This is a genomic window from Neolewinella aquimaris (genome assembly GCF_014197245.1).
Taxonomy (GTDB): domain Bacteria; phylum Bacteroidota; class Bacteroidia; order Chitinophagales; family Saprospiraceae; genus Neolewinella; species Neolewinella aquimaris.
The window spans coordinates 182891-298233 of sequence record NZ_JACIFF010000004.1; the positions used below are offsets into that span (position 1 = coordinate 182891).

Below are 115343 nucleotides of genomic sequence, written 5' to 3' on the forward strand. Positions count from 1 at the left end.
GACGCCGATTACCGGGGCAGCGGCTACGACCGTGGGCACCTGGCCCCCTTTGCCGATTTCGCCTGGGATGCCGAACTGGCCGATGAGACCTTCCTCCTGAGCAACGTAAGTCCCCAGGCACGTCAGTTCAACCAGGGCATCTGGCGCGAACTGGAGGAGCTTACCCGCGACTGGGCCAAACGCTTCGGACGGCTTTACGTAGTTACCGGGCCGGTAACCACCGAAGACCCTAAGTTTTACATCGGTCGCGACAACCGGGTAGCGGTGCCCCGTACCTACTACAAGGTGTTGCTCGATCTCGACGAACCCGAGCAGAAAGGCATCGGCTTCCTGATCCCCAACGAGATCAGTTTTGACCCACTGCCGGAATTTGTCGTGAGCATCGACGAGGTGGAAGCACGTACCGGCATCGACTTCTTTCCCGATCTTATGCCCGACGACCTGGAGGACGAACTGGAGCGTACCGCCAATCCCGACTTTTGGCCCTTCAGCAAGAAAAAATACGACCGGCGGATCGAAAGCTGGAACAAGACAAACTAAGTACCATGGCACAGGAAGCATTCCGCGCGGATATTGAAAAAGGTTACACCTTCGAAGCCCCCTCCTTCGTCCTCGGCGGCGCGATGCTGGGCGAGGAAACGCTCACCAATACCCTGGTCCGCATTCCCCTGGGAACACTCAATCGCCACGGCCTCATCGCGGGTGCCACCGGTACGGGCAAGACGAAAACGCTGCAGATCATCGCCGAACAACTGAGCCGGGAGGGTGTCCCCAGCCTGCTGATGGACATCAAGGGCGACCTGAGCGGAATCGCCGTTGCCAGCGGCGGACACCCCAAGATCGACGAGCGGCACGCGGCAATCGGCATTCCCTTCACCGCCGCCGGCAGCCCCGTGGAGTTGCTGAGCCTGAGCGAGGAACCGGGAGCAAGATTACGCGCTACGGTACTCGAATTCGGTCCGGTCCTGTTCTCCAAGATGCTCGACCTCAACGACACCCAGTCGGGAATCATCGCCGTAACCTTCAAGTACGCCGAAGACAACGACCTGCCCCTGCTCGATCTGAAGGACCTGCGCAAGGTGTTGCAGTACCTCAGCAACGAGGGGAAGGAGGAAGTGGAGCAAGAGTACGGCCGTATTTCCACCGCTTCCGTAGGTGCCATCATGCGTCGCGTGGTGGAACTGGAGGGGCAGGGCGCGGAAAAATTCTTCGGGGAGCGAAGTTTTGAGGTAGAAGACCTCACCCGTATCGATGAACTCGGCCGGGGGATCGTTTCGATTGTCCGCCTGACTGACGTGCAGGATCGCTCGAAGCTGTTCTCTACCTTCATGCTGCAGCTGCTCGCCGAGATCTACGCCACCTTCCCCGAAGAGGGCGACCTGGATCGGCCTAAACTGGTTGTCTTTATCGATGAGGCCCACCTCATATTCGAGGAGGCGACCGATGCCCTGCTCGACCAACTGGAAGCCATCATCAAACTCATCCGCTCCAAGGGGGTAGGATTGATCTTCGTTACCCAGAATCCGGCCGATATTCCTTCGGATATCCTGGGTCAGCTCGGACTCAAGGTGCAACACGCCCTGAGGGCCTTCACCGCTAAGGACCGCAGGGCAATCAAGCTGGCCAGCGAAAACTACCCGTTAAGTGATTACTACAATATCGACCAGACCCTAACGGAACTGGGCACCGGGGAAGCATTCGTCACGGCCCTCGATCGCAAGGGGCGCCCCACCCCACTCGTACGCACCATGCTGCGCGCGCCGGAAAGCCGGATGGACATACTGACCGACCGGGAGATTAAGGAGCTGGTCGCCCACTCTCCCCTGGTGCGCAAGTACAACGAAACCGTGGACCGTGAGAGCGCCTATGAGATTCTAGAAGCTAAGATGGCCCGCGCCCGGGAGGCGGAACAAAAGGAAGTGATCGCCGCCCAGCGCGAACAGGCGGAAAAGACCACCACCAGCCGCCGACGCACTACGGAGAAGTCGATGTTCGACCGGATCATGTCCAACACCACTACCCGGCAAATCGGTCGGACCGTAGCACGGGAACTAACCCGTGGTCTGCTCGGCGTTCTGGGCATCAGCTCCACCCGCAGGCGTCGCAGACGGTAAGAAACGCCTGCCGTACACCAGTCAGCCCGCCTGCTTACTATATTTGCCCCAAATAATGGAGGATTTGATGTTCTCCATTCGATCATCTCATAAATTGAACCCCTTTTTTTCACATGAAACAGTGTTACTTATTGGCTTTCGCACTTTTGGCGACTGCCCCTACCTTGCTATGCCAGTATGCCATTAACGGGGAGGATCCCTTTGGCAATGACCTTACCGACGCGCCCGGAGACGTTAGCTTCACCCCCTCCATCAACGGCACCCAGCGATTTACCGTCACTACTACCGACGATACGCCCTATAATTTTCGCCTCGTCACCGAAAATGCCGGGAATGCCCGAGTAGAAGTGGGCCCCAGTGGCTGCGGTGCCAACAGCGACATCGGCTCCCTCGACGGCTCGGTAATCACCGGTGAACTTGGCTGCACCGGAACGAACGCCTCCTTCACGACCGGAGGAAATGCCGCCACCTACGTCATCAAAACCCCCACGGCGAACCAGTCGGGGACTTTCGTCTTCTGGCGGTTGTCCGCGCCGGTGCGGGAGGTGAATGATGTTACATCAACTGCAAATGCCGGAACCTCATCTGTAGAAGAAACAGTGTCTGTAACCGCCACCTTAGGGGAGGGTGAAATCGATGACAACGGTCAATCGATGTTTATTCACTATTCTGATGATGGATTTACAAATTCCTATGTAGTGGCGATGTCAATCAACGGTGACGGCACGTTTACAGGAAATATCCCTGGCGCCGGACATACAGAAGGAGAAACGGTAAGTTACTACGTATTCACTTCTGCAATATCATCAAACCCCAATCCTTTTGCAACAGCTGTAACTGCCGAAAACGCCGATCTCCGCACCATCACGTACAACGACAATGGGGGGAGCTATTACAGCTTCCTGGTGACCTCGCCCGCGCCGGTCACCTACATCTCCTGGACGGGTGAATGGAAAAATGGAGCCACTCAATTGAGCTGGTCTACCGGTACGGAAGACGAAGCAGCCTTCTTCAAGGTAGAACGCAGTACCAACGGAGGCATCGACTGGCTAACCCTGGGCCGGGTGGAAGCCCACAATCGTCCTGGGGGCGCAGTTTACGCCTTCACGGACCGAAACGCACCAACGGGCAAGTCGCAGTACCGCCTAAAACAGGTTGACTTCGACGGCGCGTACAAGCATTCCCCGATTATATCCGTAAAGGCTCCCGAACGGGCCACTGCCCTGGAAATATGGCCGCAGCCCGCTTCCGCCAACGAAATTTGGTTGCGGGCAGCAGGAGGGGAAGGAAAGGTGGGGCAACTGTATTCAGCCTCCGGTCGACTCGTTGCTACTTTTCCGCTGACCGGCCGGGCGCAATCTTTGCCCACGCTGAACCTGACTAGCGGGTTATACCTCCTCCGGATCGAGGGCAACCTCCCGGTAACCCGGCGCTTATTAATCCGGTAACCCGTTATTGACCGGTCTACTTCACTACGGTCGTCGAACACTTCCCACCGAGGGAGTACCACCGCACCGACCGACCGGAAACCTAAAGCCATGGTGGTCTACTCTCCCTAAGTGCGTAAGTACAATAATACCGGGGACGGTAAAGGCGTTTATGAGATTCAGGACCCTAAGCCGGTCCGGGGCTGGAGGATGGAACAAAGGAAACCTAGTTTCACCCCGAGCAGTGTTCAGAAATCGGTGTACGGCTAGCAATTCTAATAGCATACACACGGCGAGTATAAAAACACAGAAGTATAGTTGCCAGATATGCGGAGAATCTCATGTTCTTCCGCTTTCCTCTCTCTTGAAAATTGTCCCCCCTACTCATCCATGAAGCAGATCTACCTTTTGGCATTCGCGCTACTGGCGTTTGCCCCCGGCGTATTTTGCCAGTACGCAACAACCGGCCAATCACCGTTCTCCACGGGCACTGGTGATGTAATTTTTAGTACCATGCTTGGCGGTACGCAGTATGGCACCATCGTCGTATCCAATTCCGGTCAAAGGAACTTCCGCCTGGTGACCAAGAATGCCTCCGGCGACCGAGTCGAAGTAGGACCCTCCGGATGTGGCGGCAGCCTCAGTATCGGTGCACTGGACGGGTCCCTCATTACCGGTGAACAGCCGTGTAGCGCGGCATCCTTCCGTACCAACGGCAGTCTCCGGACGTACGTATTTAAAACACCGCAGGCCAATCAGTCGACTCAGTTTATTTTCTGGCGACTAACCGCGCCGGTCCGGCAAATCACCTCTGTAACCTCATCGGTTTCCGGAGAAACCTCTGCCCCGCAGCAGTCGGTGGTTATGGAGGGAAGACTCGGTAACAATACCCAAACTACCAACAACGGTCAAACGATGTACATCCGGTATTCCGATGATAACTTCCTCACTTCGTTCGTAGTGGCCATGGTCAATAACAACAACGGGACCTTTACCGGCAACATTCCGGGAGAAGGGCTGGACGAGGGAGAGACCGTCAAGTATTACTTGTTTACTTCGGCAACCAGCACCACAAATCCAGCCGTCACGGCCGCCAATGCCGATCTCCGCACCATCACCTACAACAACAACGGGGGAAGCAACTTCAGTTTCTTAGTAACGGGGGCCGCAGCAGTTACCTAGACCTCCTGGTCGGGAAGACGCAACAACAATTCCACCGAACTAAGTTGGTCAACCGGATCGGAAGATGAGGCCGCGTACTTCGGCGTAGAGCGCAGTGACAACGGCGGCATTGACTGGACCACCCTCGGCCGCGTCGAAGCACTCAATAGTGCTACGGGCGGGGCATACACCTATACCGATTACGGCGAACTAGCTAACAACACCCAGTACCGTCTCCGGCAAGTTGATTTCGACGGAGCCCACGAAAATTCATCGATCATTTCCGTGGGAAGTCCGGAACAAGCCGCAGCACTCGAGGTGTGGCCACAGCCCGCTTCCGCCGCGGCAGTCCGAATCCGAGCGGCCGGCCTGGAGGGTCAAACCGGCCATCTGTATGCCGCTACCGGAAGGCTCATCACCAGTTTTCAGCTGACCGGGCAGACGCAGTCCCTACCATCCTTTGATCTGGCCAGCGGACTGTATCTCCTTCGCATCGGGGGCAAACATCCAATTACTCAGCGCCTGCTGATCCGGTAGTTACTGTCCTTTATACTTCTTCACGGCTGCCGTCAGTTTTGGCAGTACTTCAAACAGGTCACCTACCACCCCGTAGTCGGCGGCCTTGAAGAAGGGGGCATCGGCATCCTTGTTGATCACTACAATCGTTTTGGAGTTGTTGACCCCGGCCAGGTGCTGAATGGCACCGCTGATGCCGGCGGCGATGTAAAGATTGGGGCGTATGGCTACCCCGGTCTGTCCGACGTGCTCGTGGTGGGGGCGCCAGTCGGAGTCGGCTACCGGGCGGCTGCAGGCGGTAGTGGCACCGAGGGCCTCGGCGAGGTCTTCGATCACTCCCCAGTTTTCGGGCCCTTTAAGTCCGCGACCGCCACTTACGACGAGTTCGGCTTCCGGGAGGGGCACCCGACCGGTAGCGACCTGGTGCTTGACGACCTTCGTCTTGGGTTCGGGGAGGCTGATGGTGAGGTCTTCGACGGTCGCATCCGTTCCGGTTTCCGCTACGGGAATGGAATTGCCCGCAACGCTGATGATCTTTACATCGGTCAGGAGTTGTACATCGGCGAATGCCTTACCGGAGAAAACGGGCTTGCGTACCGTAAAGAATCCTTCCTTCATCGTAGGCACGGCATTGGCACCGGGGACGGAGCCGGCCTCCAGGCGCGCGGCCAGTCGACCGGTGATGTTCTTGCCGGTACTGTTGTGGGGAAGCACGATCACGGTAGCTCCCTGCTGCTTCGCGACCTCGGCGATGGCTACGGTATATACCGCCGCATCGAAGGCTTCGAGTTGGGGGCTGGTGATTCGATAGACCTTGCTGGCCCCGTATTTTCCGAGACTTTCCGCACCCGCGGTATCGCCCAGAACGAGGGCGTGGCATTCGGTGCCCAGTACGTCGGCCGTCTGTTTACCGTAAGTGATGACTTCGTGCGCCACCTTTTTGAACTGGCCGTTGGTAGCTTCTGCGTATACTAATACCATGATGGTAGGCTATTTTTAGGTTGTTATAAAGGAAGAGGGGGCGGGTGATCAGATCACTTTGGCCTCCTCGTGCAGTAGCCGCACCAGCTCTTCCATATTGTCCGGATCGATGAGCTTGACGCTGCCCTTCTCTTCGGGCTTTTCGTATTCGGCGATGCGGGTAGTGTCGGGATAGTCGACGGGGGCGACCACCGTAAGCGGCTTCCGTTTGGCCATCATAATGCCCCGCATGTTCGGGATGCGCTGCTCGGCCATTCCCTTGGCGGCACTGACGGCCAGAGGGGTTTGTACTTCGATGACTTCTTCCCCACCCTCGATGTCGCGGGTGACGGTCGCCTTCGTTCCGTCTATTTCCAGGTGGCTGGCTTCCCCGACGTAGGGGAGATCCAGAAACTCGGCCACCATTGCACCCACTTCGGAGCCATTGTAGCTGATGGTTTCCTTGCCGAAAAAGAGGAGGTCGTACTGCTCGGATTTAGCGTACTCGGCGATCTGACGGGCGGTGTAGAGGCTGTCCTTTTCCTCGCTTACGTCGATGCGTACGGCGTCGTCGGCTCCGATGGCCAGTCCCTTGCGGATGACCGAATCGTTGTCGGCCGGGCCCACATTCAGGATGGTGACCGTACCTCCCGCCGCTTCCTTCAGCTCCAGGGCGCGCACCAGGGCGTACCATTCGTCGTAGGGGTTCATGATGTACTGCACGCCGGCGGTATCGATTTCGGTTCCGTCAGCGGTGAGCTGGATTTTAGTGGTGGTCTCGGGCGTCTTACTGACGCAGACAAGCAACTTCATAGGGAAATTTTGATCGCGAATATAACAGCGAATTTTCGCTAAGGGAACGGTTGAGCGCTTCGGATAGTTCGGTAAACCGACCTTCGCACTGCTCCGCAAAGCTGCAAAAATCTATCGATTTCGGATGAAGGGAGAGTCATACTGGTTTCCCCGGCTTCGCTTTATGCCAATTGATCACGGCTCCCGCGACCCCGCCCCCGAGCAAAATTCCGGCGGCGGCATCCGTTATCCAGTGCTTTCCAGCCTTAACGCGCAGGTAGGCCGTGCCACAGGATATGGTTATGGCCGCAAATTTTGCGTGCCGGGCAAAGCGGTGATCGTAGGTCGCAAGCAGGGAGGCAAAGAGAACCGACCCCGCCGTGGCGTTGGCTGCGTGACCCGACAAAAAAGCCGCCCGGTCCTTGCGTGTCAGCCGTTGCTCCAGCTCCCAATTCTCGTTGTATATATAAGGACGGGGTCGGCTGACGGTATTTTTGATGAGGCTCGAAAGGGAGAACGTGAGCAACATCGTCTGCAGCCACAGCAGCAGCACCACCGGGTAGTGGGGGCGGGTACGCGGGTCCAGTGAAAGCAACAGGGGAAGCGTAGGTCCACCCCAAAGACCGGCATCGGCAAACTGTCCGGCACGCTCGTCGCGGGCGGTGTAGCCGAGGCGGTCGATGGGGTTGATCTCGTCTCCGGTGTAGCCCTCGCGGTAGGGGGAAAAGACGGGTTCGTTATCGTGATGATCCACGTACACCGCCGCGACCAGCAGGCCGATGCCGGTGAGCAACAGCGAGATCTCCCGCGATTTGTTAAGGGTTAACGGCATTAGTGTCGCTACCGCGGATCACCCCGGATTGTTCTGACCCGTGCCTTATTATAGTACATTTCGCCTACCTAACCTCCCATCCCGCACCGAAACCGGCCGGCGGTGCCACGAAGGTCAACTGGCCTTCCCCATTTTCGGCCATCAGGATCATGGCTTCGCTCAGTACGCCGGCCATCTTACGCGGGGCCAGGTTGGTGACCACTACAACCGGTTGACCAGGCAGCTGCTCCGGAGCGAAGTGCTTGGCGATGCCGCTGACGACACTGCGCGTTTGCCCACCGCCCAGATCGATCGTCAGGTGCAGTAGCTTATTCGATTTTTTGACGGCGTCTGCGGTAAGAATAGTTGCCGTACGTAGGTCGAGTTTGGTGAAGTCTTCGAAGGCGATCTCGGGCTTGCCAGTGGGTTCAGCGGACAAGCTAGCAACGACAGACTCGTCGGACGAACTTTGCTCGGCCGACGAGGATGAGGCCCTCAGTTTATCCCGCTGCCCCTGAATGATTTTGAGCAGGGTATCGTCCTTTCGGTCGTTGATTTTGGGAAAGAGGACCCCGGCCTGGCCGATGTCATGTCCGGGGGTCAGCAGGGGTTTGTTGGCGGCCAGCAGGTCCCGGGATACCGCCCAGTCGCCGTTTTCAACAATTTCTTGCCGGAGGACGGTGCGAAGTTTTGCGCTGACCAGCGGTACAAAGGGGTGGGCCATGAGGGCCAGGGCGGCGGCGATCTGGATGCTGTCGAACATGACCTTCGCGATGCGCGGATCCTCCGGATCGGCTTTGGCGAGCGACCAGGGGGCGGCGTCCTGGAGGTACGTATTGCCGAAGGAGGCCAGTTCGACGAAGGTGGTAGCGGCATCCTTGAAGCGGAAGGCCTCGATGTGTGATGCCATGGCCTGCATTGCTTTTTGTAATTCGGCTTGCACCTGCGACCCCGCCCAGTGGCCGGATGAGGGTGTCGCTCCCGCAAAATACTTGTGCGTAAGCACGGTGACGCGATTAAGGAAATTGCCCAGTTTATCAGCCAGGTCCTTGTCGTAGTACTCCGTGAAGCCGTCCCAGGTGAAGTCGGCATCGCTCTGCTCGGGTAAGTTGCGGATAAGCGCCCAGCGTAGGGCGTCTTCCCCATTTGGAAAGTCTTTAAACTCTTCGACGTACTCGTGGAGCTCGATGCCCCAGCCGCGTGACTTGCTGAATTTGTCGCCCTCGAAGTTGAGGAACTGGTTGGCGGGTACGTTCTTCGGCAGCACGTAGTCGCCGTGGGCCCGCAGCATGGCGGGGAAGATGAGGCAGTGAAACACGATGTTGTCCTTGCCGATGAAGTGGACCAGTTCGGTATCGGGGTTCTGCCAGTAGTCCTTCCAGTCGCGGCCGTGGTCGAGGCACCACTGTTTGGTGCTGGAGATGTAGCCGATGGGGGCGTCGAACCAGACGTAGAGCACCTTGCCCTCCGCGTCCTCCCGGGGTACGCTGATGCCCCAGTCGAGGTCGCGGGTGATGGCGCGGGCCTGTAGCCCTTCGTTGAGCCAGCTCATGCACTGGCCGATGACGTGCTTTTTCCAGGTGGTGGGATCGTGCACTTGCTTGCCGTCGACGGTGCCTTCCTGGATCCAGGTGCGCAGGAAGTCTTCGTGTTTGGCCAGATCGAAGTACCAGTGTTTGGTCTGCCGTAGTTCAGGGGTCGCACCGCTCAGTACGGAAACCGGGTTGATGAGCTCGGTGGGCGAAAGGTCGCTGCCGCAGTTTTCGCACTGATCGCCGTAGGCTTCCGCAAAGCCGCAGCGGGGGCAGGTTCCTTTGATGTACCGGTCGGCGAGGAACTGCTTGAACTCCGGATCGTAGTACTGCTCGGTGTCCCGGACGATGAACTCCCCGCCCTTCTGGTCGAGGGTGCGAAAAAAGTCCTGGCTCGTCTCGTGGTGCAGCGGTGCGCTCGTGCGGTGGTAGTAGTCGAAGCTGATACCGAGGGCGGCGAAGCTGGCCTTATTAAGGTTATGGTACTTGTCGATGATGTCCTGCGGCTCGATGCCTTCCTTCTTGGCCCGGAGGGTGATGGCGGCACCGTGCTCGTCGCTGCCGCAGACCCAGAGTACGTCCTTACCGGCGAGCCGGAGGTAGCGGGCGTAGATGTCGGCGGGCAGGTAGGCACCGGCGAGGTGGCCAAGATGAAGGGGGCCGTTCGCGTACGGTAGGGCGGAGGTGAGCAGGTGGGGCATGGGCGCAAAGTAAACGGTAAGGTGGCAATCGGAGGTAGGGAGGGAAAAAAATTGCCCTTTCTGTAAAAAAATTTGCCGGGCCTTAACAAAAATCAAAAGCCTTAACAAATAATGTTTCTTCATGGGTGGGTTAATACCATATTGTATGGGTTTTACCCCCTAAATCACTCGAAATTGCTGATATGAAGGACTTTTGAAAAAATTGTGCGTAGACACATCCATGTCGCAATACGGATAAGGAATAACCGTTTTTTATATGTATATCGGAAAGGAATACGTCCTTCCCTGAAATTTACAAGTGAGCCGGTTTGCGGAGAATGATCTCGGGAGAAACGTCAACTAATCATCTTTCTCAACGGCTAGCAACGCGCGGATTACCATTCAGAACACGAGGCCCACAGTTCAGAACATGCGCACGTTACCAAAAAATTTACCCTTCGATTATACTTTATAACACTAAGAACAGCAACTAAAAAATCAAGGTGGAAGGGTTTGTGCCCTTACACTGCTGTTTTAAGCGAATTGCGATTACCGGGATATCCCGGGATCCGACACTACAAACTTTTTCATGAAACTCATCTTTACCCTCGTCCTTTGCGGGATGGGCCTGGTGCTTGGTGCCCAGACCTGTATCCTCACTTCACAAAGCCAGGATTTTTGTACCGAATGCTCAACTCAGAGTGTCAATGGGGAGCCACCCGCACTTATTAACGGTGTATTTAGCGGAACGCTGGAGATTACTACAACCTATGAAATCAGTGCAGCTTGTCTGGCTAACGTAGTCTTCTCCGGTACGGTCGTCTTTGAATTGAACAAGAAGAACCACTTGACTTTCGGCCAGGATCCTCAAGTAGCTGAGGGCACCAACACTACGGTTGCTAGCCATAATGCACAGGGTGGTGGAATCATCTACGCCTTTGGAACATCGTATACGAAGCCGTACACCGAATTTGAAGCCATCATGTCTCCAGCTGCTGGCAGCGGCGGTATAGGCGGCGGTGGCAGCGGCAGCGCTCAGCTCCCGGTCACTCTCCTCCACTGGAATGCGACCGCTACCAGCGCCGGCATCAACCTGTCGTGGGCCAGCCTGAACGAGACCGACAACGATTACTACTCCGTAGAGCACAGCACCGACGGCCTGACGTTCCGCGAACTCACCAGCGTAGAGGGCAGCTTCACCACCACCGAGGTACAGGAGTACGCCTACCGCCACCTCAGTCCCGCGGCGGGCACCAACTACTACCGCCTGGTCCAGTACGACATTGACGGTACCCGCACCCGCTTCGGCGTGGTGAGCGCGGAGGTCGCAGCTACCCAGGCCGGTTATACCCTATCCCCGAATCCCGCACGGGCGGGACAGGAGATCGTACTGCACGATCCAGCCAGCCGGGGGGTTACTCCGATCACCCTGCACCACATCGACGGCCGCCTGATCCGGTCCTATACGACCGTACCCAACGAGGCAACCCGCATTCAGCTGCCCGACGGCGTGACCCACGGCATGTACGTAGTTCGCTACGGCAGCAAAAGCAAGCTGCTGGTCGTTCGTTAAACGCATTGGTTTTGTAAGGCCTTCGCAACACCGCTCAGTAGGCGGAAAACCGAAGGTGACCGTAGGGCTTGTTGGGGGAGGGATGCTGACTTTTAGTAGTCATCCCTCCCCCACCCTTTTGGCATATCGTCCCCAGCGCGAGTAGATTAATCGTGGCGAGCGGCTTGTGATCGATTAACACCATGTGAGGGCAATAAAGTGAATGGCCGGGTGGTTTATAAGCCACCCACATTCATTACCGGTCATTGCCGGTGATTTTGCTATCATTTTGTTCTTCTCATGAAAGTATTTGCCCTTTTCCTGCTCCTCTATGGTGGCAGCGAGCTTGTCGGCCAGTCCGCCTACGCGGCGTCCGGCCCCCACGTTCACAGCAGCATACCGATGCTCTCGATTACCCATGCTTCGACCGCAGTAGGTCGATCGGCACGCCTCACCGCTCCCCTGCCGAATAAACAACTGCTGGCTCCGCCAAGTCCGGGGCACGGTGCTGCTTACCGGATCGACCTTCCGCTCATCAACGTAAGGGGCGCGCAGCACCAAGAATTCGACGCTGGAGGCTTCTTCGGACAGAACTCCCTCTTCGAAGCCGAAAATTCGGCGGTAAATGCATTTACAGTACGGTTCGGGCGGTACATTCATTCGCTCATCAGCGGGTAGAGCTGGTAGACCACGCCGGTGACACACAGCGATCACTCCACCGACTATATTGTGCGTATATTTGACGCACAAACAAGTCACCTATGGAAATCCGCTACGGCATTCACCCCACCCACTTCAAGATACAGACTACCCAGGAGAATCGGGACGAGTTTTTAGCTTCCGGTCTGATGGAGCCCGGCAAGCTGCGCCTCGTACATTCTCACTACGACCGCTTCGTATTCGGAGGCGTGGTGCCGACCACCGATCCGGTAGCCCTGGAAAACGACGATGCGCTCAAGGCCGCTTACTTTCTCGAGCGCCGGGAACTGGGCATCCTAAATTTGGGCGGTGACGGTTCGGTATTCGTTGACGGCACCGACTATCCGCTGGGGCGGTTCGATTGCCTCTACGTCGGACGGGGTGCCCAAACGGTGACCTTCAGTAGTAAATCCGCCGGCACGCCCGCACACTTTTACCTCAATTCCGCCCCCGCCCACCGCGAGTACCCAACCACTAAGTATACCCAGGCCCAGGCCAACCGGGTAGCCCTCGGTGACCAGCCGCACGCCAACAAGCGGGTATTGTACCAGTACATTCACGAAGACGGCATCCAGAGTTGTCAGCTGGTAATGGGCTTCACCGAGCTGCTGGAAGGCAACGTCTGGAACACCTTCCCGCCCCACACCCACGAGCGGCGCATGGAAGTGTACCTCTACTTCGATCTACCGGAAGAAGCACTCGTGATGCATTTTATGGGTGCGCCCGACGAAACACGTCACCTGGCGGTCCGCAATTTCGAGGCCGTGATCTCTCCACCCTGGTCCATTCACAGCGGTGCCGGTACCGCGGCCTACCGTTTCGTGTGGGGGATGGCGGGAGAAAATCAGGCCTTTTCGGATATGGATGCCGCGCCGCTGTCCGAAATCCGCTAGATTGCACCTCTCCTAAAGGATATCATGCCAGTGTACCAACCGTCGGACATGCGGGTCACCCAGCAGAGCGCAGCAGCCACCCATACGGCCGATTGCGTGATCTTTGGCTTCGCCGAGGGTGATCTGCGGGTGCTGCTGGTCCGTCGTGCGATAGCACCCTTTGCGGGCTACTGGGTACTGCCCGGTGGTGCCATGGGCGCGGGTGAAAACCTGGACGCAACGGCCCGCCGGGTAATGAGCGAACTGGTCGGGGTGCGAGACCTGTACCTGCGCCAGATCGGGACCTACAGCGATCCCGACCGCCACCCGGTGCGCCGCGTGGTGACCACCAGTTACTACGCCCTCGTCAGGCCGGAACACCACGCTCCGACGGCCCGCGATTATTTGACGGAGGCCCGGTGGTTTTCTATTCCCGACGTTCCCGAGCTGGGCTTCGACCACTCCCGCTTGCTCACCGACGCTCACGCCCGTCTCACCTTGCACCTGCGCACCCGCCCCCTTGCCTTCGACCTGCTGCCCGCCCGCTTTACGCTTTCGGAAGTACACCGCCTTTACCAGGAAATACTGGGCGAGACACTGGACCGCCGCAATTTTCGCCGCAAACTACTGTCCTACCCCTTCCTGATCGAAACCAATCAGAAACGCCAGGGGGTCAAGGGAGGTCCCCTCCTCTACCGGATCGACCGAGCCGCCCTCGACCGCGAACTGGCTTAAATATCAGTTAATTTATATGTCGGGATACCTACCTGCGTTGTAGCTGAGTATTTTCATGATGCACTAAACCACCTTCAATCCATTCCGGTGAAGGTTAACCCAGTTACACTCTCCCCATATGAGACTCATTTTACCCTCGATTTGCCTCCTGCTCATCCTGCTGCTGCCGTCCTGCGGCCCGAAGGTGTACGAGGCACCCAATATGGCCTCTACCACCCAGAGCCACCAGATCATCGCGATCGTCCCCCCCAGCGTAGCCATCAAGGGTCGGCCGAAGGACGACCAGGAACAACTCGAAGCCGCCGCCCGGGAAGACACCTATACCTTTCAGCGCGAAATTTACAGCTGGATGTTGCGGCGTAAACAGCAGGGCAAGATCCGTGGACTCGAAATCATGGACCCGGAAACCACCAACGCCAAGCTGGAACGCGCCGGTTACACGATCGACAGCCGCTCCCTCACCCCGGCCGAAATGGCCCGCGCCCTGGGCGTGGACGCGGTGATCACCACCCGCTTCAACATGAGCAAACCCATGAGCCAGGGAGCCGCCATCGCCCTCGGGATACTGGTCGGTGTTTCGGGCGCGACCAACTCGACCACCGTCAACATGGACATCCACGACGCCCGGGAAGGGATGGTCTGGAACTACGATTGGGAAGCCAGCGGCGGCGTTCTGAATAAAGCGGAAGACCTAGTGGAAAGTCTGATGCGCAACGCCAGCAAACGCATGCCGTACGTGATAAAGTAAACCCTTCTTCACCCCCTGTACCACCGGGCCCCGTGTGCAGAACTGACGTTCGCCGCGGGGCCCGCGTGTTTTAGCCCCCCGGCTGCTCCCCGCCCCCTACCTTCGCACCCTACTCCCGCCCTAAACCCTACCATCATGCGATGTTTCCTCCTGTGTTGCAGCCTATTTTGTTGTGTGTCCCTTGCAGCCCAGGATCGCGTCATCCTCACCGGACTGCTCGACGGAACCGCCCCCGGCGCCAAGCCCCGGGCCATCGAATTGTACGTGGATGGCACGGTAGATCTGGGGGATTACGTCATCCAACGCTACGCCAATACCGGCACCGAACCCACCGGGATCGCACTCTCGGGCACCTACACCGACGCCTTCGTTTACGTAGTCAACGGCACGGACGAGTTCGCGCAAGCCTTCGGTACGGCGGGCGACTTCGCAAATATCATTTCCTCGGGTACGGTGTCCGGAAACGGCAACGATGCCTTCGCCCTTTCCCGCAACGGCACCATCCTCGACCAGGTGGGCGGCGAAATCGGGGACGACACCGACCTTTACACAGATAGTTACCTGTACCGGACGGACAACACCGGCCCCGACGGCGGCTGGGTAGCGGCCAACTGGACCATCCCCGGCAACGACGTGCTTGACAACAAATCACTGGCGGAGATCGGCGCGCTGGTCCCCTTCGGCAGTTACCGGGTGGGTGCCGTCGGACCTTCCGTTGCTGTCTCCCCCACTGCTGATCTAGGGGAACCGGAAAAGAACGGAGCATTTACCCTGACCCTTTCCGAACCGGCGGCGCAGTCGGTGACCATCACCTACGAACTAGGCGGTACGGCCGTGGCCGGTACCGATTTTACCGATCCGCAATCCGGAAGCGTGGACATTCCCGCCGGAACACTTTCCGTCCCGGTAAATTTGACCGTCATTGACGACAAAACAATCGAGGGTACGGAGACGATCGAGCTAACGGTGACCGCCGTGACGGACGCCCGGTACGCTACGGGGGCCACAGCAACCCTGTCCCTGACCGACGACGACCTGGGCAGCGATCCGATCGGAATTCACCTCGTGCAGGGCACGACGGACGTCAGTCCACTGGCCGGCAATACCGTCACCGTGCAGGCAGTAGTTGTCGGCGATTTTCAGGCGGGGCTGGGCGGATTTTATCTTCAGGAGGAAGATGCCGACGCCGACCTGGACAGCCTCACCTCCGAGGGCATTTTTGTCTTCGCGAGCAGCCCGGACGTAAACATCGGCGACCTCGTGACCGTGACTGCCGTAGTCGAAGAACGGTTCAATCAGACGCAACTGCGGGGCGGGGACGCAGGAGCAATGATCACCATTGAAGCAGTGAACGTTGGCATGCCAACCGCGGTCAATCTGGCCCTTCCCTCATCCGATGACCGGCTCGAAGCATTCGAGGGAATGCGCGTGAGTCCCGTGAATATGGTCATCACCAGCGTCGACGGCCTGGAGCGATTCGGGGAAATCGAGGTCACCTCGGACGAGCGCCTGGTCCAGTTCACCGAGTGCAACGAACCCAACGCTACCGCCCTGGCAGCCTTCATCGCAACCCAGGAGAATGATGTGGTAGTGATCGATGACGGCCGGAGTGGAACCAACCTGCGCCCCATCCTGCTGCCCACCGGTGATCCCCTTTCGGCACGGACGGAATTTCGGGCGGGCCAGCGAATCAGCGGGCTGACCGGAGTACTGGGGTACGGCTTCAACCGCTACCGCATCCAGCCGACGGAGACGGACCGGGTCACGCTATCCGGCAACGAACGGCCGACCGATGCTCCGGACGTCGGGGGGAACCTTCGTGTAGTCAGTGCCAACGTACTGAATTACTTCACCACCCTGGGTAGTCGCGGGGCGGATACGGAAGGGGAACTTCAGCGCCAGGAGGCGAAAATCGTAGCGGCAATGTGCGCACTGGAGGCCGACATCATCGGTCTGATCGAAATCGAAAACAACGACAACGTGGCCCTGGCCCGGTTAGTAGATTCCCTCTCCGTACACTGCGGCTCACGCTATCGGTATGTGGTATCCCCCAACCCCGGCGAAGATCAGATCATGGTGGCGCTGGTGTACCGCAGCGATCGCGTTGAAGAATCCGGCACGGCCGCCGCGCTGGCTACGCCGGCTTCCCTTTTCGTAGGTCCGGGAACGAACCGGGTGCCTCTGGCCCAGACCTTCCGGGTCATCGATTCTACGAGTCCGAGCTTTGGTGAAACGCTTACCGTCTGCGTCAACCACCTGAAGAGCAAGGGTAGTGGGTGCGGCGACGGAGACGACGACAGTGGTGGAGCCGGAAACTGCAACGGTACCCGCACCGGTGCCGCTCGCGCCATCACGGAATGGTTGGCGACCGATCCGACCGGTAGTGAAGACTCCGACGTACTCATTATCGGCGACCTCAACAGCTACCGGATGGAAGACCCAATCGACGTATTTCTCCAGGCCGGTTACCAAAACACGAAGACCCTCGTAGGGGACGGTAAATTTCCCTGTGGCGGCGGTCCGCCTTCCTACGTCTTCGGTGGCCGATGGGGTAGTTTAGATTACGCACTGGCCAGCCCATCCCTCGCCCGCCACATCACCGGTGCCACTGCCTGGACCGTAAACGCCCCCGAACCGGAAATCCTAGATTACAACACCGAAGACGGTGGCGCGCACATCTACGCCGCCGACTTCTACCGCTTCAGCGACCACGATCCCATCGTCGTCGGCATCGACCTCGGACAAATCGTAAACAAGGTCCCCAACGGTGCCGGCACCGCCTCCCCCGTCGAACTGCAACGCAGCGGAGAGAGCTCCTATACCTTCGTCAATATGGTCCGCCGGAGCGAATACCTCATCACGAATGCCGCGGGGCAGGTGCTCCACCGTGGGGTAGCCACACCCCTGGCCGGCACCATCAGCACGGTTGGATTGCCGGCCGGCATTTACTTCGTCGTGCTCCGCGAGCCGGGCGTGGAGATAGCGACCTTCAAGGTCTTCAAGTAGCGACGGCCTTCAGCCGTCACGCTGCCCGTACTTATGTTGCTAAACAGCCGGTCGGCTCAAGCCGACGCTACTGTAGCGACGGCCTTCAGCCGTCACGCTGTCTGTACTTGTGTTAGTAAACAGCTGATCGGCTCAAGCCGACGCTACTGTAGCGACGGCCTTCAGCCGTCACGCTGCCCGTACTTGTGTTAGTAAACAGCTGGTCGGCTGAAGGCCGACGCTACTTAGCGATCGACCGAACTGCCCAGTCGGGTATCCAGCGCGGTACGGCGATCGCCACGCACGATATTCAACTTAACCATTTCGCCGGGCTGATATTTCTCGAGCTCGAGGTACAGGTCAGAGTTGCTTCTGACGGGGTTGCCGTTGATGCCAACCAGCACGTCGCCCAGAATGACGCTGCCCCGGGCATCCCTGCTTAATCCCCTTAGGCCTGCTCCTGCGGCCCCGCCCCCTTCGTCTACGGTTACCACAATTAACCCTTCAATGCGGCTGTACTGCCGCAAGTCAGCACCCAGAACCGGGCGGCGCACCTCCCCGTAGCGGATCACGTCGTTGACCACGTAGCGGACCACGTCGACCGGAATGGAGAAGCCGATGCCCGCGGAGGCACCCGATGGACTGTAGATCGAAGTATTGACCCCAATAAGCTGCCCGCCGCTGTCGAGCAGCGGACCGCCGGAGTTGCCGGGATTGATGGCCGCATCCGTCTGAATGGCCCCCTTGATCGGTACGCCGGCCTGACTGCGGATCTCGCGATCCAATGCCGAAACGATACCGGTGGTGAGGGTCTGGTCGAGGCCGAAGGGGTTGCCGATGGCGTAAACCGCCTGCCCGACGCGGATATTCTGGCTGCTGCCTACCTCGATGGGTTGCAACTCGGCGGCGGTGGCGTCGATCTTAAGCACGGCGAGGTCCTTTTCCTTCTCAAATCCAACGACCCGGGCGTTGTAGGTCTTGCCGTTGCTTAGGGTGACGGCGATGGAGCTGGTATTGGCACCATTGATCACGTGAAAGTTGGTGATCACGTGCCCCTGCCGGTCCCACACGAAGCCGGATCCCGAACCGCTCTCCACCTCCCCGTAGCTCCAGAATGACCTCCGCATGGCTTTGGTGGTAATGAAGCAAACCGACGGCGAAGCCCGCTCGAACAGTCGGATGGTCCGCTCCTCCTCGGGAGTATAGATGGTGACAAGATCGTCGTTAGCCGACGCCGTTGCACTGGCCGCCCGGTTGGGAGCCGGCGACCGGGAAACTACGTCGATCATCTTCGGCGGGGCTTCCGTAGCGGGAAAGAAATAGCGCCCCGCGGCGAAGGCGGCTAGTACGATGAGGAAGGACAGCAGAAAGTTTTTCACGGCAAAGAAGTTTACGGGAAAAACACAACGTATCCGACCGGCAATTGGGTGTTACTCAATCCCTAAAAATCCACCCCGAAGCTCAGCATGAAGTTGCGGCCGGCCTGGGGGTACATTCCCTGAAGGGTGGTCGGGGCCCCGTCGAAGCGGTAGCGGTAACTCCAGCCATTGGAACTGTAGAGCTGGTCGGTGAGGTTGCGTAGCAGGAAGGTGAGGCGGTAACGATCGTCGAGTGTGTAAGACAGCCGTAGATCGGTGTAGTAGTAGCCGTCGAGTTTACTTTCCTCGGCGCCACTGTTGTCGACGTAGCGATCGCCGACGTACTTGGTCTGCAGGGATGCGCCAAATCCGTGACGGCGTACCGTGCGATCGTAGGCGAGTTCGAGTGCGCCGGTGAGGTCCGGACTGAAGCTGAGCGGGGCACCGTCGCGGGTTACTTCGAACTGGCCGAGGTATTCGAAATTGCCGTCGTAGTCGTCGAGGATCTCGGTGTATTCCCCGATGCGATTGCGGCTGAGGGTCAGGTTACCGCCGAGGGTGAGGTAGTCGGTCAGTTTTACTCCACCCTGCAGTTCGACGCCGAGGCGGTAGCTCTCGGGGACGTTGGTGCGCACGTAGTCACCGACGTCGTTGAGGCGGCCGGTAAGGACGAGCTGGTCGCGGTACAGCATGTGGTAAAAATTGATGCCGTAGTTGGTGCGCTCGTTGGTGCGCGAAAAGCCGACTTCCGTGTTGTATAATTTTTCCGGCGTGGGCCGGGTATCGACGGGGTTGTCCGTGAAGTCGTTGCGGTTGGGTTCCCGCTGGGCGACACCAAAGCTGGCGTAGGCCCGGGTGCCGCGGGTGGGCTGGTAGACCAGGCCTGCCTTTGGGTTGAAGAAGGTGTGACTGGCCTCCTGGTCGAGCAGTTCGGCGTTGCGGTCTAGTCCAAGGAATTCATAGTTGACGTGCCGCAATTGCGCATCGGCGTAGAGGCTTACCCGATCGGTTACGGCATAGTTGGCACGCAGGTAGTTACTGAAATCGCGCTTGGTGGCGTCGTTCTCGTAGTAACGATCGCGGATTTCGGAATCGCCCGCACTGCGCGCCCAGATGACCTCGCCGTAGTGGTCACCAAGGTATTCGTTAGCCGCACCGCCGAAGGTCACGTCCCACTTGTTCTGGCGGAAGCGCAGGCTATAGACCGTGCCGTAAAAGTGATTGTCGAGCCAGCGGCGGCGGATGAGGTCGCTCGCGTCGACGGCGGCGGTGATGCCGTAGTCGGACAGGGATTCATCGGCCTTGTACTGCTCGAAGTAGCCGAGTCCGCGGGTGTAGTGGCCGCTGACGGAAAGATCGAGCTGGCTCGTAAGGGCCTGGTTGTAGTGCAGCTGGTAGTGGTTCTGGCGGTAATTATCAACTTCGTTGTCGTAGGGTTCGCCCTCCCTTTCGGTACCCACGGAGTTGTAGGTGCGGCCGAACGCGTCGATCTCCTCCTGGGTTACGCCGTTCCAGCTCTGGTAGGTAACCTCGTGGCCGCCGAAGGCGACGAAGCTGAAGATGGCGTCCTTCACCGTTTTGGATACGGCGGCGTAGTATCCGTCCAGATCGGCCGTGGCGCGGTCGACGTAGCCGTCGGAGTGGATTTTGGAGTAGCGCGCTTCTACCCCGAAGCCACCGTCGGTCTTACCGCGGTAACTGACTACGCCGCGGCGCGTGCCGAAACTTCCTACGCCGCCGTCGAGGCTCAGGCCGGGTTTGCCATTTCCGCGACCGGTAGTGAAGTTGATCGTAGCGCCGAAGGCGCCGGCCCCGTTGGTGCTGGTGCCCACGCCGCGCTGAATCTGGATCAAGTCGGCCGAGCTACTGAAGTCGGGCAGGTTAACCCAGTACACGCCCTGGCTTTCGGAATCGTTGTAGGGGATGCCGTTGATGGTGATGTTGGTGCGGGTGGGATCGCTGCCCCGAATCCAGATGCCGGTGTAGCCTACGCCGGTGCCGGCATCGGAATTGACGACTACGGAGGGCGTCCACTTGAGTAAGTAGGGCGCGTCCTGGCCGACGTTGCGTAGGGTAATGTCCTTTTTCGTCAGGTCGACATAAGTGACTGGCGTTTCCTGGCGGGCGGAGGTTGCCGTGACCATGACGGGCAGTTCGATCTCGTAGATCGCATCGACCGTATCGACTACCTGGGCGGAAAGAGTGTGGAGAACGAGCACCAGCAGGGTGCTCAGCGATAGACGCTTCATGCGAAATGTTTTTCCCTTCCCGGCATTACCCGGGCAGGTTCCTTGAATGATTCAAAGGGTTTGATCTCAGCCGTCCCGGATTGGGACAGCACCCCGTTGTCGGCGCAAAGGTAAAATTATTTTCGTTTGCTGCCTGGGTAGTGTGGCTTCCGGTACGTGATTTTGTGAACCGCAGATCACGCTGATTAGTCGCAGATTTTATCGCAGATGCACGGTTCGTGGCGTCCCGCCGCGGCATCGGTTCGTGGCGTCCCGCCGCGGTCATCATCGAAGTGGAGTGGCAAAATCTTGATGATACGGCGGAGTGAGGTAAGATATGTGCTTACCAGCCCCGGCAAGATGCCGGGAACCACTATCCCCCGGCAAGATGCCGGGAACCACTATCACCCCGGCAAGATGCCGGGAACCACCATCCCCCGGCAAGATGCCGGGAACCGATTAGGCAAGATGCCGCGAGCCGCTACCCCCAAATCCTATTTCCCTCTGAACGATTACATTTGTTTTCCCATAAATCTTCGTATGCGCACCCTAGTTTCCCTGCTTTTTCCGCTTTTGCTCTGCACCTGCGGCCCCGCCGACGCTCCCCCCCCGCCCGCGCAGGTTCCGGCCCTGTCCGAACTTCCCCTGATTCCGCTACCGGCCGAGATACGGGACGGCGAAGACGTCAGCTACTATAAAACGTACAAGGGCGAGATCACACCCAGCAGTAATACCGACATCGCCACCGCCCAGCAGTACCTGAGCGACCGGATGCCCAAACTCGTGCTGCCCCTCCAGTACAGCACCCGCGGTGGAATGGAAAACGGGGGCTACCGCATCGATTTTGAGGACGGCGAAATCCAAATCCTGGCCAGCGACCGCGAGGGCATGCTCAACGCCGTCAAAACCCTGGAACAGGTGCTGCATTTTTCGGGCGCGGACGCAGGAGCCGTGTACATCTCCGAAGGAAGCATAGAGGACCAACCCCGTTTTGCCTACCGCGGATACATGCTCGACGTGGCCCGTCATTTCTTTAACGTGGAAGAGGTAAAGGCGGTCATCGACCGCATTGCCGCCTACAAGATCAACCACCTGCACCTGCACCTGAGCGACGATCAGGGCTGGCGCATCGAGATCAAATCCTGGCCGAAGCTCGCGGAGATTGGTGGGAAATCGGAAGTCGGCGGTACGCCGGGCGGCTACTACACCCAGGAGGACTACACCGACATCGTCGAATACGCCGACAGCCGGGGCATCACCATCGTGCCCGAGATCGACATGCCCGGACACACCAACGCCGCCCTCTCGGCCTACCCCATCCTGAACGCTGACGGAAAGGCCACCGAACCCTATACGGGAACGGAAGTGGGCTTCAGCACCTTCGATACCGACCAGGACTCGGTGTACATCATGATCGACGATGTCGTCCGTGAGATTGGTGCGCTCACCCCTGGTCCCTATTTCCACCTCGGCGGAGATGAGAGCGACGCCACCGACCACGAGGATTACGTGAGGTTCGTCAACGAAGTACAGCAGATCATCACGCAAAACGGCAAGACGCCGATGGGCTGGGACGAGGTAGCCACTTCCTCGCTTGCCGAAAATACGGTCGTGCAACTGTGGGCCCACCCCGAGTATGCCGTAAAGGCCAAGGAGGCCGGCAACCCTGTGCTGATGAGCCCCGCCACCCGCACTTACCTCGACATGCAGTACGACAGCAGCAGCCGCATCGGCCTGCACTGGGCCGCCTACATCGAAGTCGACTCGGCCTACCTCTGGGACCCCGCTGCCCTGGCACCGGGATTAACGGACAGCGACATCATGGGCGTGGAGGCTCCCCTCTGGGGGGAAACCATCCGCACGCTGGAAGACATCGACTACCTCACCTTCCCCCGCCTGCTCGCCCTGGCCGAGGTAGGATGGACGCCCCAGGACCGAAGGGAATGGGAGGATTTCAAGCGCCGACTCACCGCCCACCAGGAGTGGCTTAAAACACAGGGAATCGGAACCTACGCCACCCGGGTGCTGAAGGAGTAGGCTGCTTTCCCGCTCGTTCGTATTTTGCAGCAGGGCGATTGAAGTCGCCGCTACTACTATGAAACGACGCACCTTCCTACAGACCACCCCGGCCCTCTTTGCCCTTCCATTTTCACCGCTCCCGCGCGCCGCCGACCCCCGAACAGTAGCCCTGATCGGCTGTGGGTGGTACGGTAAGAGCGACCTGATGCGCCTGCTGCAGGTGGCCGAAGTGGAGGTGGTGGGCCTCTGTGATGTAGACGAACACATGCTCGATGAAGCCGAGCGACTGGTCAAGGAACGGCAGCCGGGAGCGCGACCCAAGCGATACGGTAATTATGAGACTATGCTGCGCGAGCAGCGCCCCGAAATCGTGCTCATCGGCACCCCCGACCACTGGCACGCCCTGCCCGCCATCGCGGCCCTGGAAGCCGGGGCCCATGTGTACTTACAAAAGCCCGTCGGCGTGGACATCCGCGAATGTGAGGCAGTGATGGATGCGGCCCGCAAGCACGGTCGGGTCGTACAAATCGGATTGCAACGGCGCAGCACCCCCCACCTCGTGCAGGCAAAACAGGACATTGTCGATGCGGGCATGCTGGGAAAGATCGGCCACGTAGAGGTCTGCTGCTACTACCATATGCGCGACACGGCGGTGCGGGAGGTGGAGGAAGTGCCGGACTTTTTCGATTACGACCGCTGGACCGGCCCCGCTCCCCTACTCCCCTACAGGGGGCTGCCCCACCGGCGGTGGCGCTCCTTCCAGGAATACGGCAATGGCATTGTGGGGGACATGTGCGTCCATATGCTCGACATGACCCGCTGGATGCTCGGACTCGGCTGGCCGCAGGAAGTGTACAGCACCGGCGGAATTTACGTGCAGACCCAGGCGGATGCGACGACCACTGACACCCAGCACGTGGTATTTGCCTACGAGGGGCTCGACTGCGTATGGCAACACCGCAGCTGGGGTGAGGCGGCGGACCCCGACTTCCCCTGGGCCATGACCCTCTACGGCGACCGGGGCACCCTCAAGGCCGACCCCCACAAATACGAGTTTACGCCCCTGCGGGGTGAGCCGGTCCGGGTGGAGGCCGTCTACGAGCGGGAGGAATTTCCGGAGGACGTGACGGAAAAAAACATCGAACTGCACACCGCTCCGGCCACCCGGGCGCACCTGACCGACTTCCTAAACGCCATCGATCACGGCGGCCGGCCGGTGGCGGATGTGGAGGAGGGAGTGATTTCTACCGCTTCCTGCATACTGGGGAATCTGGCCTTGGTGGCGGGCCGGCCGTTGCGTTACGATCCGGTCACCAGAAAGATCACCGAGGGGTACGAAGATTTGCTGATGCGGACGTACCGGGCGCCGTACGTACATCCCTAGGGTGGGTATATCTTCGCGCCCATGTCGCAATCGGTCTCCAATACGCTTAAGTTCCTGGTCTTCGTAGGTCTCGGCTTCGGCATCCTCTATCTCGTGTACCGCAATCAGCAGGCGGCCTACGCGGCGGACTGTGCGCTGCGGGGCATAGCGGGCGACGAGTGCAGCCTGCTCGACAAGGTCCTGCGCGACTTCCGGGGGGCCAACTTCTGGTGGCTGGGCATGACCCTGATCGCTTTCTGCATCAGCAACGTAAGTCGGGCCCTGCGGTGGAACATGCTCCTGCGCACCCTGGGCAAAACCCCGCGCTTCATCAACGCCTTCCTCACCATCAACCTGGGCTACCTGGCTAATTTGGGGTTTCCCCGTTTCGGCGAGATCGTGCGGCCGGCGGCCATGGCGCGCTACGAAAACATTAAACTGGAACGGGTGGTCGGTACGGTCGTAGTGGATCGCATGGTCGACGTGGTCAGCCTGCTCGCCCTCACCGGACTTACTCTGCTCATCGCCGGCGACCGGATCTGGGCGTGGGTCGACGAGAACGCCTCCATCAGCGACCGGCTGGCCGGTCTGGAGTGGCTACTGACCAGTGCCGTGATCCTGGCCGTAGGTGGCCTCGCGCTGGCCTGGTTTCAACGTCGGCGCATTCTGGCAACGCGCCTGGGGGCAAAGGTGGTGACCATTATACAAGGTTTTGGGGAGGGGATCCGGACCATTGCCACCGTTCAGCATCCGGGGCTGTTCGTGCTGTACAGCCTCAACATTTGGTTCATGTACTTCCTGATGACCTACTTCGTATTCCTGTCGTTTGCACCGACGGCGGGGCTGGGGCCGGAAGCGGCGCTGACGACCTTTGTTTCGGGTGGCTGGGGCATCGTAGTCCCGAGCCCGGGGGGGATGGGCAGCTACCACTACATGGCGCAGAGTGCGCTGGGATTGTACGGCCTACCGGGGGAAGATGGCTTTAGCTGGGCCAATATTTCCTTTTTTTCCATCAATATTGGTTGTAACGTGTTAATTGGGTTGTTGGCGCTGTTGTTGCTGCCGCGTATCAACCGTTCGTATACCCCCTCATAAAACCAGACAGCTTGTTCCGTTCCTGGCGCATCGGCCGCATCTTCGGCGTTCCTACGGAACTGCACTGGTCCTTTTTACTGGTCCCGGTAGCCATTCTTGTCTATTCGTACGAAGCAGGAGTTGGTTTGCGGTGGACGCAGGTGCAATGGTGGTCGGGGATTACGCTTTTGCTGTTTCTCTTTGTCCTGATCCACGAACTCGGGCATGCCCTGACCGCGAAAAGCCGTGGCGTAGTAGCGGAGAAGATCATTCTATTCCCGCTCGGAGGCGGAGCACTGATCCCGGAAGAGCCGAAGCGGATCCGCGATGAGATACTGATCTACTTTGCGGGGCCCCTGGCCAACATTTTGCTGGCACTGATTGCCCTTCCCTTGCTACTGTTGCAGCCGGGCGGGAAGTACCTCATCCAATTCTACCTCAACCCCTTCGGCAACCTAATTGTGGTGCCCTCCCCCGCCGAACAGCTGCTGGGCATTACCCTGGCCGTGAATGCTGTACTGGCCATCGGGAACCTGCTGCCGGCTTATCCACTCGATGGGGGTAGAATTCTGCGGGCCCTGCTAAAGCGACCGGTTGGGGAACGAGCCGCAACCGTAATTACAACCCTGCTCGGTATCGCAATCGGTGGGGGCCTGATCGCTCTTTCGTTTCAACTCGAGGATCCCCTGTTGGGACTGAGCTCCCTGTTCATCGTATCTTTTTCGGCCATCGAGCTTAACCGCGGGTGGCAGCGGCGACGGCTTGCCCGGGCGGTGATGAAAGAAGTGCTACGCAGCCCGCTTACCGATCGAATTTACGCGAACGACCGCGTGGCACGGGCCCGTGCGGTTTTCGCCAAAACCGACGCCAAGGTCCTGCCCGTCTACGACAACTGGAACCAACTCAGCGGATTCGTGGAGCGCGAGGTTTTGCTACGGGAGGCGGACCGGGAGCAGCGGGTGGTATCGTTCTACGAACCGGAGTACATCGCCGCGCAGCCTACGGACAGCCTGCTACAGCTTACCGAGCGCATCGTGGAAGCGAACGTGTACGGGGCGGCGATTTACGACCGGGGGGTGATCGTCGGTTTCGTATTTACGGAAGATGTGATCCAGTTGCTGGACCAGTCGCCGAGGCGCTTCTATAAGCGGTTTACATCCCCAGCTTAGCCTTCACCAGTTCCATGAGATCGTCGCTGTCCTGGGCAAAGAGGACGGTATTGAAGAGGGAAGTGTCGAATACCAACTGGTACCCATTTTCCTGCGCAACGGCATCGATGGCATCGCGCGCTTGCTGAATCAGGGGACCGAGCAACTCCTGCCGCTTCTTTTCCAGGTCGCTGGCCATTTGCTGTTCGTACAGTCCGATCTTTTCCCGTTCTCCATCCAATTCAGCCCGAAATTTATTCACCTCGATGGGGGGAAGGTCATCAACCTGGGCCTCTAACTCCCTAACACGCCCCCGGTAATCTTCCACCATCTTTTCCCCTACAGCCACCAATTGCTGATTGTAGGTCTTCAATTCCGCTTCTGCAGCCTTCGTGCCGGGCATCTGGGATAGGAGGTTAGCAAAGTTGAGGTGTCCGTACTTCTGCGCGGTGAGGGAGGTAAGGGAAGTCAGGGAGATCAGCAGAAAGAGAATGAGGCGGGGCATGGGCGTGAACTTGCGTTGGTAGACTGCAAAGATAGCCGGTGGACGGGCGTACACGGTTTAAGGTAGCGTTAAAGGTGATCCAGTTCGGAAAGCCTATTACATACATTTTGTTTTAAGTTATTTGAACAACCAACATTCTACCGTACCTTGTGGCTTCAAGCAAGCAAGATGAAAGTTAACCTTCCCATACCGCGCGGCTGGCGTTTGTTTATCGAGGACCTTTACCGGCGACTTCACCGTCAGGTTACTAGTCCGTGGACCAAAGTGTCGGTCCTGATCCTCCTGGCAATTGTAGTCACCCGTAAGGAGCTGAGCTTCACGGTAAGCCTCAATGGGGGTGGCCTCTTCGGAGTGAACTCGGCCTCGGTCTTTTCCGATGGCGGCAACGCCCGCGACGGAAGTGCCAAGTTGGTCAGCTTCCGGCCCGAGAAGCGAAACTGGACCGCCAGGGAACTCAAGCAACTGGAATACATCAACCAATACCAGCGCATCGCGGTGGCGCAGATGGACGCCCACGGCATCCCCGCCAGTATCACCCTGGCCCAGGGCCTTCTGGAAAGCGGTACCGGTCAGAGTACCCTGGCCACCCGCAGCAACAACCACTTCGGTCTGAAGTGCTTCAGCAAGACGTGCAGCAAGGGCCACTGCAGCAACCACAGCGACGATCACCACAAGGACTTCTTCCGCAATTTCGCTACGCCGGAAGAGAGCTACCTCGCCCACAGTCAACTGCTGCGCAAGGATCGCTACCGGAAGCTGTTCACCCTCGACCGCAAAGACTACCGGGGCTGGGCCCGGGGACTGAGCAAGGCCGGCTACGCCACCGACCCCAACTACGCCGACAAACTGATCCGCATGATCGAATCCCTCGAACTGCACCGCCTCGATGCCTGAGGGCGGCATCCCAAAAATCCAAAGGTTTGACGTTTTGAGTGTATACCTCGCCCGTCCCCTCCCGGGGTCGGGCTTTTTTCTTACATCCCGAGCCAGGCGGCCAGTTTCCGCCGGGTTTCCTGCTCCTCAACGGGGGTGACCGGACCGTGATCGATCGGTAGAAAGGCGGCCTTGTCGATGGACTGAATGGCATTGACCACCGCGTACATCCGGGAAAGGATACGGGCGGATCCTCCGTTCGACTTCGCTTCGATGGGAATGCGGTGTGGATCGTTGTTTGACCGCGAATTACCCTTTATCACAGGTGCGAAAGTGACCGTAGTGACGCCGTGGCGGTGCTCATCGACGGTCGTAGAGAGGGCGAGCACAAATTGAAAAGACAGCGGGACGTCCTTTCTCAATTCATAGATCCGGTATCGTTCAAAGGTCAATTTGGTATGCGGTATTTGCCGCATAGAACGCCCGGAAATCGGTGCAAAGTTGCCGGGCCTCCTCCTGATTTAACCGAAAGTTTTCCTCTTCGGTTTCGCTGTACCGGGGTGCGGCCGTGCCACTTTCAGTAGCTGGCAGGCAATCCTTCCGGACGGTGGACAAAATTTGCTTGGGCTGCCCTTCGGCGTGGCCGAGCGGACGGGGAGTGGAATTATTCAATTTGCAACCTTTAATTCGATTCAATTAACATGAGAGCTCCCCAAGGTAGGGGTTTATTTCCAACTGGTGAATCAATGACCTAAACGCCCGGGCGAAGCAGTTGATGTAAGGGTAGCGTCATTTTCCGATACAGAAATTCGAGAAGATGTTCCCCAGTAGGTCGTCGGTAGTGATCTCGCCGGTGATCTCCCCCAGGTCGCGGAGGCTCTGCCGGATGTCCATGGCGATAAAATCCTGCGAGAGGCCGGTCCGGAGGCCCTGGTCTACGCGCTCGAGTGCCTGATCGGCCCGCTGCAGGGCATCGTAGTGACGGGCGTTACTGAGAATAACCTCCTGGGCGTCAATGCCGCCACGCCCCTCGGTCACGACATCGAGTAGCGTCGACTGGAGGTAGCCCAGATTACTCTTGTCGCGAGCGATCATGGGGATGAACCGTTCGCGGGGCACCGTCCAACGGCCTTCGTACGCCTCACCGAAGTAGTGGGTGTATTTGGTGTAAGGATTGAGATCCATCTTATTGGCGACGACTACCAGTTCGAGGTCGTCGCGGTACAGGCGATCCAAGTCGGCAGTGAGGGTGGCGGGGTCGGTTTCCACTACGTCGAACACATAGACCAGCAAATGACTGGAGGCCACCCGTTGCAGGGTTCGTGCTACGCCCATTGCTTCGATGGTGTCGGTCGCGTCGCGGATGCCGGCCGTGTCGATGAGGCGGAAGCCGATTCCGCCGACGTTGATGCTTTCCTCGATGGTGTCGCGGGTGGTGCCGGGGATGTCGGATACGATTGCGCGGTCCTCGTTGAGTAGGGCATTGAGGAGGGTGGATTTCCCCGCGTTCGGTCGCCCGGCAATTACGGTGGCTACGCCCTCCTTGATCGCGTTTCCGAGGCGGAAGGAGGTAGTGAGCGCGTCGATACGGCGGCGGATCTTATGCACCAGTTCCGTGAGTTGACCCCGGTCGGCAAATTCTACGTCTTCCTCTCCGAAGTCGAGTTCGAGTTCGATCAGGCTGGCGAAGTCGATCAGTTGTTGGCGCAGTTCGGTGATCTCGTTGCCTACCCCACCGCGGAGCTGTTGCAGGGCGATGCGGTGGGCGGCGGCGGAGCGGGAGGCGATGAGGTCGGCGACTGCTTCCGCCTGGCTCAGGTCGAGTTTTCCGTTTAGGAAGGCCCGCTGGCTGAATTCGCCGGGTTGGGCGGGCCTTGCTCCTGCGTCCCCGCCCAATTGCAGAATGCGCTGTAGGATATAGGGGCTGCCGTGACAGCTTACCTCCACCGCATCTTCTCCGGTGTAGGAAGCCGGTGCCCGGTATACGGTGATCAGCACCTCGTCGATGTCGTTCCCCTCCTTGTCGCGAAGTACCCCAAAGTGCGCAAGGCGGGCGGGAGCATCCCGGAGGTCGCGGCCCGAGAAATAGGGTGCGAACAGATCGGCGCTTCCGGACCCGCTGAGGCGAACGATCCCGATGGCTCCCTCCCCGGGGGGCGTGGCGGTGGCGATGATGATGTCTGAATTCATAGGGGCTAGCTTGCGCGGGGCAGGGTGATGCGGAAGGTGGTCCCCTTACCCACTTCGGTGTGAGCCACTACGATCCGTCCCCGGTGGTACTCCTCGATGATTCGTTTGACCAGACTTAGTCCGAGTCCCCACCCCCGCTTCTTGGTGGTGAATCCCGGATCGAATACCTTCCTGGCGTTGCGGGCGGAAATCCCCTTGCCGGTATCGGTGATTTCGATGATGACCTTACCGTCCTTTTCGGATACCGTGCTGCTGATCTGCCCCTTCCCGTCCATGGCATCCAGGGCGTTGCGGACGAGATTTTCGATTACCCAGTCGAAGAGGAGTGGGTTGATCGCTACGGGGATGTGGCCCGTGTCGGGGGCGGGGAAGTCGAAGGTGACGCGGCGCGGGGCACGTTTCTGCATGTACGCACGGCATTTGTCTAGTTCGGTATAGATGTTTACCGGGTCGAGTTCCGGGGTGGCGCCGATCTTACTGAAGCGGTTGGCGACCATTTCGAGGCGTTCGACGTCCTTGTGCAGCTCGTCGGATACTTCCATGATCTCCCGGTTGTCGGCGTACATCAGGTTGAGGTGTTCGATCCACCCCATGATCGCACTGATTGGGGTACCGAGCTGGTGGGCGGTTTCCTTGGCCATACCGACCCAGACCCGGTTCTGTTCCGCCCTGCGCGCCTGGTTGATGCCAAATATCCCGATCACGACAAAGGCACCGATCAGCGCCAGCTGGATGTAGGGGAATAAGCGCAGTTTGGTAATCAGCGTACTGGTGCCGAAGTACATCAGTCCGCCGTAGGGCATTTCCACCGGGGGCTTGCCGTGGGCCTTGAGGTAGTCGAGTTGTTCCAGTATGTAGGCCGTATCGGCTTCCCGCCCTCCCCAGTTCAGGGCTTCCTGATACCCGCCACTCTGGAGCGCCCAGATGGCCGGTATGGTCGTGTTGTTGCCGATGATCTCCTGCTGGGTGGAGACATCCTCCGCTACATCGCTGCCGTCAAAGTTGATGATGTCCCGCATCGACGCCTCGTAGAACCGCACGTAGTTCTCTTCGATCACCGAAAGCTGGTTCGCCAGTCGGTTCGTGTACCACACCGAAGCCACCACGATGACCAAGCCGATCAGGGCGAGATACAGTGGCCAGCGGGAGGTGGTGAAGGTCATGGATTAGGAAAATAGACGCGGCGCTAAGATAAAGGGCTTACGCCCCGCTCACCCCGCCTCCACGTTCAACCCCAGATCCTTCAGTGCCCGGCGGCTCGCCTGTTGCTCGGCGCTCTTCTTGTTGTAGTCTTCCCCTACGGCCATGCGGCGTCCGTTGATCATTACGGCGACGCGGAAACGGTCCCGTTTATCCTGCTTGAAGCGCTTAAGGATTTCATAATCGACGCGCTGACCGTTTTTCTGGCAGTGTTCCAGGAGCTGGCTCTTGTAGTTGTCGTCGTAGGTTTCCAGGGTTTCGATGTCGACGTAGTTGCGGAGCATTCGCTGGACGACAAAGTGGGTGGTACCGATGTAGCCACGTTCGACGTACACCGCCCCGACGAGCGCCTCCACCGCGTTACCGAGCATGGACCGGGCGATGCGGGTATTGTTGTAGGTGCTGAGCAGTTCGTCCATGCCCATGTCGTAGCCGATGGCATTGAGCGACTTTCGCTTGACGATCTTGGATCGCATTTTGGTGAGGAATCCCTCGTCGGCGGTGGGATACTTCTTGTAGAGGTACTCCGCGACAATGGTACCGAGCACCGCATCACCGAGAAATTCGAGGCGTTCGTTGTTCTGACCGCCGTAGGGTTGCTTGCGGGTGTTGTCGTTGCTGCTTTTGTGGGAGAAGGCGAGCTTGAAGACGTTTAGATAGGCGGGGGTAAAGCCCAGCAGCCGGCGCAATCGCCGTACGAAATCTTTCTCCGGAGAAAAGTAGCGATTGTAAATCCGTCTTACTGCTTTGATCACGGTCGGGAGCTCTATGCTTTAAAGCGCCTAAAGATAGTGGCGGAATTGTGCCCACCAAATCCAAACGTATTGCTGAGTGCAACGTCCACCGGGCGTTCTACGGCCTCGTTGAAGGTAAGCTTCAACCGGGGATCGATGTCGGGGTCATCGGTGAAATGATTGATCGTCGGGGGCACGAAATTGTGCTGAATCGCCAGTACGCAGGCGACGGCTTCAATGGCTGCCGCGGCACCCAGCAGGTGGCCGGTCATCGACTTCGTAGAGCTGATGTTCAGCTGGTAAGCATCTTCCCCGAAGGCCAGTTGAATGGCTTTGAGCTCTGCCGTGTCACCAAGTGGGGTGGAAGTCCCGTGGGTATTGATGTAATCCACCTCCGCCGGCGTGACCCCGGCGTACTCCATGGCGTTCAACATGGCCATTTTGGCTCCCGCTCCGTCGGGATGGGGGGCGGAAATATGGTAGGCATCCGAGCTGGCGGCGTAGCCGGCCACCTCGGCGATGATGGTCGCTCCGCGGGCCTGGGCGTGTTCGAGGCTTTCGAGCACGAAGGCGCCGGCGCCTTCACCAAGCACGAACCCATCACGGTCCGCGTCGTAGGGACGTGAGGCGGTTGCCGGATCGTCGTTGCGCGTACTGAGGGCCTTCATGGAGTTGAACCCCCCGATGGCAACTTTGGTGATGACCCCTTCCGAACCACCGGTGATCATCACGTCGGCGCGGCCGAGGCGGATGTCGTCGGCGGCGGCGGCCATGGCGTGGCCGGCCGAGGCACAGGCGCTTACGGTGGCGTAGCTCGGGCCCCGGAGGTTGTAGCGCATGCTGACGTGGCCGGCCCCCATGTTGGCGATCATGCGGGGGATCATAAAGGGATTATAGCGCGGGGTACCGTTGCCCGCGTCGAATATTTCGATTTGCTCTTCCAGGGAGCGAAGTCCGCCGATGCCGCTGGCCCAGATGCAGCCGGCGCGGTCGGGGTTTACGGCGGAGGGTAGCACGTTGCCTTCTTCATCGACCAGTCCGGCCATGCGCATGGCTTCGTCGGTGGAGTAGAGAGCCATGAGTGTATAGCGATCCTGCCGGCGGGCTTCCCGCTTATCGACCCGGGTGGTGGGGTCCCAGTCCTTCACTTCACAGGCGAACTGCGTTTTGAACTGCTCGGCGTCGAATTGGGTGATGGGTCCGGCGCCGCTGCGGCCGTTGCGGAGGCCCTCGAGGTACTCGGGTACGGAATTTCCGATGGCGGTCAGCGCGCCGATGCCGGTGATTACTACTCTGTTCATCTGTGTCGTGCTCGGTTATAAAAAAAACCGCCGCTCGCTACCTTTGGGGGGTAATCGGGCGGCGGCTAGTAAACGGTTGGGTGAAGGTTACTTATCTACACTGCTTTCGAGGTAGGTAACGGCCTGCCCGACGGTCTGGATGTTCTCCGCCTGCTCGTCCGGGATGCTGATGTCGAATTCCTTTTCGAACTCCATGATGAGCTCAACGGTGTCCAGCGAGTCGGCGCCCAGATCGTTCTGGAAACTGGCGTCAGCGGTCACCTCGGATTCATCAACGCCGAGTTTGTCGACGATGATCTGCTTAACTTTTTCTTCAATGCTTGCCATATTCTATGGTGGCTTTAGTGATTAAATGCGGCCGCAAAGAAAGCCCGAAAGCTTTACTTGCGCAAGTTCGGTGACAAATGAGCCCACCGGGGGCCCCAAATACACCAATTTGCTCGCCTAACGGCAAGGTAACACCACAACCACCGGTTTTGTGAACGGAACGTCCCCGATCCCCTAGAATCTGCCGCCCATAGTCAGGATAAAGGCATTCGTTCGGGTAATTTCCAGCGGGTCTTCACCCAGATTCCAGTAGTACTGCCCGCCCACCGTCACGGTACCGAGGTAGAGGGTGAGCCCGCCGCGTGCCGCCCAGTCGACCCCGCGATCATCGCCGGCCGGGTCATCTCCCCAGAACATACCCGGCACTACCGCGGCATGGAAGACCAAATTCAGATCAAAATCAGCGGCAAGGATTCGGTAGGCCGCCCCCAGAGGAAGGGAGAGGCGGTGGTCGCTGTATGCGCGGCCCGCTTGGTTTTCGTAGGTATTCGGACGGTAGGCGATTCCGGCGAGGGGAGCAAGTTGCCCGGCCCCGAACAGCAGGTCGACGCCCGCCAGCAGGTGATCGCCGGTATACGTTTCAAAGATGTCGGTCGGCCCCGGGAGCTGTACTTCCTGGCTGCCGGTTGCTAGTCCGATGTAGGGGTTAACTTCAATTTGCGCGAACGCGGGAGCGGTGAAAATCAGCCAAAAAGCAAGCGAGGTCAGGTAGCGAAGGGGGATCATTGCGGGGTGGATTGAGAACCGGTTGGACTAGCTGAACGTACTTTCGCACGCCCGACGTTGGGTCGGCCGGGCAATTTCTAATTTTTTGCAAAAAATAAGGCGGGTACACAATACGTTCCTTAGCCAGTAACTACACCCGTAAACTGCGGAGGCCAAGGGCCCCGACCTGTACTGGAATCTTAATCAACCTATGCAACAACTACTCCCCAAACTCATCGCCGTGGCCGTTCTCTGCGGTTTCGGACTGAACGTCAACGCCCAGCGCGCCTGCCAGGAAGGCCCCGATGGCTCAAGCGTACAACCCGGTACCGGCGCACCCTGCGTGAATACGGTAGTCTCGGCCGTCCCCTTCCTCCGGATCAACCCCGACGCCCGCGGCGGCGCGATGGGCGATGCCGGTGTTGCCCTCAGCCCGGACGCCAATGCCCTCCACTACAACGCCAGCCGACTCGCCTTTTCGGAGCAGGATATGGCACTGGGTGCCACCTACACCCCCTGGTTGCAGGCCCTCGGCCTCAATGACGTATACCTGGCATACCTCGGTGGATTTAAAAAACTGGGCGACAACCAGGCCGTCGCCGCCAGCCTCCGCTACTTCAGCCTCGGCGATATCCAGTACACCGACGACAACAACACCCCCCTCGGTACGGGCAAACCCAATGAGTTTGAGATCGCGCTGGCCTACACCCGCCTCCTCTCCGAAAACTTCGGCCTCTCCATCACCGGTAAGTACATCAACTCGAACCTGGCCTCGGGCCAGCAGTCGGGCGGACAGATCATCGAGGTGGGTCAAGCCATTGCGGCCGACATCGGAGCCAACTTCCGCAGCGAGCCCCTCGGCCCCAGTGGCAACATCCTCTCCGTTGGTGCAGCCATCACGAACATCGGAAACAAGATCACCTACACCCAGGATACGATCCGCGATTTTCTGCCCGCCAACCTCGGGATCGGCGCGGCCTACACCTTCAATCTGGATCAGTACAACCAAATTACCATTACCGCCGAAACGAACAAGCTGCTCGTGCCTACCCCCTGCGACGGTACCTCCAAGTGTAAACAGACCCAGACGGAGATCAACAACCAGTCGCCGATCAGTGGCATCTTCAGCAGCTTCAGTGATGCGCCCGACGGATTCAGCGAAGAACTGCGGGAATTCAACTTCAGCATCGGGGCGGAATACTGGTACGCCGAGCAATTCGCCCTGCGCGCCGGCTATTTCCACGAAGACCAGACCAAGGGTGGCCGCCGCTACCTCACCGCCGGTCTCGGACTGAAGTACAATATTTTCGGAATCAACCTGAGCTACCTCGTCCCCACCGGCAACCAACGCAATCCGCTCGACAACACGCTGCGGTTCAGCGTCCTCTTCGATTTCGGTGCAAACCCGGAATAAAGATCGGATACCGGCCAATTCCCCACCCATGGGGTATAAGCGCGAAATCATGGGGTTGCAACGTTAAATTTTTTAGCAGTTGACAATATTTATGGCCCGATGACCGTATATTGCAGCAGACAAACGGCCCCGGGGCCGCAGTCGACAAGAATTTTTATAACTGGGGTTTAGTTCAGGAAAGGTGTGGCACGTGTGCCACGCCTTTCTCTTTTATATATTTGGGCAACTTCGTAGCATGCCCCAACTGCTTCCCTTTCCCCAGTACCATCGCCCACCCGGTGAGGCGGTAACGGAACTTCCGGTTACCCGCAATGGCATCCGCTCGCTCACCCCCCTCCCCTTCGAGCAACAGAACGGCCCCAGCTTTCCCTTTCTACGGATAAGCGACACGCACAACGGGCATACGGTCCGGGGAGTCGCCGGCCTTTTGCCCGCCACCTACTTCGGCAACGGCACCGTGCGGCCCCACGAAAATACCCTCCTCGGACGACTGGAGCGACAGCGACGGCTGATCCGCACGGACGACGGAGCCCTCGGGAAGCCCGTCCTCCTTACCGTACCCTCCCTGAAGGAGTGGTGGAGCACCCACACGGAGGAACCAAGCGGGCAGGTCCTCCACTACCACAACAAGCGGTATCGCTACGCCCTCTCCGGCGGCTACCGGGGCCCCTCCGTGGATCTGCAGGAGATGGGCTCGCTGGTTATTGCCGACGGACACCACCGAGCCTATACGCACGCGGCGCTGGCCGTGGAGGGACTCTCTTCCTGCAACCACATTCCCGTCGTCATCATCGGGGCGGATGAGCTCCGCATCGGCACCTTCATGCGCGTGATCGACGGCATCCAGAGCCCTGAAGAGCTACTGCGTCGGTTGGCCCCACACTTTAGCATTACCCAGCTGGCCGATCCCGTACCGGTCGATTGCGGGGGGGACTGGCTGCTCAGCTACCGTGAAGCACATTATTTGCTGCGCAGGAAGGAGCAGACCGTCGGGCAGACCGACTCCGGATGGCTGAACGCCACCATCCTTGCTCCCGTGTTCGGGATCACCGATGTCCGCGCCGATATTCGCCTGGCCTACCTGGAGTGTCCCCGCCTGGTAGACGGAGTCTTTCAAATGCCCCCCGAACTTCAGTCTAAGATCAAACTGATCGGGCGCCCCATTCTACGGGAACGATTCTTCAGCGAAGTAGCCGCCGGCAGGACCCTCCCCCCCAAAAGCACCCGCTTCGAACCCCGCGTCCCCAGTGGTCTCCTGGTATGGATCCCCTAATCCCTCAACCCCCTCAATCCCTCACCCCTTCAATCCCTCACCCCTCCACCCCTCCACCCCTCCACCCCCTACTTAAACCGGATCGCCTTCACCGGATCGATCTTGGTCACGAGGTAAGAGGGAAGGATAAGAAACAGTAAAATGACCACGAAGGTGCCTACGTTCAGCCCAATGATCGTGAGCCACTCCAAGCGAATGGGAGCGACGGCGAGGTAGTAACTCTCTTCGTCGAGCTGCACGATGCCGAAGGTTTTCTGCACCCACGCCAGCCCGAGCCCGATGAGGTTACCGAGCAGCAGTCCGACTATTACGATGAAGCCGGCGTAGTACAGGAAAATTTTGCGAATATTCCAGTTGTCCTGACCGAGGGCCTTTAACGTACCGATCATATTGGTGCGCTCGAGAATGAGGATGAGCAGGGCGGTCATCATATTGATGACGGCGACCAGGACCACCAGGATGAGGATGATGATGCCGTTGTAGTCCTGAATGTCGAGCCAGTTAAAGAGCTCACGCAGCTTATTGCGGATGCTGTCGGCGTAGAGGTCCTGGGGCAGGACGTCGTAGTGGATGTAGTTGGAAAATGCGTCGAGGTCATCGATGTCGTCGAGCGCCACCTCGAAGCCGCCCACCTCATCGTCGCGCCAGTTGAGCAACCGGCGCAATTGCTTGATGTCGACAATGGCGAATTTGCTGTCGTACTCCTCCAGGCCGGTCTTGTAAATGCCGCCCACGGTGAAGGCCCGGGTCTTTTCTTCCCGCAGCCCGCTGAAGTACACGAAATCGACGCGGTCGCCCACCCCGATCTTGAGGCGGCGGGCGGTGCTGTTGGAGATCAGAATGGTGCGCGAGGTGGAATCGGGGGTGACTTCGAGGCGGTCTCCCTCGATAAGGTACTGGTCGAAATCCGACCAGGCGAAATCTTCGGCGATGCCCTTGAGCACCAGGGGCTCGGTGTCCGCCAGGCGCTCGCCCTCGTGAAAAACGGAGATGATGCCCGGCAGCAGGATGAACTGTTGGATGTGGCGGATGCCGCCCCGGGTCGTTTTTTCTTCCACTTGCTCACCACCGAAGGGATCGTTGAACTCCCGATACACGATGGAGCCGGTTTCTTTCAGCCCGGGATAAAAATCCTGTTTGGTGCTGATGGGGTAATCCGACGTCAACATGATGTCGTTGGCCGCCCGCTCCTCGGTGATGTGGATGTGGCCCCAGAAGCCGAATATTTTGACCGAGATTTCCGTTTTGAAGCCGGAGATCAGGGCGCTGGCCAGTACCATGGTTGCCATCGAGATCGCTACGGCCACTACCGCGATACCGATGATGGTGCGGCTGATGGAGCGCCCGCCACCCTTGGCGACTCCCCGGGCCAGGAACAGGGGTAAATTCATAGGGATCAAAGATAAAGCCAATCCGCCCAGCTTTCCCGGAACGGACCTTGCACCCGCGCCCCCGCCCACCCTATATTTGCCGCCCCAACCGAAAACGCAGACCCCCGCAACCCCACCCCACTTATGGATTTCATCGCCGAACTCGAATGGCGTGGCATGCTCCACCAGCTTACCCCCGGCATCCGGGAACACCTCCGGGAGCCACGGCGGGCCTACATCGGCTTTGACCCCACGGCCCCCTCGCTTACCATCGGCAACTACGTGCAGATCATGTTGCTGCTGCACTGGATGCGGGCCGGCCACCACGCGGTCGTGCTCTTCGGCGGTGCCACCGGACGCATCGGCGACCCCAGCGGACGGGACAAGGAGCGGGAAATGAAGTCCTACGAAGAACTCGACGACAATCTGAGCCACCAACAACAACAAATGGAACGGCTGCTGGGCGGGAACGCGGGAGCAATGAGCGTCGTGAACAACCTGGACTTTTACCAGGACATGAACGTGCTGCGCTTCCTGCGCGATGTGGGCCAGACGCTGACCGTGAGCTACATGATGGGTAAAGACAGCGTGCAGAAACGGCTCGACAGCGGCATGACCTTCACCGAGCTGAGCTACCAGCTGCTGCAGGGCTACGACTTTCAGCTGCTGTACGCCGACCACGGGGTGACCGTGCAGATGGGCGGATCGGACCAGTGGGGCAACATCACCAGCGGCACCGAATTCGTGCGCCGTAACCTGGAGGGGAAGGCCTTTGCCGTGACCACTCCCCTGCTCACGAAAGCGGACGGCACCAAGTTCGGCAAGAGTGCCGAGGGCAACATCTGGCTCGACGAAGAACTGACCAGCCCCTACGATTTTTACCAGTTCTGGCTGCGCAGCGACGATGCCGACGTACCGACCTACCTGAAGTACTTCTCCCTGCGCGGTAGGGAGGAAGTGCTGGCGGACTGCGCCGTCGTCGAGGCTCATTTGGCCGGTGAGGATCGCTACCGGGAGATCACCGCCATCCGCACCGCCCTGGCCGCCGAACTGACCGGGCGTATTCACGGCGGGGAGGGCCTCGCTACCGCCGAACGGGTTACCAACCTGCTGTACGGACGCGGGGCCACCGCTGAGGACCTGCGCGCGCTGGACGTCCGGGCATTCCGTTCGTTGAGTGGGAACATACCGACCTACGAACTGGACCTCAGCTTACTCCCTGCGGGAATCATGGACCTGCTGGCCGACCATACGGACATCGTGAGCAGCAAAAGCGAGGCCAAGAGGGCGGTCCAGGGCAATGCCATCAGCGTGAACAAGGAGAAAGTGAGCGAGCCGGATGCCGCCGTAACTCCGGAAATGTTGCTGCACGGACGCTACCTTTTAGTGGAGAACGGAAAGAAGAAACGGTTTTTGTTAAATCTTTCCTGAATGCGTAGCGAACAGTGCTAGCGTATTATGTTTGTACCACCGTAGCGGAATGGTGAGGATTTTCTCAGGATTCCACCAGTGATCTCTGCATATCAGAAAATCTCTCTACCTTACCCGTACGTTTGAATTTGATTTGATGCACCGACTCTTTTTTGGAGTAACTACGTACACTTAATTGAAATCGATCGTCACCTTGCTAGTTCGTGACGGTTTATCCACCTTGTCTTTTCCTGTTTTCCCGTATTACTTTTTATAAGTCACGCAAGTAATCCCGCGCCGACAACCGCTGCACGACAATCGTGCCTGGTTGTACCGGAGCCAACCTTGATCGCTCGCGCTTACAACCTGCCACCTTCCGCCCTTTAGGGCGTCTAATTTTTTATTTTTTTCTGGTCTGTTTGGCCAGGACGACACTTGAACAACACACATGAGATTTTTCTACGCAGCATTTGCTATGCTGATGACGCTACTATTAGCGTCATCGCCCCTCTCCCTTACGGCCCAATCTTCCCCTCCGCTCCGGTCCGCCGACGGCGAGTTAAGCGTACTGGCCAGTGGGCTCCCGGCCCTGAGTGGCTATTTTGTGGAAGCGTCGACGAACGAGCTATTCGCGATTAACATGGATGCCAACGTACCGTACTACTACGGGACGAGCTTTCGCGTGGATGCCGTGAGCTCCGACTGGAGCAGTCGTATTCTTTCCGGACTACGCATCGACGCCTCCTATTCCGGTCAGCAATGGGTCTATCCGGAACTCATACGCGAAGGCGGCGGTGTCAGCATACGCGCTCAATCAAACACCCTGAGTCCCGCTGGCGGACAACTCCCGGTAACCCTGGGAAAGAACGAGCAGGTGGTCATCCGGGCCGTGTGGAACGGTAGTTTTACGGTTTCCTACAGCTGGACCCTGTCGCCGGCGGGAACGGCGCAGGCCACCACCTGGATCCCCTGTGGCAACGCATTCGTGCTGGGTCGGCCGGCCCTGGGCGCGCTCTACCGAAACAACAACAGCGACAACACCTACAGCGGAAACCTGGGTGAGGTAAGGGTGAGTACCGATTATTCAGAGATCGTTACGGCCCCGGTTTCGAACGTCGCTCCCGTACTGGCCTCCATCGGCAACCTGAGGGTTACGGAAGGAAGATCCGGCACGTTCACCATTCGGGCTACGGATGCGGACGCAGGCGACCAACTGACCTTCTCGATCAGCAACAACCTGCCTGCCTTTGCCTCCCTACAGGACAACGGCGACCGTACGGCTACGTTGCGCATCAATCCATCGGTGGGTGAAGCAGGATCGTACGGCTCCATCGTCGTCTCGGTGTCCGACGGTCAACTCACCAGCGAAGAAACGATCGCCATCGTCGTAGAACCGGTTCCGGTACTGAGTTTTTCCGCAGGCTCGATCCAGGTGAATGCCCAGACGGGTGAAGCGGTGGAAAACCAGTTCGTAACCCTGAGCAGCAGCGACGGCAGCCGGCCGGCAATCACCCTGTCCGACGATCCCGATGCGTCCGAGTGGTTGGTCTTTCCGTCCGTGCCCGGCGTCGGGGAGCTGGCCTTTGGAATTCGGAACGGGCTTGCTCCCGGCTACTACAGCACCAGCATTTTTGCCATTTCCGAGGGCTACACCAGCGCAGAATTATTTATCGAACTACGGGTGACGGAAGTAAGTGGAACGCCGCGGATCACGGGGGTCTCTCCCCGCAACGGCGCCCTCAATGTGCCGACCACCACCTCGGTTTCCGCCAATGAACTTTCCCTGCCGAACGGACGGGACGGCATCTTCGGCGTCGACAACAATTCGATCGGCAACCAGACGGTGCAGCTCTTCAAGTTGCCGGGCGCAAACCTGGTTCCCACTACGGCCAACGGTACCGGCGGCGGCGACGCCATCAACCTCACGCCCTTGCTTCCTCTCGAACCCAACACCACTTACCGATTCGTGGTGGATGGAGTCCGCGACCTTACCGGGGTAGCCTTTGAACGCTTCGAATCTACCTTTACGACCAGCGCCGGAAGCACCGGCGGCGGCGGCGACCTCGACGCGGTATCCTTCACCAATGCCGGTAACGTAGCGACCAGCGCGCTGTACACGTCGCTGACGATCGGTCCCGACGGCCTCTTTTACGGCCTCACGATCCGGGGCACCATCGACCGCTGGACCATCGCCGAAGACGGCACCCTCTCCGATAAATTTACCATCACGACCCTCACCGACATCTACGGCGAGCGTTCGGCCGTCGGCTTCACCTTTGCTCCCGGCGCTACGGCGGAGAACCTGGTCGCCTTCGTAAGCCACAGCAGCAGCAGCCTGACGAATGCGCCGGCCTGGGACAACAAGATCAGTCAGCTCCGTGGTCCCGCCCTCGGCAGTGAAGCCCTCGTGGTCACCAACTTGCCCCGTTCGCGGCGCGATCACCTGACCAACAGCATTGTATTCCGCCCCGGCGAACCCGAGGTACTCTACTTCAACCAGGGCAGCAATACGGCGGGAGGTGCCCCCGACAACAGTTGGGGCAACCGGAAGGAACGCCTGCTCTCCGCGGCCACCCTGCGCCTCGACCTGAACAAACTGCCCGAAAGTGCCTGGCCGCTCGACGCCAAGACGACGATGAACGCCGCGGCGATCAATAGCGCCGACGTCAATTCTCCCACCCTGGGCAGCGGTACCGGCACCTACGTGGAGGCCAATCAGACCTTCCCGGACGACGGAACCTACAATCCCTATTACCGGGATGCCCCCCTGACGCTCTTCGCTACCGGTGTGCGTAACGCCTACGACCTGGTTTGGCACTCCAACGGACAGTTGTACATCCCCACCAACGGCACCGCCGGTGGCAGCAATGCACCGCCCTCCCTGCACGGCGCCCGCCGCCCCGACGGCAGCTTCTATGATTACGAAGATCCATCCGGAAACTACCCCGTAGTACCCGCCGCCAACGGAAACAATACCCAGCGCGACTGGCTCTTTCGGGTCAATCCCGCTTCTGGAATCGGCTATTACGGACACCCCAACCCACTGCGGGGCGAATTCGTGCTTAACCGCGGTCCGATCGACGTCGAGAACTATCCCGGCACGGTTATTCCGGACGTAAACTTCCGGGGCGCAGCCTTCGATTTTGAATTCAACAAGTCGCCCAACGGCGTGATCGAGTACCGCAGCAACGCCGAGAACGGCAATCTCCGGGGTGCTCTCCTCGTGTGCCGCTATAGTGGAGGGAGTGACATTATCGCATTGGTACCGGACGGACCGAACGGAGATATCCTTACGGCGAAGACGGGCATTCCCGGCTTCACCGGGTTTACCGATCCCCTGGATATTATCGAGGATCCCACCACGGGAAATCTGTACGTGTCGGATTTCGGTACCCAGTCCATCATCCTGTTGCAGCCCAGCAATCAGGCGGTACCTAGACCATTCGTGACCCTGAACCCCAATCAGGTGATTGCGGACGAGATCGTAGGTTCTCCCTCGGGTGAGTCGACGACTGTCTTCGTCGCCAATACGGGCAATGCCGCACTCGAAGGAGCTACGGCCTCACTTACCGGTCCCGATGCGGACCAGTTTACCCTGAATGCCAGCGGACTCACCTCCCTGCTCGATGTTAACAGCACCGCCTCGGTAACCGTCACCTTCAGCCCGACCAGCGCCGGAGCCAAGGCAGCAACGCTAACCGTCACGGGCACTAACGCGGAGCCCACCTCCATTCAGCTGCGCGGATTAGGGAAGAACGGTACCGGAGGTTCGAATGAGCCCTCGCTTCAACAAATTTTCGACACCTACGGACTGGCCGTCGCGGTAGGCGATCAGAATGCCGCTACCAGTACCATAGAATTGGGTGCCGGCCGGACGTACAACGACCTGCTCGGTGACGAAGTGGAACTCCAGCAGTTCCAGCGGGCGACCGGCGGCCCCGTCAGCGTCGAGGTACTCGCGGTCTTCGGCCCGGAAACCACCAACCCCATCGTCAATTTTGGGTGGCACGAAAGCGGCAGCACGCAATCGCATACTGAGGTTTTCCGCATTGCCAACACCACCACCGGCAACGGACAAACTTTGAATCCGGAGATCACCGGGGAGACGACCTTTAATCCCGGACAGCTCACCTTCGGCTTCTACACCGAGTGGCCCGCCCTGGACAACCGCAAGGTCTACGGCGAGGACGCCCTCAATACCTTCAGCGGCGCGGTGCCCCACCACGTCAGGGCGTACGAGGTACCTGGAGAGGACAACGCCTATATTCTGGCGATCGAGGAGCTCGGAACCGGATACGATTACCAGGATTTGGTCGTCATCGTCCGCAATGTCGCTCCCGCCGGAGCGCCGTTGGTATCCGTTACTCCCGGCGAACTGATCTTCGAAACCACGGTCAATACCCAGGGAACTCAGACGCAAACCAAAACCGTAACCATCACCAACGAGGGTCGCACCGATCTGGTCATCGATGCGGTAAGCCTGACCGGCGCCTTTGCCGACCAGTTCACCTTCATTGGACCTTCGCCACTTACCCTTGCACCTGCGTCCGCGCAACAGTATGCCGTAACGTTCGCTCCCGACCTCGACCAGACCAACCTGGGTCATCAGGAGGCCGCACTGAGTTTTGAGGGTGCCGGCTCCGATGCGAGCAACTTCGCGGTGGGCCTGCACGGACTTAAGAAAACGGGTTACGAGGGCAGCAGCGAACCGCCCCTACAGGAGGTGGTCGACGCACTCGGAATCGGCATCGACGTCGGCTGGACCACCCTGTCAAACACCACCAGTGCTGCACCCCAGGGACAGGAGGTGATTGCTCCCATGTTCGTGGCTGCCGGCACGGGTAGCGTAGGCATCACGTCGGTAGCCCGCTACTCTCCCGCGGAAGTGCTGCCGTTCGGCTGGTACACCAATACGGACGGGACCATCACCACCAATGAGGTGGGCGTGCAGGCAAACGGCCTGGCCAATGCCCAAACCCTCTTTCCGGCCCTGGCTTCCGGTACGACCAGCTTCGACCCTCAGGGTGCCACTTTCGGCTTTTTCGTGGAATCGAAGTCGTTTAACCGCTTCAACTACACGGAGGACGCCCTTAATACCGGCGTGGCTCACCGTACCCGCGTCTATCCGGTCCGCGACCGACAAGGGTTCATCGTGGACAACAGCTACCTCGTGTGTTTTGAGGACGCTACCAACGGGGATTACCAGGACTACGTCTTCGTCGTAACCAACGTAAAACCTGCCGGGGCGGGTGCGCAGGTGCTGACGTTTGCACCGAACAGCATTGACATTCAGGCAGCGCGCGGACAAGTTTCCACCACCGCCGGAACCATCATCAGCGGCAGTACCGACCTGGCCGGAAGCCAGATCACGCTCAGCAGCAGCGAGCCGTGGGTGGTACTTCCCCAGAACGTCGTGGCGGACGAACCGCTTGAATTTGCCGTAAATGCCTTTAACCTGGAGAATGGAGAATACGCAGCTACCGTCACGGCTTCCGCGCCCGGATTTGCGCCGGCCTTCCTGCGGGTTAATGCCACCGTATCTGAATCCGTTCTTTTCTCGGCCAAGATCAACTTCCAGGACAACACCTTCGATCCGCCTACCGGTTACGTAGCCGATGTCGGCGCAGCGTACGGTATTCGCACGGGGGGCCGATCGTTCGGCTGGATCGATCCCGCTACCGGAGACCCGCTGGACAACTTCATTAGTGCGCGGGGTGCCGGTCGTGGCGTGACCCCCAACAGTACGGACGAAGACAAGCTCCTGCGTTCGTTCAGCATGTTCGACCAGGTAGACCTGAACCCCCGGGCACCCCGGGACTGGGAGATCGCCGTACCCAACGGAAGCTACCGTGTGGAAATTGCGGCGGGAGACCCCCAGTACTTCGACAGTCGGCATACCATTCGCGCCGAAGGGGTTACGCTCATCGAGGATTTCAAGCCTTCCACTAGCGACGTACGGCGCACCGGTTCCGGCATCGTAAAGGTGCTCGACGGCAAGCTGACCCTGGACGACATAGGTGCCACCGCCACCGGCAATTCCAAGATCATCTACATCAGCCTGGTACGGATCGACGGGGACCAGACCCTGCCGACCATCGTCGCGGACCTCAGCGGAAACCAGCAGGCCGACGGCAGTTACCGGGGCAGTGCAACGGTGACCTTGAATGCTCAGGATAACTCGAACAGTGGCGGCATTGCCTCGCTGCGCTACAGCGTAAACGGGGGGACTTTCACCAACTATGCAACCCCGGTAGTGCTAACCCTTCCGAATGGCGTAGACTCTTACGACTATCGATTGACCGCGGAGGCCACCGACCGGCGAGGCAACATTGCCAGGGAGGAAGTGAGCCTCACCGTTGTCCGCGCGAGCGGTGCCATTGCACGCATCGAGAACATGACGAAAGTTCCCGGCACTAACCGCGGCTTTCCGGCGGAGGACTTCTTCTCCTTCCACTACAACAACATGGTCAAGCTGTTTAACGGCTCGCGTCCGAACGTGCACGACCGCAACGTGGTGAGAATCCACAACGACGGTACCGCCCCGCTGTTGATCAGCGAGCTGACCACTTCCAATACGGAAGTTTTCGTGATCACCGACCTGGAGGTGCCGGCCGGCGGGCTTACCGTCGCACCGGGTGCCTACGTCGATGCGACCGTGGAGTTCATTTCGCGTGATCTTCCCGACCGTACCATACTGCTGACCGAGCAACTCGTACTAGCCTCGAATGCGGACAACGCCCAGAGTGTTTCCGCTACTTTCCGGGGCTCGTACATGCTCTACATCGAGGGCAACAACGAGATGACCAACCAGCAGATCTTCGAGGTGCTGGGCTTCAAAACCGAAATGGGTCGTGAGGGAGGACGCTACGTCGTGTATCCCAGCTCCGACTACCCCAGCGACGAGCAGGTAGCTTCGGGTGCGGAGGGCAGCATGATCTTGTCCAAATACTTCGTACAGGCCGATGCCTCCCAGCCGGTGAGGATGATTCAGCTGGCCGGTTTCCACGGTCCTGGAGGTGCGCCCACTCAACTGCGCAACAGCAGCAACCAGATTGTTTCGGGTATGAACTTTGACCACGGTACGCTGAATTTCCAGACCATTCTGCCGAAGGCGTCGAATACTTCTTCCGTTCTCGCGGGGGACGCCGCCAGCAGCATTTCGTCTCCGTTCCAGATCGTAATGGCCTATTACCGTACTACGGGCGGTAACACTTCCGGCAACCTGTCCGATCAGATTCTGGGCGTTCGTGTGTACAAAGCGATTGATCGCTTCGGTAAGGTCATCCCGAACGAGTACATCATGCTCCAGGATTACATTGGGAATGGATGCGCCGCCGGTTCCGGAAACTGTGACTGGCAGGATAACGTGGCCTACATCATCAACGCACGTCCGCTCAATCAGCCGACCGCCTCCTCGATCGCCAATCTCACGATCGACCCCGCGGTTGCCCGCAACTACCCGATTGCCGGTTCGTTCGACAAGGGATACCCCGGCAACCGACTCACCTACACCGCCCGACTCACCAATGGCTCGGATATACCGTCGTGGATCGAACTGAACGACCTCACCGGTGAGTTCACCATGAACGCACCCTACAGTGCGGCCAACCAGAACTTACAGATCCGGGTAACGGCAACCGACTACAACGAAGTAGCCGTGAGCAGCACCTTTACCCTCTCCGTCACGGGCAGCCAGTCCGATTGTACGGTCGACGCAAACGCCGACGGACAGCCCAAGGTCCTGTTCTGCGACGGAGGAAACGTCATGCTGAACGGGTATGCCGCCACCGGTATCTACAAGTGGACGGGCCCCAACGGCTTCACCTCCACGGCCAAGAACCCGGTAGTGACCCAGGCCGGAACGTACACCCTTACCTCGGAAAGGATTCTGTACGGCAGTTGCCCGAACGTCAGCACCGTAACGGTAACGGAAGATTTCGGTAACGCACCGAGCCTGACCGTCAGCAGCCCCTCCACTACCCTTACCTGTACGGTAGGCGCACTGGAGTTGACGGCCGTTTCCGCCGCCGTCTCACCCAGCTTCTCCTGGTACGACGGTACCCGCCTGATCTCCACCTCCCGCAAACTGGTAGTAACCAAAACCGGTACCTACAGCCTTACGGCAACGGGTACCGACGGCTGCCGCGCTACGACAACGGTGACCATTACGGAAGACCTTACCCCGCCCAGTGCCGGTAACGGCGGCAGCATCACGGCCTGTCGATTGGACGGCACCATCGATCTGTTCGCACGACTGTCCGCCTTCGGGGGAGTCCCCCAGGCCGGAGGTCGGTGGTCAATGTACGGTGCGCCGGTAGCGGGAATGTTAGACCTCACTACTGCTTTGTCGGGAGTCTACACCTATACGGTCGGTGGCAACGCCGGTTGTACGGAAGTAACTTCGGAACTGACCGTGATTCTCACGGAAAGTGAACTGTATTACCGCGATGCGGACGGTGACGGCTTCGGCGATGCCGGAGTGTCCATTCCGCTGTGTAGCCCCCGGGCCGGGTACGTAAGCAACGACAAAGACTGTAACGACGGTGATGCCGCCACCCATCCGGGAGCCACCGAAACCTGCAACGGCGTCGACAACAACTGCGACGGCGCAATTGACGAAGGGACCGCTTGTTCCTCCGGTGCCGTGGCAATCCGCATCAACGCCGGCGGTCCGAGCACTACTTTCCAGGGCCATACCTTCTCGGCGGACCAGTACTACCGCGAGGGCACGACCTACACCAACGACAACGTGAACCTTCCGTCCATCTATAAGTCGGAGCGCACGGCGGGTGACCCATACCGGCTTCGGTACCGCGTTCCCCTCGAGAACGGCGACTACATTGTCCGGCTACACTTTGCCGAAATCTACTGGGGTGCCCCCGGTGGCGGTTCCGGTGGAAGCGGCAAACGCATCTTCGACGTAACCCTGGAAGGCAGACGAGTCATCAACGACTACGATATTACTGCCGACGTCGGCGCGGTAACGGCCGTGGTGAAAGAGTTCAGGATCACCAATACCAATGAGCGCTTCGACCTGGATCTGAATGCGGCGAGCTCGGTAGGTGGAGTCAATCAACCGAAGATCTCGGCGATCGAGATCCTCAGCCCCGGTTCGACCGGTCCGAATACGGTACCCGTTGCCGTGGCTACGGTTGATCCGATTTCCGGCTCCGCTCCCCTGTCCGTTAACCTGGACGGCACGGCTTCCTACGACACCAACGGCAGCATTGCCAACTACGCCTGGAGCTGGAACGGCGGCTCGGCAAGCGGACCGAGTGCACGGGTGACCTTTGCGGAGGGCACGTATGCCATCACGCTTACCGTGACCGACAACGGCGGCAGCCAGGATGCAACCGTATCCAACCTCACCGTTGGCCGCACCGTCATCGACAACGATGAGGATGGCGTGGAGGACAGTCTAGACAATTGCCCGACGGTCTACAATCCGGACCAGAACCTTCGAACCTACTATGCCGACACCGACGGTGATGGCTACGGCGACCCGAGTACCGCAGTAACCACCTGTGAAGCGCCGGCGGGGTACGTTGACAACAACCTAGATAATTGTCCCACCTTCGCATCCAGCAACCTCACCGATTCGGACGGCGACGGCCTCGGTGATGCCTGCGATACCGACGACGATAACGATTCGGTAGCCGACGGCGACGATTGCGCGCCCCTGGACGACCAAATCGGAGCGGCACAACTCTACTACGGAGACAGCGATGGCGATGGCTTCGGCGATCTAACCCAGGTGATCCTATCCTGTACCCAACCAGCAGGCTACGTGACCAATGGTACGGACAACTGCCCGGCGACCTATAATCCCGACCAGCTCGACGCCGATAACAACGGCCGGGGCGACGCGTGTGACGGGACCATAGTTGCTAAAACGTCTTTCTGGCTGGAAGCGGAGTGTGGTCAGGTAGGTGCGGTCTGGACTACGGGGAGCGATCCGCTCGCCTCCGGTACACAGTACGTGCATGCTCCGGATTACAAGGATCTGGTCAATATACCCGCGGACGTTGCCGCCAACCGCGTTCGCTTTGCCTTCGACCGGGCGCAGGCGGGTAACTACACCCTGTTTGCCCGGATCTCCGCCAAGGACCCCGACAGCGATTCTTACTGGGTCAGAGTCAATGGTGGAGCCTGGTTTAAGTGGTCGGGCGGCATCACCGTTGACAACCTCTTTAACTGGAACAAGATGCCGATTGCCGTTCCGTTACTGGCCGGAGTCAACAGCATCGATTTCGCCTGGCGTGAGGGAGCCGCCAAGCTGGATAAGCTACACCTGAACCTTACCGGTCTACCACCCGTCGGTCTGGGTGAAGCAGCCACCAATTGCGGCGCTGGCGTCAATCAGCTTCCCGTCGCAGTCGCTTCCGCATCCGAAACGGAAGGCGCGGCACCGCTGAGTGTAGTACTTAACGGCACCTCCTCCTACGACACCGATGGTTCCGTGGTCACCTACGCCTGGACCTGGGCCGGCGGCTCCGCTACCGGACCTACTCCCCGCGTCGTATTTCCCGCCGGCACCTATGTGGTCACCCTCACCGCGATCGACGATCGCGGCGGTGCCGGCACCTCGACCGTAAACGTAAGCGCGCTCGATGCCAATGTCGATACCGACCAGGATGGAATACCCGACGCAGCGGACAACTGTCCCACGGTGTACAATCCCGAACAATCTCTACCGGTGTACTACGCCGATCGGGACGGAGACGGACTGGGGGACCCGAACGATGTCATCGAGGCTTGCTCCCAACCGGCAGGTTACGTGACGAACGACGACGACAACTGCCCCACAGTGAATAGTCAGGACCTGACCGATACGGACGGAGATGGACTGGGAGATCTCTGTGATGACGATGACGACGACGACGGTGTGGCGGATGCGCAGGATTGTGCCCCCCTCGACGACCAGATCGGTGCCGGACTCCGGTACTACAGCGACGAGGACGGTGACGGGTACGGTGATCCCGGCCGTAGCATCCGGTCCTGTGCCCAGCCGGCGGGATACGTCCTGGACAATACCGACAACTGCCCGTACGAAGCCAATGCCGACCAACTCGACAGCGACGGCAATGGAGTAGGTGATGCCTGTGAGGGCGTCGTGTACACCAAGCGGTCCTTCTGGCTCGAAGCCGAATGCAGCCAAGTGGGCAGCGCATGGACCGTGACGGCCGATGCGGACGCCTCCAACGGCGAATTTGCTTTCGCTCCCGGTAAGCGTTCGATGACGGTTCCACCGGCGGACGAAGCTGCGAACCACCTGCGGTTTGTCTTCGACGACGCCGAGGCCGGCAGCTACGACCTCTTCGCTCGAATCTCATCACTGGACCCCGACAACGACTCCTACTGGGTCCGGGTCAACGGTGGAGACTGGTACAAATGGTCCGGCGGAATCGTGGTCGACAACTCCTTCCACTGGAACAGGATGCGGGTGAAGGTTACCCTCTCCCAGGGCATCAACGTAGTGGACTTCGCATGGCGCGAAGGTGGCTCGAAGCTGGATAAGTTGTTCCTTACCCTCGACGCTGCTACACCCACCGGAATGGGTGCGGAGGCAGCGAACTGCGGCGTGACCGTTAATCTACCCCCGGTTGCGCGGGCGTCCAGCTCGGCGACCGGCGGGGAAGCTCCCCTGGTGGTAGACTTGGACGGCACTGCATCAACGGATTCCGACGGAAGCATCACTTCCTACGATTGGAACTGGGCAGGCGAACAAGCTTCCGGAGCTACCCCGCGGGTGACCTTCGGAGCAGGAACGCACTCCATAACGCTCACCGTTACCGACGATGAGGGCGCCACGGCGACCGACGTGCTCACCCTGGAAGTGTTCGATCCCGAACTCGACACCGACGGGGATGGCGTGACGGACGCATTCGACAATTGCCCCACCGTTCCCAACCCCGACCAGCAACTGTTCACCTTCTACGCAGACTTCGATGGGGATGGCCTCGGCGATCCGAACGATAGCGTGCAGACTTGCGAGCAGCCCGCGGATTACGTTACCGACGCGACCGATAACTGTCCTTCCATTTATTCTTTGGATACGACCGATAGCGACGGGGACGGCATCGGCGATGCCTGTGACGACTTTGATGGCGTGAGTGTCAATTACTCCTTCGAAGCGGAATGCGCGAGCTTAGGTAGCGGATGGCGAGTGGAGCAGTCCACCACCGCATCCCAGGGCCAGTACATTAACTTCATCGGCAGTGCCAACTATACTGTTCCGGCAGCCACCGTTCCGGCCCAGGAAGCAACCTTCTCGTTCGATGTAGCGGAAGCCGCTACTTACTTCCTTTACCTGCGCGTAAGTGCGCCGGATGGTGGCCGAAATTCCCTGTGGATACAGATCGATGGTGGCCCCTGGATCAAGTTCTGGAAAGAGGATACTGGGTCGCAACTGTTGACTACCGGATTCGAGTGGAGAAAAGTAAACGACGATGCCCAACCGGTTTCGTTCGACTTCACTCCCGGGAACCACACCGTCACGGTGGCCAACCGTGAACCGGGTACTACCCTCGACAAGGTGTTCCTATCGACCAGCGGCACGCCTCCAACTGGGACCGGCGAGGCAGCTAGCAATTGCGGTAGCCCAACTGCTCTCCAGTCTAACGAACTGCAGCGGCCCGACCCCTTCCTGACCAGCAGCAAGCGAGGCAGTACGGATGCGCCGACCGCACTCGAACTCTATCCCAATCCCGCCGTCGACGAGCTTACGCTCGAGCTCAGCAGTGAGTACGAGGGCCGAGTGGAAGTGTACCTCACCGATATGACCGGCCGCACGGTACAACGCCTGCGCTTCGATAAATCGGCAGTTGAGCTTCGTGCCGAGATTGGTGTGGGGAATTTACCCAGCGGCGTCTACCGCTTGCGGGTAATTGAGGGCGACCGTCAGATCGTGCAGCCTTTCGTTAAAATGTAGTGGCACCTCCACACACTATTCCCGTGTCACGTATGGGGCTGCTCCGCAGGGGGTGGCCCCATTTTTTTGGCGGGTACGCAGGTGCCGTGGACCCCGGGAAAGCCAGGCGGTGTGGTGCACCATATTTTCTTCTTGATAAGAAAAGCATAACTTGGTGCCCTCCTTTGTAGCTAGGCCCCACAAACACACGCTTTTTTATGCATAGCAACTTTACTCCGACCCGACCGTTGGCTGGTATTCCCTTGCACGGGATGTTCGGCCTGCTGGTCCTACTTTTATGGGCGACGGTGCTGCCCGCCACCGCCCTACCCGCCCCGGAATCAGCCGCCGGTGCCGTTGTTCGCATTGAAAATATGACCAAACTGCCCGGCTCTAGTCGGGGATTTCCGGCGAACGACTACTTCACCTTCCACCGCTCCGACCGGGTACAGAACAGCAAGGGGCAGGTACTGAAGTACGGGAACAAGGCCACGATGCGTATCCACAACGACGGCGGCGCTACCCTGGTCATCACCCGCCTTACCACAACGAATACTTCCAATTTCCGCATCACTGGGGTAAGTATTCCCTCAAGCGGGCTCCAAATCGCTCCGAAGGCATACCGCGATGTGACGGTCGAGTTCCTTACCACCGGTGGTGAAACCCGCAGGCTCATCACCGAGTCGCTGGTCCTGTCGAGCAATGCCGATAACTCCTCCAGCACGAAGGTTACTTTTCGCGGGGCCTACATGACCCACGTGGAGGGGGGCAGCGAAATCAACGTGCAGCAGGTTTTCGATGCCTTTGGTTTCAAAACTCAGATGGGACTCGACAACAGCGGCAATCCCCAGGTGCGTCCGAGCTCCAATTACCCCAGCGCCAGTTCGGTAAATGAGGGCAAACACGGTGACTTGATCCTGTCCGAGTTGTTTGTCCAGGCCAATCCGAACAAGCCCGTCCACATGATGCAATTGGCAGCCTTTCACGGTCCGGGAACCGCACCGACCGAACTCCGTGATGAGGCCAGCGCACGCATCGTTGCCGAGATGAAGTATTACCACGGCGACCAGTATCACCAGACCCTGCTTCCCAAGCTGACCAACTCCTCGACGGCGCAGGCGGGTGATTACACCAACCGCATCGATCAGCCCTTCCAGATTCTGGTTGCCGGGCACCGGACTACCGGCGGCACCTACGACAACACCAAAAAATCGGAAATTCTAGCCGTTCGTGTCTATAAGGTAAAGGACCGCAGCGGGCGAATCGTTCCCTTCGAATACATCATGATCCAGGACTACGTCGAACAGGGTTGCGGAGCCGGAAGCGCCAACTGCGACTGGAACGACAATGTCTCCTACATCACTAACGTACGCCCCCTCGCGGTACCGACTTCCAAATCCATTGCCGCCCTCACGGTCTCCCCGGGAGAAACAAAGGTTTATCCCGTGGCCGGCTCCTTCAACCAGGGGTACCCGGGCAACACGTTGAGCTACACCGCACGGATTAGCGGCGGCGGCGCATTGCCGTCCTGGATTTCAATTGACAAGACCCGGGGTACAGTGACCGTGAAAGCACCCAGTTCGGCGGGTGGACAAAAGTACAGCATCCAGGTAACCGCCACGGGCGACAACAACCTCACCACCACCGCAACTTTTTCCCTATCGATCGGCGGAACGCCCACCACGCCACCACCACCGCCGCCGCCCCCCGCTGCGGGGAACGCCTACTGGCTCGAAGCCGAGTGCGCACAGGTAGGTTCCAAGTGGACAAAGGAATCGTCCTCATCGGCCTCCGGCAACAGCTACGTGGTCGTAAAAAGTGGCAATTCATTTAGTGCTCCACCGGCTGATGATGCAGCGAACCGGGTTCGGTTCGTCGTCACCGATGCGGCCGCGGGCAGTTACCGACTGTTTGCCCGGATCGATGCCCGAACCGGCAACGATGATTCCTTCTGGGTACGCGTTAACTCCGGAGCTTGGTACAAGTGGTTCGGAGGCATGGAACAGGGGGTAGGATTCGTCTGGAACCAACTTCCCGGTAACGCCCTCGCACTTAAGGAAGGGACCAACACGATCGACTTCGCCTTCCGCGAAGACGGCACACGTTTAGACAAAGTGTACCTGACCGGAGATGGGTCCACACCCAGCGGCTTGGGATCTTCGGCTACCAACTGCAATCCAGTAGAAGATGCGACGAGCTTCTGGCTGGAGGCCGAATGCGGCAGTGCGGGTAGTGGGTGGAAAACCCTGAGTTCCTCCGCAACTTCGAGCGGCAAGTACGTTGTTTTCACCGGCGACCGACGGATCGCCCAACCCACCTCCAACGAACCTGCCCAACAGGTGACCTATACCGTTAACCTCAGCCAGAGTGGCACCTACCATCTGTTTATGCGCCTCAATGCCCCCGATCCGGGCAGGAATTCCCTCTGGGTTCGCATCGACAATGGCAATTGGGTGAAATTCTGGGAAGAGATCGGCGGTGCCCAGTTGCTTACGTCCGGCTTCCAGTGGCGCAAGGTCAACAACGACGGCAACGACATTTCCTTTAACTTATCGGCCGGCAGCCACACCATTCGCGTTGCCAATCGGGAACCCGGCACCATGGTCGATAAGCTACACCTTACCCGTAGCAAGGTCTTACCGACGGGAATGGGCAGTACCGCCTCTAACTGCAGCAGTAGCAGCTATGCCGTGGTGGCTCAGTCAACAGCGTCTTCTGAGACTTCCGACCGCCTACAGGCATCGCCTGCTGTATCCGCACCTTCTACGGTGAACTTGTTTCCGAACCCCACTACCGCCCTTCTCAACCTTTCGCTGGAGAGCGAATACGAGGGTCGGGTGCTGGTAATTGTAACGGATATGACCGGCCGACGCATCCGCGAACGTTCCTACGATAAGGACGGACAACTTCTCGGAGTTGGACTCGAGGTAGCTGATCTCCCTTCCGGACTTTATCACCTGCGGGTAATCGAAGGAACTCTGCATACCGTCAAGCCCTTCGTAAAACAGTAAGGGGGGCAAACTGATCTCCAATTATTCAAAAAAATAATCGGGGCCACGCAAGTTTGCGTGGCCCCGATTATTTTTTTAATTGCTATAATTAGGGTAACATTTGACCCCTTAAAGGGATAGAGTAGATGTACACTAGTACCCCGACGGATCGTAAAGCGCCACCGGCTCATACGGACCGCATAGTGTATTGCACACTACACGTAATGCACCCGGCGTCACCCTACGTTGTGTCGTCCACCTAACTTACAGTGTGTATTATTTTCCCGAATACGTGATTAGAGTTTAGTATGTTGCACAAGAATTGGCTGGCGATCATTTACTGTTCTATTTAGGCCAGCCCTGTTTACTTTTTCGGTCTTACCAAAGGTATTTCTCTTCATTCTACTACTCCATCGTGTTGCCCCGCAACACCCTGTAGTTCAATGCCCTAGGCCACCTTTGGAAGCGGTTTACCAGGTTACTTTAGATACACTATAGCACAACACAATGAACAATTACAAGCTGTTACTGGCTGCGCTACTCGCTGCGCTGCTTACCCCGAATACTTTCGTTTTTGCCAGCACACAGCAGTTGGCTCCGGGCGATACCATTCACATCAACTTTTCCGACGAATCTACCAATCCGCCGGCGCCCTTTCTCAAAGATTTCGGGGAGCCTTTCGCCGCCCGGGGGGTGTATGCCTACGGATGGGTCGAGCCGGGTACGGCCATTCCCATCTCTCTCGTCGGAAACGGCCGCAACCGCTCACCTAACCCCGATGTCGACGTCCTCAAAGAGACGCTCGTTCACATGCAGTATGGCGACACCGGTGGCACACTCGGCCCACCCGTCGAGGGTGCCTGGGAGATCGCCCTGCCCAATGGTACCTACCGGGTGTCAGTGGTGGCGGGCGACAGTGATCCGGAATCCCGTCCCGGTACCACTCACGTAATCAATGCCGAGAACTGGAACCTGGTGTACCAACCAACGGTCTACGGAGGGGTCAACCAGTTCTCCAGAACCGGAGTGGTCGATGTCACCGACGGGAGGCTTACTCTCGACGCTACGGGAGGCTACAACAGCAAGATCTCCAGCGTAGTGATTACCCCGGCGGCGCCGGAACCGGTCGCTTTCTTCTCCGATGTGATCCCGGTCAACGGTGCTACGGACGTTCCCACTTCCGCCTTTCAGATCAGCGTAGCGGTAAATGTTCCCGCAGGCTACGAGCTGGATAAGAACAGCATTCACGGTCGGGTGCGCCTATTCGAGCAGACGGACATCGGCCTGTTGGAGGTGCCTTCAAATTCAAACGATACCGGTGGTGGGGACGCTATCACCCTCACTACCTCCTCCTCGCTCAAGCCGGCAACAACCTACGTATTCCACCTCGAGGGCGTACGGGCGAATCGTATCGGCAATGTGAATGATCGCATAAATTTTCGCACATTTACCTCACAATTCTCCTCGGCATCCGGTGAAGACACCAACCAGCCTGCTAACCTGGATGGGGTCAGGTTCACCCAAATTAGTGGTAACCTGCTCGGTGCGGGTACCACCGGTCGCTTCACCACGCTAACCATCGGTCCCGACGGCAAGCTGTACGCTTCCACACTCGGGGAGACAATTAAGCGGTGGACCATTCTACCGGACGGCACCCTAACGGATTTGGAGGAACTCCCCATCAACCTGACGGGCAGCAATCACCCCGTAACCGGCGCACCGACCAGTGACGACCGCTTCATCATAGGATTGACCTTTGCTCCCGAGTCTACCCCCAGCAACCTGATCGCTTACGTAACCCACAGCGCGATGACGCTCACCGACGGTCCGGAGTGGGACGGCAAACTCACCCGCCTGACGGGCTCCCAATTGGAAAATGTTCAGGACGTCCTGGTTCACCTTCCCCGTTCCCGCAAGGACCACCTCACCAACAGTGTAGTTTTTGGGCCCGGCGGCGACCTGTATATTCTTCAGGGCAGCAACAGCGCCGGGGGAGAACCCGACATCGCCTGGGGTATGCGGAAGGAAAGTCTGTTATCGGCAGCCGTATTGCGCCTGCGACTAGACAATCTTCCCAGCAGTCTGCCCCTCAGCGTATTTACGACTTCCGATATATCGGTGATCAACTCCGCCCCCACCTCGGGCCTGGTGATGAGTGACGGGACCTACAATCCGTACTCCCTCGACGCTCCGCTGACGCTCTTTGCCACCGGTGTCCGCAATGCTTACGATCTGGTGTTTCACAGCAACGGGTGGATGTACATTCCCACCAACGGAACGGCGGGCAACAACTCCAATTCCCCCAACACGCCTGCCTCCGTCGGATATGTCTCTCAGGATACTAGTGGGATAGGTGTACGGCGTCCGAACGGCACCTTTTTCACCGACCCCACCATACCCGGCGTAACCGGGGGTGAAACCCAAAAAGACTGGCTCTTTAAGACGAAGGGGGGCAGCTACCACGGCCACCCTAACCCTTACCGCGGAGAGTTTATCCTGAATCACGGCGGACTGGAATACGCCGCGCTTCCCGGACAACTCGAAAGCACCTACCGGGACGTAAGCAAGTATCCCCCGACGCTGGGGCCTGACCTTAACTACCTGGAAGTTGCCTATGACTTTGCCAAAAATAAATCACCAAACGGAGTCATCGAATATCAGTCAAATGCTTTTGGGGGTAAACTCAAAGGAATGATTCTCGTAGCCCGCTTCAGCGGACAGGACGACATCGTCGTGCTCCAGCCAGGCAACAATAGTGGCGATGTTATCCAAGCGTTTGAGGATATCCCCGGTTTACAGAGCCTGGACGACCCGCTGGAGATCGTAGAGCACCCCGCCACCGGCAACCTGTACGTTGCTCAGTATGATCGCGACGGCGGAGGTAAGCAAAAAATCCTCCTGATGCGCGTTTCCGACCCCAACCTTCCGGTTCCGGTCATTGCGGCTAACCCCAGCGAACTCATCCTGGAAGCTGCCGTCTTCTCCCAAAACTCCCGCAGCGACAGCAAGACGATCGATATCAGCAATACCGGTGAAAGTAATCTTCACATCACCGGAAGGTCCATATCGGGTCCGTACGCAACCCAGTTCGGTATCGTAGGACCATCCAATGTCACCCTGGCCCCCAACACCTCCCAGGCATACACCATCAACTACTTTCCGACGCGGGACCAAAATGCCCTGGGGTATCAACAATCGGAACTAGTCTTCAACAGCGACGGCAATCAGGGAGCCCCCTTCCGGGTCGGCCTCCACGCACTGAAAACAACCGGAAGCGGCGGCAACAGCGAGCCTTCCCTTCAGACCATCGTCAATGTACTAGGCATCGGCATCAATGTCGGGTGGAACAGCCTGGCGGGAACTACCGATCCGGCACTACTGGGCGATGAGGTAAGTACGCAGTTTTTTCAGGCCAATGGCAACGGACCGGTTACCCTCAGTCCCGTAGCCCGCTATTCCCCGGCGGAAGCCCTACCCTTTGGCTACTACTCCCGTAGCGGCGGATCGGTCACCACGGTACAAACCGGAGTGCTGGCCGCCAGCACGGATGAAGCACAAACCATCTATCCGCAGCTGGCCAGTGGCAGCCTCACCCTTAACCCGGGCAGTGAAGGGTTTGGCATCTACCTCCATTCGGATTATTTCAACCGAAAAAGCTATACACAGGACGATCTGAATACCGGCGTCGCCCACCGCAGCCGAATCTATCCCCTGCGCGATCGCAATGGTCGGTCGGTAGAGGGAAGCTACCTGGTCTGCTTTGAGGACGACGCAAACGGCGACTACCAGGACTATGTCTTCGTCCTCAGCAACGTCGAGCCCCACCGGCCCATAGCCAATCAACCCGATTTTGCCGTCAAGATCAATTTTCAGGATGCAAGCTTTTCTCCACCGACCGGCTACCGTGCCGATTTCGGAGAAGCGTACGGCAGCCGGGGCGACGGATTCACCTATGGCTGGATAGATCCCTACACCAAACTGCCGATCGACAATATAGCCGGTGCCCGCGGGGCCAGCCGCGGGGTCGTGGAGAGCAGCAGCACGGAAGATAAATTGCGAGGGTCCTTCAATCACATGGACCGGATCACCGGTACAACGACCGTACCACGCGACTGGGAGATCGCCGTTCCCAACGGCCGCTACTCCGTTGAAGTTACGGTAGGCGACCGGGACTCCATCAACAGCAGGCACACCATTCGTGCCGAGCGCGTTACGGTAGTCGACGACTACGATCCCCCCTCCCTGACCAGCTTCCGTCGTACCGAATCCGCCACCGTGGAAGTGTCGGATGGAAAATTAACCATCGACGATAGCGGAGCCCAGGGCATCGGTAACTCGAAAATAATGTTCATACACATCGAAAGATTACCCGATGTAACGCCTACCGGTGCACTGATCAGTTTCGAAAACATGACGAAGGCCCCCGGAACGAACCAGGGCTTCCCCGCCGATGATTTCTACACTTTCTACAAGAGCCAAACGGCCGTCAACGGCAAAGGACAGCCCCTGCTCTTCCACGACAGGAACGTGATTCGGATCCATAACCCCGGCACCGCTCCCCTGATCATCAATAGCATCACCACATCCGACACCCGCGACTTCATCGTTGAAAATTTCTCTATCCCTCCCGGAGGCCGAGTCGTGCAACCGGGTCAGTACGTCGATGCCACCGTCTTTTTCGTCACCTCTTCCGGTCAGAGCAAGGTGCTGATCACCGAAAAATTGATTTTGGAAACCAATGCGGACAACAACGCCACGGCTCGTGCTACCCTACGGGGAGGTTGGGTACATCTTCCGGAGGGCAGTGGAGAAATCAGTGCGCAACAGGTCTTCAACGCGTTCGGATTCACCACCCAAATGGGTCGGGACGCCAACGGAGAGATCATTGTTCGCCCGAGTTCAGATTACCCCAGTGACGCCGCGGTAAATAACGGATTGGAAGGAGACATGATTCTCAGTCATTACTTCGTCCAGGCCGACCCCAACCAACCCGTTCGCATGATGCAACTGTCGGCACTTCATGGTCCCGGGGGTGCCCCCACCGAGTTGAGAAATTCTAGCTTCCAACTCGTAAACGACATGAAGTATGACCACGGCGACATGTATCACCAGACGCTGCTGCCGAAGGAATCGAATACCTCAACCGTGATTGCGGGCAAACAAACGGATCTGATCACCGTCCCCTTCAACATCATGATCGCCGGCTACAGCACGGTAGGGGGAAACCAGCAGAGGCAACTGCGTGACGAAGTGCTCGGGATCCGAGTATACCGTGCGCTGGACCGCGATGGCAACGTGATCCCCAATGCGTACATCCTGAACCAGGATTACGTCGTCGACGGATGTGGTGCGGGTACCGCCAACTGCGATTGGCAGGACAACACCTCCTACATCACCAATATTCGTCCCGTTGGCGTGCCTTCCGCCAGCACGATTGCCAATCACGCTGCACCCGCCCAGCAAGCGGGGATCTATAACATCATTTCCTTCTTCAACCGGGGTTACCCCGGCAACGTCCTGGAATTTACGGCTACCCTCAACGGGGGCGGTGAGCTACCGTCCTGGTTAAAATTGGGCCTGCGTTCAGGTACGTTCAGCTTTACCCCTCCTTCCTCCACGGTCGGCAACGTATACCCTATACAGGTTACGGCGACCGATGGCAATGGCCTGACCGCTAGCTCCAGTTTCCAACTGTCCATCACCGGGGGCGGCGGGGGCAACGACGCTCCGATCGCCGTAGCAGCGGCAACGCCGAACTCCGGCACCGCCCCCCTTGCCGTCACCCTGGATGGATCGGCCTCCATGGATTTCGACGGTACCATCACCCAGTATGCGTGGGCCTGGAACGGGGGCACAGCTTCCGGTCAAATCGCACAGGTAAGCTTTCCCGCAGGATCCTACTCCGTCACCCTGACCGTTACCGATAACTCCGGCGCCACGGGAACCGACGAAGTAGCGATTACGGTTACCGGCGGTGGCGGAAGCAACACCGCCCCGACCGCGGTAGCATCCGCAACACCAACCACCGGCATCGCCCCCCTTTCCGTTACCCTAGATGGCTCTTCCTCAACGGATCCCCACGGGAACATCACCCAGTACGCCTGGGCCTGGAACGGAGGCACCGCTTCCGGCCAGATCGCACAGGTCAGCTTCCCCGCGGGCACCTATTCCGTTACCCTGACCGTCACCGACAACCTCAATGCAACGGGAACCGATGTGGTGAACATTCAATCGACAACGGAACCACCACCACCGCCACCACCCGGCGGCCTGGAAACCACGTTCTGGCTCGAAGCGGAGTGCGCTACGGTGGGCAGCAACTGGACCGTCGCGAACGACGGGGCAGCCTCCAACGGACAGTATGTCGTCTTCCCCAACGGAAACACCAATGACGTACCACCCCCCGATATTCCGGCAAACCGGATCCAGTTCGTTGCTAACGCCGAGGCGGGCACTTACCACCTGTTCGCCCTTGTCAATGCGGCCAGTGGCACCGACGATTCCTTCTGGGTCAGGATCAACGGCGGCAGCTGGCACAAGTGGAATAGCGGCTTCAAGCAGGGCGTAGGCTTTGCCTGGAATAAGATGACCGGCGCCCTGCCGGTACTCTCCGAGGGCGTCAACACCATCGACTTCGCCTACCGCGAGGACGGCACGAAACTGGACAAGATCTACCTGTCCCAGAGCAGTGCCGCACCCACCGGTCTAGGTAACCTGGCCTCAAATTGCGGTGATGCTCCGCCGCCACCGCCACCGCCTCCGCCGCCACCGCCACCTCCACCTCCACCACCACCGCCGCCGTCCGGCGACCTGGAAACCACGTTCTGGCTCGAAGCCGAATGCGCTACGGTGGGCAGCAACTGGACCGTTGCGAACGACGGAGCAGCTTCCAACGGACAGTACGTTGTCTTCCCCAATGGAAACACCAACAACGTGCCACCCTCCGACATTCCGGCAAACCGGATCCAGTTCGTTGCTAACGCCCAGGCGGGCACCTACCACCTCTTTGCCCGGGTCGATGCGCCCAGTGGTTTCGATGATTCCTTCTGGGTCAGGATCAACAACGGCAATTGGTACAAGTGGAACAGCGGCTTCAAGCAGGGCGTAGGATTTGCCTGGAACAAGATGACCGGCGCCCTGCCGGTACTCTCCGAGGGCGTCAACACCATCGACTTCGCCTACCGCGAGGACGGTACGAAACTGGACAAGATCTACCTGTCCCAGAGCAGTGCCCCACCCACCGGTCTGGGTAGCCTAGCCTCGAATTGCGGTGATGCTCCGCCGCCGCCACCACCACCGCCGCCGCCACCACCGCCGTCCGGCGACCTGGAAACCACGTTCTGGCTCGAAGCCGAATGCGCCACGGTGGGCAGCAACTGGAACGTCGCAACCGACGGGGCAGCTTCCAACGGACAGTACGTTGTCTTCCCCAACGGAAATACCAACAACGTACCACCCTCCGACATTCCGGCCAACCGGATCCAGTTCGTTGCTAACGCCGAGGCGGGCACCTACCACCTCTTTGCCCGGGTCGATGCGCCCAGTGGTACCGACGACTCCTTCTGGGTCAGGATCAACAACGGCAATTGGTACAAGTGGAACAGCGGCTTCAAGCAGGGCGTAGGCTTTGCCTGGAATAAGATGACCGGCGCCCTGCCGGTACTCTCCGAGGGCGTCAACACCATCGACTTCGCCTACCGCGAGGACGGCACGAAACTGGACAAGATCTACCTGTCCCAGAGCAGTGCCGCACCCACCGGTTTGGGAGCTGCAGCTACTAATTGCACCTCTTCTGCTAATCCGTTTACCGCTCTATCTACCGTCGCTCCGGCCCCGGAAGTAAGCCTCTACCCGAACCCAACTAGGGATGAGATCACGCTTTCGCTCATCAGCCCGTTCAGGGGCAGGGTAAGTATCCTGATTACCGATGTGCACGGACGCCGAATCAGCCTGCAACAGTACGATAAGGACGACCACACCTTAAAGACCGAGCTCAGGGTAACCGATCTGCCCGCCGGCATCTATCGCATGCTGCTCGTGGAAGGAGATCGACGAACAATTCGATCTTTCATCAAACAGTAGTATTCGCTACGGGGCCACTTCAGTAAGAAGCGGCCCCGTAGCATTTTACGCTTGTAAGTTTTGCCTAATATGTAGGACCAGAGCCTTATATTTATGGCACCGACGGTCACTAGGAGGCCTACTTAAACGCCCCAATTTATTCGCTTCCCTTTGAAAGTTGCAAATCTTTTGTAGTTTTGTGCATTCTCCGAGTCCGCGTTCACCTTCGCCGACGCCGGCTTTCCAAACACATTTAGTTACGACACGAGACAAATGCAACCGCCTAATGGGGCGGGACCGCAGGTGCAATGTATTCAGCAAATAGCCTTCGCGCTTGGATACAACCCGCAGTTTTCATCTGAATTGTCTAACGAGCCGTATTAAAATGACGTGTTATAACACCCAGGAAAGCCGATGGAACTCTCCCGCAGATGTGGGCCAAGTGTTCCCTTTTCGTATCCTCATCAGCCCTTCCGCTACGACGCAATTCGTTACCCTGCATGCACACCAGGGATGCGAGTTATCCGTCATTCGGGCGATAGGAAGCAAACCTGCAAGCAGTTAGCCCATGCAGGTTCGTCATACCAATGTCAAAATCACGCTTTTAGGCGCTCTACCGCGTCAGATGGATTTTTTCCATCTGCCGTACGGTGGAACAGCTGAAAGCAAGTCAATCACCGGGCTGATCGGTAGCTTGCCGATCGTACCACCACCGCACTCCCTTCATTTTCAACATGATGATCCGTCAAACCAACCAACGACGGTGATTTAAACCATGTAACACGAATATCTTCGTGCCGCTTTTACTACTGGAAAAACCAACAAAGGAATTTAGAGGATGATATTTAACAATACGCGCACTGCCGTATGGGCCCGACCTGTACGCATAACCGGAATTTTATTCCTGTTACTAACTGTTGCCGGGTTTCCGGGCTGGAACTTGCACGCCACGCCACGGTTCGCCGCCACTGCTACGGAAGCATTCGCACCCGTCGCAACCCCCATCAACGCTTACACCACTCACGCGAATGACACGGAAGTCTATGTGGTCAATGGCGCATTTGAAGGAAGCCAGCTCACCTACTCGGCCACGCTGAGCGACGGTAAAAGCCTCCCCAGTTGGGTTGACCTGGACCGGGAGACCGGAACGTTCACCTTTTCCGCACCCGCTTCGGTTGTTGGACAGAACTTTCGGATAAAAGTCACAGCCCACGACAGCAATTCGAGCAGCAGCACCCAATTTTACCTGGCCGTCGACGACAACGCATTCAATTGCACCGTCGATGCCAACACCGACGAGCTGACAAAGCTGCTCGGATGTGCTAATGGTACCGTTCGGCTCAGGGGATATACCTCTACCGATTCATACCAGTGGACCGGCCCCAATGGCTTTACATCCACCGAAGCCGAGCCGCTGGTCTCCAGATCCGGACTTTACATACTCACTACGGACGATGGCGGCTGCACCCGCCGGAGCATCGTGGAAGTATTTCCCGCCGTTTCCGGATGTAGCGTCAGCAGCAAGAACAATATCATTCCCGTCGGCCGCATTTCTGCCAACCAGACGAGTGGAACCGCCCCCCTCACGGTAAACTTTGACGGAAGGTCCTCCTCAGATGCGGATGGCAAGGTAATCGACTACACCTGGAACTGGAACGAGGGTGCAGCCTCCGGTGCCCGCCCGGCAATTACCTTCTCCGCCGGTACCCACGAGGTTGTGCTCACCGTCACCGACGATACGGGTGCGAAATCCACCGATCGGGTGAGCATTTCCGTAAGCGAGTTTACCGCCTCAACCTCCTATTGGTTGGAGGCGGAATGTGCCGAAGTTGGAAAAAACTGGTCCACGCAGAGCAGCAGTAGTGCAGCCGGTGGTTCCTTCGTAGTACCCACCAAAACCTCTACTTCCAGCTCCCCGGGGGATGCAGCCGATAACCGCATCCGCTTTACCCTGCAGGATGTCGAAGCAGGAAACTACCACCTCTTTGCCCGCGTAGATGCCTCCGATAACACCAGTGATTCTTACTGGGTAAGGACCAACGGTGGATCCTGGTTCCAGTGGAACAGCGGTATTGAAACCGCTACGGGTTTCAAATGGAACAAGATGCCGGAAAGCCTCAACCTCAAAGCCGGCAGCAACACCATTGATATTGCATACCGGGAAAGCGGAACGCGGCTGGATAAGATTAAAGTCACCACCAATTCCAGCAAACCCGGTGGAGTAGGCGATGCCGCCGCCAACTGTGTGAGCAACGAGCCCCCGGTCGCGGTAGCCCTCGCCACGCCGGATTCCGGGTCGGGTACCCAAACCGTCACGCTCGACGGAAGTCGTTCCAGCGATGTGGATGGCAGCATTAAGGCTTACGCCTGGAAATGGAGCGGTGGCAGTGCTACCGGCAGCCGCCCCCAGATCACCCTTTCTCCCGGTAATTACAGCATTTCCCTGACGGTTACCGACGACGATGGTGCCACCGATACCGACGTTGTAGCCGTACAACTCAGTGCCGAAATGACCCAACCCGGCAACAACAATGAATTCTGGCTGGAAGCCGAATGCGCTGCGGTAGGCAGCAGGTGGACGACCCAGTCTTCCGGATCCGCCTCCAACGGCAGCTATGTTGTGGTACGTGGCAGCAACGCCTACAATTCCGCCCCCTCCGACGTAGCGGACAACCGCGTACGCTTTGAGGTAAACGCTGCTACGGCAGGCACCTACCGGCTTTTTGCCCGCATCGACGCCCCCTCTAATCTAGACGATTCCTACTGGGTTCGTGTCAACGGACAATCCTGGTACCGGTGGAGCAGCGGAATGCAGCAACGCAACGGATTCCAGTGGAACAAGATGCCCCAGAGCCTGCAACTGCGCGCCGGCAATAACACGATCGACTTCGCTTACCGTGAAGACGGCACCCGCCTCGATAAGGTGTTCATCACTTCAGGTAGCCGCAATCCCACTGGAAACGGTGACGCCGCTACCAACTGTGGCCAAACCGAAGAAACTCCAACCGCTTCGTCAGCTACCGATTACTGGATGGAAGCTGAATGTGGTTCCCTCGGCAGCGACTGGGCTACCTTCAAGGACTCAGACGCATCTGCAGGAACCTACACCGCATTCACCGGCAGCAGCAACACCAAGGCGGTGGTCGAAAGTGACCGGGAAGAGCACATCCACTATACGGTCGACGTCAAGGAATCGGGCACTTACTACCTCTTCCTCCGGATGGACGCCCCGAGCAGTAGCGAAAACTCCTTCTGGGTACGTGTTGATGCTCACAACAAGTGGTTTCCATTCTGGAAGAACACCAACGGCACTACCCTAATGACCAAAGGAATGGAGTGGCGCAGGGTCAATAACGACACTAAAGCCGTCTCCTTCAAGCTCAGTGCCGGCACTCACATCATCTCCATTGCTAACCGGGAAGCAGGTACCCGCCTCGACAAACTTCTTTTGTCGAAATCGGCCACCCTCCCCACCGGCCAGGGAGGCGGTGCTACCAACTGTGGCTCCAATTCCGCTTCGACCGTCATGTTCGCTACCTCGGGTAGTTCCTCCACGCAACCCGCCAATGAGGAAGTGGTCGAAGTAGAAGCAGTAGAAGAAACCACGCTGAGCCTATATCCCAATCCCGCCATCAACGACCTCACCGTCGAACTGACCAGCGGGTACGAGGGCCGGGTCGATATGATTCTGATCGACGCGGCGGGCCGCCGCCTACGGGATTACACCCTCGATAAGGCTGGCGATCAGTTGCGCACACAAATCAACGTGAGCGACCTTCCGAAGGGCATGTACCGCCTCCGGGTGCTCGAAGGAGATCAGCAGATGATCAAACCCTTCGTACGCATGTAGAGTGGCATCCACGCCCCTGATTAATCGGGCCAGCATCTTAACGATGCTGGCCCGATTCTTTTTGGTCTGTGGCATTTCAACTGGGGGGCGTTGATAAAACTCTGTAATAATGCAGAACTAACTACGCACCGTAGCTTTGCAGCATCATGCCCCACCAACGAATTCGGGCGGCCATCGCCGTCAAGCAGCGCATCCTCGAAGATGCCGCGTTACTAGACCGATTGAAACGAGCGACCGATGCCTGCGTAGCAAGCTTCCGGGCCGGGGGCAAGGCCCTCTTCTGCGGCAATGGCGGCTCCGCCGCCGACGCCCAACACCTGGCCGCCGAATTGAGCGGACGCTTCTACCTCGACCGACCGCCCCTCTTTGCCGAGGCAATGCACGTGAACACCAGCTTCCTCACGGCGGTCGCCAACGACTACGGGTACGACCACGCCTTTTCCCGATTGACGACCGCCATGGCCCGCCCCGGCGATGTGCTTTTTCTGCTAAGCACGAGCGGCAACAGCCGCAATGTCCTCGCCGCCGCGGTAGCCGGTAAGAAGGCCGGATGTACTCTGGTCGCGATGACCGGAGCCGGCGGCGGTGAATTAGGCGCACTTGTCGACATTCTCATCAATGTACCCAGCGACGACACTCCACGGATTCAGGAAGGTCACATGCTGCTCGGCCATATTCTGTGTGAAGATGTAGAGCGCCGTCTCTTCGGCGAATAATATTTAAGTATGCTTCTCCCCCCCGATTTTTCCCTCATCCTGGCCAGTAAGTCGCCCCGCCGTAGCTACCTGCTCGAACAGGCCGGCATCCCCTTTACCATTCGCACGGCAGAGGTTGACGAGATCTATCCCCCCGAAACGCCGGTCCTCGACGTAGCCCCCTACCTGGCCAAACTGAAGGCCGGGGCAGCCGCTCACCTTCTGGAAACCGATCGGGAAGTGCTGCTTACGGCCGACAGTGTGGTCATCTTAGACGAAGAGATCTTCGGCAAACCCACCAACCGCGACCACGCCCTGGAGATCATCCGACGCCTCTCCGGACAGCGGCACACCGTAGTTACCGGCTGTTGCCTGAAATCCCGGAGCACCGAAGAGGTCTTCAGTTCCACCGCTTACGTTTACATGAATTCTATCACTCCCCGTGAGGCCGAAGCTTACGTAGATCGTTACCGCCCCTACGACAAGGCCGGAGCGTATGCCATCCAGGAATGGATCGGGTTGGCCAAAATCCGACGGATAGAGGGTACTTACCCGACCATTATGGGGCTGCCGGTAGACCTAGTCTACGAGCGACTCGTGGCGCTCGCCAACCCATCGCTCAGCTGACCGTATCATACCTTGCTAGCGGAAGGGGTGTCCACATCGCTGAAAATTATAGTATCTTCGCGGCCCTTCCGTAAGCGGATGGGAAAACCTTATAAGTTACTGTATGGCACTGATTGGCAAGATTAGAAGCAACCCGATTCTCGTACTCCTTTTCATCGGGGGAGGCATCCTGTTGTTCGTCCTTTCGGATATCATGAACAGCGGCAACAGCGGCCCGATCGGTCCGGCGGAAGCCGTGATGGCGCGGGTCGGCGAAGTCGAGATCGAGCGAAATGAGTTCGAGCGCACCCTGGGAGTAGCCGGCTCCAGCGCGGACGCTTACCAAAGCCGCGATAACCTCTGGAACTTTTACCTGAGCGAAGGCCTCATCCGCAACGAAACCGACCGCCTCGGACTGACCGTAACCAAACCGGAGCTCGACGAGCTAACGTACGGCCCGCGCTACAGCCCGGTGATCCGCCAGACCTACGGTAATCGCCAAACTGGGCAGGTAGACGCCCAACTACTCAACCGGGTACGCACCCGCATCGACGAAAATTCGATAGAGGAAGGGATCGAGGCCCGGGAACTCCCCCCCAACTTCGTCGACATCTGGAAGTACCAGAACCGCCAGGTAAGTACCCAACGGCTACAGGAGAAGCTAAGCGCGCTGGTGTCCAAGGCAATGTACGCACCAAGCTGGATGGCACAGGAATATGCCGATCAGCAGTCCGCCAACCGTCGCGTAGCCGTGGTCCGTATCCCCTTCGACGAATTGGATAACGACGAGGTCGAATACACCGACGCCGACCTCCAGGCCTATATCGACGAGAACCGCAGCCAGTTTGACAACCTGGAAGAAACCCGGCAACTCGCCTACGTATCCTTCAACGTCGACGCCACCCAGGCGGATTCCGCCGCCGTTCGTGCCCTCATGCAGGACATCGCCAATGAATGGAAGCAAACTGAAGTGCGCGACGACAGTCTCTTTGCCCTGGCAGCTAACGGTTCCTATACCGGTGCCTACGTTTCCGAAGACCAGATCGCTCCCTCCATTGCCGACGCGCTGATGAACGAGGTTGCCGTAGGTGAAGTGTACGGCCCCTTTGTGGAGGGACAACTGATGGCAGTAGCCAAACTCATCGACCGCCGGGAAATGGCCGACAGCGTAACCCTGCGCCGGATCGTACGCAACGCCAGCATCCCCAGCCAGTTTACCGAGGCAAACCGATTGATCGATAGCCTCCAGACCGTACTGGAAGCAGATCCCAGCAAGTTCACCGACCTGGCGAGCGAGTTCAACCGCGATCCGCAGTCCATCGCCACGGCCGGCGTTCTCGAGAACATCGAGCCCGGCCAACTGGCCCAATCCGTCGATCGCCTCGCTTTCATCACCGGCGAACCCCGGCGTTGGTACAAAGTGACCACGCCAACCGGTGTGCAGCTGATTCAAATCATTCGGCGCAGCCAGAACACTACTCCCCGAGTCAAGGTAGCCTACGCGACGGAACCAATGATCCCGAGTAGTGAAACGGAGGATGCCGTTCGCGCCCAGGCCGAAAAGTTCCTGACCGGCCTGAACAGTCTGGACGAGATGCGCGCCGCGGCTGAGGCCCAGGGTGTAACGTTAGAAACGACCGCCCCCCTCGATATCGGCACCTTCTTCATCCCGAACCTGGGAAGTGGTCAGGACGTACGCGACATGATCTGTTGGGCCTTCGGCGCGGATCGGGGCGACGTCAGCGGTTTCGTATACACCTTCACGGACGAAAACTTCTTCTACGAAAACAAGTACGTGGCCGTCGGACTCGCAAACGTTCTTCCAAAGGGAATGGCTCCCGTAGAGGCCGTACGTGAGACGATCGAAAATACGGTACGCGATCGCATGAAGGGCCGCAAACTCGCCGAGGCGATGGCCGGAATGGACCTGAACGAAGCAGCCCGCACCTACGACACCGTCGTGGATACCCTCAATGCCGTTAATTTAACCCTCAGCAGCCTGCCCCAGGGCATCGGTGCGGAGCCGAAGGTGATCGCTGCCGCCAGTACCGGCGCTACCAATCAGGTCAGTCAGCCGATCGTCGGCAATAACGGTGTGTATCTCGTGAAGCCACTATCCGACGCCCCCGCCGGGAGCAGTGGCAATCTTCCCGGTGCCCGCATGGCCATCAACACGAACAGTCGCAGCCGCGTTTCCCAGCAACTACTGAACGGCCTGCGTGCCGAAGTCGACGTCGAAGACCAGCGAATCAGTACCGAATGCAACAACCGGCGTTAATCACCCGAAGTACCGTTAGCGGAAAAATTAATAGAGATGTCTGAAATCAAGCAAGCCGGATTCAAAGGATACGTCCTTATGGGCAGCTTCATCGCTTTACTTCTGTTCGTAATCCTGGTAATTTATCTGTACAAGGCGAATCAGGCCTTCGTACCCGAACAGCCCGAATTGTACGGTTACCTGAGCACAACCCTCCAGGCCCCGAGCGCATGATGCGTTTCGGGAAACCGGTACTCCCGCTGTTAATTTTCCTGCTTACGGGTTGTATCAATGATCCGGCCGACGTAGCACGCCTGGAAGAGGTGCTCGACGATCAAGTCGAAGTCGCCCGCGACGTCCAAATTCTCTACAGCGATTCGGCCCGAATTCGCCTTATCCTGGAGGCACCCACGATGTACAATTACCTGAACCCGACCGACCCGCGCCAGGAATTTCCCGATGGCATCATCGCTTATTTTTTAGACGAAAAGCAAGACACTACCAGCACCCTGGTCGCCCACGAAGGAGTGTACCGCCGCCGCAACAACCTGATTACCGTACGGGATAGCGTAGTGTGGGAATCCACCGACCGGCAGCGGCTCGAGACCGAAGAATTAAACTGGGACGAACAGCGGGAAATGATTTACACCAATAAGTTCGTTGTGCTCACCCAGCCTGATTACATCATCACCGGCTACGGGCTGGAAAGCGATGCCGGCTTCACCCAGGCGCGGGTACTGCAGGTCGACGGCCGTATTCCCGTGAGCAAGCCGGTGCAGTAAGGAACTCTCCGGCGTGAGCTTGCAACGTTAAATTCACTAAGGACAGACCAAACGGCGTCTGAATCGCATTTCGTAGTTTTGGACATTACTGATACACAACAGAATGCTATGCTGCTGAATGCCGTGATCATCGAGGACGAACGCAAGGGCCTGATCAACCTCAAGCAGATGCTCAACCTGCACTGCGAAGACGTGGAGGTGATCGGAGAAGCCGACGGCGTAGAATCGGGGTACCGTCTGTTCGAACGTGGGGGAATGAAGCCCGACCTGGCCTTTCTAGACATTAACCTCGGCGACGGCAAGGTATTCCAACTGCTCGAGCGTCTGCGACCGATCAACTTCGATATCATCTTCGTGACGGCCTACGATCAGTTCGCCATGAAGGCCTGTAACTATTCCAGCATCGGCTATATCCTTAAACCGATCGACCCGGACCGCCTCGTCGAAGCCGTGAGCCGCGTGAAGCCCCGGCAATTGGCCCGTACCGACGAGCGGCTGGAAATCATGCGGCAGTACCAGGCTCACCCCAACGCATTCGAAAAATTGAGCGTCGGTGGAGTCGACGGCATTCACTTCGTTAAGATTCGGGACATCATCCGCTTCGAAGCGGAAGACAACTACACCCACATCTACCTTACGGACGGGCAACGAATCACCGCCTCCAAGACGATCAAGCTGTACGAAGACATGCTGGCCCCCGTCAATTTTTACCGGGTGCACAAACGGCACGTCATCAATATGAACTACATGAAAAAGTTCGTTAAGGGAGAGGGAGGCTATATCGTCATGGACGACGATATGCGCATCGAAGTAAGCCGCCGCCGCCGCCCCGCCTTCATGACCCAGTTGCGACTATTACAGGATGTTTTATAAACAAATAAGATATATTCGCTAATTTTATCCGTATCTTTCTAATAGTCAGTTGACCTCCTCAACCGGCAAATAGAATGCTTACTGAATACCGAATAATTACCAAACGTCTCATGGCGCAAAACGGAAAAAAAACGATCGAAGAGCTCAAACGAGATCAGAAGGTCAATGTACTAGATCGGGACACCATGGACCAGGTGACCGGCGGCAAACGCCAGGGATACTGGTTCCGCCGGGTGTGCGGAGGAATTATGCCTCAGTAGCCGGCCGGGCCACGACTTCCGATCCAAGATGCTCGACCGCGACTCCATACCGTCCGGACCGGAGGTGATCGAGGGTACCCTGAACAGCCTGCCCGACGGGCCCCAACGGATTGACCTGATCGACTCCCTACTGGGACAGTACGTCTACACCCGTCCCCGCCGCGCCCGCGAACTCCTCTGCCAGCAGCAACAACTGCTCACCGACCACGCCGCTGCCCTCCCCAAGCTGGAGAACCAAACCGGTCGCGACTACCACTTCAATTACCACCTCGCACTGGCTAGCCTGGAAAGCCAGGAATACCGCTACGAACAGGCCGACGCGCCCTTCCGTGCCGCCCTGGATATTGCCGAGGAGCGGGGCGACATCGCCGACCGACTCGAAATCTACATTGCCTATACCGGCCACCTCAGCAACCTCGGTCAGACGGAGGAAGCCAGCGACTACCTCGACCGCTGTTACCGCCTACTGGAGTCTTATCCCAGCGACCAGTTGCGCGCCCGGGCCGCCTGCCGCCACGGGTACCTGTACCTGCTCTACTTCAGCTACCCGAAGGCCACCATCAAATTCTTGGAGGCCGAGACGCTTTTGACGGGCGACACCATTGAGCTTTCCCCGAAGGACCACTATTTCTATTCACTTACCCAGGCGGGGATCGGCGCGGTGTACCAGAACAGCGGAGAAAGCGACCAAGCCGTCGCCGCCTTCGAGAAGGCCATCGACCGCTGCGAACGCTTCGACCTGCGCGCCCGCCTGCCCTGGCACCAACTCAATCTCGGAAAAGAACTCGTATCCAGCGGCGAATACGGGGAAGCGTTGACGTACTTTCAATCCATCGTCGGGAGCGACGCCAACGGATCGGCCAGCGCCCTGGCCGCAGCCTACGCCAACATGGGGGTGTGCTACCACCACCTGGGCCAGACGGACCAGGCATCCACTTACCTCGACCGGGCGGAAGACCTCTACCGCAACGAAAAATCTCCCGAGCGGGTGGAGCTGGCGAGCATCGGATTTATGCGGGCCACGCTACTGATGGACAACGGCCAGTGGGGGGCGGCCATCCGGCAAATTAACCTGACCCTGCCCGCCGCCGAAGTAAACGAACGCACCAGCGACCCCCGACTCCTGAGCATGGTGGCGGATGCCTACCTCTACCTCTCCATCGCCCACGCCAATACCGGCGACTACCAAGCAGCCTACCACCACCACTGCACCTACGATCAGTACAACCTGCGGTTCCACAACCAGATCGACATCATGCGGCAGCAGCAGTTCGCCGCCCAGTTTCGGGCGGAGGAGCGGGAACAGGAAAACAAGCAGCTCAAGCTAAAGGCCAGTCAGCTCAAACTGCGGGCCCTGCGCGCACAGATGAACCCCCACTTTCTGTACAATGCCCTGAACAGCATCCAGTCGTTCATCTCCACCAACAATGCGGCCACCGCCAGCAAGTACCTCGCCAAGTTCGCCATGCTCATGCGGCAGAGCCTGGAGTACACCAACCGGGAATACATCAGCCTGGAGGAAGAACGGCAGTTCCTTACCGACTACCTCGAGATCAATCGCCACCTCCGCTTCGAGGGCCAACTGACCTTCACCGTCACCCTCGACGGAGAACTGGAGGAGGACATCATCGGAATCCCCACCATGATCCTACAGCCCTACGTTGAAAACGCCATCGAGCACGGCCTACGCGGGCAACCCAGCGGCCACATCGACGTAGCCTTCCTTCCCGACGGGGAAGATCACCTGCTGGCTATCGTAACCGACAACGGCATCGGCCGGGTGAAGGTAAGTGAGGTACAGGCCCGCGATCCGACCCGCGTTCACCACCAGTCCCGGGGGACCGAAATCACCGAGTCACGGTTACAGTTGCTGTCCGACGAACAAACCAACTGGGTGGAGATCACCGATTTGTACCATCCCGACGGAGAAGCGGCGGGGACGCAGGTGCAGGTGAGGATACCGTTCAGCGATGCCCTGCCCCGGCGCGCTACCGGGTGAGCTTACCTAATTGCTTACCTTAACGCCCCATTCTCCCTACCACTATGCCCGACCGCCGGCTACGCAACCGTATCCACGAGATCATTTTCGAAGCCGACACGCCGACCGGGAAGTTTTTCGATATTGCCCTACTCATTCTGATCGGCGTTTCGGTTATAGCGGTGATGCTGGAAAGTTCCGAAGAATGGAACCAGCGGTACCACACCCTTTTCTTCTACACGGAGTGGTTCCTTACCATCGTCTTTACCATAGAGTACGCACTCCGGCTGTACGTGACCGTTCGCCCCCTGAAGTATGCCCTGAGTTTCTACGGCATTGTCGACATCATGGCTATCCTACCCTCTTACCTCAGCCTGCTGATTCCCAATAGCCAGTACTTTCTAATCATTCGCGTTCTGCGCCTGATGCGGATATTCCGGATTTTCAAACTCGGGCAGTACCTCAACGAAGGAGACCAACTACGCCGTTCACTCGCGGATAGCCGCAACAAGATCGCCGTATTCCTCTTTGCCGTCACCATGTTGGTCACCATCATCGGAGCGGTCATGTACCTGATCGAGGGCGGTTCCAACGATGGCTTCTCCTCCATTCCCCGGGCCGTATACTGGGCAATCGTGACCATCACTACCGTCGGGTACGGCGACATCACGCCCCAGACCCAGATCGGGCAGTTTCTCTCCGCCGTCGTGATGATCATCGGCTACGCCATCATCGCCGTGCCGACCGGTATCGTCACCAGCGAGATGATGAGGGGGGAGAGAAGAAGAAAGCCCCTCCGTAACAACACCCAGGTATGTCGCTTTTGCGCCAAGGAAGGCCACGACGACGATGCAGTCTACTGTAAATACTGCGGCGGCAGACTCAATCCCGAGCAGTAGAATGGCCGACTTAGGCGGCGCCAGACCTCAGTAACACGAGCTGACGATATTCTTTGCCAGCATGCGGTAGCCCTGACCGTCGAAGTGAATGCCGTCGTCGGAATGGACCAGTACCGCATCGCCGGGCTGCCGCTGAAGATCGACCAGGCAGTAGCCCTCGTCGATGGCAATGCCACGGATCAGTTCGCTCAGTTCCGCCGTACAGCGCTTCACCCCCCGAAACTCGTCGCCCACCCTGTCGTCGTCACCGGTCGGCGGGGGAGTCAAGAGTACGATCCGGGGCATGTCCTGTCCACGTTCCTCGAAGAAAGCGCGCGTACGGCTCAGCAGTGTTTTCAGGTTTTCGCCGATTTCTTCCTGCCGGTCGGAGAATTTGTCCTTGCAGTCGTTGGTACCCAGGGCGATCAGGATTTCGTCGATCTCCCCCATTTCGGCGTAGCCCCGGCGCAGGTAGGGGGTCAGGTTTTCCAGGGTGTTGCGGTCCATCTGTCCGTTGTCGGAAAAGCCGATGGTATTGCCGGAGAGCGAGGTGTTCACCAGGGGACCCCCACCTCGCAGTTGCTGCAATTGAAACACCCACCCCCGGTCGGCGGCTCCATTGCTGTCGCCGATGACCAGTAGGCTCCGCTTCTTTAAGGGTACGGCACAGCCGATCAGGAGCGCGGTGACGAACAGGAGAGAGAGCAATCGGAAGAACATAGCTTTGGCTGAATTTACACCGCACCTGCGGCCCCGCCCATAAAGGTACGGCGGAGCCATTTTCGCTCCACGAGGAAAAGTGCCGCGATCAGCACCAGCAGCAAGAATACCCGCCAGGGCAGGGCAGCGGAAAAATTACCCAGCAGGCATACTCCCACCGCCAGCACAACATAGATAAGGATACGGCCGAAGGGATAATTCACCGGAAAGTAGCGCCGCGAAACGAAGTACACCAGTACGCACATCACCAGAAAACAGGCCAGCATGCCCACGGCCGGCGCATATATGCCGTAACGCCCGGTAAACAGCAACGGCCCGCCCACGGCAAAAATCGAGCCCACCGCCGCGATCACTCCCCCCAGGAAGGTCTGATCGGTAAGCTTATACGCGATGCTCAGGTTGCTGTAGATGCCGAAAAGAAAGTTGGCGGCCAGCAGGATGGGCAATACGACCAGTCCGGGACGTACATCGGGGCCGATGAAGTACTGCAGCCACGGAAGCCCGAGAATGATGCCCGCGCTGGCCAGGGTACCCACCAGTCCGTAAGCCCGCATGGCATCCGCGTAAATGCCCCGGTCGGCCGTAGCCAGATCCGCCCCCGACTGCCGGAAGAAAAACGGCTCGGCGGCATACTGGTAGGCCGTGATGAACAGATTTAGAAACACGGCCATACTCAGGGCCGCCTTGAAGTACCCAGCCCAGGCCGCGTTGTGGTCGATCAATATACTCGGCCCCACCAGCGTGTTCGCGATACCGGCTACGGAGACGACCGTGAGGGGCAGGCTGTACCGGAGCAACCGGCGCAGGGAGGGTGCCTGAACTTCGGACCGGCCGCCGTGCACGGCATCGGTGCGACTGCGCGGACGGGGCTGCCGGAGCCCGTCGGCCAGCAACACCAGATAGCGCAGTCCGGCCGCCACGGCAATCGAAACCAGGTAATAGCCGACCCGGAAGGATGGTTCGAAGTATTCCGGTAAGTACGTAGGTAGGTAGTAGAGGAGGAAGTAAATCAGCAGAATGTTGATCACCACATTGCCCAGATTCGCGGCCACGAAGAACCACGCCCGTTGCTGCAACCGTAGTCGGGCCAGGGGTACCGCGCTCAGGGCATCGAAGGCGATGGTGACCAGCACCAGCTGCACGTAGGTAGCCGCCCGCGGCGCTTCCAGTAGCTCGGCGATGGGGTCGGAAAAGGCGAGCAGCGGACCGATGACCGCAAACGTTAGGATTACGACCAGCCACTGGGCCCGGCGAAAAACGTCGCGGGGGTCGTACTCACCCCGACTGGCGAAGCGGAACACCGCCGTATCCATACGAAAAACCAGGAGGGCGATCAGCAAAGCGGTCCAAAACATGAGGTTGCCGACCTCACCGAACTCTCCGTCCGACATGACCCGCGTAACAAAGGGGGTGACGAGCGCAAAATTGAGCAGGCGGCCCAAAATGCTGCTGAGGCCGTAGACTAGCGTTTCGCCCGAGAGCTTCTTCAGTGACACGCCGCAAGGTAGGCGTCTCGCAATAAGCACCCACCGAAAATGGTTACTTTTGCGGCCCCCACGGGCCTTTTTATTTGCGACGGATACAACAGACACCAATGATCAAATATTTCTTCGGGCTCGCCGCTTCCCTACTCTTCATCCTACCGCTGTCGGCCCAGAACGACGACGACGTCCTCTTTTCCGTAGACGGCAAGCCGGTGACCGTAGGTGAGTTTCGCTACATCTACGGCAAGACCAACGGCGACAATGCCACCTTCAGCCGGGAAAGCGTCATGGAGTACCTCGACCTCTACGAGCGCTTCAAGCTCAAGGTGGCCCGGGCCCGCGACATGGGCCTCGACACCATCACTGCCCTGCGGAATGAACTGGAGGGCTACCGCCAGCAACTGGCCGACAACTACCTCGTCGACCGGGAAGTGACCGACCGGCTGGTAGCGGAGCTGTACGACCGCCAGCAACAGGACGTCGACTTCAGTCACATCCTGCTCAAGATTCCCTCGAACGCACCCGCCGACACCCTGGCTGTCTACCGGCGGGCCGTGGAACTCCGGGAACAACTCACGGCGGACAACTTCGCCGAACTGGCATCGTCCCGGAGCGAGGATACCTACAGCAAGGACAAGGGCGGTCGCATCGGCTACGTCAGCGCTCCCCTCCCCAACGGCATGTACCGCCTGGAGGAAGCCCTATATGCGGCACCCGACGGCCAGGTGGGGGGTCCGGTACGCACGGCTGCCGGCTACCATCTGTATCTTAAGCACGGCACCCGCCCCGCCTACGGCGAAGTCGAGATCGCCCACATACTTATTCGCAAAGGCGGGGACGCAGGTGCGGACCAACTCCGGGAAAAAGCCATGCGGGCCAGGAAGGCGCTCGCAGACGGCCAATCGTTTGAAGCGGTAGCCGCGGAATACAGCGAAGACGACAAGACCAAAAATCAGGGAGGGTACATCGGCTTTTTCGGGATCAACCGCTACAATAAGGATTTCGAGGAAGCGGCCTTCGCCCTTACGGAAGACGGACAGGTAAGCGAAGTGATCGAAAGTCCCGTGGGCTTCCACATCCTGCGGCGCATTTCCCGCCGGGGCGTACAACCCCTCGACCAACAGCGCCCTCTCTTGGAGGGAGCCGTAAAGAAGGATACCCGCTACACCGACGCCCTGCGCGCCATGGCACGGCGGCTCAAACGCGAGTACGGCACCGAAGAGATGGAAGACAACTTTACCGCATATACTGCTGGCCTCGACTCCAGCTTTTTCGACGTAGGAAAGGTGTTTCCGGTCGACACCAATGGCCCCGTATTGCTCAAAATAGCCGATCGGGAGCTGCGGACCGCCGACTTCGAGACCTTCCTGACCCGTAATGCCCGGCTGCGATCCAGCCTACAACGCCGCCACGACCCCGCCGGAGCCGCGGCCGAACTCTACGAACAGTGGGTCAACGAATCGGTACAGGCCCACGCGGAAAAACAACTGGAAGACAAGTTCCCCGAATTCCGGGCCCTCATGCGCGAATACCGGGAGGGCATCCTACTTTTCGAAGCCACCAAACTGGAGGTGTGGGACCGGGCCGGGGAAGATTCGACCGGACTGCAGGCCTACTTTGACGCCCACCGCGACGATTACCGGTACGGACCGCGGGCCCGCGTGGCGCAAGTATCCATCCGGAGCACCGATTCCCTTAGTGCCGATGAGGTACTTGCCTTTCTCGAGAGTCACGACGCGGAGCGCACGATGGAAGAATTCGGCCGCCAAGCGGTGAGCGTGGAAGAAAATTTGTACGAGGCGGACCGGATACCGGAAGGACTCACCATGGATGCCGGTGCACGTACCGAGCCCACCGTCGATCCCGGTACCGGGCTCACGACCTTCTCGCTGGTGCAGGAAATATTGCCCGCCCGCAGGAAGGAACTTGCGGAGGCCCGCGGCTACGTCATTGCCGACTACCAGGACCAGCTGGAAAGGGAGTGGGTAGAGCAGCTGCGCAAACAGTACCAGGTCAAGGTCAATAAAAGCGTCCTGAATAAACTCATCCGTTCTTGAAGTCAAGCTACTGGGGGGCAACGGCCGTCCTTTTCTTACTGGTGTTGTCGTGTGCGGAAGCCCCCATCAAGGACTCCACCGACCCCGTGCTTGCGCGGGTCCACCAGCGGGAACTGCGTCTTTCGGAAATGGAGGGAATGTTTCCGGAGCGGGCCACCGCGGCCGATAGCGCGATGATCGTGGAAGCCTTCGTCAACCGCTGGGCCCGTGATGCCGTACTCCTGTGGGAGAGTGAGCAGAACGCGCCGAGCGACCTCAATCTCGACCGCCTGGTGCGCGACTACCGGGCCAGCCTGGTCCGCAGCAGCTACGAAGAACAACTGGTGAGTACCCGGCTCGACAGCGCGATTGGTCAGGCCGAACTCGAGGAATTTTACGAAGCGAGTAAGGAACAGTACCAACTGGAGAAGCCCATCGTGCGTTGTCTCTTCATTCGGGTACCCTACCCTACCCCCGAAGAGGAGGCGCTACAGGACCTCTGGAACAACGGCAAACCCCAGGATACGGCGGCCCTGGCGGACTATTCGCGCAAGTACGCCGAGGTAGCCCTCCTCAGCGATTCCACCTGGTACAGCCTCGAAGAAGTAGCCGCCCAACTGCCCGAGGGTACGCTGACGGCCGATAATGTGAACTCCAAACGGGAGTTTAGTCAGCTCGACGGGACGAACCGGTATTACTTTCGCCTTTTCGAACTGAAGCCGCGCAGGGAGATCGCACCACTTAGCTACGTGGTCAACCAGGCGCGCCGCGCCATTCTTCACGGCAGAAAACGTGAGGTACTGGAGCGCGCACGCGAAGAGATTTTCGAGCGAGAGCTCCGGCGCAATAACATTGAATTTTTTACCAACCGTTAATCGGAACCATGAATAACTTCCTCACCCTCCTGTTGTGCCTCTGTTGCTGCAGCCTCTCCGCCCAAAGGGGCACCGTAATCGATGAGGTGATCGCCCGCGTAGGCAGTGAGTACATTCTGCTTTCCGACCTCGAGGAACAGTTTGCGCTGGCCCAGTCACAAACCAACGAGCCCCTCCCACCCGAAGCCCGTTGCGCCATCCTGGACCAGAGCCTGGTGGGTAAACTGCTCTTCAACCAGTCGAAACTCGACAGTATCGAGGTCAACGACGCCGAAGTGGAGCAGCAACTGAATGCCCGGATCGACCGCATTCTGAGCTATATGGGGGGCGACGTGAACCAGTTCGAAGATTACTACGGTCAGAGCATTACGGCAACCAAGGAACAGTTTCGCGAGGACTTGCGCGAGCAACTGGCCGTCGACCGGATGCGTGCCTCGGTCGTGCGGGAAGTGAAGGTCACTCCGGCGGAAGTCAAAAACTTCTTTGCCGAAATTCCCCGCGACAGCCTCCCCTACTTCAATTCCGAGGTGGAAGTGGGCGAACTCGTCGTAAAACCGGAGGCCAACGACAGCACTAAACAGGCCGTAGTCGCGCGACTGCAGGACCTGCGCCGGCAAATCCTGGATAGCCTCATCACCTTTGAGGAAGCCGCCCTGAAGAACAGTGCCGACGGCAGTGCCCGCGGGGGTGGAGACCTGGGCTGGACCAAGCGGGGCAAGTTTGTCGCCGAGTTTGAAGCGGCGGCCTACAACCTCGACCTTGGTGAGATCAGCGATGTGGTAGAGTCGGAGTTCGGCTATCACCTGATCCGGCTCGACGGCCGGCGGGGCAACTCGATCCGCGTAAGCCACATCTTGCTGCAACCCGAGATCACGGAGGACGACATGGAAAAGTCGCGGCGGTATCTGGACAGCATCGCCCACCTGATCCGGGTGGATACCTTCACCTTCAGCTATGCCGTGAAACGCTTCGGCAGCGACAAGGTCCAGAGTTACAACAACGACGGACGGATGAGCAATCCCAATTCCGGCAACACCTTCTTCGAAATCGGTGACCTTGACCCCGACGTGTACTTCGCCATCGACGAACTGGAGATCGATTCCTTGAGTGAGGTACTGGAGTTCCGCAGTCCTGCGGGTGAGCCGATGCTGCGGGTGGTCCAGCTGCAATCCCGGACTTCTCCCCACCGTGCAACGCTTAGCCAGGATTACGCAAAGATTCAGGACGCCACCAAGAACGCCAAGCAGCAGCAGTACCTGAGCGACTGGATCGAGAAGCGGGTGAGCTCCACCTTCGTTGAGATCGACGAGCGGTACCAGGTATGTCCACAGATCAAAATATGGATTGAGGACAGCCGGAAGATCACCGTGGGTGGGGAAAACGGCAAAATCGTGACGGGAAAGTAAGACCGGGGAAAATAAAATTTGCTCTCCCCTGCCGGATTCACTCACTATTTTAGGGAATAATTAATAAAAGTCAATAAGTCAACACCATGGACACCCCATGGTCCGTTATCATACAAACAAGGTGATGTACTACCCGCTATTTTCGGTAGCACTGCTGAGTGGACGCGTTTTGCGTAGACTGGCAGTCGAGGACATCACCCTATTTTGCACAAGCGGCAACCGCTACAATGGTAGAACTGCCACGTCCCGACCGACAACCAGGTTCTCTTCCGTACCCCCGTACGTGAGCACCTAAACGAAAAATCCTGCCCGACACGCCATTGCAATATCGGACACAGGCATCGTTAACCATGGTTTCCCTCGGGGAATTCAATAATTGTCCCGCGAAGGGAATGGACTTACAAACACCTTGTCCGGTTTAAGGACAATTCCGCCGCTCAACACATTATTCGCGGCATACCACCGGGTCGGACCTTTCCCCTCCCGGAAACGGATTTGAGAATAAACTGTATATTTCAAGATCGGTACGGGCCACGAATGGACCCTAACCCGAATCTTTCACTTGACACTTTGATTCAACAACACTTTTTCCTCATGAAGCAAACTTTTACCCAAGCAGATCTTGTCGCTTACGTCTATGGCGAGGCAGACAAGGCACAAATCGAAGCCACCGAGGCCGCTATTGCCGCCGACCCCGCTCTTCTTACCGAGCTCGTACGTTTGGTTGAGGCTCAGGCCTCCCTACCTCGCATCAAGTTCAGCCCCCGCAAGCGCATCGTTGATGCCATTCTCCGCTACGCACGCGGCGAACCCGCTCCCCAACTTTGCTGCTAGTTAAAACATTAAAGAAGCACTACCGTCTCCGGTAGTGCTTCTTTGTTTTACCCACTTCCTTAATGTTACCGCTATGCTAGAATCAATTATTGACTCCGTAAAGGGCCAACTCGTCGCGAACCTTACCGAGAAGACCGGTCTTGGTGCCCAGCAAGCCGAGGCATCCGTCCCGCTCGCGAAAGAATCAATTACCGAAGGAATTACCTCTGCCCTATCGGGGGGGAATTTCAGTAACATTTTGAATATGGTCGAGCGTGCGTCCGGCCAGGGAAGCACCGGCGGCAATCTGACCAACAACGCGGTCTACCAAACCATCGCCGGAAATTTCGTTGGAAAACTCACCAGCCGGCTCGGAATACCCGACAACGTGGCGCAAAAGGTAAGTTCCGTTGCCCTTCCTTTCATCATGAGCCATCTTGCAAGCAAAACCCGTCAGGCGGGTGATACCGACGAAGTCGACCAGGGAAGCCTCATGTCCGTTCTTGGCCTCGATTCCGGCGGGCTCCTCGGAAAAGTAGGGGGAATGTTCGGCAAAAAAGACGACGATGGTGACGACGGTAATGACGGCGGCGGCCTCGGTGGCGCACTCGGCGGATTTCTGAAGTAAGGCCGAGAGATTGTACGCTGAATCGTGGTCGAGCGGCCTCTGGTCCGAGACGTTTATTCACCACGGATGACCACGGATTAAGGTCGAGGCGTTGCACGCCGAGTCAAGGTCGTGCGGCCTCTGGTCCGAGACATTATTTCCACCACAGATTACGCAGAAGGCGCGGATTACTTCGCAGATTCGTCACTATTCAGGTCGAGCCGCCTCTGGTCCGAGACGGTAGGGGTCACTGCGCAACAGAAAAGGCCAACCACGGTTCGTACGGATGACCACGGATTAAGGTCGAGGCGTTGCACGCCGAGTCAAGATCGAGCGGCCTCTGGTCCGAGACACCCGTGTTGCATAAGGGGGGAGCTCACCACGGATCGTATGGATGAGCACGGATTTTTTCGCCGGTTATAAAACGCAAAAGAGCCACCCTCTTGCGAAAGTGACTCTTTATGCGGTCTGGACGGGACTCGAACCCGTCCCGACTCAGTCGGGACCGTGGCAGGGCGGTAGCGTAGCCAACTGAATGACCCGGCCCGTGTGCGATGAGCCATGTGATGTAGTTCTTGTTCTTACCCCTTTTGAGTTGTAGCTCACGCTTGCGAGCCTCGGTATCCACCTTAAATGCTTCGTAGTATTTGAGTTCCCAGGGTCCTTTGTATTTCGTGCACCGGCCTTCATTTTTCTGATGCGTTGCAACGCGTTGCCACAAGTCGCTGGTGTAACCGATGTAGTAAGCGCCGCTGGTCGTAGAAGCTAGGATATAAACGTAAAACATAAAATTAGTGTGTCGTATCGGTCCAGGCAGTCAGTACTGCGCCTCTACCAACGCAAAAGAGCCGCTCTCTTGCGAAAGCGACTCTTTATGCGGTCTGGACGGGACTCGAACCCGTCCCGACTCAGTCGGGACCGTGACAGGGCGGCAGCCTAACCAATTGAATGACCCGGCCCGTGTGCGATGAGCCATGTGATGTAGCTCTTGTTCTTACCCTTTTTGAGTTGTAGCTCACGCTTGCGAGCCTCGGTATCCACCTTAAATGCTTCGTAGTATTTGAGCTCCCAGGGTCCTTTGTTTTTCGTCCACCGGCCTTCATTTTTCTGATGCGTTGCAACGCGTTGCCACAAGTCGCTGGTGTAGCCGATGTAGTAAGCGCCGCTGGTCGTAGAAGCTAGGATATAAACGTAGAACATAAAAGTAGTGTGTCGTATCGGTCCTGGCAGTCAGTACTGCGCCTCCACCAACGCAAAAGAGCCACCCTCTTGCGAAAGCGACTCTTTATGCGGTCTGGACGGGACTCGAACCCGCGACCTCCGCCGTGACAGGGCGGCATTCTAACCAACTGAACTACCAAACCAGTAGTGCAAAACAGCAGCTAACTGCTCGATTGCGACGGCAAATATACGATCATCTTCGCAACGGGTGCAAGCAAACAGCTAAAATTTTTCCGTTTCCGGAGGCTCGCGCTACGTAGCGGCCTGGCTGTCAGAACAAAAGAAATCAGTCGGTCAGCTTAAATTTTACCGGGAGGTTGAAGGCTACCCTTACGGTCCTACCCCCCTGGATGCCGGGAGAGAACTTCTTGCCCGCCCGGTTGATCTCGTCGACGGCCCGGGTGGCCGCCGCCGTACACCCACCACCAAGTTCGCGGATAGACTCAATGGAGGAGACCGTACCGTCTCGTTCAACGACGAATCTCACCACTACCACCCCCTGGATGCCGTTCTCCCGCGCAATGGGCGGATAGGATACGTTTTGCTGTACGAAGGTCAGCAACTCGCGGTCCGAACATACCTTTCGCTCTTCGCCCGTCAATTTCTGGCAGGCTTCACCGAATACCGGCATTCGCTCGGCGAAGAGGACGGGGGCCGCATCTTCCGGTGGAGCGGGAGGGGGTAGCGGAGGAGGTGGGGGCACCGATTTGGGCGTTTGCAGCGACGGCGGCGGGGGCATAGCAACAAAATCGTCGAGTGAGACAGCCCGCTCGGTCAGATCTATCGGAGGAGCTTCATCCACCACGGGTTCAATTGCGAGGGGCGGCGGGGGCGGGGGCGGGTCACGCTTGGGTGGATCGATCGTACGGGGAATGACTTCGATGATTTCATCGAGCACGATAGGGCCTGATGCATACACCGGCATCTCCCGGAACTGTGTCCAATTAATGGCCAGGAAGGCCGTAAAGATGGCCGCGCACAGCGCTACCCGGTGAATGGCGGGTGATAACGAGAACAGATCGGCAGCCTCTTCCCGGGCATTGCGAAGCTGTCGACGGGTAAGGAAAATGCCGACAACGATCAGCAAGCATAGCGTAGCCATTCCCAGCAGCACCGTGGTGCCACTGAAGGTAAATAACAGCATGGTAAAAAAATTGAGGGGTGCAGCGTAAGCCGGCTACGCGAGATAACCGACAGATGCACTTCACCCCCCAAAATGACGGTCGCCGTTCGAAGAAATTTAGGCTACGCTGGCCGACTTCCCGGCAAAAACCTCGATCATCTTCTTATTGAAGGCGGGGATATCGTCCGGATTGCGGCTGCTGACCAGTTTGCCATCGACGACGACTTCCTGATCCTGCACCTTCGCGCCGGCATTGGCAAGATCGGGTCGTACGGAGACGTAGCCCGTCATCGTCCGACCTTTCACCAAACCGGCGGAAATAAGGGTCTGCCCCCCGTGACAAATCACGGCCACCGGCTTGTCGGACCGAAAGAACGCCTTGACGAATGAGAGGGCTGCATCGTTGATCCGCAGACTGTCGGGACTAAGCACGCCACCGGGTAGCAGCAGGGCATCGTAATCGGATGCATCGGCATTGCTGAGATTGACATCCACGGTATGCTCACCGCCCCAGTCGTCGCCGTCCCAGGCTTTGATCGATCCGGATGCTGGACTCACCAAGTGCACCGTCGCACCGGCATCTTCCAGGGCTTGTTTTGGTTTGGTGTATTCGACTTCTTCGAATCCGGTGGTGGCCAGGGCCGCTACTTTTACATTGCTGAGTTGCATACGTTAACTGTTTTAGGGTTCAGGAGTTATTACGGGTGCCGGATCGGGGATGTTCGGCAGCCAATATCCGGCGATTCCCATCCCAATAATGGACAGCTATGACCCTACACTCCCAGGACTTATTGCAACAATCCGCCTACGTAAACGGGGAGTGGATGCCCGCCGACGACGGGGCTACTTTTGCCGTCCACGATCCATTCTCCGACGAAGTAATTGCCGCGGTAGCCGATCTGGGGGAAACCGAAACTCTCCGCGCAGTAGCTGCCGCCGCCACCGCCTTCCCCGCATGGAGCGCCAACACCGCCGGAGAGCGCTCGACCGTCCTACGTCGCTGGTTCGAATTGATCATGGAGCACCAGGAAGACCTTGCCATAATCATGACCCGCGAGCAGGGAAAGCCCCTCACAGAATCCCGCGGCGAAGTAGCCTACGGTGCCTCCTTCATCGAGTGGTTTGCCGAGGAGGGTAAGCGGGCGTACGGCGATGTCATTCCCAGCCACCGGGGCGATGCGCGCATTATTACCATTAAACAGCCGGTAGGGGTGGTGGCCGCCATTACCCCCTGGAATTTCCCGATCGCCATGATCACCCGCAAGGTGGCGCCCGCCCTCGCGGTTGGCTGCACCGTTGTCGTGAAGCCGGCCGAAGACACCCCCCTTTGCGCCCTGGCCCTGGCGTTTTTGGCCGACAAGGCAGGTCTGCCCCCGGGTGTGTTCAACGTTGTCCCCACCAGTCGGCCGGCCGAAGTAGGAGCGGTACTTACTCACGACCAGCGGATACGCAAACTAAGCTTCACCGGCAGTACCGCCACCGGTAAAAAGCTGATGGAACAAAGTGCGGGCACACTAAAAAAACTTTCGCTAGAACTGGGCGGAAACGCCCCCTTCATCGTGTTTAACGACGCAGACGTAAAGGGCGCGGTCGCAGGAGCAGTGGAGTCAAAATACCGCAATGCGGGTCAAACTTGCGTCTGCGCTAACCGGCTGTACGTGCAGTCCGGCATCTATGATGAATTTGTGAAGGAGCTGGCCGTTGCGGTAGGTGACCTCAAGGTCGGTCCTGGCACTGAATCCGACACCGACATCGGACCCCTCATCAACGACGCGGCCCTCGATAAGGTCCAACGCTTGGTGAAAGACGCTGTCGATAAGGGTGCCGAAGTCATCGTCGGGGGAGAGCCTTCCGATAAGGGGCCGCGGTGTTACCGCCCTACCCTCTTGGTCAACGCCAATTCAAGGATGGACATCAGCCAGGAGGAGGTTTTCGGACCGGTCGCACCGATTTTTCGGTTCGATACGGAAGAAGAAGTGATTGAACTGGCGAATGACACCCCCTACGGCCTCGCCGCCTACTTCTACGGCCGGGACCACGCCCGGATTTGGCGAGTAGCCGAAGCCCTTGAATACGGTATGGTCGGCATCAACACCGGTATGATCTCAACCACCCTGGCCCCCTTCGGCGGTGTGAAGGAGAGCGGCTTTGGCCGGGAGGGATCTAAGTACGGATTGGAAGATTACCTCGTGATCAAGTATTTGTGTTGGGGTGGTCTGGAAAAATAAAAAAGGGCACCGATCTCTGATCGGCACCCTTTTCCTCCAGGTAGAGGTCGATAAATTTATTACTGCTCGGGAGCAAAGTGGTTGCAGCCGAAGTTGGCCTCCGTTAGGAATTCCATACCGGAGGTGGCGGACTGGTTCTGGAGTACGGGAAGCACGTATTTCATGCCGCTTTCGCTGAGCACTTCACATTCTCCGAAGTTTTCGCGATTCTGTACGGCGGGGGCTTCGTGCTCCCAGTGGTTACAATTTTTGCAGGTGGGTTCCATGGTCATTGATTTTAATGTGGTAGAATACACTGTTAAAATCCTTTTCACCCGCTTTAAGTTCGGCCAACCCTCCGTTTTCCAGTAGTTTGTAAACAGACTAAATAAGGGGATCGGCTACTCGATGCCCATGATCTTGTGAGTTTGCAAACTTACCCTCCACTGGGGGTGATCCATGCAATAAGCTACGGTAGCGCTGGTATGGTTAATACCGACCTCATCCTTAGGTTGCAGAAAAAAGTGAGTAAAGGCGAGATGCTCAAACCGTTCCGGCTGGGCACCCGCTTCGGGCTGTGGGAATACCAGCTTCAGTTCGTCACCACGGGTAACGACCAACTCGGCGTTTGCCTTCGGGCTTACGCACACCCAGTCGATCTCCTCCGGTACGGGCAGGGTGCCGTTGGTTTCCACCGCCACTTCAAAACCGGCCGCGCGCAACGCCCCGATCAGGGGTACGTCAAGCTGAAGCAGGGGTTCTCCACCGGTACAGACGATGTACGGTCGGCCGCCACCGGGCCAGAGTGCTTTTACCAGGTCAACACATTGCTCCTGCGTGTACCGCCCTCCGTTGGTCCCGTCCGTTCCGATGAAATCGGTGTCGCAGAATTTGCACACGGCGTCGTGGCGGTCCTCCTCCCGTCCGCTCCAGAGATTACAGCCGGTGAAGCGCAGAAATACCGCGGCCCGCCCGGCCTGGGCGCCTTCGCCCTGCAGGGTGTAGAAGCATTCTTTGATCTTGTAGCTGCGCGCCATAGCAAGGGAAGACAAATTTGCCGGACGAATGGTTGGGGGCATCCCGTACGGAGCTGGTTACCTTGCGGCATGGACCAGTACCTCATCCCCGCCGGCTCTTCGGAGGGTGAATTTCGCGACCGGGGCAGCAAATTCGTTGCTGTCCTGCGACCGGTGCGTACCGAGGAGGAAGCGTTGGACGTAGTGAATGAACAACGACTCGCTCACCCGAAGTGCAATCACCACTGCTACGCCTACCGCCTGGGTCCCGGCACCGATCGCTGGCGCACCAACGACGATGGAGAACCCAGCGGCACGGCCGGCAAGCCCATCCTCGGGCAGATCGACCGCGTGGGGCTGTCGGATGTGATGATCGTCGTCTCCCGTTACTTCGGGGGCACCAAACTGGGCACCTCGGGACTCATCAACGCCTACCGGGAAGCGGCAAAACTGGCCATCGAAGCCGGCTCCACCGCCGTACGTACAATCACCACCCGCCTCGAATTGCGCTTCGGCTACGAACTCATGGGACCGGTAATGAGCGCCCTCGATCACCTCCACCTGGACATGGTGGAACAGGATTTCGCCGAAACCGCGAGAGTAACCCTGGAACTACCGAAATCGACCGTGCCCTCGACCCTGCGCGAACTGAAGGCCGCGATCGCGGGAGTGTACGTTGAGGAAGTGGATGAAGATTTCTCGGTACCGGGCCTCGAGATTAAACAAGGATAGGATGAGGCGCTCTGCGCCGACCCTGTACCGCCCGGCTGTCAGGGTCGCCCTAGAAGGGCTCAATCTACCGATACAAGGTTGAGTTTCTAAGCCGCCCCTGCACCGCCCGTCTCACAGGGTCGCCCTAGAAGGGCTCAACCTGCAACTGCAACCGCCACGCGACAGCAAATTCGCATTTCGACGAAATTAATCCGTACTGAAATCGACCGCACGAAAACCTACCCCCTGTAACCTATTAGATCAGGCTATCACAAACGCCACTACAAGGCGGGGGCGGGAGTTATTACTGCTTCGTGACCAGGGTGACGGCCAGTTCGAACTCGTCGTAAATGGTCTTGTCGCCCAGGTTTTCGATGAAGGATCCGGAACCGTAGCGAACGTCGAAGTCGGTGCGGTCGAGGGTAAGATCGGCCTCAGCGGTGTAGAATCCGTCGGTTTCGGTCACTTTGGTGTTGAAGCGGATCGACTTGGTGTGCTCCTTGATGGTAAGGTCGCCGGTGATGCGGTAATCGCCGGGCAGGCCGCGGCTGACCACGTTGGTGATGACGAAGGTGGCCTCGGGGTGGTTCTCTACGCCGAAGAAGTCGTCGCTCTTCAGGTGGCCCTCTAGCCTACCCTTGCTGTCGCCGCTCAGGTCGGTCACCGCAATGGTCGGCATATCGATGGTGAAGGAACCGCCGGTGAGCAGGGTATCCGTGAATTCGAGCTGGCCTTCCTTAATGGAAATGGTGCCCGTATGGTTGCCGGTGACTTTGTAGGCCTTCCAGGCGATCTCGCTGGCGGCGGTGTCGACGGCTACCGTGACGGTGTCGGCGGTGGTCAGGAGGGCGAAGGCGGAGAGGAGGAGGATGGATTTGAGCATGGTAATTGGAGAGTTGTTGGGTTGTTGAGTTGTGGGATTATTCTTTTTTGTCATCCTTTTTTTCTTCTTCTTTGGCGGCTTTTTTGGCCTGGCGGCGGGTTTGGGGGGCGGGGGCTGCGTTGGTGTTGCCGCCGCCGCCGTTGTCGTCGCCGCCGCCCATGAGGTCGTTGTTGTTGACGGAGCGGGTTTTGGAGCGGGCCTTGTTGGCGTCGAGCTGACCGAACTTGTAGCCGAAGGTGAGCTTGATGTTGCGGTTGAGGAGCATGTCTTCGCGGACCTGGGTGAAGGTAGCCGTTTCCAGTTCGCTGCGCAGGGCCCAGCCGCGGGAGGCGAAGTTCTCGGCGGCGAGGCCGATGGTGCCGCGACCTTCGTTGAATTCCTTGCTGACTCCGAGAGCATACATGCCGAAGCCACCGCGCGAGCCCTGTAACTGTACCCGACGACCGCGCATGAAGGTGAAGGCCTGGGCACTCCAGCCGTTTTTAAGTTTTAGCTGGCTCATGAGACGACCTCCGTAGTTGATGCCGGAGTTGGTGGCGGTGACGGAGGTGCCGTCGAGGCCGGTAACCTTTCCCTCCAGGGTAGCATAGTCGAGGTCGATGCCGCCATTAATGGTCCAGTCGCGGGTAAGGTAGACGTTGACGAAGGCGTTGACGCCGAGGGCCTGCTCCCGACCGATGTTTTCGTAGGTGGTGAGCAGGGTGCCTTCGAGGCTGTCGATGGGCGTGCGCACCTGATTGATGGCGTTGTTGCTGTTGCGGCCGAAGAACGAGAGGTTGAGATAGGTTTTGCCCACCATGCTACTGTAGCCGAACTCTAGGTTGTCGGTAAGCTCGGGGCGTAGGAGGGGGTTGCCCACTTCGATACTCTGGCTATTCTCGATGTTGACGTTGGGGTTGAGCTGACGGAGCCAGGGACGCTGAATGCGGCGGTTGTAGCCGAGCTTCAGGGTAGTGGACTCACCGACCTTTTTTGAAAAGTTAAGGCTGGGGACTAGGTTGGCGTAGTCGGGGATCTCGATGGCCTCGTTGTTCTGGGTAGCCTCGATCATGGTCTGCTCCCACCGTAGGCCGGCCTTGAGGGTTATGTCGCCGGGTAGTGCCAGGGTATAGGCGGTGTAGGCGGCTAGGATGTCCTGTCCGTAGTCGAGCTGACCGGAGGGACGAAGTCCGTCGACCGTAAAGGCTTCGCTGCCGGTGGCACTGAGGTAGCTGAAGTCGCTGTTCACCTGGCGCAGGATGCCCTTTCCACCAAATTCCAGGATTTGCTTATCGCCAATGGGGTGGATGTAGTCGGCCTGTAGGGTCACCTCCTCATTAGTGTTGTTGTCGAGGTTGCGCAGGCGGCTCAGGATGGTTTCCTCGTCGTCCAGGTTGGAGGAGGTGAAGTTGCTGTTCTCCGCCGTGGTGCTGTAGAGGGTCGAGATGCTGAGTTCGCGGCCGGGCTTGATGACGTAGAGGTAATCGAGGTTGACATCAATGTTGTCGGAGCTCCGCTCGCTGTCGATGTCGCGCAGGAAGGTGGAGGCCAGTACTTCCTCGGCGTACACGGTAGTGGTTTGTAACTGATCGCGGCCGAAGTTGCGCACACCGAAGCGGACGCCGGCGCTCAGGAACTGGCGGTCGGTCAGGTCGTAATCGAAGCCCAAGTTGTAGCGACCGAAGATGCCGTTGTCGGAGGCCTCACCGAACTGCTCGCTGCGGCTGTTGGTGAAGGTCTGCAGTAGGGAGGTTTCGGCGTCGTTGTAGAAGGCCCGTCCGAATCCGCCGAGCGTCATACCGAATTTACCCTTGCGGTAGCTGCCGTTGAGGCCGAGGTTGGAGCCCCGCAGGCCGAGTCCCGTATCGACGTTGAGGAAGTAGCCCGCCAGGTCGTTCTTCTTGGTGATGATGTTGATGATGCCGCCGGCACCCTCGGCGTCGTACTTGGCCGACGGGCTGGTGATCACTTCCACCGACTTGATCTGGTCGGCCGGAATCATCTTCATGGCATCGGCGACGCTTCCGGCGATGATGGTGGAGGGTTTGTTGTTGATGAGCACACGGATGTTGGAGTTGCCGCGCAGGCTGACGTTGCCCTCGAGGTCGACCTGCAGCAGCGGCACCTTGCGGAGTACGTCGGCCGCGTCGCCGCCCCGACTTAGTTGGTCCTGCTCGGCATTGTACACCAGACGGTCCACCTTTTCCTCGATGAGCGCACGCTGGCCGGTGACCGTTACTTCTTCCAGCAGCTCGGCGGCTGCCCCCAGCCGGACGGTGCCTACGTCGGTGCTTTTTCCACCGCCGACTTCCACGTCGCTGATGGAGATGGCTTCGTAGCCCAGGAAGGTAATCTCCAATCGGTACGTTCCGTTTTTCACTGCGCCAATAATGAAGGTGCCGTCGTCGCCGGTGAGGGTGCCGTTGACGAGTTCGTCGTCGGTAGCCTGGTGGAGACTGATGGTGGCGTATGCGACTGGGGCCCCGTCGGCCGCGTCCAGCACGGTACCCGTGATGCTTCCCTTGAGGTTATCGGATGGGTCCTCTATCGGATGAGGAGTTGCCGCAAAAACGGTAGAGAACAGGGAGGCAAAAAGGAGTATGAGGGTTGGCACTTTCATCGCTAGGGATATTTGATGGAGTAAAAGTCGTACTGCTTGCCAGGCTGTATGAAAGTGTTCTACCGTTCGGCAATTCCGGTCGACGGCTCCGAAGCTGCGGGTGGCTCCCGGATCGTAGAGGATTTAGGGGGCTTGGTAGATCGGTATCCAGTCGCCGGATGGCTTGCCTACCTTTGCACATCATGTCTACTTTCCTGACCCGACACAAGAAGCTTCTGCTGCACATTGCCTTCTGGTTGATGTACGCGTCCTTCTTTTATTACCAGATCGCGTTCGGGCGCAAGGAGGAGCCGGAATGGTCGCGGGTCCTGCCCGATTTTTCCTTTCACATTCTCGGCCTGCTGACCATCAGCTACCTCAACTACTTCGTATTCCTCCCGCGCCTGTTGCAGACGCAGGATCTGGGGCGCTACCTATTGCGATTCCTGCCGGTATTCGCCGTACTCAGTTACCTCTTCCTGCTGGGCAAGCGGGCGATCTTGCTGCCGTTTCTGGGCCGCGATTCGTGGGCCTACTCCACGCGCTTCGCCGTGAGCGTGATCATCACCTCGCTGTTTATTGTCGTGTTCGTGGGCCTGCTCCGATTCGTGGAGCACTACTTCCTACTCGAAGCGGAGCGTAAGGAGATGGAGAACCGCCAGCTGACTTCCGAACTACGCTTCCTGCGGGCACAGGTCAATCCCCACTTCCTGTTCAATACCCTCAATAACGTCTACTACCTGGCCGTCAACCAGTCGCCCCAGACGGCCGACGTGATCGCCAAGTTGTCGGGCATGATGCGCTACATGCTGCACGAGAGCAACCACGCAACGGTGCCGCTCGATAAGGAGATCGCCTACATGGAGAACTACATCGACCTGGAGAAGATGCGGTTGAACGACGAAATCCCCATCGCGTTTGAAGTACAGGGCGGGCGCGCGGGAGCAAGGATCGTACCCCTTATTCTCATCACGTTTCTCGAGAATGCATTTAAGCACGGCATTAGCAATAGCGGTTGCCGCAGCTGGATCACGGTGAGCGTAAAGGTGGAGGGCAAGGTGCTGCACTACAACGTACGCAACAGCCGGGTGGAGGAACACGAAAAAACGGTGTCCGAAAAATCGGGCATCGGACTGGTCAACGTTCGCCGGCGGCTGAAGCTCAGCTACCCCAATAGGCATCAGCTCACGGTGACGGAAACCGACGAAGAGTACGCCATTCACCTCCAACTGCTGCTGTCATGATCCGCTGTGTAATTGTTGAAGACGAGCCCCTGGCCCGCAAGCTCCTGGAGCAGTACGTCGCCAAGACGCCCGCCCTGGAACTAATGGCCGCCATTTCAAATCCGCTCAGGGCCCTGGAATTTTTACAGACCAACCAGCCCGACGTGCTCTTCCTCGACGTACAAATGCCCGAGATCACCGGCATCGGCCTGCTGAAGATCATGAAGCGCAAACCGCTGGTGGTTCTCACTACCGCCTACTCCGAATACGCCATTGAGGGATACGAGCTCGACGTGGCCGACTACCTACTCAAGCCGATCACCTTCGAGCGTTTTTTGCAGGCGGTGGAGCGCATCTCCCTGCGATTGGGCGAAAAGGAGGATGCCACGGCGACCGCTTCTCCGGATTCCGCTGCACCTGCGGCCCCGCCCCCCTATCTGTTCATTAAGGACGGCACCCGTTCCGTACGCGTCAACTTTGCCGACATTCAGTACATCGAGGGCATGAAGGACTACGTGCGCATTCACACCCCCGACCGCAAAGTGACCACCCTACAGAGCCTGAAGCACCTGGTGGAAGTACTGCCCGACAATGGTTTTATTCGGGTCCACCACTCCTATATCGTCGGGGTACGGTGGATCGAGGAGGTACAACGCGACGAGGTCAGCGTGGCCGGAAAATTGCTGCCCGTAAGCGATACGTACCGTGGCGGACTGCGCGAGTTCGTGGAGAACCGGGAGTTGAAGTAAGTTGCGGGGGAACCCGTACATTAGTTCGACTTTCCGATCAGACAATTACCCGACCGTGGACCGCCGTAAAATCATCAAGGGCATTGCCGCCGGCACCATCGGCCTGCCCGTAGCCCTGCGCCTGCTGGGAGGTAAGGGTCATGCGCAAGCGAGCGAAACTACGGTAAGCGGACAGCGCTACGACTGGAAAATGGTCACTACCTGGCCCCCGGGCTTCCCCATTCTCGGGGAGGGCTGTCAGTTGCTGGCCGATATGTGCCGCAAGATGTCCGGCGGGCGCCTCAACATTCACGTGTACGGCGGGGGCGAACTGGTGCCGCCGCTAGAAGCATTTGACGCCGTACGCCAAGGAGCTGCCGAGGTGGGCAGTGGTGCGGCCTACTACTGGGCGGGAAAGTTACCGGCGGCCCAATTTTTTGCCGGTTTCCCCTTCGGGCTGAATGCCCAGCAAATGAACGCCTGGTTGATCGCCGGGGGCGGGATGGAGCTGTGGCGGGAACTGTACGCGACGGTGGGACTGATCCCCTTCGCCGGCGGAAACACCGGGGTGCAGATGGGCGGCTGGTTCAATCGCCGCATCGATTCCGTTGCCGACTTCAGGGGACTCAAGATGCGCATGCCGGGACTGGGCGGACGGGTGCTCGAACGACTGGGGGGAACTCCGGTGCTGCTGCCCGGCGGGGAAATCTACACCGGACTCGAACGCGGCATTCTTGACGCCACCGAATGGGTGGGACCCTACCACGATTACGTGATGGGCTTCCACGAGATCGCTAAGTATTATTACTACCCGGGCTGGCACGAGCCGGGGACCAACTTCGAATTTTTCGTAAACGCCGAGAAATACGCGGAGCTGCCGCCCGACCTACAGGAAATTTTCGCGGTAGCTACCCACCACATTAATCTGAACACTCTCTCGGCCTTCGAGGCACGCAACGCCGAATACCTCGAAAAACTAAAGCAGGTGCCGGGACTTTCTATCCTCCCCTTCCCGGACGCCCTGATCGAAAACGCACGCCGGGCCGCGGATGAAGTGATGCGTGAGTATGCGAACTCAGATGCCACCACCCGTAAAGTTTTTGCTTCCATTCAGGAGTTCCGGAGGCTGTCGAAACCCTGGAGTGGGATTACGGAACGCAGGTTCTACGACGAACTTTCTTAGGGCATCGGTTATAACTGGTGATCCTCCGGAACACGGCTGGGCGCGGTGATCTCCGTGGGATCCTCGGGGTGATTTTTGGAGGGCGTTTTTCGCATCAGGGAAATGATCACGCCGGCCGCGAGGGTAACGAAGATGACCACCAGGCTCACCCACTCCTCGGGATGCCATACTTCGTGGAGCATGAGTTTGACGCCGACGAAGGTCAGGATCAGTGCCAGGCTGTACTTCAGGTACCCGAATTTGTCAATCATCGACGAGAGCACAAAGTAGAGAGCCCGCAGGCCGAGTACCGCCAGGATGTTGGAGGAGAAGACCAGGAAGGAGTCCGTCGTGATGCCCAAAATGGCAGGGATCGAGTCGATCGCGAAGATGATGTCGGTCGTTTCCACCATCACCAGGGCAACGAAAAGCGGGGTGGCCGCCAGAATATTGCGGCGCCGGACCCAAAAGTTGTGGCCGTGGTAGTCGTTCGTGACGGGCACGACACGCTTCACGAGTTTAATGATGGGGTTTTCGGAAGGGTGGATTTCCTCGCCTTTACCGACCATCTTATATGCCGAGTAGAGCAGGAGCACCCCGAAAACATAGAACATCCAGTCGAATTGCTCTAGCAGGTAAACTCCAGCCAGGATCATGACCAGTCGGAAAAATACCGCACCCAGGATACCCCAGAACAACACTCGGTGCTGGTACTTGGCCGGCACCCGGAAGTAGCCGAAGATGACGGCGATCACGAAGACATTGTCCATGCTCAGCGACAACTCCACCAGGTAACCGGTGAGGTAGTTGATCATGGCGGTATGGGCGGGCAGGTCGGAATTGACCCATCCGTTGTCGTACGCCAGGTAGATGAAACCGCTGAATCCGAGCCCGATGGTCATCCACATAGCGGTCTGCCCGAGTGCCTCGCGGGTGCGCGGCACGTGGTCGTGCTTGTTGAGCACGAACAGATCGAGAAAAAGCAGCAGCGCCACGAAGACGGCAAAACCGATCCAGAGAAGAGACATCAGGGGAAGTTGTGTGCCCTATAACGGTTGGCAAATGAGTATGTTCCACCAAACCGAGGTGGCGGATGGCCGACCTTAAGAGTCGGAAGGGGGGGCCGGGTCACGGGGTCGCTTGGTGTATATTTACTTCCTAATCTTTCGCTCCCTTTGGTACGTCAATACATTCTTGCCTGTTTTCTTCTCATCCCCCTTATCGCAACGGGTCAGTCTACCGAACACTCCATCGCCCGGGAATGGAACGAGGTATACCTCACCGCCATCCAGAAGGACTTTGCCCGCCCCGTCGTTCACGCCCGCAATCTATACCACAGCACCGCGGCCATGTACGATGCCTGGGCAATGGTGAACCGGCAGGGAGGAACCGTACTCACGGAAAGAATCGACGACCTTCCCGCATATGCGGACCGGCAAGCCGCTGCCGAGTCAGCCATCAGTTACGCAGCCTACCGCTTACTGCTCAGTCGCTACGCCCGTGCGCCGGGGTACGGGCGCATTCGCCTGGTGGCGGACTCCCTGATGAATCAATTAGGCCTCGACACCAGTTTCGTCAACACCGACCCCACAGACCCGAACCCCGCCGCGCTGGGCAATTACATTGCCGCCCGGGTGATCCAATATGGACTTGTGGACGGAGCGAATGAACTGCTGGACTACGAAAACGACGCGTACCCCGACCCGGTCAATCCACCCCTCTACCTCGACCGGCCCTTCACTATCCTCGGCCTGCGCGATCCAAACCGCTGGCAGCAACTGGCCTTTCCCGGCGTCGTGGTCGACCAGTCCGGCAACGTCATCGGAAATATCCCCACTTTTCTCGGTGCCAGCTGGGGTCGAGTCACGCCCTTCGCACTTCCCGACGCCGTGAAGCGCTCGCCGACGGCCACGGACAGCATTTACGGCAACAGCCCCGTGTACCACGATCCCGGGCCGCCGCCCTACTATGACCTGACGGACACGGCTCAGCTGAATCTCTACCGATGGAATTTTGAAACCGTGCTGAAGTGGTCCTCCCACCTCGATCCGACGGACGGCGTAATGTGGGACATCTCCCCCAGTGTGCGGGGAAACGTTACCCGAAAGCTCCCCGAAACGGCGGCGGAGTACCGGGCTTTTTACGATCAACACGCGGGCGGACAGCCGGACCAGGGTCGTGAACTAAACCCCGTGACCGGTGAGCCTTATCCTCCCAACATCGTTCCCCGGGGAGATTATACCCGGGTGCTGGCCGAGTTCTGGGCCGATGGCCCGCTCTCGGAAACCCCGCCCGGCCACTGGTTCGGGATCTTCAATACCGTAATGGACCACCCCCTGTTTCGCCGCAACCTCTGGGGCGAGGGAGCGGAGTTGGATCCCCTGGAATACGACGTAAAGGCCTACCTCACCCTCGGTGGCGCCATGCACGATGCCGCCATTACCGCCTGGAGCATCAAGGGAAAGTACGATTACGTCCGACCCATTTCGGCCATTCGCTACCTGGCGGCCCGGGGACAGGCCACCGTGCCGGATCACCGCTTTTACGACGTGGGCGGCATACGGCTCGACCCCGGCTACATCGAATTGGTGAACCAGGCGGAGGAGGTGGTCAACTCCACGGCGCTCATGACGGTGAAGGCGCGGGCCTGGATCGGGAATTCGTTCATTGAAGACGCCGCGATCGAGCAGGCCGGAGTAGATTGGATCAATCCCTCGGTCTGGGAGCCGTACCAACGCCCCAACTTCGTCACCCCCAACTTCGCCGGTTACATCTCGGGGCACTCGACCTTCAGCGCCGCCGCCGCCACCGTACTAGAGCGACTGACGGGCACCCCCTATTTTCCCGGTGGCGTAGGCGAGTTTATCGCGAAAAAGAATGAATTTTTGGTCTTTGAGGAAGGCCCCAGTGTCGACGTCGTGTTGCAGTGGGCTACTTACCACGATGCCGCCGCCGAAACCAGCCTGAGTCGGATCTGGGGCGGGATTCACCCGCCGGCCGACGATATTCCCGGTCGCCGCATCGGCAGGATAGTCGCTCGGGATGCCTACGAGCGGGCCGATAAGATCTTTCGGGGAGAGATCACGCCGGTCCGGGACCAGCCGATGGCCGTCGATCACCTACGCAGCTACCCGAACCCCGTACGGGCGGGTGCGCTACTAACCCTCGAGGGTACCGATGCAGGTACCAGTTTGGGACTTTACAGTGCCCTGGGGCAGTGGGTAAGGCAAATCGACGTAACGGCCAGCCGCACGGTGGTACCTACCGCGGGCCTGCAACCGGGGATGTACATACTCCGCGACCGCAGCGGGCGCATACTCGGTAAACTGCTGGTGATCTGATGGTGGAGGGGCCTTTACCCCCCCGTTTTCAGGTTCAGACCATCAGGCGGATCGGTTCTTCCAACGTGGCTTTCACGTCATTCAGGAACTGGGCGGCACTGGCTCCGTCTACGACGCGGTGATCGCTGCTCAGGGTCAGTTTCATGATCTTGCCGGGTACTACGGCTCCGTCGCGTACGACGGGCTTATCGTTGATGCCGCCGACCGCCAAAATGGAGGCGTCGGGCGGATTGATGATGGCCGTAAAATCTTCGATGCCGAACATGCCGAGGTTGGAGATGGTGAAGGTATTGCCCGTCATCTCGTCCTGACTCAGCTTCTTGTTCTTGGCGCGACCGGCGAGCTCCTTCACCTCACTGTTGATCTGGCTGAGTGATTTCATGTCGGCGTAGCGTACGACGGGCACGAGGAGTCCGTCGGGGATGGCTACCGCCACTCCGATGTTGACGTCGTGGTTAACGCGGATCTTATCGCCCATCCAACTGGAGTTGATGACGGGGTGCTTGCGCAGGTTGACGGCGCAGGCCTTGACTACCAGGTCGTTAAAGCTGATTTTGACGGAGGCTACCTCGTTGAGGCGCTTGCGCATTTCCCAGACCTTCGACATTTCGACCTCGACGGTAACGTAGAAATGGGGAGCGGAGAATTTGGATTCTCCCAGGCGGCGGGCAATCACCTTCCGCATCTGGCTCACCGGCACGTCCTCAAAGTTTGCCTCACCGCCCCCGAAGGAGAATGCGGGTACCTTGGTCTGCGGCTTCTCCACATCCACATTGGGGCTGGGTTGCTGGGCGGGTACGGGCTGAGGAGTGGTAGGTTGTGCCTGCTTGGCGGTGGCCGGTTTGGCGGAAGTGGACTGGGCATCCTCGATGTCGCGCTTTACGATACGTCCGCCCTCTCCAGAACCAATGAGGGTAGCCAGATCGAGGCCGGCGTCCTTGGCCATGGCGCGGGCGAGCGGACTTGCCTTCACGCGGTCTTCGTCCGCAGCTCCGGTGGATTCGGTTGCTTCCGACGTGTCGGCTGCTTCCTTCGTCTCCTCCGCGGGCGCTTCCTTAGCATCCGACTCCGAACTACTGCCGTTGTCGGAGGCACCGTCGATGGCTGCCTGCCAGTCTTCTCCTTCCTCACCGATCACGGCGATGACGCCGTTGATGGGCACTGCGCCCTCCTTGACGGCGATGTGGAGCAGGGTGCCCTCGAAAAAGGAGTCGAGTTCCATGGTGGCCTTATCGGTTTCTACCTCCGCAAGGGTCTGGCCGGGCTCTACCGCTTCGCCCTCCTCTACGAGCCAGGAAACAATATTGCCTTCTTCCATCGTGTCGCTCATGCGGGGCATGCGTATAACCTCAGCCATAATATTCGTTGTTTTGGGTTGTTGTCGGGGTCGCGCAAATTTGCGGCCTATTCCCGGGATAAACAAACTGAACCGGAATAGGATTGTTTTCTCTGTTCACCCGGCTCCTGCGCCCCCGCCCCATATCCCCTACAATTCATGCAATTTTCCTCCCGATTGATCGAAGATGCCGTCAACGCTTTTGCCGGTCTGCCCGGCATTGGCAAGAAAACGGCCCTCCGGTTGGTCCTTAGTCTCGTACAGCGCCCCACGGAAGACAGCGTGCACCTTGCCCGTGCGATCGCCAGCATGCGCGAGAACATCCAGCACTGCATCACCTGCGGCAACCTGAGCGACCAGACCGTGTGCAGCATCTGCCGCGACCAGCGGCGCGACAAGTCGATCATCTGCGTCGTTGAGAGCATCCGCGACGTCATGGCCATCGAGGAAACCCAGCAGTACCGGGGCGTCTACCACGTCCTCGGAGGCGTCATCTCCCCGATCGAGGGCATCGGCCCGGCCGACCTGAACATCGACACCCTGGTGCAGCGCTCCACCGCCCCCGAGGTACGGGAGGTCATTATGGCGATCAGTCCCACCATCGAGGGCGATACCACCATCTTCTACATCAACAAGCAGCTGACGGAGGCCGACGTGCAGGTGAGCAGCATTGCGCGCGGCGTGAGTTTCGGCGGTGAGCTGGAGTACGCCGATGAGGTGACCTTAGGGCGGAGTATTGTGGCGCGTAGGAAGCTTTGACGCAATCGGTCCGTCGCCCTCTGTCTTGCTGATTTACCTTTGGGGGAATGGCTTCACCAAATTGGTCGGCCGCTCTGCGGCCATTGTTTCTCATTCTGCTGCTGGTCCTTTGGGGGGCAGCGGCGCTTACCAATTGGCCCACTTACAGTGTAGACCTGGCTGTCCTGGCGATGGTAGCCGATTCATTTGATTTTGCCGACCCTACAAGTTGGTACAACGGCTTTTACGGGGTATTGGGTCCGATGTTGCTCAAGTTGGCAATGATTGCCGGCTGGAATATTGCCGGGGCAACCGTGACGGCTAACGTAATCGCTTTCGGTGGATTGTTTTGCTGCCTAGACCGGTACTGGTCCGATCTAGCATTTCCCGGCTGGCCCTACCTCGTCGGAATTTTTGCACTTATTGACCCCCTTATTTTTCCGAACCTATTTTCTCCCGGAATATTTATCCTCACGACCAGCTTGCTGCTGACCGGAATAGTATTGCTGGTGGAATACCTGGCCTCAGGACGGCGGTTGATCCTACTGACGAGTGTCGTTGCTCTTTCGCTTTCCACCAATCTCAGATTTGATTCCATCCTGCTGCTTGCCCTAGTAATTTGTGCCCTCTATTTTCAGTCCGGAGTACGCACGCGTTTGTACGTATTCATACTCGCCATGGTGCCAGCTGCCTGCCTGTATGTCGGAGTAAATTATGCCGGCACGGGATCCCTGATTGCTAGCGAGCACACGTTTTTTTCTACGGAAATCCCCTGGAGGGATGTAGACGCAGACTACGTATTTCCAACGCTGACCGCCCAAGAGGGCGTCAAATTTTACCTCAGGGGTATCGGACAAATGTTGATCTACTTACTGCCGATGACTTTACTACTCGGCTGGCGTTCAAAACTGACCGCTACCCTACTTTCCCTCACCGCCGCGATAATTGCCTATTTCTTCATTATCCGCATGCACTCCAGTCCGCGGGGGTTGCTCCCGGTAGTGATATGGTGCTATCTGACCCTGGTTTTGGTCCTGCATAGAATTGATTTCCTAACACTTGTAGCCAGGCTACCCGCCGCGAATCGAATCCTCCTTGGCCTTGTCCTGATTTTTTCTTTTGTGGCACTCATTGCGCTACCGAATGTACTGGCTATTCGGACCTATTCGAGGGCCCAGCAGCAGATGGAAGAGGTGAATGGGATTTTGCTCCAGGATAGCGGATTCACTTCGATCGATCGCGTGTTCTCCAGCAAGCCTGCCGTATGGATGCCCGATCGGCCACCCTATTATTCTCTCTTTACCGGGAGCTGGGCGAGAGCGAACCCCCGTATCAGCCGCTTTTCGCCTAACCTGGACATCACTTCAACCCAGTCGTTGCACCGAAACCTAATCCGCAGGGAGGTAAGCCTGGCCGTCTACGACAGCCTTCACCTGAGCTACTACATGCAATCATCGGCAGAACGGGATACCGTGCATGCATTTTTTTCATCCGCCGCAGTAGAGCTTCTCGGAATTGTCGGAGACAACAAGGTCTACTGCATCGTCCCCCTGGATTAGAGTTCAAGACTCTCGGGAACGAAGGGAGAGGCATCTCCCCCCCCTTTGATAATCTCCCGCACGATGGTTGAACTTATGTGGCTGTAAGCTGGCTGGCTAATGAGGAATATCGTTTCCAAGCCTTCCCCGACAATCTCGTTGAGCTGTGAAATGGTCTTCTCATAATCGAAGTCGCTCGCGTTGCGTAGTCCGCGGAGTAGGTATCGGGCCCCGATACGGCGACAAAAATGTGCGGTGAGGCCCTCGAAACTGTCCACACTTACCTTGGGCTCGTCGGCAAATACTTTTCGTAGCCATTCCATGCGTTGATCGAGATCAAAAAGATGAGATTTCTGACTGTTCACCCCAACCGCCACAACTATCTTATCGAAGAGTGGAACGGCCCGTCGCACCAGTTCTACGTGGCCACGGGTGATGGGGTCGAACGACCCGGGGAATACGGCGGTTTTCATGATTGTGGTCGCGTGAGGTTTGGAAATGCATCCACAAAGTAACTAAACCCTCCTTGCGCTAGATTTACGCTTCCCCGTACCGGGGTAAACATTCGCCAGTCGGGGGTACCCCGTACAGCAAAAAAATAAACTATTCTTTGCGGGACATACAACTCATATGACTGTCAGCATCATCATCCCCACCCTCAATGCGGAACCGTTCATCGAACGGTCGTTGCAAAGCGCGCTCAGGGCGGGGGCGCAGGTGCAGGGTGAGTGGGAAATAATAGCCGTCGATAATGGCTCCAAAGACAACACCATCGCGCTGCTTGAACGCGCAGCCATCAATCACCCCAACCGGATCACAATTACTCACTGCGCTCAACGCGGCGCGGCGGCGGCACGAAACGCCGGTGCAAAAGCCAGCACCGGGGAATGGCTGCAGTTTTTAGATGCTGATGATACGCTTGCCCCGGACAAAATCCGTCGCCAACTCGCATCGGCCGGTGATGCCGAGTGGGTGGCGGGTGCTTATCGTCATCTCTACCCCGACGGCAGTACCGAAGACTCCATCCCTCACCCCGACCTTTGGCGGGGACTGTTTCATGACTTCCGAACGGGTTGCACCCATTCCAACCTGCTGCGGCGGGATGCATTCAACGCTGTCGGCGGATGGAACGATAAATTACCCAGTAACCAGGACCCGGATCTCTGGTTCCGTTTGCTACGGGCCGGGACTTCCTTCATCATCGATCCGGTGGTCGGGAGCTACTACCACCATCATGCCGGAGTGCGCATTACCGGCTCCGATCCCAGCGGTTCCGCACAGCGCCGGGTCCAGATGCTGGCGGCTGCCAACGCTCATCTGATCGAAGCACAACCTGAGTACTGGAACGAGCATGCCCCCTACTTTTTGGGAGCGCTACTGCGTGCCGTTCGCATGCTGGCCACCTACGATCTCGACTCCGCCACCCAGGCATACCGGGCCTATTTCGCCGCTCCTAACGAGTGGGCAATCGACCGCCCCTACGAACTCGTGGGCCGCTACACCCGCCTGTACCCTTACCTCGGCTTCCGCAACCTGGAACGGCTACGGCTTGCCCTGGCCGATTGGTTGCCGGAAACACTCAAGCGTAGGCTCAAAGCATAGTACCTTTGGCGGCGCGGTGCGCAAGCACGCGGATCGTTTATCCTAAATTTTCCCTCCCTTGTCCGGAAGTACCCACGGCACCCTTTTCCGCGTAACCACTTTCGGTGAAAGCCACGGCGTCGGACTCGGCGTAACCATCGACGGTTGTCCGGCCGGTCTCAAACTCGACGTGGAGGCCATTCAGCAGGAGATGGCCCGCCGCCGTCCCGGACAAAGCCGCATCGTGACCCAGCGCAAGGAAGCGGACGGCGTGGAAATACTCTCCGGCACCTTCGAGGGAAAGACCACCGGCACGCCCATCGGCATAGTGATCTACAACCAAGACCAGCGCAGCAAGGATTACGGCCACATCTTCGACAAGTACCGGCCGAGCCACGCCGACTACACCTTTACGGCGAAATACGGTCACCGCGATTACCGCGGCGGCGGCCGCTCCTCCGCCCGGGAAACCGCCGCCCGCGTAGCGGCCGGCGCGGTAGCGCGGCAGTTGCTCGCCCACTACGGAATTTCCATTCACAGCTACGTCGACCAGGTAGGCAGCATCGCCACCGGTAAGGACCACCACGAACTGGACCTCGGCCTCATCGACACCAATGACGTCCGCTGCCCCGACCCCACCACCGCCGCTACGATGGAGCAGGAGATCATGGCGGTAAAAAAGGCCGGCGACACGATCGGCGGGGTGGTAAAGTGTGTGGTCAGGGGCGTACCCGCCGGCTGGGGAGAACCCGTCTTCGACAAGCTACACGCCGACCTCGGCAAGGCCGTCCTGAGCATCAATGCCTGCAAGGGCTTTGAATACGGAAGTGGCTTTGATGGGGTGACCCTCCGCGGCAGTGCCCACAACGACGCTTTCTACACCGACGAAGCGGGCCGTACGCGCACGCGCACCAACCGCAGTGGCGGCATTCAGGGCGGCATTTCGAACGGAGAGGACATCTACTTCCGCGCCGCCTTTAAACCGGTAGCTACGATCATTGCCGACCAGGAGAGTGTAAATGAGTCAGGAGAGTCGGTCACCGTGGTGGGAAAGGGGCGGCATGATCCCTGCGTACTGCCCCGGGCAGTGCCCATTGTCGATGCGATGGTGGCCCTGGTGCTGGCGGACCACTGTCTGCGGGCGCGGGGAAATCGTCTGTAGGCAGCCGGACGGCTGAAGGCCGTCGCTACTGGGGCATAGTCCAGCCATAACCCAGCCAATCTTCCAGATGATCGACGTCGGAGAGTGCCGTCAGCTGTTTGACGGAAAGCCCCTGCTCCTGCGTCCGCGCCAAAGTTTCTTCCAGTACTTCCGCGGTGCTCCACGCTACTTCGGTGAACAGTTCGGGGTGGGGATTGCGCATTCCCAGCAGGTAATAACCACCGTCGTGTGCCGGGCCGATCACCACTTCGTGGGTCAGCAGGGCCGCGAAGGCGTCCTCGAGTAATTGAGCGGTCACCCCCGGGCAGTCGCTACCGATGACGATCACCCGGTCGTGCCCCTGGGCGAACGCCCGCTCAAAGGCCGCGCTCATCCGTTCACCCAGGCCCGGCCCCACCTGCAGCAGTTTGGTGAAATCGTCGGCGGGCCAGTCGTCGTTCTGGTCGATGAATTCGGAGTAGTGCAGGTAGCGGGTAACGCCCGAGAGGCCGAGGGTCTGATCGCGGGTGTGGCGCATCAGAATCCGGTACATCTGTAGGGCCTTATCGTGACCGACGTCCTGGGCCAGGCGTGTTTTCGTACGTCCGGCGACGGGATTTTTGATCATAATCAGGAGGGCGGGTTGCTGCATGGCCGCCAAGATAAGTAAGTCCGTTGCCAACCCCTACCGGCGGCACCCGGTTACAACATTCCCGATTAGAATTCACTATTCAGGCAATTCCGACGGCAGGGCACCGGCAAAACAAAGCAGGGCGCAGCCCGGTATTACCAGAGCCTCTGCTTCCGGGCCGAACACGTCAAGTACCACGTCGCGTTCTGAAAGGGAGTGACGGTAAATGAAAATAAAATAGGCGTGACGCAGGCAGTTTTTACCCTTTCCGAGGTCTCCAGGCAGTATTCGCGTGTTCGGCAGCAGTCGCTTCACCTGTGCGAACCCCTGCTCGCCGAAGACTATACGGTGCAGCCGGCCGACGATGTGAGTCCACCGAAGTGGCACCTCGGTCACTCCAGCTGGTTCTTCGAAAACTTCATTTTACTTCCCTTCGCTCCGGATTATACCCTCTTCGACGAGCGGCTTAATTGGTTCTTTAACAGCTACTACGAAAGCCAGGGGCCCCGTATCCTGCGCAGCGACCGGGGTAACATGACCCGCCCCGAGCTGGCCGTGATCCTCGACTACCGCCGGCACGTAGACCGGGCCATGGAAGCTTTACTCGAGGCCGGCGACCCCACCGTGGAATCCCTCACCGTACTCGGCCTCAACCACGAACAGCAGCACCAAGAGCTGCTACTCACCGACATCAAGTATATCCTGGGCACGAACCCGCTCTACCCCACCTACCGACAGACCGGCGATCGCGCCGCTACGCCGGTCCCCGATCTTACCTACCATCAGATAGCCGCGGGTCGGTACGGCATCGGGTACGCTGGCGACGGCTTCCGGTGGGACAACGAACTGAGCCGCCACGAGGTACTGCTGCAGGACTTCGGCATCGCCTCCCGCCTCGTTACGAACGGGGAGTACCTCCGCTTTATGGAAGACGATGGCTACGACCGCTTCGAACTCTGGCAAATGGAGGGCATTGCCTGGGCCCGTGAACTGGAGACCAAGGCCCCACTCTACTGGCACCAAACGGACGATGGCTGGAAACAGTACACCCTCAACCGGGGCATGACCGACGTGGACCCTGGCCTTCCGGTTACTCACATTAGTTGGTACGAAGCCGACGCCTACGCCCGCTGGGCCGGTGTCCGTCTGCCCACGGAATTCGAATGGGAAGCGGCCTGCAATCAGCTCTCTCCCACCGTACCGCAGAGTGGAAACTGGGCGGAGCGGAAGGATTATCACCCAACCGCCGCAACCGGCCCGGAAGATCACCAGCTGCTCGGGCATACGTGGGAATGGACCAACTCGGCATACCTTCCCTACCCTCGCTATCCCCGACCGGAGGGTGCCCTCGGTGAATACAACGGGAAGTTCATGATCAACCAAATGGTACTACGGGGGGGCAGTTGTGCTACTCCCCTCAGTCACATTCGTCCCACCTACCGCAATTTCTTCCAGACCGACAAACGCTGGCAATTCACCGGCATCAGATTAGCTAAAGACCTTTAACCCATGACCGTTTCCCAAACATCCACCCTCAGTGCCTTTGCCCAGGACGTACTCGACGGCCTTTCCCAGGAAAAGCGGCGGTTGAGCAGCAAGTGGTTCTACGATAGCCGGGGAAGCGAGCTCTTTAAGCAGATCATGAGTTGCCCGGAATATTACCTTACCGAGGCCGAGGCGGAGATTTACCGCCACAGCGCTGCCTCCCTGTACGAAGCAACCGAGGGTCAACCGTTCGACCTGATCGAATTGGGCGCCGGGGACGGTACCAAGACCCAGTTGCTCATCGAGCGTTTCCTTGCTGCCGGGGCTCAGTTCACCTACCGCCCCATCGATCTGAGCGCCAGCGCGCTTTCGGATCTCGGCAAGCTCATCAAGCTGCGGTGGCCCCGCCTGGAGTTCAATCCCATCCAGGCCGATTACTTTGAGGCCCTCGATCGACTGGGTTCTTCCACCGGTTCACGCCTGCGGGTAGTGCTTTTTCCGGGAGCTAACATCGGTAATTTTAGTCCGACCGAGGCCATCGGTATGCTGCGCAACGTCCGCAATTTTCTCCGGCCGGGTGACCTGCTATTCACCGGATTTGACCTTAAAAAAGACCCGGCGGTCGTACTGGCAGCCTACAACGACCCGGCCGGCTACACCGCCGCCTTCAACCTCAATCTGCTCTCCCGCATCAACCGGGAACTGGGCGGCGACTTTAAGCTCGATTGCTGGCGGCACTGGGAGACCTACGATCCCGTTACCGGTGCGGCCCGGAGCTTTTTGCTCCCCATCGAACCACAGACCATCGTGCTATCGGAAGTGCAGCGCAGCTTCCAATTTCGCGCCTGGGAGCCCATTCAGGTGGAAATCAGTCAGAAATATACCCTACGGGAGATCGAGGGCATTGCCGACGCATCCGGGTTTGACTTTCTGCGCCACTACTGCGACGGGCGGGCGTACTTTACGGATAGCTTATGGCAAGTCCCCACCCGGTGATCCACCACTTTAGTTTCAGGGCGTCAAGGGCGTGCAGGTTGTTGGTGCGCATGAGGTATTTGGTCAGCGCGCGCTCCGGAAGAATCTCCGTCAACTGAGTCATTTTTGGATAGCGGTCCGCGAAGGTGGTCAGGCGGGTAGCCAACGTGGGATGCTGCTGGCGTAGTTGCTTAAGGGACTCGATGGCCTCGCGTTGCTTCCGCATAAAATCTTCGGCGCGTTCGAGGACCAAATTCTCTACCGGATTATCGATGTATTCGATGTTTGTGCTGGTCGGCGCCAGCAATTGACCCCAGAGCGTATCCTCGTGACCGCACCCGTCTACCTTTGGGAAGGGATGCTGCAGAAAAAACTCACGGCTCACCCTAAAATTGTTGCTCTGGAAGTGCAGGTAGGGCTTTGGGCGGCGGCGCGCAGGAGCAAGGGCTTTTCGTGCGCGGCCGTAATGCCAGTGTAACCACAGTGCCGGATCGTCGGGCCGCGTCTCGGAGTAGGTGGTGCCTCCGACGATCACCGGCACGTCGGGATCGGCAAGGTACCGTTGGAGCAGCAGGGGGTTGGGACGACTGTCGGCGTTCAGCATGACCAGCAAGTCGTGCGAGGCTTCCCGTGCCATTTTGTTGCGAATAATGGCACGGCCCATGGTGGTAGGCTGCTCAAGGTAGCGCACTCCGGGGTGCGTGGCCACCTCTCGGTTAACGAGCTTGCAACGCTCGTCACTACCATCGTCGTACAGCAAAATTTCTACGGGTACGTTCAGCGCGCCGGCCTGGCGGACTAGCTCTTCCACTAAAGGACGGGCATCGTGGTTGAATACCGGAATGCAAATTGAGATCATAAGCACATCGTAATCAGGGACAAAACTACCATTCCCGGTCCACTTCTTTGGCTACTTCCCCTAATTGGTAAGCCCGCGGCAAAATTCGGCTTCGCAATTCCTCGAGATAGCGAACGTACAGAAGAGGCAGTTCTGCAGAAGTTTCCGATATCCACTGGGCGCGGTAGCCATTAGCGATTCGAAAAGCATCCTCCACGAGATCGGCCATCTGCTCGTAGTTGAAATCTTCCAGTCTTGTGTTAGCCCTTAAGGCAGACGATCCACCATAGTTGTAGCCCATCTCAGTTTGTTGAGCCGCCAGCGCGCGGGGGATGTACAGAGCACCCAAATGAACGTACTGCCACACGTGGACCGCTTCGTGCACGAGCGTTGGGGAAGAAATTGGGCCCCAGCTGTTGATCGTATGGAAGCTGACGTAAAGAAATTCTCCCTGCCGGGGTCCAAGATAGGCTCGCTCGTCGATCCTGATCCGGTTGTAGGGAAGACTGCTACCAAAAATCGGCTCCAGTAAGTTTCGTTCGCGTGCAGTTAACCGGCGTACGCCCGGACTTACAAAATTGGTCAGCGCTTCGTACCAGTCGCAGCAGCCCAGCAGGTCGAGCCACTGCCACGTGCGGTCCCAGGCCGGCATCCCGGCGACGGAAGGGGGCAACGAACTTCGCAACCGGGCCCAACGGAGCGGTCGCAGTCGGTAACCCAGTAATAGCCGGTCGGTAAGGCTACGAAATCGGTCGGTCAGCACCCCCCAAAACTACGAAGTACGATCCGGCCGGGGCCAAATCGTACTTCATGAACGTAGCGGTAGTAGGAACCTTAGGCTGTAGGGGCAGGAGTCGAACCTGCACGGGGCGGTTAGCCACTATTCATGGCTCCGAAGAGCCGCGCTCACGCGGAGCATTGAACGGTGGTTTGTTCCGGCCTCCCCACCCGCGAGACAAGCGGGCATGGCTGCCAATTTCATCACCCTACAGAATCAAATTGAAAATTGGAAATTTCAGATGGGAGATTGAAAATTTCGAATTTTATCGCTGTAAGGGCAGGAGTCGAACCTGCACGGGGCGGTTAGCCGTGGTTCATGGCTCCGAAGAGCCGCACTCACGCGGAGCACTGAACTGGGTTTGTCCCGACCTCCCCACCCGCGAGACAAGCGGGCATGGCTGCCAATTTCATCACCTTACAAATTATCGAACGCTGCCGTTGCTTCGTCCTTGCATTAGCAAAGATGCAATCATTTGCACCAACCGTGCAAGTTCATTCAATAGTTTTAGGAAAACTATATTAAAATTTCAATATACTAACACCATAATTGAATATATTACAATTATAGGGGCTTCCGTCCGCCTTCCTTTAGACAATTCACACCCCCTATTCCGGCTCAAACCACAGCCCCTCGCGCTCGTCTCCCGCCATGTAGTTGATCAACAGCTCTTCGCCGGCGTCAATGTCCCGGAGTGCCGAAAATCGAATCTGATGAAAGTCGTAATCCATCTCATAATCCAGGTTCGGAGTGGAAGAATGATTATACAGCGAGCCATAGCCCAGCGCAAGTGCCGCCCCCTCCCCTTCCCAGACAAAGTAATAATCGTGCAGCCCCGTCCGGTGAATGACTTTCCGCTCCTCCGCCGACAGTACAATCACCGGCGCGAACTCGACGATCGTCCCCTCCCCAATGTTCTCGGCCGTAAAAACGCCCCGCCCCCCGCGTTCACTCGGTTTTAAGTAGAGGAATGGAAGGTGGGTCATGAGTGTGGGTTGTTGGGTTGGTGATTTGGTAGGTTGTTGCGTTAGTGGGTTATTCACGAATGGCAAAGAGAGGAATAAACCGACTCACCGACCAACCCACTAAATGACTACCGTACTACCCGACTAACCAACTACCGTACTACCCGACTAACGAACTCAAAACAACCCCTCAATCACCGCCTCCTCCGTGATCCCCTCCGCTTCCGCCTTGTAGTTGCGCACGATCCGGTGACGGAGCACGTACTTCGCGATGGCCTGCACGTCTTCAATGTCCGGACTGTACTTGCCGCTGATGGCTGCGTGACACTTGGCCCCTAGGACGAGGTACTGACTGGCGCGCGGACCGGCCCCCCAGCTGATGTAATCATTGACGTTTGCGCCGGCGCGGGTGGTGTTGGGGCGGGTCTTTCCGGTGAGCTTTACGGCATACTCCAATACATTGTCGCTCACGGGAATTTTTCGCACCAGCTGCTGGAAGAAGAGAATTTCTTCGCCGCTTAGCACGTGGTTGACGGTGTTGCGCTCGATGCCGGTGGTGCCGCGCACTACGGCCAGTTCTTCTTCGTAACTGGGGTAATCCAGCGGAATGTTGAACATGAAGCGGTCCAGCTGGGCTTCGGGCAGCGGATAGGTTCCTTCCTGTTCGATGGGGTTCTGGGTGGCGAGCACGAAAAAGGGCGCGGGGAGTTTGTGCCGTACTCCGTTGACCGTGACGGAACGTTCCTGCATGGCTTCGAGCAGGGCGGCCTGGGTTTTAGGTGGCGTACGGTTGATCTCGTCGGCCAATACGATGTTGGCGAAAAGGGGGCCGGGCATGAATTCGAAGTGGCGCTCGTCGTTCAGGATCTCCGAACCGGTGATGTCGGTCGGCATGAGATCGGGCGTGAACTGCACCCGCTTGAAGTCGAGATCGAGCACCTCGGAAATGGTCGATACGAGCAGGGTCTTGGCCAGTCCCGGTACACCGACCAGGAGGGAATGCCCGTTGGAAAACAGCGATATGAGGACGGTCTTTACTACTTCCTGCTGTCCGACGATCACCTTGCCGATCTCGGTCCGTAAATCTTGGTAGGCCTGGGCGAGTGCGTCGACGGCTTCGACATCGGAGGAGAAGGTGGGTTTTGCCATGGGGTCATTAAGTAAGTATCAATAATACAACTCCGGTGGCGAAGCCCGACCGAAGCGTGTGTAAAAGGACCGACGGCCCTCAAATGTTGTCCTGCCGCACGCTTTTGAGTGCAAGCCGCCCGAGCCCGCCCGCCCCGACGATAAACAACAGCATCGCCGGAAACCCACCCAGGGTCGAGATCAACCGTATCCCGTCCAGACCGGCGAAGGAAACCAATACCCACGAAGTGACACCAATCACACACCCCCACAGTATTTTGACCCGCACGGGTGCCTCGGCGGAGTCCGGTCCAATGTCCCGCATACAGAGCGCGCTCATGGCCGATACGTTGGAGTCAGCCGCGGTGACGTACGAAAGGAAGACCAGCAGCAGAAAGAGCGCCGCCGTGATCCGCAACCCAGGCAACTGTTCCAGCAGGGCATAGGCCACCGCTTCGGGTCCGCCTTCCGCCAGTGCCGTGGTGAGCACGCCGTCGAGCTGACCGTCGATCACCAGCGCCGTACCGCCGAAGGCGATCATCCAGCAGGCGCCGAAGAGGGCGGTGCAGAGTAGGTTCACCTCGATGAAGCGGCGCACGGTATATCCCCGCGCCAGGCGCCCCAGGAACAGCGCCGTGATCGGTGCCCAGGCGAACCAATTGGCCCAGTAAAAGGTGGTCCAGGCGTGCGACCAGTCGGCAGGAATACCCGGATCGAGGCCCAGGTTGCGCGGTAAAAAAGTCACGGCGTAGTCGCCCGCCGCTCGCCCCGCTAGCCGGAGGGTCTCTACGGTCGGCCCGGCGAAAAAGACGAAAACGGCCAGCAAAATGAAGCCGATGATGTTGTAATTCGACAGGATCCGGATGCCCCGTTGCAATCCGGTCGCCGCCGAGATACTGAAGGCTACGACGATGCTACCAATGATCATTGCTAATTGAAGGGGCGTGGCACCCGCGTCCCCGCCCGCATATCCCGTAATGCCGCCGTGCAGGGCCAGACTGCCCGCCCCGAGTGCCGCCGCCATTCCCGCCACGAGGGCAAACAGGCATACCGCATCGATCGCCGCCCCGCCGTGGGTGTGTACCCGCTCACCAAAGACCGGCGCCAGCAATGTGCTGAGGGAGAAGGGTTGCCCGTGATTGTAAAAGCCCAGGGCGAAGAGCAGTCCCCCCACCGTATAGATCGCGTAGGGCGTCAGCGTCCAGTGCAGGAACAGCGTGGATAGTGCAAAAACCGCCGGTTCCTCCACCCCCGCCGGCGGCGGCGCACTGAGGTGGTATACGGGCTCGGCAATGCCCCAGAACAGGATGCCGGTAGCGATCGTGGTACAGGCCGTGATCGCGAACCACCGCCACGGCGACAGCAGCCGTACCGCACCCACTCCGCCCAACGTCGTGCGCCCGAGCGGCGAAACGTACACGGCCGCCAGCAGGACCAGAAACGCGACGCAGGACCAGGAAAACAGCCAGTCGAAGCGATCGAGCACCCAGTTGCTTGCCACCTGGGCGCCGGCGATCAGTTCCACGGGGTCGCGCAGGGCCAGGATCGCGCAGATTACCAGCGGCAGTAGGGGCGGCAGCAGCACCGAGTACCGTATTCCGGTTCTATTTTTCACTGGGTAGCGGCTAAGTTTCGGGGCACGCCCAGACCCAGTCGCTCAACTCGAAGCGCGGACCGGAAAAATTGAAGTGCCACCACTCCGTGCGGATGGTCGCAAAGCCGTGGCGTCGCAGTACGTCCTGCAGGATCGTCCGGTTCTCCAGCACCTGTGCCGGCAGGTCGGTGGTTGTCGTGTATGCCGCCTCCCCAAAATAGTCGTAAGGGGTACCCATATTCAGTTCCTTGCCGGTAGCGAGGTC

Annotated in this window: 85 protein-coding genes and 2 tRNA genes (2 of these 87 running past the window's edge); 50 read left to right on the top strand and 37 right to left on the bottom strand. The window is 58.5% G+C overall.

What is annotated here, in order from left to right; translation table 11 throughout:
* From GGR28_RS09380 to GGR28_RS09400, 5 genes are all read left to right on the top strand, one after another.
* Window positions 1-540 carry the 3' portion of a DNA/RNA non-specific endonuclease gene (locus GGR28_RS09380; RefSeq protein WP_183495526.1) on the top strand. It extends 360 nt beyond the left edge of the window, so only the last 540 of its 900 coding nucleotides appear in the window; the start codon falls outside the window, past its left edge; it ends in the stop codon at window positions 538-540.
* A gap of 5 nt (window positions 541-545) precedes the next feature.
* Entirely contained in the window at window positions 546-2114 is a 1569-nt protein-coding gene (locus GGR28_RS09385) for a helicase HerA-like domain-containing protein (protein ID WP_183495527.1), read from the top strand.
* A gap of 113 nt (window positions 2115-2227) precedes the next feature.
* The gene (locus tag GGR28_RS09390) at window positions 2228-3562 is read left to right on the top strand and encodes a T9SS type A sorting domain-containing protein (RefSeq protein WP_183495528.1); all 1335 of its coding nucleotides are present in this window, start codon (window positions 2228-2230) and stop codon (window positions 3560-3562) included.
* Window positions 3563-4054: 492 nt separating this feature from the next.
* The gene (locus GGR28_RS09395; protein WP_183495529.1) at window positions 4055-4723 is read left to right on the top strand and encodes a hypothetical protein; all 669 of its coding nucleotides are present in this window, start codon (window positions 4055-4057) and stop codon (window positions 4721-4723) included.
* Window positions 4724-4987: 264 nt separating this feature from the next.
* On the top strand, window positions 4988-5239 hold the full coding sequence (locus GGR28_RS09400) for a T9SS type A sorting domain-containing protein (protein WP_183495530.1): 252 nt from the start codon (window positions 4988-4990) through the stop codon (window positions 5237-5239).
* Here the strand turns inward: GGR28_RS09400 and GGR28_RS09405 are convergent, their stop codons facing one another.
* The 4 genes from GGR28_RS09405 to metG all read right to left on the bottom strand — a co-directional run bounded on the left by GGR28_RS09405 (window position 5240) and on the right by metG (window position 10014).
* Window positions 5240-6199, bottom strand: coding sequence for an electron transfer flavoprotein subunit alpha/FixB family protein (locus tag GGR28_RS09405; RefSeq protein WP_183495531.1), 960 nt, complete (start codon window positions 6197-6199; stop codon window positions 5240-5242).
* A gap of 48 nt (window positions 6200-6247) precedes the next feature.
* Window positions 6248-6991: an electron transfer flavoprotein subunit beta/FixA family protein gene (locus GGR28_RS09410; protein WP_183495532.1), complete on the bottom strand. Its 744-nt coding sequence runs from the start codon at window positions 6989-6991 to the stop codon at window positions 6248-6250.
* Window positions 6992-7127: 136 nt separating this feature from the next.
* Window positions 7128-7802: a phosphatase PAP2 family protein gene (locus GGR28_RS09415; protein WP_183495533.1), complete on the bottom strand. Its 675-nt coding sequence runs from the start codon at window positions 7800-7802 to the stop codon at window positions 7128-7130.
* A gap of 64 nt (window positions 7803-7866) precedes the next feature.
* Window positions 7867-10014 (bottom strand): methionine--tRNA ligase, encoded by a 2148-nt coding sequence (gene metG, locus GGR28_RS09420; RefSeq protein ID WP_183495534.1) that lies wholly within the window; start codon window positions 10012-10014, stop codon window positions 7867-7869.
* A 568-nt stretch (window positions 10015-10582) separates the two neighbouring features.
* Here metG and GGR28_RS09425 point away from each other — a divergent pair.
* From GGR28_RS09425 to GGR28_RS09450, 6 genes are all read left to right on the top strand, one after another.
* Complete coding sequence (locus GGR28_RS09425) at window positions 10583-11566, top strand: hypothetical protein (RefSeq protein ID WP_183495535.1); 984 nt, start codon at window positions 10583-10585, stop codon at window positions 11564-11566.
* Window positions 11567-11845: 279 nt separating this feature from the next.
* Window positions 11846-12223 (top strand): hypothetical protein, encoded by a 378-nt coding sequence (locus GGR28_RS09430; protein WP_183495536.1) that lies wholly within the window; start codon window positions 11846-11848, stop codon window positions 12221-12223.
* Between the two features lie 83 nt (window positions 12224-12306).
* Window positions 12307-13137 (top strand): 5-dehydro-4-deoxy-D-glucuronate isomerase, encoded by an 831-nt coding sequence (kduI, locus tag GGR28_RS09435; protein ID WP_183495537.1) that lies wholly within the window; start codon window positions 12307-12309, stop codon window positions 13135-13137.
* 24 nt (window positions 13138-13161) lie between these two features.
* Window positions 13162-13851, top strand: a complete 690-nt coding sequence (locus GGR28_RS09440) for an NUDIX hydrolase (protein ID WP_183495538.1) — start codon at window positions 13162-13164, stop codon at window positions 13849-13851.
* A gap of 118 nt (window positions 13852-13969) precedes the next feature.
* The gene (locus tag GGR28_RS09445; RefSeq protein WP_183495539.1) at window positions 13970-14599 is read left to right on the top strand and encodes a hypothetical protein; all 630 of its coding nucleotides are present in this window, start codon (window positions 13970-13972) and stop codon (window positions 14597-14599) included.
* 174 nt (window positions 14600-14773) lie between these two features.
* Window positions 14774-17605 (top strand): ExeM/NucH family extracellular endonuclease, encoded by a 2832-nt coding sequence (locus tag GGR28_RS09450; RefSeq protein WP_183495540.1) that lies wholly within the window; start codon window positions 14774-14776, stop codon window positions 17603-17605.
* A 224-nt stretch (window positions 17606-17829) separates the two neighbouring features.
* Here the strand turns inward: GGR28_RS09450 and GGR28_RS09455 are convergent, their stop codons facing one another.
* Both GGR28_RS09455 and GGR28_RS09460 read right to left on the bottom strand, forming a co-directional pair.
* Window positions 17830-18963 carry a S1C family serine protease gene (locus tag GGR28_RS09455; protein WP_319936715.1) on the bottom strand — a complete coding sequence of 378 codons (1134 nt, stop codon included), beginning with the start codon at window positions 18961-18963 and terminating at the stop codon, window positions 17830-17832.
* 62 nt (window positions 18964-19025) lie between these two features.
* The gene (locus GGR28_RS09460) at window positions 19026-21191 is read right to left on the bottom strand and encodes a TonB-dependent receptor (protein ID WP_183495541.1); all 2166 of its coding nucleotides are present in this window, start codon (window positions 21189-21191) and stop codon (window positions 19026-19028) included.
* A 519-nt stretch (window positions 21192-21710) separates the two neighbouring features.
* Between GGR28_RS09460 and GGR28_RS09465 the strand changes: the two genes are divergently transcribed.
* From GGR28_RS09465 to GGR28_RS09480, 4 genes are read left to right on the top strand one after another with little or no spacing between them, the layout of a single operon-like run.
* Window positions 21711-23207: a family 20 glycosylhydrolase gene (locus GGR28_RS09465; RefSeq protein WP_183495542.1), complete on the top strand. Its 1497-nt coding sequence runs from the start codon at window positions 21711-21713 to the stop codon at window positions 23205-23207.
* Between the two features lie 58 nt (window positions 23208-23265).
* Window positions 23266-24573, top strand: a complete 1308-nt coding sequence (locus GGR28_RS09470; RefSeq protein WP_183495543.1) for a Gfo/Idh/MocA family protein — start codon at window positions 23266-23268, stop codon at window positions 24571-24573.
* A 21-nt stretch (window positions 24574-24594) separates the two neighbouring features.
* Entirely contained in the window at window positions 24595-25647 is a 1053-nt protein-coding gene (locus tag GGR28_RS09475; RefSeq protein WP_183495544.1) for a lysylphosphatidylglycerol synthase transmembrane domain-containing protein, read from the top strand.
* Window positions 25648-25658: 11 nt separating this feature from the next.
* A complete protein-coding gene (locus GGR28_RS09480) occupies window positions 25659-26795 on the top strand; it encodes a M50 family metallopeptidase (RefSeq protein WP_183495545.1) in 1137 nt (378 codons plus the stop codon).
* Here the strand turns inward: GGR28_RS09480 and GGR28_RS09485 are convergent.
* Window positions 26779-27279 (bottom strand): OmpH family outer membrane protein, encoded by a 501-nt coding sequence (locus GGR28_RS09485; protein ID WP_183495546.1) that lies wholly within the window; start codon window positions 27277-27279, stop codon window positions 26779-26781. The two genes, GGR28_RS09480 and GGR28_RS09485, sit on opposite strands and share 17 nt — an antisense overlap.
* A 168-nt stretch (window positions 27280-27447) precedes the next feature.
* On the opposite strand from GGR28_RS09485, the gene GGR28_RS09490 reads away from it, so the two are divergent.
* Window positions 27448-28173: a glycoside hydrolase family 73 protein gene (locus GGR28_RS09490; protein ID WP_183495547.1), complete on the top strand. Its 726-nt coding sequence runs from the start codon at window positions 27448-27450 to the stop codon at window positions 28171-28173.
* Between the two features lie 80 nt (window positions 28174-28253).
* Here GGR28_RS09490 and GGR28_RS09495 read toward each other — a convergent pair whose 3' ends face one another.
* The 7 genes from GGR28_RS09495 to GGR28_RS09525 all read right to left on the bottom strand — a co-directional run bounded on the left by GGR28_RS09495 (window position 28254) and on the right by GGR28_RS09525 (window position 34630).
* Window positions 28254-28541, bottom strand: coding sequence for a hypothetical protein (locus tag GGR28_RS09495; protein WP_183495548.1), 288 nt, complete (start codon window positions 28539-28541; stop codon window positions 28254-28256).
* 400 nt (window positions 28542-28941) lie between these two features.
* On the bottom strand, window positions 28942-30342 hold the full coding sequence (gene mnmE / locus GGR28_RS09500) for a tRNA uridine-5-carboxymethylaminomethyl(34) synthesis GTPase MnmE (RefSeq protein WP_183495549.1): 1401 nt from the start codon (window positions 30340-30342) through the stop codon (window positions 28942-28944).
* A 5-nt stretch (window positions 30343-30347) separates the two neighbouring features.
* Entirely contained in the window at window positions 30348-31505 is a 1158-nt protein-coding gene (locus GGR28_RS09505) for a sensor histidine kinase (protein WP_183495550.1), read from the bottom strand.
* A gap of 48 nt (window positions 31506-31553) precedes the next feature.
* Entirely contained in the window at window positions 31554-32297 is a 744-nt protein-coding gene (rnc, locus tag GGR28_RS09510; RefSeq protein WP_319936716.1) for a ribonuclease III, read from the bottom strand.
* 11 nt (window positions 32298-32308) lie between these two features.
* On the bottom strand, window positions 32309-33577 hold the full coding sequence (gene fabF, locus GGR28_RS09515) for a beta-ketoacyl-ACP synthase II (protein WP_183495551.1): 1269 nt from the start codon (window positions 33575-33577) through the stop codon (window positions 32309-32311).
* Between the two features lie 87 nt (window positions 33578-33664).
* Entirely contained in the window at window positions 33665-33904 is a 240-nt protein-coding gene (locus GGR28_RS09520) for an acyl carrier protein (RefSeq protein WP_183495552.1), read from the bottom strand.
* Window positions 33905-34078: 174 nt separating this feature from the next.
* Window positions 34079-34630, bottom strand: a complete 552-nt coding sequence (locus tag GGR28_RS09525) for a hypothetical protein (RefSeq protein ID WP_183495553.1) — start codon at window positions 34628-34630, stop codon at window positions 34079-34081.
* A gap of 190 nt (window positions 34631-34820) precedes the next feature.
* On the opposite strand from GGR28_RS09525, the gene porV reads away from it, so the two are divergent.
* Window positions 34821-36023, top strand: a complete 1203-nt coding sequence (gene porV / locus GGR28_RS09530) for a type IX secretion system outer membrane channel protein PorV (protein WP_183495554.1) — start codon at window positions 34821-34823, stop codon at window positions 36021-36023.
* Between the two features lie 235 nt (window positions 36024-36258).
* Entirely contained in the window at window positions 36259-37296 is a 1038-nt protein-coding gene (locus tag GGR28_RS09535; RefSeq protein ID WP_183495555.1) for a DUF1015 family protein, read from the top strand.
* Between the two features lie 68 nt (window positions 37297-37364).
* On the opposite strand, the gene GGR28_RS09540 is transcribed toward GGR28_RS09535, so the two are convergent.
* Window positions 37365-38687 carry an ABC transporter permease gene (locus GGR28_RS09540; RefSeq protein WP_183495556.1) on the bottom strand — a complete coding sequence of 441 codons (1323 nt, stop codon included), beginning with the start codon at window positions 38685-38687 and terminating at the stop codon, window positions 37365-37367.
* A gap of 123 nt (window positions 38688-38810) precedes the next feature.
* On the opposite strand from GGR28_RS09540, the gene tyrS reads away from it, so the two are divergent.
* From tyrS to GGR28_RS09615, 15 genes are all read left to right on the top strand, one after another.
* Complete coding sequence (tyrS, locus tag GGR28_RS09545) at window positions 38811-40097, top strand: tyrosine--tRNA ligase (RefSeq protein WP_183495557.1); 1287 nt, start codon at window positions 38811-38813, stop codon at window positions 40095-40097.
* Window positions 40098-40524: 427 nt separating this feature from the next.
* Window positions 40525-53007: a malectin domain-containing carbohydrate-binding protein gene (locus tag GGR28_RS09550; protein ID WP_183495558.1), complete on the top strand. Its 12483-nt coding sequence runs from the start codon at window positions 40525-40527 to the stop codon at window positions 53005-53007.
* Between the two features lie 197 nt (window positions 53008-53204).
* Window positions 53205-55997 (top strand): putative Ig domain-containing protein, encoded by a 2793-nt coding sequence (locus tag GGR28_RS09555; protein WP_183495559.1) that lies wholly within the window; start codon window positions 53205-53207, stop codon window positions 55995-55997.
* Between the two features lie 486 nt (window positions 55998-56483).
* The gene (locus GGR28_RS09560) at window positions 56484-64058 is read left to right on the top strand and encodes a PKD domain-containing protein (RefSeq protein ID WP_183495560.1); all 7575 of its coding nucleotides are present in this window, start codon (window positions 56484-56486) and stop codon (window positions 64056-64058) included.
* 547 nt (window positions 64059-64605) lie between these two features.
* A complete protein-coding gene (locus GGR28_RS09565; RefSeq protein ID WP_183495561.1) occupies window positions 64606-64809 on the top strand; it encodes a hypothetical protein in 204 nt (67 codons plus the stop codon).
* A gap of 168 nt (window positions 64810-64977) precedes the next feature.
* Complete coding sequence (locus tag GGR28_RS09570; protein ID WP_183495562.1) at window positions 64978-67887, top strand: PKD domain-containing protein; 2910 nt, start codon at window positions 64978-64980, stop codon at window positions 67885-67887.
* A 146-nt stretch (window positions 67888-68033) separates the two neighbouring features.
* Complete coding sequence (locus GGR28_RS09575) at window positions 68034-68603, top strand: D-sedoheptulose-7-phosphate isomerase (RefSeq protein ID WP_183495563.1); 570 nt, start codon at window positions 68034-68036, stop codon at window positions 68601-68603.
* Window positions 68604-68612: 9 nt separating this feature from the next.
* Window positions 68613-69209: a Maf family protein gene (locus GGR28_RS09580; protein ID WP_183495564.1), complete on the top strand. Its 597-nt coding sequence runs from the start codon at window positions 68613-68615 to the stop codon at window positions 69207-69209.
* A gap of 103 nt (window positions 69210-69312) precedes the next feature.
* Window positions 69313-71466 carry a peptidylprolyl isomerase gene (locus tag GGR28_RS09585; RefSeq protein ID WP_183495565.1) on the top strand — a complete coding sequence of 718 codons (2154 nt, stop codon included), beginning with the start codon at window positions 69313-69315 and terminating at the stop codon, window positions 71464-71466.
* A 36-nt stretch (window positions 71467-71502) separates the two neighbouring features.
* Window positions 71503-71679, top strand: coding sequence for a hypothetical protein (locus tag GGR28_RS09590; protein ID WP_183495566.1), 177 nt, complete (start codon window positions 71503-71505; stop codon window positions 71677-71679).
* Window positions 71676-72227 carry an LPS export ABC transporter periplasmic protein LptC gene (gene lptC / locus GGR28_RS09595; RefSeq protein WP_183495567.1) on the top strand — a complete coding sequence of 184 codons (552 nt, stop codon included), beginning with the start codon at window positions 71676-71678 and terminating at the stop codon, window positions 72225-72227. Before GGR28_RS09590 ends, lptC begins: the two co-directional genes overlap by 4 nt.
* Before the next feature lie 108 nt (window positions 72228-72335).
* Window positions 72336-73100 (top strand): LytR/AlgR family response regulator transcription factor, encoded by a 765-nt coding sequence (locus GGR28_RS09600; RefSeq protein WP_183495568.1) that lies wholly within the window; start codon window positions 72336-72338, stop codon window positions 73098-73100.
* 110 nt (window positions 73101-73210) lie between these two features.
* Complete coding sequence (locus tag GGR28_RS09605) at window positions 73211-73360, top strand: hypothetical protein (RefSeq protein WP_183495569.1); 150 nt, start codon at window positions 73211-73213, stop codon at window positions 73358-73360.
* A gap of 28 nt (window positions 73361-73388) precedes the next feature.
* Window positions 73389-75359: a tetratricopeptide repeat-containing sensor histidine kinase gene (locus tag GGR28_RS09610; protein ID WP_183495570.1), complete on the top strand. Its 1971-nt coding sequence runs from the start codon at window positions 73389-73391 to the stop codon at window positions 75357-75359.
* A gap of 44 nt (window positions 75360-75403) precedes the next feature.
* Window positions 75404-76237: an ion transporter gene (locus GGR28_RS09615; protein WP_183495571.1), complete on the top strand. Its 834-nt coding sequence runs from the start codon at window positions 75404-75406 to the stop codon at window positions 76235-76237.
* A 27-nt stretch (window positions 76238-76264) separates the two neighbouring features.
* Here the strand turns inward: GGR28_RS09615 and GGR28_RS09620 are convergent, their stop codons facing one another.
* Both GGR28_RS09620 and GGR28_RS09625 read right to left on the bottom strand, forming a co-directional pair.
* Window positions 76265-76936 (bottom strand): SGNH/GDSL hydrolase family protein, encoded by a 672-nt coding sequence (locus GGR28_RS09620; RefSeq protein ID WP_183495572.1) that lies wholly within the window; start codon window positions 76934-76936, stop codon window positions 76265-76267.
* Between the two features lie 14 nt (window positions 76937-76950).
* On the bottom strand, window positions 76951-78432 hold the full coding sequence (locus tag GGR28_RS09625; RefSeq protein WP_183495573.1) for a lipopolysaccharide biosynthesis protein: 1482 nt from the start codon (window positions 78430-78432) through the stop codon (window positions 76951-76953).
* Window positions 78433-78530: 98 nt separating this feature from the next.
* Between GGR28_RS09625 and GGR28_RS09630 the strand changes: the two genes are divergently transcribed.
* The 5 genes from GGR28_RS09630 (at window position 78531) to GGR28_RS09650 (ending at window position 84178) form a co-directional block, all read left to right on the top strand.
* Window positions 78531-80477, top strand: coding sequence for a peptidylprolyl isomerase (locus GGR28_RS09630; RefSeq protein ID WP_183495574.1), 1947 nt, complete (start codon window positions 78531-78533; stop codon window positions 80475-80477).
* Entirely contained in the window at window positions 80474-81331 is an 858-nt protein-coding gene (locus tag GGR28_RS09635; RefSeq protein ID WP_183495575.1) for a hypothetical protein, read from the top strand. Before GGR28_RS09630 ends, GGR28_RS09635 begins: the two co-directional genes overlap by 4 nt.
* Window positions 81332-81339: 8 nt before the next feature.
* Complete coding sequence (locus GGR28_RS09640) at window positions 81340-82737, top strand: peptidylprolyl isomerase (RefSeq protein ID WP_183495576.1); 1398 nt, start codon at window positions 81340-81342, stop codon at window positions 82735-82737.
* 594 nt (window positions 82738-83331) lie between these two features.
* Window positions 83332-83571: a hypothetical protein gene (locus GGR28_RS09645; protein ID WP_183495577.1), complete on the top strand. Its 240-nt coding sequence runs from the start codon at window positions 83332-83334 to the stop codon at window positions 83569-83571.
* Window positions 83572-83644: 73 nt separating this feature from the next.
* Window positions 83645-84178, top strand: a complete 534-nt coding sequence (locus GGR28_RS09650) for a DUF937 domain-containing protein (RefSeq protein ID WP_183495578.1) — start codon at window positions 83645-83647, stop codon at window positions 84176-84178.
* A 355-nt stretch (window positions 84179-84533) separates the two neighbouring features.
* Here the strand turns inward: GGR28_RS09650 and GGR28_RS19465 are convergent, their stop codons facing one another.
* The 5 genes from GGR28_RS19465 to GGR28_RS09675 all read right to left on the bottom strand — a co-directional run bounded on the left by GGR28_RS19465 (window position 84534) and on the right by GGR28_RS09675 (window position 87170).
* Window positions 84534-84944: a GIY-YIG nuclease family protein gene (locus GGR28_RS19465; RefSeq protein ID WP_183495579.1), complete on the bottom strand. Its 411-nt coding sequence runs from the start codon at window positions 84942-84944 to the stop codon at window positions 84534-84536.
* 149 nt (window positions 84945-85093) lie between these two features.
* The gene (locus tag GGR28_RS09660) at window positions 85094-85357 is read right to left on the bottom strand and encodes a GIY-YIG nuclease family protein (RefSeq protein ID WP_183495580.1); all 264 of its coding nucleotides are present in this window, start codon (window positions 85355-85357) and stop codon (window positions 85094-85096) included.
* 90 nt (window positions 85358-85447) lie between these two features.
* Window positions 85448-85521 (bottom strand) — tRNA-Asp (locus GGR28_RS09665).
* 143 nt (window positions 85522-85664) lie between these two features.
* Window positions 85665-86522, bottom strand: coding sequence for an energy transducer TonB (locus tag GGR28_RS09670; RefSeq protein ID WP_183495581.1), 858 nt, complete (start codon window positions 86520-86522; stop codon window positions 85665-85667).
* 96 nt (window positions 86523-86618) lie between these two features.
* Window positions 86619-87170: a type 1 glutamine amidotransferase domain-containing protein gene (locus GGR28_RS09675; RefSeq protein WP_183495582.1), complete on the bottom strand. Its 552-nt coding sequence runs from the start codon at window positions 87168-87170 to the stop codon at window positions 86619-86621.
* Window positions 87171-87268: 98 nt separating this feature from the next.
* Here GGR28_RS09675 and GGR28_RS09680 point away from each other — a divergent pair, with 98 nt between their 5' ends.
* Window positions 87269-88729, top strand: coding sequence for an NAD-dependent succinate-semialdehyde dehydrogenase (locus GGR28_RS09680; RefSeq protein ID WP_183495583.1), 1461 nt, complete (start codon window positions 87269-87271; stop codon window positions 88727-88729).
* Window positions 88730-88788: 59 nt separating this feature from the next.
* On the opposite strand, the gene GGR28_RS09685 is transcribed toward GGR28_RS09680, so the two are convergent.
* The gene (locus GGR28_RS09685) at window positions 88789-88995 is read right to left on the bottom strand and encodes a hypothetical protein (protein ID WP_183495584.1); all 207 of its coding nucleotides are present in this window, start codon (window positions 88993-88995) and stop codon (window positions 88789-88791) included.
* Between the two features lie 114 nt (window positions 88996-89109).
* Complete coding sequence (queE, locus tag GGR28_RS09690; protein ID WP_221233852.1) at window positions 89110-89787, bottom strand: 7-carboxy-7-deazaguanine synthase; 678 nt, start codon at window positions 89785-89787, stop codon at window positions 89110-89112.
* Window positions 89788-89814: 27 nt separating this feature from the next.
* On the opposite strand from queE, the gene GGR28_RS09695 reads away from it, so the two are divergent.
* A complete protein-coding gene (locus GGR28_RS09695) occupies window positions 89815-90456 on the top strand; it encodes an IMPACT family protein (protein ID WP_183495585.1) in 642 nt (213 codons plus the stop codon).
* Between the two features lie 283 nt (window positions 90457-90739).
* Here GGR28_RS09695 and GGR28_RS09700 read toward each other — a convergent pair whose 3' ends face one another.
* Window positions 90740-91318: a YceI family protein gene (locus GGR28_RS09700; protein WP_183495586.1), complete on the bottom strand. Its 579-nt coding sequence runs from the start codon at window positions 91316-91318 to the stop codon at window positions 90740-90742.
* A gap of 37 nt (window positions 91319-91355) precedes the next feature.
* Window positions 91356-93917, bottom strand: coding sequence for an outer membrane beta-barrel family protein (locus tag GGR28_RS09705; RefSeq protein WP_183495587.1), 2562 nt, complete (start codon window positions 93915-93917; stop codon window positions 91356-91358).
* 182 nt (window positions 93918-94099) lie between these two features.
* Here GGR28_RS09705 and GGR28_RS09710 point away from each other — a divergent pair, with 182 nt between their 5' ends.
* From GGR28_RS09710 to GGR28_RS09720, 3 genes are read left to right on the top strand one after another with little or no spacing between them, the layout of a single operon-like run.
* The gene (locus tag GGR28_RS09710; RefSeq protein ID WP_183495588.1) at window positions 94100-95140 is read left to right on the top strand and encodes a sensor histidine kinase; all 1041 of its coding nucleotides are present in this window, start codon (window positions 94100-94102) and stop codon (window positions 95138-95140) included.
* The gene (locus GGR28_RS09715) at window positions 95137-95868 is read left to right on the top strand and encodes a LytR/AlgR family response regulator transcription factor (RefSeq protein ID WP_183495589.1); all 732 of its coding nucleotides are present in this window, start codon (window positions 95137-95139) and stop codon (window positions 95866-95868) included. Before GGR28_RS09710 ends, GGR28_RS09715 begins: the two co-directional genes overlap by 4 nt.
* Window positions 95869-95923: 55 nt before the next feature.
* Window positions 95924-97030 (top strand): TRAP transporter substrate-binding protein, encoded by a 1107-nt coding sequence (locus GGR28_RS09720; protein ID WP_183495590.1) that lies wholly within the window; start codon window positions 95924-95926, stop codon window positions 97028-97030.
* Window positions 97031-97038: 8 nt separating this feature from the next.
* On the opposite strand, the gene GGR28_RS09725 is transcribed toward GGR28_RS09720, so the two are convergent.
* On the bottom strand, window positions 97039-98037 hold the full coding sequence (locus GGR28_RS09725; RefSeq protein ID WP_183495591.1) for a TerC family protein: 999 nt from the start codon (window positions 98035-98037) through the stop codon (window positions 97039-97041).
* Window positions 98038-98184: 147 nt separating this feature from the next.
* Here GGR28_RS09725 and GGR28_RS09730 point away from each other — a divergent pair, with 147 nt between their 5' ends.
* Window positions 98185-100350, top strand: a complete 2166-nt coding sequence (locus GGR28_RS09730; RefSeq protein ID WP_183495592.1) for a DUF6851 domain-containing protein — start codon at window positions 98185-98187, stop codon at window positions 100348-100350.
* A gap of 34 nt (window positions 100351-100384) precedes the next feature.
* Here GGR28_RS09730 and GGR28_RS09735 read toward each other — a convergent pair whose 3' ends face one another.
* Window positions 100385-101707, bottom strand: coding sequence for a dihydrolipoamide acetyltransferase family protein (locus GGR28_RS09735; protein WP_183495593.1), 1323 nt, complete (start codon window positions 101705-101707; stop codon window positions 100385-100387).
* 138 nt (window positions 101708-101845) lie between these two features.
* Between GGR28_RS09735 and recR the strand changes: the two genes are divergently transcribed.
* Entirely contained in the window at window positions 101846-102445 is a 600-nt protein-coding gene (recR, locus tag GGR28_RS09740; protein ID WP_183495594.1) for a recombination mediator RecR, read from the top strand.
* A 47-nt stretch (window positions 102446-102492) separates the two neighbouring features.
* Window positions 102493-103983 carry a hypothetical protein gene (locus tag GGR28_RS09745; RefSeq protein ID WP_183495595.1) on the top strand — a complete coding sequence of 497 codons (1491 nt, stop codon included), beginning with the start codon at window positions 102493-102495 and terminating at the stop codon, window positions 103981-103983.
* Here the strand turns inward: GGR28_RS09745 and coaD are convergent.
* The gene (gene coaD, locus GGR28_RS09750; protein WP_183495596.1) at window positions 103980-104435 is read right to left on the bottom strand and encodes a pantetheine-phosphate adenylyltransferase; all 456 of its coding nucleotides are present in this window, start codon (window positions 104433-104435) and stop codon (window positions 103980-103982) included. The genes GGR28_RS09745 and coaD overlap by 4 nt on opposite strands.
* Before the next feature lie 157 nt (window positions 104436-104592).
* Between coaD and GGR28_RS09755 the strand changes: the two genes are divergently transcribed.
* A complete protein-coding gene (locus GGR28_RS09755; protein WP_183495597.1) occupies window positions 104593-105564 on the top strand; it encodes a glycosyltransferase family 2 protein in 972 nt (323 codons plus the stop codon).
* A 58-nt stretch (window positions 105565-105622) separates the two neighbouring features.
* Window positions 105623-106705, top strand: a complete 1083-nt coding sequence (gene aroC / locus GGR28_RS09760; protein WP_183495598.1) for a chorismate synthase — start codon at window positions 105623-105625, stop codon at window positions 106703-106705.
* Window positions 106706-106730: 25 nt separating this feature from the next.
* Here the strand turns inward: aroC and GGR28_RS09765 are convergent, their stop codons facing one another.
* Complete coding sequence (locus GGR28_RS09765; protein WP_183495599.1) at window positions 106731-107336, bottom strand: TIGR04282 family arsenosugar biosynthesis glycosyltransferase; 606 nt, start codon at window positions 107334-107336, stop codon at window positions 106731-106733.
* Between the two features lie 222 nt (window positions 107337-107558).
* Here GGR28_RS09765 and egtB point away from each other — a divergent pair, with 222 nt between their 5' ends.
* Both egtB and GGR28_RS09775 read left to right on the top strand, forming a co-directional pair.
* Window positions 107559-108821 carry an ergothioneine biosynthesis protein EgtB gene (gene egtB, locus GGR28_RS09770; protein ID WP_183495600.1) on the top strand — a complete coding sequence of 421 codons (1263 nt, stop codon included), beginning with the start codon at window positions 107559-107561 and terminating at the stop codon, window positions 108819-108821.
* A gap of 3 nt (window positions 108822-108824) precedes the next feature.
* The gene (locus GGR28_RS09775) at window positions 108825-109796 is read left to right on the top strand and encodes an L-histidine N(alpha)-methyltransferase (protein WP_183495601.1); all 972 of its coding nucleotides are present in this window, start codon (window positions 108825-108827) and stop codon (window positions 109794-109796) included.
* On the opposite strand, the gene GGR28_RS09780 is transcribed toward GGR28_RS09775, so the two are convergent.
* From GGR28_RS09780 to GGR28_RS09810, 7 genes are all read right to left on the bottom strand, one after another.
* Complete coding sequence (locus GGR28_RS09780) at window positions 109762-110634, bottom strand: glycosyltransferase family 2 protein (protein WP_183495602.1); 873 nt, start codon at window positions 110632-110634, stop codon at window positions 109762-109764. The two genes, GGR28_RS09775 and GGR28_RS09780, sit on opposite strands and share 35 nt — an antisense overlap.
* 25 nt (window positions 110635-110659) lie before the next feature.
* Complete coding sequence (locus GGR28_RS09785) at window positions 110660-111376, bottom strand: hypothetical protein (RefSeq protein WP_183495603.1); 717 nt, start codon at window positions 111374-111376, stop codon at window positions 110660-110662.
* A 76-nt stretch (window positions 111377-111452) separates the two neighbouring features.
* Window positions 111453-111604, bottom strand: a tRNA-Asp gene (locus tag GGR28_RS09790).
* 395 nt (window positions 111605-111999) lie between these two features.
* Window positions 112000-112377 (bottom strand): SET domain-containing protein, encoded by a 378-nt coding sequence (locus GGR28_RS09795; protein ID WP_183495604.1) that lies wholly within the window; start codon window positions 112375-112377, stop codon window positions 112000-112002.
* Between the two features lie 156 nt (window positions 112378-112533).
* Window positions 112534-113505 (bottom strand): AAA family ATPase, encoded by a 972-nt coding sequence (locus GGR28_RS09800; RefSeq protein ID WP_183495605.1) that lies wholly within the window; start codon window positions 113503-113505, stop codon window positions 112534-112536.
* Window positions 113506-113584: 79 nt separating this feature from the next.
* Window positions 113585-115099 (bottom strand): BCCT family transporter, encoded by a 1515-nt coding sequence (locus tag GGR28_RS09805; protein ID WP_319936717.1) that lies wholly within the window; start codon window positions 115097-115099, stop codon window positions 113585-113587.
* Between the two features lie 10 nt (window positions 115100-115109).
* Window positions 115110-115343 carry the 3' end of a M15 family metallopeptidase gene (locus GGR28_RS09810; RefSeq protein WP_246416602.1) on the bottom strand. 474 nt of this gene lie beyond the right edge of the window, so 234 of the gene's 708 nt are visible here — the last part of the coding sequence; the start codon falls outside the window, past its right edge — the gene reads right to left on this strand; the stop codon is at window positions 115110-115112.

Coding starts and splice junctions, on each gene's coding strand:
- tyrS (WP_183495557.1), top strand. CDS start 38,811: ATGGATTTCATCGCCGAACTCGAATGGCGTGGCATGCTCCACCAGCTT.
- metG (WP_183495534.1), bottom strand. CDS start 10,014: ATGCCCCACCTGCTCACCTCCGCCCTACCGTACGCGAACGGCCCCCTT.
- GGR28_RS09680 (WP_183495583.1), top strand. CDS start 87,269: ATGACCCTACACTCCCAGGACTTATTGCAACAATCCGCCTACGTAAAC.
- GGR28_RS09695 (WP_183495585.1), top strand. CDS start 89,815: ATGGACCAGTACCTCATCCCCGCCGGCTCTTCGGAGGGTGAATTTCGC.
- GGR28_RS09650 (WP_183495578.1), top strand. CDS start 83,645: ATGCTAGAATCAATTATTGACTCCGTAAAGGGCCAACTCGTCGCGAAC.
- GGR28_RS09535 (WP_183495555.1), top strand. CDS start 36,259: ATGCCCCAACTGCTTCCCTTTCCCCAGTACCATCGCCCACCCGGTGAG.
- GGR28_RS09395 (WP_183495529.1), top strand. CDS start 4,055: ATGCTTGGCGGTACGCAGTATGGCACCATCGTCGTATCCAATTCCGGT.
- GGR28_RS09615 (WP_183495571.1), top strand. CDS start 75,404: ATGCCCGACCGCCGGCTACGCAACCGTATCCACGAGATCATTTTCGAA.
- GGR28_RS09765 (WP_183495599.1), bottom strand. CDS start 107,336: ATGCAGCAACCCGCCCTCCTGATTATGATCAAAAATCCCGTCGCCGGA.
- GGR28_RS09430 (WP_183495536.1), top strand. CDS start 11,846: ATGAAAGTATTTGCCCTTTTCCTGCTCCTCTATGGTGGCAGCGAGCTT.
- GGR28_RS09700 (WP_183495586.1), bottom strand. CDS start 91,318: ATGCTCAAATCCATCCTCCTCCTCTCCGCCTTCGCCCTCCTGACCACC.
- GGR28_RS09660 (WP_183495580.1), bottom strand. CDS start 85,357: ATGTTCTACGTTTATATCCTAGCTTCTACGACCAGCGGCGCTTACTAC.
- kduI (WP_183495537.1), top strand. CDS start 12,307: ATGGAAATCCGCTACGGCATTCACCCCACCCACTTCAAGATACAGACT.
- GGR28_RS09610 (WP_183495570.1), top strand. CDS start 73,389: ATGCTCGACCGCGACTCCATACCGTCCGGACCGGAGGTGATCGAGGGT.
- GGR28_RS09520 (WP_183495552.1), bottom strand. CDS start 33,904: ATGGCAAGCATTGAAGAAAAAGTTAAGCAGATCATCGTCGACAAACTC.
- GGR28_RS09415 (WP_183495533.1), bottom strand. CDS start 7,802: ATGCCGTTAACCCTTAACAAATCGCGGGAGATCTCGCTGTTGCTCACC.
- GGR28_RS09630 (WP_183495574.1), top strand. CDS start 78,531: ATGATCAAATATTTCTTCGGGCTCGCCGCTTCCCTACTCTTCATCCTA.
- GGR28_RS09640 (WP_183495576.1), top strand. CDS start 81,340: ATGAATAACTTCCTCACCCTCCTGTTGTGCCTCTGTTGCTGCAGCCTC.
- GGR28_RS09465 (WP_183495542.1), top strand. CDS start 21,711: ATGCGCACCCTAGTTTCCCTGCTTTTTCCGCTTTTGCTCTGCACCTGC.
- GGR28_RS09710 (WP_183495588.1), top strand. CDS start 94,100: ATGTCTACTTTCCTGACCCGACACAAGAAGCTTCTGCTGCACATTGCC.
- GGR28_RS09525 (WP_183495553.1), bottom strand. CDS start 34,630: ATGATCCCCCTTCGCTACCTGACCTCGCTTGCTTTTTGGCTGATTTTC.
- GGR28_RS09645 (WP_183495577.1), top strand. CDS start 83,332: ATGAAGCAAACTTTTACCCAAGCAGATCTTGTCGCTTACGTCTATGGC.
- GGR28_RS09735 (WP_183495593.1), bottom strand. CDS start 101,707: ATGGCTGAGGTTATACGCATGCCCCGCATGAGCGACACGATGGAAGAA.
- GGR28_RS09590 (WP_183495566.1), top strand. CDS start 71,503: ATGTCTGAAATCAAGCAAGCCGGATTCAAAGGATACGTCCTTATGGGC.
- GGR28_RS09460 (WP_183495541.1), bottom strand. CDS start 21,191: ATGAAGCGTCTATCGCTGAGCACCCTGCTGGTGCTCGTTCTCCACACT.
- GGR28_RS09385 (WP_183495527.1), top strand. CDS start 546: ATGGCACAGGAAGCATTCCGCGCGGATATTGAAAAAGGTTACACCTTC.
- GGR28_RS09565 (WP_183495561.1), top strand. CDS start 64,606: ATGCAGGTTCGTCATACCAATGTCAAAATCACGCTTTTAGGCGCTCTA.
- GGR28_RS09410 (WP_183495532.1), bottom strand. CDS start 6,991: ATGAAGTTGCTTGTCTGCGTCAGTAAGACGCCCGAGACCACCACTAAA.
- GGR28_RS09550 (WP_183495558.1), top strand. CDS start 40,525: ATGAGATTTTTCTACGCAGCATTTGCTATGCTGATGACGCTACTATTA.
- GGR28_RS09475 (WP_183495544.1), top strand. CDS start 24,595: ATGTCGCAATCGGTCTCCAATACGCTTAAGTTCCTGGTCTTCGTAGGT.
- GGR28_RS09540 (WP_183495556.1), bottom strand. CDS start 38,687: ATGAATTTACCCCTGTTCCTGGCCCGGGGAGTCGCCAAGGGTGGCGGG.
- mnmE (WP_183495549.1), bottom strand. CDS start 30,342: ATGAATTCAGACATCATCATCGCCACCGCCACGCCCCCCGGGGAGGGA.
- coaD (WP_183495596.1), bottom strand. CDS start 104,435: ATGAAAACCGCCGTATTCCCCGGGTCGTTCGACCCCATCACCCGTGGC.
- GGR28_RS09780 (WP_183495602.1), bottom strand. CDS start 110,634: ATGATCTCAATTTGCATTCCGGTATTCAACCACGATGCCCGTCCTTTA.
- GGR28_RS09555 (WP_183495559.1), top strand. CDS start 53,205: ATGCATAGCAACTTTACTCCGACCCGACCGTTGGCTGGTATTCCCTTG.
- GGR28_RS09440 (WP_183495538.1), top strand. CDS start 13,162: ATGCCAGTGTACCAACCGTCGGACATGCGGGTCACCCAGCAGAGCGCA.
- lptC (WP_183495567.1), top strand. CDS start 71,676: ATGATGCGTTTCGGGAAACCGGTACTCCCGCTGTTAATTTTCCTGCTT.
- GGR28_RS09775 (WP_183495601.1), top strand. CDS start 108,825: ATGACCGTTTCCCAAACATCCACCCTCAGTGCCTTTGCCCAGGACGTA.
- GGR28_RS09585 (WP_183495565.1), top strand. CDS start 69,313: ATGGCACTGATTGGCAAGATTAGAAGCAACCCGATTCTCGTACTCCTT.
- GGR28_RS09620 (WP_183495572.1), bottom strand. CDS start 76,936: ATGTTCTTCCGATTGCTCTCTCTCCTGTTCGTCACCGCGCTCCTGATC.
- GGR28_RS09755 (WP_183495597.1), top strand. CDS start 104,593: ATGACTGTCAGCATCATCATCCCCACCCTCAATGCGGAACCGTTCATC.
- GGR28_RS09715 (WP_183495589.1), top strand. CDS start 95,137: ATGATCCGCTGTGTAATTGTTGAAGACGAGCCCCTGGCCCGCAAGCTC.
- GGR28_RS09675 (WP_183495582.1), bottom strand. CDS start 87,170: ATGCAACTCAGCAATGTAAAAGTAGCGGCCCTGGCCACCACCGGATTC.
- GGR28_RS09470 (WP_183495543.1), top strand. CDS start 23,266: ATGAAACGACGCACCTTCCTACAGACCACCCCGGCCCTCTTTGCCCTT.
- queE (WP_221233852.1), bottom strand. CDS start 89,787: ATGCCCCCAACCATTCGTCCGGCAAATTTGTCTTCCCTTGCTATGGCG.
- GGR28_RS09745 (WP_183495595.1), top strand. CDS start 102,493: ATGGCTTCACCAAATTGGTCGGCCGCTCTGCGGCCATTGTTTCTCATT.
- GGR28_RS09600 (WP_183495568.1), top strand. CDS start 72,336: ATGCTGCTGAATGCCGTGATCATCGAGGACGAACGCAAGGGCCTGATC.
- GGR28_RS09445 (WP_183495539.1), top strand. CDS start 13,970: ATGAGACTCATTTTACCCTCGATTTGCCTCCTGCTCATCCTGCTGCTG.
- GGR28_RS09670 (WP_183495581.1), bottom strand. CDS start 86,522: ATGCTGTTATTTACCTTCAGTGGCACCACGGTGCTGCTGGGAATGGCT.
- GGR28_RS09605 (WP_183495569.1), top strand. CDS start 73,211: ATGGCGCAAAACGGAAAAAAAACGATCGAAGAGCTCAAACGAGATCAG.
- GGR28_RS19465 (WP_183495579.1), bottom strand. CDS start 84,944: ATGTTTTACGTTTATATCCTAGCTTCTACGACCAGCGGCGCTTACTAC.
- GGR28_RS09425 (WP_183495535.1), top strand. CDS start 10,583: ATGAAACTCATCTTTACCCTCGTCCTTTGCGGGATGGGCCTGGTGCTT.
- GGR28_RS09580 (WP_183495564.1), top strand. CDS start 68,613: ATGCTTCTCCCCCCCGATTTTTCCCTCATCCTGGCCAGTAAGTCGCCC.
- GGR28_RS09795 (WP_183495604.1), bottom strand. CDS start 112,377: ATGACCCACCTTCCATTCCTCTACTTAAAACCGAGTGAACGCGGGGGG.
- GGR28_RS09390 (WP_183495528.1), top strand. CDS start 2,228: ATGAAACAGTGTTACTTATTGGCTTTCGCACTTTTGGCGACTGCCCCT.
- fabF (WP_183495551.1), bottom strand. CDS start 33,577: ATGAACAGAGTAGTAATCACCGGCATCGGCGCGCTGACCGCCATCGGA.
- GGR28_RS09705 (WP_183495587.1), bottom strand. CDS start 93,917: ATGAAAGTGCCAACCCTCATACTCCTTTTTGCCTCCCTGTTCTCTACC.
- GGR28_RS09505 (WP_183495550.1), bottom strand. CDS start 31,505: ATGACCTTCACCACCTCCCGCTGGCCACTGTATCTCGCCCTGATCGGC.
- GGR28_RS09560 (WP_183495560.1), top strand. CDS start 56,484: ATGAACAATTACAAGCTGTTACTGGCTGCGCTACTCGCTGCGCTGCTT.
- GGR28_RS09490 (WP_183495547.1), top strand. CDS start 27,448: ATGAAAGTTAACCTTCCCATACCGCGCGGCTGGCGTTTGTTTATCGAG.
- GGR28_RS09575 (WP_183495563.1), top strand. CDS start 68,034: ATGCCCCACCAACGAATTCGGGCGGCCATCGCCGTCAAGCAGCGCATC.
- GGR28_RS09485 (WP_183495546.1), bottom strand. CDS start 27,279: ATGCCCCGCCTCATTCTCTTTCTGCTGATCTCCCTGACTTCCCTTACC.
- GGR28_RS09405 (WP_183495531.1), bottom strand. CDS start 6,199: ATGGTATTAGTATACGCAGAAGCTACCAACGGCCAGTTCAAAAAGGTG.
- GGR28_RS09685 (WP_183495584.1), bottom strand. CDS start 88,995: ATGGAACCCACCTGCAAAAATTGTAACCACTGGGAGCACGAAGCCCCC.
- GGR28_RS09725 (WP_183495591.1), bottom strand. CDS start 98,037: ATGTCTCTTCTCTGGATCGGTTTTGCCGTCTTCGTGGCGCTGCTGCTT.
- recR (WP_183495594.1), top strand. CDS start 101,846: ATGCAATTTTCCTCCCGATTGATCGAAGATGCCGTCAACGCTTTTGCC.
- porV (WP_183495554.1), top strand. CDS start 34,821: ATGCAACAACTACTCCCCAAACTCATCGCCGTGGCCGTTCTCTGCGGT.
- GGR28_RS09800 (WP_183495605.1), bottom strand. CDS start 113,505: ATGGCAAAACCCACCTTCTCCTCCGATGTCGAAGCCGTCGACGCACTC.